This is a genomic window from Mycobacterium sp. URHB0044 (genome assembly GCF_000620625.1).
Taxonomy (GTDB): Bacteria; Actinomycetota; Actinomycetes; order Mycobacteriales; family Mycobacteriaceae; genus Mycobacterium.
The window spans coordinates 56,261-171,603 of record NZ_JIAW01000008.1; the positions used below are offsets into that span (position 1 = coordinate 56,261).

Genomic DNA, 115,343 nt, shown 5'->3' on the forward strand with positions numbered 1-115,343 from the left:
GCGACCGTCGAAGTCTCCCTGGACGGTCGGCGCCACACCGTCCGATGGCCGCGCAACCGCAGCCTGGTCGACGCGATGCTAGCGGTGGGCATCGACGTGCCGTACTCCTGCCAGGAAGGTCGGTGCGGGTCGTGTGCGTGCACCGTCGTGGCGGGCCGGGTGGACATGCCGCCCAGTGACATCTTGGGGCCTGACGATCTACAGGCCGGCCTCGTGCTCGGCTGTCAGGCACGGCCTGTGACCGACGAGATCACCATCGAGTTCTGACGCTTCCGAATTGTCGTCCGCTGACCGGGAAGAAACCCCACGGTAACGCGGTCGCAGGGTCCACCATCGAGAAAGACTTGCTACGAAAGGGCAGAGCATGAGCGAGCGGGTACTCGACAGGATCAACGGCATTGCCGACGAACTGCGCGAGCAGGCTTGGGAGGCAGAGCGTCTGGGGCGTTTGCCCGACGAGACCGTCAAGAGCCTCAAGAACGCCGGCTCGATTCGGCTGTTGCAGCCCGAGAAGCACGCCGGGTTCGAGGTGCATCCTCGCGAGTTCGCCGAGACCGTGATGGCGACGGCCGCATTGGACCCAGCGTCGGGATGGATCAACGGCGTGGTCGGCGTGCATCCGTACCAGTTGGCCTACGCCGATCCCCGCGTCGGCGAGGAGGTGTGGGCCGACGACGTCGACACCTGGGTGGCCTCGCCGTACGCGCCGCAGGGCGTGGCCAAGCCGGTCGATGGCGGCTACCTGTTCAACGGACACTGGCAGTTCAGTTCCGGCACGGACCACTGCGACTGGATCATCTTGGGCGCCATGCTCGGCGACGCCGACGGCAAGCCGGTGATGCCGCCGCAGATGTTGCACATGATTTTGCCGCGTAAGGACTACGAGATCGTCGAGGATTCGTGGGACGTAGTTGGTCTGCGCGGCACCGGCTCCAAGGACGTCATCGTCCGCGACGCCTTCGTGCCCGCCTACCGGACGATGGACGCGATCAAGGTCATGGATGGCACGGCGCAGCTTGAGGCCGGCATGACCAAGACGCTCTACCTGATGCCGTGGTCGACGATGTTCCCCCTCGGCATCTCGTCGGCAGTGATCGGCATCGCCGAGGGGGCGCTGGCGGCGCACCTGGACTATCAGCGAGAGCGGGTGGGCGCCAACGGCACTGCGATCAAGGACGACCCCTACGTCATGTACGCCGTCGCGGAGGCGGCCGCCGACATCAATGCGGCCCGTCAGGAACTGCTGGCCAACGTCGACCGCATCTACGACATCGTCGATGCGGGCAAGGAGGTCTCGTTCGAAGACCGGGCGGCCGGCCGCCGTACCCAGGTGCGTGCCGTGTGGCGTGCCGTCGCCGCGGTGGATGCGATCTTCGGTCGCTCGGGCGGCAACGCGATGCGGATGGACAAGCCCTTGCAGCGGTACTGGCGCGACGCGCACACCGGTCTGGCGCATGCCATCCACGTGCCCGGCACCGTGTACCACGCCTCCGCGCTGAGTTCCCTCGGCGTCGATCCGCAGGGTCCGCTGCGAGCGATGATCTGACCATGGCCGACATCACCAGCCTCGGCTACGTCACCGTCGAGTCCGCGAGCATCGATCGCTGGCGCCACTTCGCCTTCGGCGTACTGGGTTTCGCCGAGGGCACCGGCCCCGACCCTGCGGCCCTCTATCTACGGATGGACGAGCGTGCCGCCCGCATCATCGTCACGCCCGGCGAGCGGGATCGTGTGGTGACCGTGGGATGGGAGGTCCGCGATAACCCTGCGCTGGAGCGCGTCAAGACCGCGCTGGACGGGGCCGGAGTTCCGTTCAAGGAATTGGCTCTGGCTGACGCGGACGTACGTCGGGTGGAAGAAGTCATCACGTTCGACGATCCGGCGGGCACCACGGTCGAGGTGTTCCACGGCGCGGTGCTGGACCACAGCCCCGTTGTGACGCCGTTCGGAGCGCGTTTCGTCACGGGCGATCAAGGACTCGGTCACGTCGTCGTGCCCGCCACTGATCCCGGCGGGTTGTACGAGTTCTACACCGAGGTGCTCGGCTTTCGCTCCCGCGGCGCCTTCCGGGTTCCGGTGCCCGCCGAGTTCGGCCCGGTTCGCGTCCGGTTCCTCGGGATCAACGAGCGTCACCACAGCCTGGCGATCTGCCCCGCCGCGCACCAACGCGACCCTGGACTGGTGCATCTGATGGTCGAGGTCGACTCCCTCGACGCCGTCGGGCAGGCGCTGGACCGGGTAAACAAGGACGGCTTCCAGTTGTCGTCGACCCTCGGCCGTCACACCAACGACAAGATGGTGTCGTTCTACGTGCGTGCCCCCGGCGACTGGGACATCGAATTCGGCACCGACGGAATGCGAGTTGACGAAACGCGCTACACCGCAGAGGAAATCACCGCAGACAGTTATTGGGGTCATGCATGGGTGAGCGACCTGCCGGCGGCGATGCGGCCATGACCGACGACGTCACCCCTCTGCCAGCCTCGGCTATCACGTCGTGGGATGACGAAGCCGACGTCGTCATCGCCGGCTACGGCGTGGCGGGCGCGGCAGCGGCCGTCGAAGCGACCCGCGCCGGTGCCGACGTCCTGGTGCTCGAACGCACCGGCTCCTGGGGCGGCGCGGCAGCCATGGCTGGTGGGTTCATCTACCTCGGCGGCGGCACTCCGATTCAAAAGGCCTGCGGGTTCGAGGATTCCACGGACAACATGGCCGCGTTCCTCAACGCCGCCATGGGCCCGGGCGCCGACGAGAACCGGATCGCCGACTACTGCGCGGGCAGCATCGAGCACTTCGACTGGCTGGTCGGCTGCGGTGTCCCCTTCCGCGCGGCGTTCTTCGGCGAGCCGGGCTGGGAACCGATGGGCGACGAAGGCTTGATGTACAGCGGCGGCGAGAACTCGTTCCCGTTCAACACCATCGCCGACCCCGCACCGCGGGGCCACGTGCCCCAGATGTCGAACAAGAAGCAGGGCGAGGCCAGTGCCGGCTTCATGCTGATGAAGCCTCTCGTCGACACCGCCACCGCCGCCGGGGCGCGTGCTCTGTACGACGTGCGGGTGCAACGACTCGTCGTCGAGTCCGACGGCAGGGTCGTCGGACTCGTGGGGCGTCGATACGGGACCGAGGTCGCCATCCATGCCCGCCGCGGCGTGGTGCTGGCGACCGGCAGCTTCGCCTACAACGACGCGATGGTGGCCCAGTACGCCCCACGGATCGCGGGACGGCCGGCCGCGTCGATCGAACAGCACGACGGTCGCGCGATCCGGATGGCCCAGGCCCTCGGCGCGGACCTCGCACACATGGATGCCACCGAGGTGGCGATCTTCATCGACCCGCAGCAGTTGGTACGCGGCATCCTGGTCAACGGGCGCGGCCAGCGTTACGTCGCGGAGGACACCTATCCGGGCCGGGTCGGGCAGCTCACCCTCTATCACCAGGACAACACCGCATACCTCATCGTCGACGACGACGCCCAGCAGGAGGCCATGGCGTCGCTGTCACCGCAGATGATGATGCGCCCGCCGACCTGGGTGTGCGACACGGTCGCCGACCTGGAGACGGAGATCGGTCTTCCAACCGGGTCGCTTCAGGCGACGGTGTCTGCATACAACGACGGCGCCGCCCACGGCGAGGACCCGTTGCTGCACAAGAAGCCGCAGTGGCTCAGGCCCCTCGTCTCACCGTTTGGTGCCATCGACCTGCGCGAATCCACCGGCGGCTTCACCCTCGGCGGCCTGCTAACCAGCCTCGACGCCGAGGTTCTGCACGTCAGCGGTGAACCGGTTCCCGGGCTTTACGCCGCGGGGCGTTCCACTGCGGGGCTGGCCGCATGGGGTTACGCCAGCGGTATCTCGTTGGGTGACGGCAGCTTCTACGGCCGCCGCGCGGGACGTTCGGCCGCCAAGGGCTGACTGCCTCCGTCCACACCGGCCGCACGCGTGGCGTGCGGCCGGTCTTCGCATGCGTCGAGCGCCCTGGAACACATTCGCTCAGCCAAGTGACAACAGCCACATCAATATGGTACAAACAGGCATATTCCTATTAGGAATATGTCCTATTCGAAACGATGACCTTGGAGGCGCCTCATGACGGAGCTCGAGACGAACACCGTCGAATCGACCACCCCCAGCGCGGTCATCGACAGGGTGTCGCTGGTACTCGACGCCTTCGAGGGGCCCGGGCGGCTGACCTTGGCGCAGATCGTCCGCCGCACGGGCTTGCCGCGCTCCTCGGCGCACCGGATGCTCGAACGCCTGGTGGCACTGCGTTGGCTGCGCCGCACCGGACGTGACTATGAACTCGGCATGCGACTAGTCGAACTTGGTTCACTCGCCGTGCACCAGGATCGGATGCACAAGGCAGCAATCCCCCTGCTGCACGAATTGCACCGTGCCACCGGCCTCGTCGTGCACCTGGCGATCCTCGACGGCTCCGACGTGGTGTACCTCGACAAGGTCGGCGACCGGATGATGGCGGCGCTGCCGACCCGCGTCGGCGGCAGACAACCGGCCCACTGCACGGCCGTCGGCAAGGCCATCCTGGCCTACCGGGGTCATGCAGCGGAGGTGGTCGGCACCGGACTGCTGACCCGAAAGACCAAGTACTCCCTCAGCACCGCCGCACAACTCGGCACCGAACTCGACAGGGTCCGCTCCCACGGCGTGGCCTTCGACCGTGAAGAGTCCGTCGCCGGATTCGGTTGTGTCGCAGCGCCGATCGGCGGCCCCGGCGATGCGGCCGCAGCGATTTCCGTGTGCGGGCCGATGAGCCGCATGCAGTTCGACCAGCGACTCGCAGCCCCGGTGCGGATGGCAGCGATGGGCATCTGGCGCAACGTCGACGACGGCCCTCAGCGGGTCGCTCCCACCCTGCAGCAGATGCGTCCGCTGCGTCTGGGACCCAATGCCCGGCCCACGTCGTCGCCGCAGACGGCGGCCCTGCAGTACGCGTGAGCCTCGATCCCCAGATCGCCGACCTGATCGACGCGCTGGACGCGGGGTTTCCACGCGTGCACACCATGTCAGGTGCTCTAGCCAGAGCGACGATCCGGTCTCGGTACGTCTCCCCCGCTCAACCCGAGGTGGTCGATGAAGTCCGTGACATCGCCATCCCCGGCGTCGGCGGCGACCTCAACGTCCGGATCTACCGCCCGGCGGGCTCGTCCGGCGGCGCGTTGCCGATTCTGGTCTACGCCCACGGCGGCGGATTCGTCTTCTGCGATCTCGACAGCCATGACGGGCTATGCCGCAACCTCGCGAATCGCCTTGGGGCCGTGGTCCTCTCGGTGGCTTACCGGCTGGCGCCGGAAAGCACCTGGCCGGCGGCGGCGAACGACCTCTATGCCGCCGTGCAGTGGGCCGCGGCGAATGCCGACGCCCTCGGTGGCGATCCGACGCGGATCGCGGCCGGCGGGGACAGTGCCGGAGGAAACCTGGCCGCAGTGACCTCGCTCATGGCCCGCGATCGCAACGGCCCGTCGATCGCAGCGCAGCTCTTGCTCTACCCGGTAATCTCCGCCGACTTCACTACCGACTCCTACCGACTATTCGGCAAGGGGTTCTACAACCCGATCGAAGCGATGCGGTGGTACTGGGATCAGTACGTGCCGACGGTCGCCGATCGGGATCACCCGTACGCGAACCCGTTGAACGCGACGCTAGACGGTCTTCCGCCGGCCGTGATCGTGATCGCAGGGCATGACCCGCTACGCGACGACGGCAGCCTCTACGCCGACGCGCTGGAATCGGCGGGGGTGCCAGTGACGCGTTGCCACTACGAGGGCGGCATCCATGGCTTCATGACGATGCCGATGTTCGACATCGCTCACCGCGCCCGCGCCGAGGCGTGCGGCGCGTTGGCGCGCATGCTGGGTCGGACACTGCGCTGATCGGAAGCACCGAAGGTGCTGTGCCGTAGCGGTGTTCGGGGTCCGGCACACAGCGCGTTCGCCTCGCCAGATTAGAGACACCCAAATACGTGTTCTTGGTCGACGCGCTCCCCAAGAATCCCAGCGGCAAGCTACCTAAGCGAGACCTGCGCACCCGACTCGCCAAGCCGCAGACTGTATCCCGCTGACCGGGCCCGCGTGTGCCGCAAACCGCAACACCATTGTTGACTCGACGTCATGAGTACCGAGACCAGCCTGTCCGAGGTTCAGGAGGATGCCGACGCCTCGGTTCTCTTTGCGCAGTACAGCACGGCGGCGGCATCGAGCACGTAATGAGCGACTCACGCGACACGTTCGGCGGCGGGGTCGCCGTCATCACCGGCGCCGGCGCCGGAATCGGTGCCGGACTGGCCCGTCATGCCAGTCGGCTCGGCATGACGGTGGTCCTGGCCGATGTCGACGCGTCCGCGATCGCCGTACTGCGCGACGAACTGCTGGCCGGTGGTAGCCGAGCCATCGCCGTGGTGTGCGACGTCCGCGATCCCGACGCCGTCCAGGAACTGGCCGACCGCACCTATCGCGACGTCGGTCCCGTGCGGCTCCTGGTGAACAACGCCGGTGTCGAACAGTTCGGCTATCTGTGGGACACGCCTGTCGCCAACTGGAACCGCGTGATGGACGTCAACGTCAGCGGTGTCTTCCACGGCGTTCGGGCGTTTTTGCCGAAGATGATCGCCGCGGCCGAACCGGCGTGGGTGTGGAACCTGTCGTCGATCGGCGGCGTCGCCACCGTCCCCCTGCAGGCGCCCTACATCGTCAGCAAGCACGCGGTACTCGCGCTCACCGAATGCCTGCGCGTGGAGGTCGAACTCGCCGGCCACGACGATCACGTCCACGTTCAGGCGGTGCTGCCAGGCCCTGTCGTATCCAACATCTTCGAGACTGCAGGTGGCGTCGACGACACCGCCAGTGATGCGAAGGCCGCCGAGGCACAGCGCGAGGCCATGGTCGACATCAAGGCCGCCGCCATGGATCCCCTCGCCGCGGCCGAGGTGATCTTCCAAGAGTCGGCAGATGGCAGGTTCTATCTGCTGACCCAACCCGAGTACGTCGGTTCGGCGATGTCGGAGCGCGCCGCGGTTCTGACCTCACAGCAGCCACCTCAGCTGCGCACCAAACCACGATTTGACGCGGCACGGCACTAGTTTCGGGGCATCCGTACACCCTCCAACGTCCATGGCGGCAGCAGACATTGGCGATTGGGCCAGCGCAGCCACGGTTAATGCGACGCTCGCGAGCGCCGCCTTCAATGTGCCTCTCATATCCGGGCGCTGGTGGTGTCGTCGACCACGACCAGCTCGCCCCGCCGGACCGCGTCGGCGATGGAATCCCCCAGCGCCGAACAGGCCAGAAACAGGTTGCGTTCACCGTGGCCCGCCAGCTTCAGCGCGTCGCGCCGTTCCTCGCACCGCCCCGACGCCGCCGCATTCCATTGCACGCTGGTCTGGTCCCAGCTGCTCTTGCGGGCAAGAACCCCTGCCCCGCACCGCCGGCACGCAACCGGCACCATCGGCCCGTCGTCGAGACGGTTGTCGGGGCGCACGGTCATTCCAGGGGTCCGGACGCGCGCGCCGCGAGGTTCGCGTTCACTTCGCCCATCCACTGCTCGCGAGGTCGGGTGGTGTCGATCTCGAACTCGAAGCGGTCCACCATGTCGGGCGCCACGTCTTCGACGTCGACGTAGAACTGCTCATACCAGCGGCGCAGCTGATAGACGGGGCCGTCCTCCTCGACGAGCAGCGGATTGTCGATGCGCGCCTTGTTCTTCCAGATGACCACGTCCTGCTCGAACCCCATCTTGACCCAGTCGCCCAGAGCGACGGCCGTCTGCATCGCGGCATCCTCGGACAAGTCCGGGGACTTCTTGACGATGATCCCGTATTGCAATACGAAGGAATTCGCGTCGATCGGATAGTGACAGTTCAGCAGAACCGTCTTTTGATCGCCCTGCTCGAAGTGATACGTCAGGTCGTCGATCATGAACGACGGTCCCCAATAGGACGCGACCGAGGTAGTACCCAGCATTTGCGGTGCTCCCTCTGGAGAGGGCAGGTCCGGGCGGGCGCCGCCGTTCATGTACTGGGTCGCAACATGGCCCTCGAAGATGTTCTTGAAGTGCGTAGGCAGCGAACCGTGGATGTAGAAGAAGTGCGCCATGTCCACGACGTTGTCGATGATCTCGCGGCAATTGGTGTTGACGATCGTCGTGTACCAATGCCAGTCCGTCCATTCGGAACTCATCGCCCCCTCGATTCGGGGAATCGTCACGTCCGCCGGTGGTGGTTGCCGCTCGGGGTCGTTCCATACGAACAACATGCCGTCCTGTTCGAGGGTGACCCACGTCGCGGTCCGAGCGATCCGCGGCACTCGTCGGCTGTAGGGAACGTTCTTGCACCGGCCGTCGCCACCCCACCGCCAGTCGTGAAACGGGCAGGCGATCTCGTTGCCCTTCACTTCTCCCTGCGACAGGTCCCCACCCATGTGGCGGCAATAGGCGTCCAGCACGTTGATCCGGCCGTCCTCGCTGCGGAAGACCACCAACCTCTCGCCGAATGCGTCGACTGCATGCGGAGTGCCGTCACCGAAGTCCCTCGTCAGACCGAGGCAGTGCCATCCGCGGGCGAATCTGGCCGGTGCCGCCTCAGCCTCGATCAGCCGGACTTCATCGACATTCGACTGCAGGGTCATCGGGAACCGTCCTTGAATCGTGGTGGTCTGGTCGATGCTTCGATTCAATCCCCGATGATGCTCCTCCGGTGGTGCTTGTTCCGCTGACTAGGAGAAACCACTCACAACATGGGCCGCCCGCCTTACCGTCGTGACTGTGACCGCCCACACCACCATCCCCGTAGGCATTCCAGTCGGTGACACCACAGTCGATCTGCTCGTGGTCGGATCCGGCACGGGAATGGCGGCCGCGCTCGCCGCCCACGAACTCGGACTATCGGTCCTGATCGTCGAAAAGTCCTCCTACGTCGGCGGTTCCACTGCGCGGTCGGGTGGTGCGTTGTGGTTACCAGCATCGCCGGTGATCCGCGACGGCGGCGGCGAGGACACCGTCGAGCGCGCCGGGACGTACCTGAGCTCGGTGGTCGACGGAACGGCACCGCCGCAGCGATCCGCGGCATTCCTCGAGCACCTGACCAAAACGGTCGAGATGCTGCGGCGCACCACGCCGATGAGGCTGTTCTGGGCCAGGGAGTACTCCGACTACCACCCCGAGGCACCCGGCGGGACGGCGTTCGGGCGCACCTGCGAATGTCGGCCCTTGAACACCTCCATCCTCGGTGCGTACCGGGCGAAGCTACGGCCCGGCCTCATGGAGGCCGCCATTCCCATGCCGACCACGGGTGCCGACTACCGCTGGATGAACCTGGTGGCCAGGGTTCCACGCAAGGGCGTTCCGACGATCGCCAAGCGACTCGCCCAAGGCGTCGGCGGCCTGCTGCTGGGCCGACGCTATGCCGCAGGCGGACAGGCACTCGCGGCGGGCATGTTCGCGGGCGTGCTGTCGGCGGGCATCCCGGTCTGGACCGAGACGTCACTGATCAGGCTGACCACCGATGGTCAGCGTGTCGGCGGCGCCGTCGTCGACCACGACGGTGTGCAGGTAATGATCACCGCGCGCCGTGGAGTGGTCCTCGCGGCCGGTGGCTTCGACCACGACATGGACATGCGGTGGAAGTTTCAGTCCGAGTCGCTGGGCGGCAACCTCAGCCTCGGCGCCGAGACCAACACCGGCGACGCGATACGCATCGCGCAAGAACATGGTGCCGGTACCGGCCTGATGGATCAGGCGTGGTGGTTCCCCGCGGTGGCACCACTGCCCGACCGCGCGCCCGCGGTGATGCTGGCCGAACGATCGCTTCCCGGCTCGTTGATCATCGACCAGGAAGGTGACCGCTTCACCAATGAATCGTCTGATTACATGTCGTTCGGCCAGCGCGTGCTCGAACGCGAGAGGTCCGGCCATCCCATCGAATCGATGTGGATCGTGTTCGACCAGCAATACCGCAACAGCTATGTCTTCGCCGCCGAACTGTTCCCGCGCATGTCGATCCCCCAGGCGTGGTACGACGCCGGAATCGCCTGTCGCGCGGACACATTCACTGACCTGGCCACCGCGATGGGAGTGCCGTCGAAACGTTTCTTGATGACTCTGAAGCGGTTCAACGAGGCGTCCCACGCCGGAATCGACGCCGATTACCACCGCGGCGAAAGCGCCTACGACCGGTACTACGGCGACCCGACCATCACCCCGAACCCGAATCTCAGACCGCTGGCCAAGGGGCCGTTCTACGCGGTGAAGATGGTTCTGAGCGACCTCGGCACCTGCGGTGGGCTATTGGCCGACGACCGCGCCCGCGTTCTGCGCGAGGACGGCAGTTGCGTCGAGGGTCTCTACGCGATCGGCAACACCGCGGCGAACGCCTTCGGCGCCACCTACCCCGGTGCGGGCGCGACGATCGCGCAGGGTTTGGTGTACGGATACATCGCCGCGCAGGACGCGGCCGGCCGTCGGTGACGAATCACGGCGACCGGGTCACTCCTCGCGACGGGCGTCGACTTGCTTCTCCACCTCGCGCCAGTAACCGGGCGTGGACCGTGGCATTCCCGCGGTCCCCTTCACCGCCTTCTTGAGAACCGCGTCCGCCTCGTCGATGTCCTTCATCAGTTCCAGCGCGAACTCCCGCTCGGCCGCATAGTATTTCGCCGCCCAGCGCAGCGTGATCACGGAGTACGCCCACGCCGGCTGCGCCTCGGCCCCTTCGGCGTCCTCGACCGCGCGCCGATGCTGAGCATCGACATAGGCGAGGTGCTCCCGGAGTAGTTCCTTGAGCCGGGTTGGATTGCTGAGGTGGCCGAAGGTGATCCGCAACAGGACGCTGTGCTTGAGCATTGGTGGATCGACCGGGGCGTTGTTGGTCCACTCGACCGCTGCGTCGATTCCAGCAGGTGTGATCCGGTACAGCCGGCGTGTGCGGGTGCCCTCGTCGCGTTCCACCCGCGACGTCACCAGGCCGAGCCCCTCGAGCTTCTTCAGCTCCGTGTAGATCTGACTGTAGGAAGGACTCCAATAGTAGAAGCCGACACTCCAGTCCATCCACTTCTTGAGGTCGTAGCCGCTGACTTCCTCTTCGTACGACATCATGCCGAGCAGCGTCCAGCTGGTACCGGCGAGCGTGGGCTTCGCCGCCTGGTCGCCTCCGTCCATTTCGCCAGCCTAACAACCTGGTCAGCCGATGTGGTTGCGCCGGCCACTGGCCGGGACGGCGGGTTGCGGCTAGCGCGAGCGATCCGCAGGCTCAAACGGACAACCACCACGGAGATCCAATGACTGCAATCAGCACCACCGACCCCGATTCCGCCTCGATGCGTTCGGTCCTCGGCCACTTCTGCACCGGCGTCACCGCGATCACCGGTCACGACGGAGCCCGACCGATCGGGTTCACCTGCCAGTCGGTGACGTCGGCGTCGCTGGCGCCGCCATACGTGTCGTTCTGCCCGGCTTCCACGTCAACGAGTTGGCCGGGGATCCGCTCGACGGGGCGGATGTGCATCAACGTGCTGGCCGATGATCAACGCGAACTGTGCATGCGATTCGCCACTAGCGGCGGCGACAAGTTCGCCGAAATCGGTTGGTACGAAGCGACGAATGGCACTCCGGCACTCGATGGAGCGTTGGCTACCATCGAAGCCGACCTGGAGTTCGAACACGTGGCAGGCGACCACACGATCGTCGTCGCCCGCGTCACCGCGCTACACGCACATCCCGAGCGCCGGCCGCTGTTGTTCTATCGCGGTGGCTTCGGAGGGTTCGAAACGCGGGACTGAACAGCTCCTACCGTTGCGTGCTGCCCGCGTCGACGGGAAGGGTGACAGCGGTGATGTAACGGGCTTCGTCGGACCCCAGGAACAAACAGGCGTTGGCCACGTCGATCGCCTCGACCCACGGGATCGACAGCATGTTCATCGCACACGCGGATTCGGCGAACTCGTCGCGTGTGGGTGGGCGGTCGAGATCGGGACGAAAGGCGCGGCTGACGACGTCGTTCTGGATCATCGGGGTGTCGACGTTGGTGGGGTGGACGGAGTTGACCCGAATATTGTGCGGGGCAAGCTCGTTGGCCAAGGTGCGCATCAGCCCTACGACACCGTGTTTGGCGGCCGTGTAGTGCCCGACACCGACCAGGCCGCGCAGACCGGCGATCGAACTGATCAGGATCACCGATCCGCCGCCACTGGCGATCAAGTGTGGCGCGGTTGCCTTGACGGTATGCCACACGCCGGTCAGGTTGACGTCCAGCATGGTCTGCCAAACCGCCTCGTCCATCTCGACTGTTGCACCGCGGGAGGTGATCCCGGCCGTCGCACACACCGCGTGCAGGCCACCGAACCGCTCGACACCCCGGTCTGCGGCTGCCCGCAGAGCATCGAAGTCCCGGACATCGACGACTTCACTGACGATCCGGCCGCCCGCTGCGCCGACCAGCCGTGCCGTCTCATCGAGGTCCGCCGGTGTCGACGGCGGAATGACCACCGTGTCAACGGCGCCGCACACGTCGAGTGCGATGACGTCGCAACCCTCCTCGGCGAAGCGAACCGCCTGCGCGCGCCCGATCCCCCGTGCCGCACCGGTGATCAGTGCGACCTTCCCCTCGAGACGTCCAGCCATTGGGCCATCGTGCCGCGGGCGATTACGAGCGACAACACACCTTCCTGCTGAGTGGAAAACCCGCCGGCTTCAGTGCGTCCGTTCACCCCGGCGCGCTTGTACCCTCACGCGATGCGGATCAGCTTCTTGTTGATGAACTCGTCGATGCCGAAGCGGCCGAGTTCACGCCCGAAGCCGGACCGCTTCACTCCACTAAAGGGCAGCTCGACGCCGTCGGCTCCGACAGCGTTGACGAACACCATGCCCGCCTCGATCTTGTCGGCGACGCGGTTGGCCTGGTCGGGAAACAGCTTTGAGCGTGCTGCCGACAAGGAGCGCAGCACAGGAAAGCGTTTCGCGCATCACGGTTGGACGAAGATCAGCCAGCATCTGACGGGCCCACTCTGGCCAAAAAGCCGCCGGCAACTTGGCCGCCATTGTGCGATCACGACTCGGGTCCGGGTCCGGAACCCGCGGCATGATCGTTGCGGTACGGTACTGAAGTTGTTGTTCAGGTCCGAAGTCGGCGCTGCGCGCCTTCAGTACGATCGCAGCAGGAATCTCACCGTCCCGCCTGCAGGACCGAATCTCGGCCGGACCGGTCGTCGCGTTCTGCCCCTCGATGATCGAGCGGGCGCGGTCCCCGGCATCACTGATGCTCGGCTGTGCCAATATTCGCATCGCCATCGCTATCCCGACCGCGGCATCCAAAGCTCGCTGCGGCGCTTTGTTATTCAACGTCTCCCGCGCTTGGGTAGGAACGAACTCGACAGACTCCTGCCCTGTCGCTTCCTCAAAGACGCCGCTTATGGAGAGGCCGTGCTCTGAAGCGAAGTTGAGCGCCCGGTTCGCGAGACTCCTTACCGCAGCTAGAACTTCCGTCTGCGACTTCGCGTGCGCCTCGAATACGCCAAAACCGCTCCCGCCGTTATCAATAAGGTCATACAGCCCGCGGTGCGCCCACAAGAAAGAATGGTCGTCACCGAGCAGCTGCAAGGCCGGGGCTGCGTCCAACGGGTGGCGGCACCTGCAGGCGGTGGGAGACGGAACACTGCGATAGAGCTGGGTAGATCGCTGATGATTGCCACACTGAGGGCACACATCGACGAGTAGACAGTTGTGATCCAGGCACGCAAAGGACCAACCGAGCCGCCAAGACAACCGCCACCGGCCAACTGTTTCGCGTTGTTGACGACGGTCCAAATCTAGGCCAGGGGCGACGGGGTGGTTTCTAGGCGCGGTCGCAACACTTCTCTAGGTTCTGGAGGTTGTGTTGACATCATCGCGTCGTGTGAAGAAGGGGCCGGGTCGCCGGCCGCAGTCGGCCAAACGCCAGCGGTTCATGGAGCTGCGGGCCCGGGGGTGGAGTATCCGAGCCGCGGCCCGCGAGGTCGGTGTGTCGCGCTCTTCAGGGGCGAACTGGGCGCGTGGGCACAAGGTCTACCGCAACGGTGTGGTGGTTGGGTTCGTCGCGCCCTTGGATCGGCTGGTAGTGCGTCAGATCAGCTCGCGCTACCTATCGCAGGACGAGCGCATCGAGATCGCCGATCTGCGTCAGTCCGGGCTGAGCCTTCGGGCGATCGCCATTCGGCTCAAACGGGCGCCGTCGACGATCTCACGGGAGCTGCGGCGCAACGCTGTCGCCGGTCGCGGATATCGCCCGTTCGACGCTCATCGTCGAGCCACCGTCCGGCGGGCACGTCAACACCGCCGCCGAGTCGACACCAATGGTCAGCTCGGCGGCTTGGTCTCCGAGCTGCTTGGTCAGCGGTGGAGTCCGCAGCAGATCAGCCGCCATTTGCGTCTGCGCTTTCCCGATGATTCATCAATGCGGTTGTGTCATGAGAGTATCTATCAGGCTGTGTATCAACCGAATTCGCGTTTCCTGCGGCCCTCGCGACTGGCGCCGCACCGACGTTCGCCGCTGCGCACCGGTCGTGATCACCGCCGAGCCCACCAGCGCCGGCAGTCACGGCGGCCGCGCTTTCAGCAGCCGATGCTCACCATCCACGATCGGCCCTTCCTACCAATCGACCGGTCGCAAGCCGGGCATTGGGAGGGAGATCTCATCATCGGCGACAACCACCTCTCGGCGATCGGCACCCTGGTCGAGCGCCAGACCAGGATGCTGCGGCTGGTGCATCTGCCCCGCGCTGATTCCGACTCGCTGCACGCCGCACTGGTGGCGCGGATGCAGGATCTGCCGCCGGCGCTGATCCGGTCGATCACCTGGGATCAGGGCACCGAGATGGCGCGCCATCTCGCCACCACCGACAAGCTCGGCGCGCCCGTCTACTTTCTGCGACTCCCGATCGCCGTGGCAGCGCGGCAGCAACGAGAACACCAACGGACTGCTTCGTGACTACTTCCCCAAGGGCGTCACCCTCATCAACCACCCACCGGCGCATCTGTTGGCCGTCGAACACGAACTCAACCACCGTCCACGCATGGTCCTCAAAGACCGTTGTCCCGCCGACCTATTCGTCGCCCTGTTAGCGTCAAGCGGTCCGTCAGTGTTGCGATGTTGACTAGAACTCGCCCCGTCGCGACTGGCCTGGTTTTCAACCGTCGTCAACACGCGTATGCACGCGGGACAGAACCGCGACCACGACAACGGTCCGAAGGGAAAGTCGGGATCAAGGACGTGCGCTTCCGGATCCAGACTTAGCGCGAGGCCATCGTAACGACTGAGCGTCATCGACTTCAGGGAACTCGTTGGCAGCCCTGTTGCCGCAGCTAGTGCGAGGGCCTGATTTGATGACAGCCAACTCCTCCAAGATGGCCTCACGGTGGTCGGCAATCCCCCAGCTGCGGCGAGCGCCCCCATGGTCAGGTCCATGGCGAGCGCGGTCGCCTCCAACCAAGAGTCGATTGACTCGCCTTCGAGTGGCTTCACCTGCAGCGGCAACCGCCGGCGTTCGACTCTCATTTTCGGCAGCTACTTTGACAAGATTTTCGAGCCAACGCCGCTAACAGCGGCTTGACCTGCCCTTACGGCATGTGAAGTGTCAGGTCTGCTGACGCTGTTGTTTAACAATCAGTGCACGCTTGTCAATAATCACTGCATAATCCCAGTTCACGGCAGCTTGCGAACGCTAGGCCGACGACAAGCGGCAGGCGAGTAGGTGCAAACCCTTCCGACGAGTCAAGCAATTGGGCCTTCTTCTCTTGCGCGCTGCAGCCAGTTTGCTGTTCGTCCGTGCCTTCAATCATCAGCACACGGTTACCGTATGCCGGACGCCAGCACTGGCAAGGATCGACTCCAACGCGTCCCGTCGAGATGCAGGAACAACAGTCACGAGCTCTTTCATCGCGCGACTGACTCCCACATAGAGCACTCTGCGCTGCTCGGAGTTGATGCCGTCTCTCCAATCGTCCAGAACGTGCGTAGGTCCGGAGGCCCTTGACGGAAGCGCCATGATCACCGCTTCGAACTCATCACCCTTGACCCCGTGCACGTGGCCCCAACGAAGTGAGTCCGGAGTCTCAGCAGGTGCTCCTGCAGTTCGACTTTCCCAGAAACTCGATACCTTTTCGGGAACTTTCAGTCGGGTGCCCAAACGCTAAGCAAGCTCAACCCGCGTGCGGCTAGCGAAGTCCTCGAGGATTGTGCGCACTTCCAACTTGCATGAATCAGGGTCACCCCAATCATTCGAAGACCGCAGAAGCTGGCTAACCACACCTCGAAGCTCCTCTGGCGTCACTTCGAGATGCTCGAGTTGGTCGGCCCTTCCTTCCACCTGCAGATCGTCGGGCCATGAGAATTGGTTGAGCACGTGCGCCTCAACGCGGCGAATCGCACGCATCCTGCCCGTAGGGTCTGTGCCGGAACGTAAGTCAGCCAACGCGACCAACAGTGTCTCCATTTGGGAACTGCCATGGGGCGGTTCTTTACCTGTGCGCAGAAGTGCGCGGGCGTCCGACCTTCGGTGAGCGATGACGCGAGTTCTCATGACTGAGACTCCTGCTTGGCGGATGATCTTGTACGCAGCTTCTCCTGCGCGAACACCCGATCCGACTACGACATGGATGGTGTCAGATCCGCCAGGATGCTCGGAGTGGGGCTTCACTTCACCGATTCCGACTGCGCGCAGGCTGTTTACCAGAGAACAGATGACAGGGATTGATCGGTAGCAAGTTGTAAGAGTTGCTCGTTCTTCTGCGTGCCAACACAATCTGGCCCCTGCTTCAGCACTTTCTCGACGGCTAGTGCACGTGACGGTCGGTCAGAACACCATGGACGCGGCGACGTGGGTGCATGAGCACTATGCGACCGGCACTGATGCACTTAGCGTGGAAGGTTTCGTGCGCGACTTGGCCGATGACGTGCAAATGGTCAGCCCCGCAGGCGAACTACGCGGACTTCCCGCCGTAGGCGACAGCGCGCGGACAGTCTTCTCCACGCTGAGTGCACTACACCACGAAATCCGTACCGTCACAACGCCATCACCCAACACGATAGTCGTCGACGCAACCGTCACCTATTGGTTCGTATCAGGTGAGCAGACGTCGCTTCCCGCGGTGACGACGTTTCAGATGCGGGACGGGCAGGTCGCACATATTCACTTGGAAATGGACATAGCCGCCCCACGGCGGGCCACTTAAACAGGACATGTCACGCGCATGAGCGCTGTTTGAATCTGCTGACGGCATGCAGGCAGGCTACGTCTTCGGATCAGACGGTAGACGGCCGTGGAGGCAGTGCGTTCGCTAGATGGCGGCAGCGGCCTTACCTCCAGCTGGAAACTGCTTCCCGCGATTCCTTCGTCCAAGCTGCGCAGGATCGGCGTGAACGCACCGAGGAGGCAGTGGCAGAGGGGATGCCGAGAACGCGTGGCGGAGCGGATCACATGGGCGATGACGAGCAGTCTGAAATATGTTGAACTTTGACGTATCTCGACCACCTCGAGGCCAGGCGCTGGCGCGCGGGTCGGAAGTCTCCGTGGCGAAGCTCCGTCTGCCCGAGGTCAAGCATGGCCTGGTCCTGGGTGCGGACGGCACGTAACGGCTGCGGAATTGCGCATTACACGCCAGCACGGTTCAGCATGCGGTCACGTGATTCTGGGCAGATACGAAGGGCGAGTCGATTCATAACGTGCGATCAGACTCGCGTCCGACAGCGTCAAGTCGATGTCGTCCAGTCCGCGCAGGAGTCGCATCTGGTCGAAATCGCTGATGTCGAAAGCGATGCGCATACCGTCGTAGCGGACTTCTCGGGCCGGAAGGTCAACTTCGAGTTGAAGGTGTGGCGTTTGCTCGACTCGGTCTTGCAAACGACCGGTGGTGTCGTGATCCAAGACGATGGCAAGTAGGCCGTTCTTGAGCGAGTTGGCCCTGAAGATGTCGCCGAATCGAGGAGAGATGACAACGCGGAAGCCGGCCTCCCAAAGCGCCCACACCGCATGTTCTCGAGATGACCCGGTGCCGAAGTCGTTGCCAGCGACCAGTATTGATGCACCTTGGTACTGCGGAAGGTTCAACGGGAACTGCGCGTCTTCTCTCCAGGTCGCAAAGAGCCCATCACTGAATCCATAACGGCTGGTGCGCTTGAGGTACTCGCCCGGGATGATCTGGTCGGTATCGACGTTGGACTGCCGCAGGGGCACCGCCGTGCCGGTGTGGATCTCGAATGCCTCCATGAGAAACCTCCTAAAGGTCGGATGGTGCGGTGATACGCCCGACGACCGCAGAGGCCGCGGCTACGGCGGGCGACACCAGGTGGGTGCGCACACCGGCGCCTTGGCGGCCTTCGAAGTTTCGATTGGATGTAGACGCCGAGCGCTGGCCTGGCGCAAGACGATCGGGATTCATTGACAGGCACATCGAACAGCCTGCATGGCGCCACTCAGCACCTGCTGCCCGAAATACATCGGCGATACCCTCTTGTTCAGCCATCAGCCGCACCCCCGCAGATCCGGGCACCACGACCATCCTCACTGTCGGGGCGACGTGACGGCCTCGCAGCACAGCTGCTGCAGCGCGGAGGTCTTCCAGTCGTCCATTCGTGCAGGATCCGACGAATACGGTGTCGATCGGCACATCCCGCATCGGAGTTCCCGGTTCCAGGTCCATGTACCGCAGCGCTCGCTCGGCGGCGATCCGCGCCTCCGGATCGGCGAAATCGGATGGATCGGGAACGGCGGCGTCGATCGGCACACCCTGTGCGGGATTGGTACCCCAAGTGACGAAAGGTCTCATGCGTTCAGCACGGATGGCCACATCTTTGTCAAACCGCGCACCGGGATCAGATCGGAGCGCGCTCCACGATTCGACGGCTTCATCCCATTCTGAACCAGTTGGTGCAAAACGCCGCCCACGCAGGTAGTTGAAAGTCGTCTCGTCCGGCTGCATCAAGCCTGCGCGGGCGCCGGCTTCGATGGACATATTGCACACCGTCATCCGGGACTCCATCGTCATCTGGTCAACGGCAGGCCCCCGGTACTCAATGATGTGACCCTGTCCGCCGGCTGTGCCGATAGTGGCGATGATGTTGAGCACCACATCCTTGGCTGTCACGTCCGCGGGGGGCAAGCCCTCCAGCGTCACTGCCATCGTCTTGAAGGCCGGCACGGGCAGTGTTTGCGTTGCGAGTACGTGCTCGACCTCGCTCGTACCTATGCCGAATGCCAACGCACCGAAGGCCCCGTGAGTACTGGTGTGGGAGTCTCCGCACACAACGAACATTCCTGGTTGCGTCAGGCCGAGTTGAGGGCCGATTACGTGAACGATGCCCTGATCGTCGTGCCCCAGCGGGAACTGCCGGATACCGAACTCGCGGCAGTTGTCTCGCAGAGCGGCAACCTGGTTTGCCGAAACGGGGTCAGCGATAGGCCGTTCGATGTTCTCCGTCGGTGTGTTGTGGTCCTCCGTTGCAAGCGTCAGTTCGGGGCGCCGGACGGCCCGGCCAGCATTCCTGAGGCCCTCGAAGGCTTGTGGACTGCTCACCTCGTGCACGAGATGCATGTCGACGTAAAGCAGATCCGGTGCCGCCGCTGTACGGCGCACCACCTTCGTGTTCCAGATCTTTTCGATGAGCGTCGATGCCAACGCGCGTCCTCTCAGAGATTGAGATTTCATGCTCGTAATGCACGAAATGCGTAGTTGCCCGGTCGGCCCCAAACCCTAGGCAGCCCGTTGGGCGATGTCGTGAGCTAATCGCTTGCGGGTAGGGGCTCGGCTTCGAACGCTTCTGACATCTGCCCTCCGGCGATTCGATGCGAGTCTGTATCCAGGATACTCCACTGCTCGGCTGGAGTGTCAACCGGCCTTTGTGGTTTCGGCCAAAGCCTCGGCTAGCAGCCGCCACTCGTCCCACGGCACGACGCCACGTTCGGGCATGACCACCTGGATGCAGACGTGGTCGGCGCCGGCGGCCCAGTGCTCCTCGACACGTCGCGTCGCCGCGTCGACGTCGCCGATCGCGAAGAGGCCGTTGATAAGCCGAGTGCTACCGCCTTCGAGAAGATCCTGTTCGCGGTAGCCGCTTCGGAGGAGGTTGCGGGTGTAATTGGGGATCTCGAGATAGTGGGCAATATGACGTCGTGCCGTCTCGAGTGCCCGGTCGCGGTCGGAGTCGATGATCACCTTCACCTCCGGAGCGAGCAGCCGGTCCGGCCCAAGTGCGCGACGGGCCACCGCCGTGTGCGAGGCACTGACCATATAGGTGTGCGCTCCTACAGCCCGATCTCTCGACAGATCGAGCATCCGCGGCCCGAGCGCGCCGAGAACCCGATCCGCTTCGAGCACTGGCGGATTGGCGCTCTCGAGTTCGTCCAGATAGCCCTGCATGGCCGCCATCGGTTGGTACTTCTGACCCATTGCGGTCACCCGGTGCGGGTGACTGGCTCCAAGGCCGAGCAAAAATCGATTGGGCGCCGTCGAGCGGACTGTGTTCACCCAGGCCGCGGTCTCCCTCGCCTGGTGCATGGAGATGTTCAGCACCCCGGTCGCGACGACGAGGCGGGACGTGGCGGCCAGCGCAATACCGACGTCGTCGAACAAAGCCCCGCCTGCCGCGCCGGGAGCCCACGCGGCGCTGAAACCGAGGTTCTCGATGCCGGCAGCGACATCGCGGATCTTGCCCTGATCACGGCTACGCAGCTGTGCCGCCCAAATGCCCGTCGTGCCCGATGCCGCAGAGCGCAGGGCTTGCGCAGCACTCATGATTCCGCGCGAGCGGCAAGCTGCTCGCGCAACATCCGGCGCACCAACTTGCCATTGTCGTTGTACGGCAACGCCTCGACGACTTGCACCGTGGACGGCGCCTTGCTCGAGCGCAACCTCACGCGCACCCACTCCTGCAACTCCGCCGGATCCGGTGTGCGCCCCGGAGCGGCCACCACGGCCGCCGCGATCCGCTCGCCCCAGTCGTCATCCGGCAGACCGATCACGCCTGCGTCGATGACGTCCGGGTGGCTGACAATGGCGTCCTCGACCTCACCCGGCGAGATGTTCTCGCCGCCACGCACGATCACGTCGTCAAGGCGGCCCTCGATGAACACATAACCGTCGCTGTCGATTCGGGCGCCGTCCTTGGTGGGGAACCATCCGTCGTCGTTCCGTCCCGACTCCACGCCGACGTACTTGCCCGAAACCTGGTCACCGCGCACCCACAGTTCGCCGAGTTCGCCCTTGGGGACAGGCTGGCCCGCGGTGTCACGCACGGACAGTTCGACGGTGGGCAGGGCGCGGCCGACCGACCCGAGCCGGGCCCGCACGCCGGGATCGTTAGACGAGGCGGCTGCTCGGTGCTCATCAGGACCCAGCACGGTGATGGTGGAGCTCGTCTCGGTGAGCCCGTAGCCGTTGACGAAGCCGACGTGTGGCAGCTGCCGCATCGCCTCCTCGAGAACAGGCAGTGGCATGCGGCCGCCGCCGTACGACAGATGTCTCAGACTAGGCAAACCACCTGCCGTGTCTTGGGCGAGCAGCGCGACGATCCTCGCGACCATCGTGGGCACCACAGAAGCGTGGGTGACGCCGTGTTGACGAGCCGCTTTGATCCACCCCGCCGGATCGAACGCATCCAGCTGCACGATCCGTCGCCCGCTGTAGAGCGTGCTCAGCAGGTTGGCGATCCCACCCACGTGGTAGGGCGGCAGGCTGATGAGCTGGGTGTCTCCTTCCTCGGCCGCCATCAGCTCGACAGTGCCGAAGATGTAGGCAGCCAGATTCGCGTGCTCCAGGACAGCCACCTTGGGAGTGCCTGATGTCCCGCTGGTGAACAGCTGGACGGCCGGACGCTGCGGCGGCACTCCGGTAATGGCCGCCGGCTCAATCGTGTCGACTTCTGTCAGAAACTGGGTCCGGCCAACGATCTTTACTGCGCGTTCGGTGGCGAGATCTGTCAACCGCGGAAGCATGATGTCGTCGGCCACCACCACGGCCGAGCCGAGCCGGTGCACCGCGGCGAGCAGCTCGGTGTCCGTCCACCTGTAGTTGAGTGGGGTGAAGGACTGGTCTGCGAGTGCGGCACCGAAGAGCGCGACCGGGAACAGCGGTGAGTTCACGCCAATCATCACGACGTTCTGCCGTGGGTCGCGGTTGAGCCAGCCGGCGGCACGACGGGAGCTGTCCCAAAGCTGTTCATAGGTGATGCCGCCGTCGGCGTCGCCTAGCGCATACCGGCCACTCCCGGCCTCGGCCGCCATTTCGGCGATCATGGCGATGTTCATGCTGCTAGTCCGATGCAGGTAGCGGCTTGGTGGCTTTGACCGGCAGCGGGCTGTCATCGAGGAACAGGGCTGCCACACCAGCTTTGGTGCAGAGCAACTCGAGTCCGGAGTCCGCATCGGCGTATCGCTTGCCCAGAACGGTCGCGCCGGCGCGACCAGCTGCGATCTGCAGCCCGGGTGCGGGCTGAACGTCCATGGGCAGCAACGGATGGCCGCCGCAGGTGATAGCCACCGGCTTCGCGGGAGCACGTATGACCATCACCTGCGTGTCGCCGACCGCGCTCCGCAGCCGCGCCCCTACCGTCCATTGCATGAATCCAGGATACAAGCTCGCCCGCCCTCGACCAAACCTTTCGCCAGAAGTTGCCCAGGCTGGGCCACTCCGGGCTGGAGTTCCGCCCGCTTCGCCATACCGAGGACCTTCGACTCGAGGCTGGTGCGGCACAACTCGATTCACCATGCCCACGGAGTTCACCCGCCCGCCGGTGGCAGCAGCATCGACTGCCACGTCGGGCCAGCCGTGGTTCCAGCGAGGTTGGATTGGGTGTACACCTTGCCGTCTGGACCCACGTATTGTCCGGTGGCCGGGTCGTAGGTAGCCGTGGCGATCGGGGGCGGCGTCATGACCTGCGGAGCAAGCGCCGTTTGGCCCGCCTCGATAGGCGGCAACTGCGGGATGGCCTGTCCCGACAGAGTCGCATTGGGATCACCCTTCCAGTTGAACCCGTCGTTGAGCGGTACGTAGTTTTCGTCGCTTTCGCACATCGTCACCGTCGGCGCTCGCTTTCCCGGCCGCGTTTCGCATGGCAAATTGCGCGCACCGCGGACGTTGAAGGGCGAATCCTGAGGAACCCGACAGTAGAGATCGCCGTCGGGGCGTTCCGGAGCATCCACCAACGTGGGAGACCGCCGCTGCTGGGCAGGCAGGAAGCCGGTGGTGCACGGTGGGGGTAGGTTCAAGTTCAGGTTGAAGCTCAAGTACTGGCCCGCATAGTCCTGCTTGGAATCACGATTGGCCAAAGTACTGCCCTGCGACGTCGCCACACCTTGTGGCACCATCACCAGGAGCTGTTCCAAGCCGTCGCGGTAGGTAACCAACACTGGCGCAATGCTGGCCAGATTTGCCAGCAGAACAGGCAGCGTCGGCTTCACGCGATCAAACAGCTGGCGCACTTCTGCGGCCGCTTGCGGCCCGTCGTGCAAGATGCCGGCAACGGCAGTGTCGTTGTCGCGCAATTGCTGCGTGACCGTAGCAAGGTGCGACGCCCAAGCTTGAATGGAACCTGCGGTATCGGACTGTGTTTCGAGCACGGGGGCCGACTCGTCGGTCAAGGCCGTAATTGCGTCGAGGTTCTTGCGAGCATCTATCGCCAGAGACGTCGATGCCTTGACGAACCGGGAAATTTCCGGACCAAGGCCGCCGACCGCCGTATAGGCCTCGTCGATGGTGGTGCGCAAGTTGTCCCCAGGAATTGCCTCCAGTCCGCGGTTGGCCGCGTCCACCAGCGTGTCGATTGGTGGTGGTATCGAGGTGCGATCTACCGGAATCACGTCGCCGGCCTTCAACGGTCGCGATTTGGCGATCGGCAGCAGCGCGACATACTGTTCGCCGACAGCGGACTGGCTATGCACCTCTGCCTTCAGGTCCGACGGGATTTGGATGTCGGACCGCAGAGATAGCAGCGCGGCGACTCCGGAATTGGTGAGCGAAACCGACTCCACTCGACCGACTTCGGTGCCGTTGAAAGTAACGTTCGACCTCTCGTACAGACCCCCCGCCGTTGGTAGCTCGAGAGTCACCTTGTACTGGCCGACGCCGAAGAGGAGCGACGGCAACCTCATGTAGTCGAGGGCCATGAACGTGAAAGCGGTGATGGACACCACCACGAAGATCGCGATCTGAATCCAGATCCGTCTGCTCAAATGCATTTTAGGGCCCCTGATCCCAGCGATAGGGAGCCAACAATGGGTTGGCGGCCGTGGCGGGACTTGGCATCTGGCCGATGGTGCGGCCCCATTGGAGTTCCAGCTTTGTCAGGTCACCTTCGAATCGCGTACCGGTGAAAAGACTCTGGTCGATCCGGCTCATCGTCAGGTCGATTACCGCGTTCAAGTTGGCATAGTCACCGCGGACCCATTTGTAAAGCTGGTCCTTTGGCCACGGAAATGTGGCGAAGAAGCTCAACGAGCGGGTCAGCGCCGGACCCGCGTCTGCCAGTGACTGCAGAACTGGCCCAATGTCTTTGAGTTCCTGGACTAGGTTGTCCTTGGTTTGGTTTGTGGAATCCGCGGCGAGGGCACTGAACTTGCCCAGCTCAGCCATGGCGTCGGTAAGGTTCTGCCGCTGGTCGCTGAGCACCGCGAGCGCGTCGGGCAGCGTCTTCAGCGCCTTGTCGACCACCGGTTTCTGCTGAGCGAACTGCGCGACCAGTGCGTTGAGGCTATCGGTCGCACTGATGATGTCGCCGGTTTGGTCGTTGAGATGGGCAATGAACTGATCAAGCTGCTGGATGAGGCTTCGCAAGTCGTCCGCGCGACCGGCGAAGGCCGTACTCAGTGATTCGGTGATTTCTTGTATGTGCCCAATGCCCCCGTTGTTGAGTACCAACGACACCGCCGACAATGTCTGCTCGGTCGATGGATAGAACTTCCCAACTGCCAGCGGAATCAGCGATCCTTCGTGGAGACGGCCCACCGCCGGAACGCCGTTCGCTGGCGCCAACTCCACATGAAGCGAGCCCAATAGGCTGGTCTGGCCTACCGACACCGTGGAGTTCTCGGGGAGATCGACGTCTCCGTTGAGGCGCAACGTGAGCAGAGCATGCCACCCTTGCAGCTCAATCTTTTCGACGTTACCGATCGTGACATCGCCGACGCGGACACGCGAATTCCGTTCGATGTGGTCGACCTCGGGAAGTTGCACCTGGATGTCGAAACCGTCCGTACCGCCGCGTTGAGTACCAGGTAACGGCAGCGAATTTGCGCCACGCCAGTCACTACAGCCCGCAACACTGGCGCTCATCACAACCACACCGACGGCTATGGTGAAACGAATATTCCTGCGCGGCCTCATGATCCGCTCCCCGCGGCAGCCATCATTCCTGGCAGGCCGTCGGCCGGGTTCGTCGCGTTGGCACCTTCGGGCATTTGCGGCCCCTCGCCGACTTGCGATGGCATTGGCGCTTCGGCTGCAAGCGGATTCGGAGGGGCTGCCTCTGGCAGCGGGTTCGAAGTGGGCGGCGCCTCCCCCCTCGCTGAGGTGTAGTCCGGTCGCAGCCAGTCCTCACTGTAGGTCACTTCGTTCGGCCGGGCGGTAGCGCCGACGATCGGGTTTTGACCGATGGGCAGGAAATTGTATTGACGGTTCTTGATGATTGGTGCCAAGTACTGCGCGCAGAGTTTTGCTGACTGTTCGGCGCCAAGTTGAGACGCTGCCTGCACCGCTCCGCAGATGAAGCTAACGGGGTTGGCGAAGTTGTTCAACGCCAATACACCTGTCATCGCACCCTGTGCAGGCTGGTAGATGTTGAGGAAGTTCTGAAATGTCGTCGGAGCTACGTGGAGGGTTTGCTTGATGTCGTCGAGGCTCTGGTTCAACGCCGTCGTGATCGAAGCGAGCTTGTCCGACGTAGTGCCCACGGTCTCCCGGTTCTGCGCCACGAAATCCTTCACGTCAACGATCACGGAGTTGAGGTTGCTCACTGCGCTACCGACCTCGTTTGGGTTGTTGGCCAGAAGGCCAGTCACCGCCGCAAGGCTCTGGTTGAGTTGCCGCATCAGGTCGGTGCTGTCTTGCAATGCCGACACCAAAGTCGACAAGTTCTTGAGGCTTCCAAAGAGGTCTGCGCTGTGATCGCCCAGCACGGAGAAGGCCTGCGATAGCTTGATCAGGGTGTCGCGCATGTTTGCGCCTTCACCACGAAGATTGTCGGCGGCCGTGTTGATGAGCGACCCGAGTGAGCTGACGCCTCCGGGTTGGTCGGGTTGCAGCGTCTGTGTAAGCCGTTGCAGTTGGACACGGAAGTCGTCCCATTCGATTGGTACTGCGGTGCGTTCCTCTGGGATTACCGTGCCGTCGTGCATTTCCGGGCCGCTGGAGTAAGCAGGCGTCAGCTGGATGGCACGTGCGGTAACGAGTGAAGGAGCCAGGACGACTGCGTTGGCATTGGCTGGCACCTGGTATTTGTTGTCGAACCAGAACTCGATTCTTACCCGCTCTAGCTGTGGCTCGATCCTTTCGATCTCGCCGACGGGGACACCGAGGATACGCACTTGGTCTCCGACGAACAGACCGTTGCTGTTGGCGAAGTATCCGACGACATGCCTGCGGCTCACCGAATCCGCTGTGGTACTCGCCATTACGATCCCGGTCACGAGGACCGCTACGAAGGCCGTCGCGAGCCCGATTCGGGCTGATCGTCGCTTGATCACTGTCCGTCTCCGAGTGTTGGTGCCATGTTGGGTGCGGGTGCCGGCAGCGGACTCGGGGCGGGATTTGCAATGGAGTTCAGCGATGGCGGGCCTACGGCGGGCGGTCCGGGCGGCGGTCCGCCGGCTGGCGGAGCGGGTACCGGTTCGCGGTACGGATAGCAGCCGGGGCCGGGCAAAGGCACGCCCGCGGGACCACACGGCTGGTCGCCAGGTTTGCCCGTAATCGCGTCAGGCAACGTGAGCCGGGGTTCACCTCCTTGGCCCGTGCGCGGGTACGGCAACGGCAACGGGGGTGTACCCGGCTGTCCGACCTGCGGGTCTGAGCTCTGCGACGGCAGCAGCACGTTCGGATCGAGACCCAGGTCCGAGAAGGCTGCGTCGATGAATGGCTGCAGGAACTGCCCCGGCAACAGGTTGGCGACGTACGCCTTGAAGAAGGGCCCAGACGACACCGACTCGCCCAACGACATCGCGTACTTGTTGAGCAGCGTGATCGACTGCTGCACTTGTACCTTCCGGTTGTCGATGATCGCCAAAGCCCCATTGAGCTTGTCTAACGCGCCCTTGAAGGTGCCGCGTTGTTCCGCGGTGAATCCCTTGATCTGTCGACTGACGGCCGCGATGTTGCCCGAGATGTCGTCCAGCGCAGCGCTTTGGCTCTGTAGCTGGATGAGCAATGCGTTGGCGTTGGCCACCAAGCTGACGACTTGATCGCCCCTATCCCGCAGGACGGTGGTTGCCTTGTTGGCGTTCGCGAGTAGATTCCGCAGTTCGGCGTCACGTTTGTTCAGAGTGTCCGAGATGCGCGCGACCCCCTGCACCGCCACCTTTAGGTCGGGTGGAGTGTCCTTGAAGGTATCGGCCAGTACAGCCAGAGAATCGGAGAGCTGGCCGACATCCAAGCCGCTGATCGCCGAGGTCAAATCTCCGACGGCTTCGGGCAATTGGTATGCCGACGTAGTCCGGTCGAGCGGTATCGGTCCGTCTTGTTGGCCATCACCACGCGGTGTGACCTCCAGGACCTTGGAACCCAACAGGCTTTTCGTCTTGATGGCCGCCTCACTGCGGTCACCCAGTCGGAGCTTCGTGCTCATGTCGAACGTGACCAAGACGTGCCCCTTGTCGAGCTCGACACTTTCGACGTTTCCGGTCTCCATGCCTGAAATCTGTACAGCAGCACCAGGTACCAAGCCACCCGCTTCAGCGAAGTAGGCCGAGTAATGCTTGCTACCGAAAAATGGCAGCTTGTCATAGTTCGTGGCCGCGACCAGTAACCCGATGGTCACCACGCTGCCTACGGCGCCAAGGACGAAGGGATTGCGTTCGGAGAAAGACTTCATTTGGGAGCGCACCTGCCGGCCGTCTGGCCTACCAGCTTTACATACACCGGCTGGCCGCCCTTCCCGTTGAGCTTCAGCACCATTTGGCACATGTAGAAGCTGAAGAAGTCGCCGTACAGACCCTGGCGCCCCAACAGGCGATAGGCATCGGGCAAGGTGTTGAGCAGATTGTCCATGTAGTCGTGGTCTGCGACGACAATGCCTGAGCTCCGGTCGGTTTCGTGCACGACCTTCTGCAGCGGCGGCCGAGCTTGACTCAACAAGTCTGCGAAGGAGCTGGCCGCCTCGTTGCCGTACGCCACGGCGTTGCTGATGTCGCGTTTACGACTTTCGAGGCCCGCCACCAAGTCGGAGACTGACGTGACGGCCTTGTCGAACTGCTGGCTCTGCTCGGCCAGCGAGCCAAGGACCGTGTTGAGGTTGTCGATCACCTGACCGATTAGGTCGTCGCGATCAGCCAGTGTGTTGGTCAACATGGCAGTGCTGGATAGGAACGAGCCGGCGATGGCACCTTGCCCCTGGAAGGCCCGGATCAATTGGCTCGACAGCGCGTTGACTTGGTCTGGATCCAACGCGCGAAACAGAGGCCGGAAACCACCGATCAACGCGTCCAGATCCAACGCCGGTGAGGTTCTCGCAAGCGGAATCGTGTCACCGGGGTGGAGCTTGTTTGCGGAGCCATCGTCACCTTTCTCGAGTGCCAAGTAGCGTCCACCGATGACATCGTCGTACCGGATGACAGCTCGAGTGCCCTGGGTAAGGAACACCGAGGGGCTTGCAGCGAACTCCACCAGCACGGTGGTGTCCGGCTGGATCGCGAGCTTCCTTACCTTGCCGACCTCGACACCGGCGATGCGGACAAAGCTGCCCTCCTTCAATCCAGATATGTTGGAGAACAATGCTTTGTAGTTCTGCACGGAATCGAAGCGCAGCTGACCGAAGACGGCGAACATCGCAAACATGCCGAACAGGCACACGGCCAGGAACGCGGCAAGACGCCAGAGGGTTCCTCGCAGATTACCTCTCATGGTCGTTGCCTCTCGTAGTGCATCGCTTGGCTTGTCGATCGATCAGGGCGTCGGCACCGGCGGTGCTGGCGGTGCCGGCGTTGCCGGCCACAGTTGGGTGGGTGATTGCCCTGGCGGAAGGGTGAAGGGTTCGGCTCCCGGCGGTACGTGATCCGGCGGGGGTTGCCCTGAGGGAGGTGGCGCTGCAGGCAGGCCCGGCCACAGGGGTGTGCCGTCGTCGGCATAAAGGTCGGCGCCGTATGCTGGCGCACCGGGAAACGGAATGGGTCCTGGCGCAGGCGGTCCCAAGTACCGGATGCTGGGCGGTTGCGGCACCGCTCGGGTTACCGGCAAGAAGTCGGCATAGCCGGGAATCCCGATGCCCGGATTGGGTCGCACATCCACTCCGGTGCCCCATCCGGTGTTCGTGACCAGTTGACGGACCGGCCAGTTGTTCCCGACGTCGGGCAGTGATCCGCAGCCGGGCTTACCGCCAGGACCTCCCTTCGCAGCGACGATCGGCAGATTCTCTGGATAGCGATACTGGTCGTCGCCGAGCAGGACTGCACTGTCAACGGTGACTGCCGAACCGTTGGCGGTGGGGTACGAAGACTTGTCCAAGTAGAGCTTGCCGCCAAGGAGCATGCACGTCAGTTCGGGGTTGTACTTCATCAGCAGGCTGGTTGTCGGCTGAAGTGTGTTGACCGCGTTGACCAAGTTGTCCTTGCTGGGTCCAATGAGGTCAATGCCGCTGTGAGAGAATCCGATAACGTTGAGCAACAAGGCATCCAGGCTCTTTGCGTTGGTGACAAAGGTAGTACTGGTAGTCGCCGCAGCATTCAAGATGGTGATGATGTCTTGCGCGGCGGCACTATAGGTATCGCTGAATCCCTTGAGCGCCTGCCAATCCCGCCTCATCGTCTCGGCGCGCGGATTGAGCGCCATCAACACCTGGTTGGCGTCAGTGGTCGCCTGCCCGATGCGTTCACCTTGTCCGCGCAGACCTTCGGCCAGCGCCGTCAGCACGGCGTTGAGCTTGGTCGGCTCGACTTTGTCGAGCACACTGACCAGGTTCTGGAAAACAGTGTTGACCTCAGTGGAAACGTTTCGCGACGGGATGACCGCGCCCGCTCTGAGCCGCTGTTGGCTGGGATCGTCGGGATAGATTAAGTCGACGTACTTGGCGCCGAACGCGGTCGTCGCCCGTATCTGTGCCACCACATTGGCAGGTATGTAATTGAGTTGGTCGGGAAACAACTCGAGTCTCAGGCGGACCGGATCGTTGCCGCCCTCGACGCTGCTGACCCGGCCCACCAGGACGCCACGCATCTTCACCTTTGCGCCCTCCTCCATGACCAGCCCGGCACGTTGGGACGTCAGGGTGACCGGTACGGACGGCGTGAATGCCCCGAAGAACATCGAAGTGGTGGAAAAGACGAGAAGTCCGATCACCGCAAATAGGACCAGCGTCCACCAGGCAGGGTGCAACCGCGTATTCAAACGCATTGATTCCATGCCCTAACCCGACAGGTTGAAGTTGCCGGACTGACCGTAGATCGCCAGTGAAACGAGGACGGTCACAGTAACGGCCGCAATCAGCGAGGTCCGAACGGCGCGACCAACGGCCTCGCCGACGCCGGCAGGCCCGCCGTGTGCGGTGAACCCGTAATAGGTGTGTACCAGCATCACCACGATCGCCATCGCAACTGCTTGTACGAAGGACCAGATCAGATCCCATGGGTTGAGGAAGGTGTTGAAGTAGTGGTCATATACGCCGGTCGACTGCCCATAGACAGCAGTCGTTCCGACCCGCGTTGCGGTGAACGCCATGATCACCGCGATGCAATAGAGCGGCATGACGACGATGACTCCCGCGAGCACTCGGGTAGACGCAAGGTAGGCGATCGAGCGGATGCCCATCACCTCGAGCGCGTCGATCTCCTCACTGATCCGCATCGCACCGAGTTGCGCTGTGGCGCCTGCGCCGATAGTCGCGGCCAATCCGATGCCGGCGACCAACGGGGCCACCACGCGAACGTTGAGGAAGGCAGAGGTGAATCCGGCGAGTGCCTCGATTCCGATCTGCTGGAGTTGACTGTAGGCCTGTATCGCAATCAGCGAGCCGGCTGACAATGTCAGAAAGCCAACGATAACGATCGTGCCGCCGATGATCGACAACGCACCGATGCCCAAGCTCATCTGTGCGAGCAGCCGCAGACATTCGAGCTTGTAGTGAACGAGCGCATCAGCCAGCCCTCTGATGGTCAGACCGTAGAACTGGGTTTGGGTGCCGATCTGATTCCAACCGCCGGCTAATCTACCCACCGTACGACGCAACCTGGGGTACACAGAGCTCGGTACGCTCACGCGGTTGCCCTCACTGCGATGGCGGTGGCGAAGACGTTGATCACAAACAGCGCTAGGAACGTGAATACAACCGTTTCGTTGACGGCGTTGCCGACACCCTGCGGGCCACCACCCACAGATAGGCCCTTGTAGCAAGCGATGAGGCTGGCCACCAACCCGAATAGTGCTGCCTTTATCAGCATCACGACGACGTCAGGTACCCCGACCAACAGTGTCAGACCCGCGGCGAAGGCTCCGGGCGTGACGTTTTGGAAGAACACGGCGAAGAAGAATCCACCGACAATGCCGACGAGCGACACCAATGAGGCCAGCATCAACGCCACCAGCGTGGCGGCCAATATGCGTGGAACCACCAGTGCTTGAATGGGATTGATGCCAAGAACGCGGAGCGCATCCAGTTCTTCCCGAATCGTCCTGGCCCCCAGATCGGCGCACATTGCCGTCGCACCGGCGCCAGCGACGACGAGCACGGTCACTATGGGTCCCGTCTGCGTGACCGTACCCAGCGCTGCACCACTACCCGAAAAATCCGCTGCACCAACCTCAACCAACAAAATATTGATGGTGAACGTGGCCAGCACGGTGAACGGAATAGAGAGTAGGATTGTCGGCAGAAGCGACACTCGCGCGACGAACCAGGTTTGACTCAACAACTCCCGCCATGCAAACGGCGGCTTGAACGTCAGCACCAGCGCGTCCAAGGTCATGGCGAAGAATCCGCCGAGTGCACGCACGGGAACCGCTGCCGCGCTTGCCGACTTCATCGTCGTCATGACCTTGGCCGACCTTTAGATGACATCATCATTGACACCTCCGTGAGCGTTCCAGCGCTGGTTACTGCAAAACCGGAATGCGCTTTGGGATCCGGGATGCCTTGTGCTGAGGGCTAATCGGTGGATTCGCCGTCTCCGTAGTATCCGCGAAGCCATTCTGCTGGGCGACTCTCCGGGAATGCTCCGGGTACTTCCACGACTGGATCGTCGCGGTCATCAAATTCGGCACGGAACGCCTTGAGGACTGTCGAGCACATGCCGTAAGTGCCGATCACGTACGTCATTTCGACGATCTCTCCGTCGGAAAAGTGCTTCCGCAGAGCATGCATCGTCTCATCGGGAACCCTGCCGTTGCCCGCGATCAGGTCGTCGGTGTATGAGAGAACTAACCGCTCCACGGGATCGGTGTAGTGCTCGGAATGCCCCCAGTAGCTGATCGCCTTGATCTTCTCGTCGGGGATTCCAAAGGTGCGAAGAAATTTGCAGTGTTGCGAATAGGTGAACTGGGAGCCGCGCAGCCAGCACGCCCGTACCAGTCCCAGCTCTTTGAGCACTCGGAATCGCCCCTCACCGTGCACCATCAGGGCGGTGATTGCATCGACGAATTCCAGGGACTTCGGAGAATTGGCCAATACGGTCCAGTAGTTTCCCAATGAACCAGTCTCGGTGCCGCGCTCAACTGTGGGGTCGCGATCAGGACCGAAGAAGAACTCGTAGCACCTCAGCACCCTGGGATCAGTCACGTCCTTGCGTGAAACCTCACCGATAATCACTTGTGCTCCTTTGCATCTCAGATCTCAATTTGACTTTCGCAGCGAAACGACGGGTGGATGGCGCGAGCTCGTGGAGCTGGCAATGTCCACGTCGTATCGGTTCAGGCGGGTGCAGGAGCCGGCGCGGGCGCGCTCATCAACAACACGTGCATCCGGCTCCGCTTCTCGCCCATCCGATCGGCACGCTTCGTGCTTGCAGGTACATCGTCCTTGCCGTAGTACGTGTCCCAGGCGGGATACGTTGCGGCAAACTCGATCTGGCAGCCGTCGGGATCCTGCAGATAGAAGGAGGCGGAAAAGGTGTTCTCGTCGATGTAGCTGATGTCCTGGCACACGCTGATGTCGTCAATCTTGTGGTCGACGAACGCGAACTCGAAGTCCGACGCCTTCAGGAAATCCCACCACTCCTGGACCAGGCTGCTATCGATCTCTATTGCGACGTGATTCATTGCGCCGTCGCGCATCTCGGCGACCGGGTCGTACACTTGGCCGGCGTTGTCGTTCCACCAGAAGTACGCGATGAGGTCGCCGTTACCGATGTCGAAGAAGAAGTGCTGACCCCCGCCGCCCGGCATTTCCATGGTCTTGACCAGCGGTATGCCCAGCTTCTCGTAGAACTCTACGGTCTTGGCCATATCACTGCTGTTTAGGGCGAGATGGCTCAAGCCCTTCAACCGCTGCCCAAGTGGAACATTCGTGTCCGACATTTGCGCTCCTTGTTCTTCTAGTGCGGCCGACGGCCCTCACCGCCGTACATAGACATAGTGTCATCTGGATCCGGGATACACAATGCTTGGTTTCTTGAGTTGTTCAGCTGGCCCTCGATGACTGAGAAGAGACGCTCGTCTACCGAGCCAGTGACCGCGATCACCTACCGTTTGGGGGCCTCCTGGCCGGGAAGCTACGGCGATTACGAGTCGCTGGACGGCGTCAGCCGTTACATCGGCGGGGCGATGTACTCGTCGATGTGGGCGATGAGTCCGTTCTCGACGACGATCCGGTGCGCCGTGTGCACCGAGAAGGCGGTGCCCCCCTTCGAGGTGAACTGAAGATGGAGTTGCTGCATACAGCCTTCGGGAATCGGATAACGACGCAGCACTTCGTACTCGATGGCGGTGGCCTCCGCCAGTCCGGCCTGAACAGCGGCCAGCATGTCGGCTTTTGGTTGATCTATGGCATCGTAGTTGTGCCATACCGTGGCATCCTCAGCCAACAGGGCACCGGCTGCGCTCAAGTCCAGCGAGTAGATTGCACTGAAGAAGCCGTCTACGACCGCGTCCACCGCAATCTCTCGAGTTGTCTTGCTACTCACCTATTTTCCCTTCTGACGAACCATCGATGTTCTGGTTGAGCACATCGTCTGACGGGTTGATGCGCTCGCCGCGGCTTGTATATGAGTTGGCTGAATCCTGGGTACGTACCCTGCGACTGGGCTACGGCCCGACCCTCTGACCGCCGATTGGACACGTGCGCGATCACGGTAGGCGACTGGTGACCCAGCCATCCAGTGCAAACGACATATCTTGAGCAACCGGATCTATTTCTCCGAACCAAAACGACGGGCACAGGGCCAGATGACAACCGACCGAGACCACCTCGACATCGAACTGCTGCGCCTGCTCGTCAAACAGCCACGCGCCGGTGGCCGCGAATACGCCCGGCGACTCGGCATCGCCCGCGGCACCGTGCAATCCAGAATCGGGGCGCCACCGCCGACTAGCGTGCGCCGGGCCGCTTTACGGCGAACAGAGCGAGCAGCGGTCCGATTTCGCTGTGCGCTCAAGCAAGCGTTGCTGCGTCAGTTCGGGAACTGGAGGTATTCGAAGACCCCTCCGTCTGGGTGGCGGGCCAAGAGCCGTTGACCCACCTGCGCGTCGGCTGGCCCCTCGAGCAGGTCACCGCCGGCATTACCGATTACCTCTGCAGCCCAGGCGATGTCATCGACGATGACAGTGGCGACTCGTCGAGAATCCACAAGCTCTCGATCAGGACCGGCCAGTAACACGAAATCACCGAGGAATGCGATGTCTATGCCATTGCGGGTCACACGTATTACGGCGTCCGGTGGAACTCCGGCGAGTTGCGTATACAGCGGCAAGGCAGCGTCGATGTCGGGCACCTCGACGCGAGCTGCAATCCGCTTGATGGTCGCCACCGTCATTCCCCCGATATCCGGTATCGATGCCCGAGCACAATACACACCACTGAACTCCACCTTTCGACCTTCTAGCAGTCACGGCGACCCTAGACAACGCAGTGCATCCAGGATACATTACGGGGGCTGAGCGTATCCATACCGGAGAGCGCCGGCCTACGGAGCCAGCTGGCTACGGGAGGAGATAGTGATGGAATTGCGCGGGGCCCGAGTACTGCTGACTGGCGCTTCCACTGGGATAGGTGCGGAACTTGCTGTCGCTCTGGGCGAACGGGGCGCCACGCTCGGCCTGGTCGCTCGCAGGGCTGAGCTTCTCGATGAAGTGCTATCGGTGGCCAAGTCCCGGGGTGCCCACCCGGATAGCCGATGCTGGACAGTCGACCTGGCCGATACTATAGCCGCCGAGCAAACAATTGACGATGCATGGGACCACTTCGGTGGACTCGACGCGTTCGTCAGTAATGCGGCAATGATAAAGCGCCGCAATGCGTCCAGACTGCCAGCCGCCGAGCTCGATCACATCATGCGAGTGAACTTCCTGGCGCCGGCCCATATGACGCTTGCGCTTCTGCCGCGAATGCACGAACAAGGCTCCGGCATGGTGGTGATGGTCGGTTCAATGGCTGGTCGGGTCAGCGCCGCTGGTGAGGCCGCCTATGTCGCGAGCAAGCATGCGCTGGCCGGATTCACTGAGACGCTGGCGATCGATCTAGCTGACTCCCCAATTGTCGTCAGGCTGATTACCCCTGGTCCCTTCGACACAAAGATATGGGATGCGGTCGACGACGAACCGACGGGTTATGACGGTCCCAGGTTCCCGCCTTCGGTTGCCGCCGAATCGATCGCAGATGTTCTAGCCGGGGGAGGCAGCTTCGAAACGATCGTGCCGCCGGAGATGTCCGACATTATCAGCGGGAAGAATGCCGACGTGGACGCGTGGATCTCGAGGTCGCAAACCCTTCCCACCCCTTGACAGAGCTGCGCGCCTACTCGCAGGTCACCGCCTGCACTCACAAAGCCAAGGCATCGGCGCGCAACCTACTTGGCGGATGCATCGCGATTTCGTTGTAGTGCAGCTACTTTGATCGCTGACTGGAGCATGGATAGGCTGAGTTTCGCCGCCTGCCGCTGAGTGGGTGCGCGACCCGAGACCGCCAGCGCAATCACGGTCGTGACGAACGCCTCCAGCGCGCCCGGGTAGTACTTGCGCAGCGCCGAACGCAGCGCGTTCGTGTGTCGGTTGCCGCCTCCAGGTCAGATTCTGACGTACCCAGGCCAGCACCTTGACCGCCTCCCATCAGCAAAGTCACGTGCAACTCAGCGGTGGTAGTGGTGATCGGTGCGCACCAGATCGGCCAACAGTTTGGCTTCAGCTGTCAACAACGCTCACCGCCCGTCGGCTCGGCAAACAGCGTCCGTCCAAGAGGTCCGGAGGCTCGCTGTTCGACACCCGTTAGCTGCAATGTGAGGCCTACAGCCAACTTCTGGAGCAGGTACCGGCAGCCGGGGTCATAGGTGGTTGAGCAGGTGAGCGACCATGGACCGTCGGAAGTCCTGCATCGACGCCGCTTTCGGTGCGATCGCGTCCGCCCCGTGATACATCCCGGGGACCGTGACCAACTGGCATGGAACCCCGCACGTTCTCAAGGTCTCGGCGTAGACGACACCTTCGTCGAACAGCACGTCGAGGTCGCCGACGCCGATCCATGTCGGCGGAAGGTTTCTCAGATCGGTGCGCCGCGCCGGGGCGGCGTATTCGGGGGCATCCGACATGCGCGGCGCCCGCCCTAAAAGGGCAGTCCACCCGAACCTGTTGGACACGGGTGTCCACATGAAGTGACCGCGTCCCGCGTGACCGTCCCGCAGCACGGTGCGGTCATCGAGCATCGGGTAGACAAGTGCCTGGGCGCGCAGCGAGATGCCTTCATCCTGGCTGCGCTGCGCCACGGCGGCCGACAGCCCGCCACCCGCGCTCGCACCACCCACGGCGATCCGGTCAGGGTCGATGCCCAATTCGTCAGCGTGCGAACGCATCCAGCGCAGGGTGGCCATGCAGTCCTCAAGCGCGGCCGGAAAGGGATGCTCGGGGGCCAGCCGGTAATTCGGTGACACGATCACAGCGCCGAGGTCGCGTGCGAGGCGCCCGATCACCGACAACTCTAGTTGGGCGGAGCCCACGACCATCCCGCCGCTATGGATCCATAGCACCGCCGGCCGCTGCGCCTTCTGCTGTGCGGGCGTCGCGACCAGGACCTGCACCGCTGCCTCGCCCACATGATGTTTGGTCACTACTACGCCAGGCCCCGGTGACGTACGCAACCGGGAACTAATGAACCGCTGCGATCGCAAGGTCCGTGTCCGGGTTGAGGGGAAGAAGGGCAACATCGGACTGCGCAGCTCCGCGGCGACGGCAGTCAAGGCGCGCCTTCCCATCAGGTAGCGGCGCACCACCAATCCGGCCGTGCAAAAGACGAGTCCCGCCGCTGCATTGGCAATGCTTGGCATCCGAAATTCCCTCGTTGACTTGTGCTCTTGATCTACGAGCGCGGAAATCGGTAGAGGCGGCGAGCGTTGTCCTCAACGATCGCTCGCACTTCGTGGTCGGGTACTTCGTGGAACATCTCCGCGACGACCTTGCGGCTGTTCGGCCAGAAGGAATCCGAATGGGGATAGTCGCATTCCCATGTGATGTTGTCCAGACCGATGCGGTGACGGTTGTCGACACCATACTGATCCGAAATGAAGCATCCAAAGATGTTGCGCGCAAATATGTCTGACGGCCGCATCATCTGGTTGACGTTCTGGTAGAAACGGTGTCGCTCCCAGGTGATATCCATTCGCTCCACCAACCAAGGGATCCAGCCGATGCCGCCTTCAGCCACTGATACCTTCAGATCAGGAAACTTGTGGAAGGTCGGCGAAAAGATGAGGTCGCAGACCGACCTCATCGAGTTCAGACCCATCAGCGAAATGAACACCGCCATGGGCGCTTCCGGGGCAGTCGGTATGACCTGACCCGAGGTGCCGAAGTGCATGCTGACCACGATCTCCCGCGCTTCCAGCTCCGCAAACAGCCGGTCCCAGTGGCTCGTGTGAAATGACGGTAAGCCAAGCGGGACTGGGTTCTCGGGGAACGAAACGGCGCGAACGTTGTGGTGCGCTGCCCGATCCAGTTCGGCAACCGACTCGTCGATACTCCAGTACGGCAAGATGATCATCGGGATGAAGCGTCCGGGAAATGCCAAACACCACTCGTCGAGCACGTAGTCGTTCCAGGCCGACGTGCAGGCCCGCGCGAGGTCTTTGTCGTCGAGATTTTGGAACATGGTGCCAGCGAATCGAGGGAACGACGGGAACAGCATTTGAGCTTGGACCCCGTCGATGTCCATATCTTTCACCCGCGCGACCGGGTCATAGCACCCTTCGATCATGTCGGAGAACCGCAGCGGCTCAGTCCCCAATTCCGTCGATGGTTTGCCGGCCACAGCGTTCAGTCCGAGTTGGCCATAAACCTTTCCCTCGAGTTGCCATACCTGGCTGCCCTTCGGCACCTTCTGGCCGAATCCGTATTGGTCCGTTTCAGTCCCACTGGCCTCGACGACGCGAGGACAGCTGTCCCGGAACCTCCTTGGCACCCTTGACAACCAGACCTCGGGCTTCTCGATCAAGTGATCATCGACAGAAACCAGCTGCATATCCGCCGTCAACGGCATGGTCGACTCCAATGGTTGGTGTGAATCCAGGATACATCATCGCTGCAACGCATCAAACGCAGTTTTCCGGTCCTGGTTCTGATATCTCTGATGGCTTTCGGTTGGGCTGGTCAAGCCGGCAATCGCAAGGACTTCGTCTGCACGTACTCTTCGAAACCCCGCGGCCGAGCTCTCGGCCTATGCCTGATCGCTTGTAGTCGCCGAACGGCGCGATGGGGTTGTACCCGCCGCCACATCGCCGTCGACAGCATCGGGAACGGTATAGACCACCGCACCCGCGGGCAACAAGAAATAGTCACCATATCCGCCAACGAAGTATGGTGGCGCGTCAGCGCGGCCTAGCATCGCCATGCGCTTGTTCTGGCAAGCGATACGCTTGCCCACCAGACAGTTTCGGCACTTGTGACAGACGAAGAAGTGCGGAACACCACTCGCGCGCCCGCCTCTAGCGGCACGCCGTTGGAGTCGGCGCTGACACCTTCACCAAGCGCCTCCACTGCCCCTACCATCTCGTGGCCGAGCACGGTGGGAAAGTGCCCGCCCAGGCCATCGATCGCGGAAGTACCATGCCAGGCATGCAAATCGAGCCACAGATATTGGCCCGGCCGACCCTTGAGATGACCGCGCGTTCGACAGGCGTTAGAACTTAGAGTCCCAACGATTTTGCGACGATAGTCTTCATAATCTCGCTTGAGCCGGCGAAGATCCGGCTCACTCGAGCATCGGCATACATCTTCGCGATGGGGTACTCCATCATGTACCCGTATCCTCCGAATAGCTGTAGACAATTGTCGACGGCGCGTGCCTGCATTTCGGAGCAGAACAGTTTCACCCTCGCGGCGTCCGCGCCGGTCAGTTCGCCGGCATCAAGCTCGGCGACCGCCCGCTGCAGCATCGAGTCAGCGGCCTCGATTTCGGTGGATACCGCCGCGAGCACGAACTTCGTGTTCTGGAACTGCGAAAGCGGCTGCCCGAAGATCTCGCGTTGCTTGACATAAGCGACGGTGTCGCTCAGCGCTGCCTTTGCCATGGCAAGCGACCCCGCGGCTGCGCTGATGCGCTCCTGCGCCAAGTTGCTCGTCAGGTACTCGAAGGCGCGGCCTTCCTGTCCCAACAAGTCATCGATGCCGACGACGACATCCTCGAAGTGCAGCTCCGCGGTATCGGCATACTTCATCCCCAGTTTGTCGAGGTTGCGCCCCTTGGCGAATCCCGCTGTATCGGCTTGAACCACGAACAACGACAGGCCCTCTCGACCGTTGCCGGTCTGCGATGTCCGGGCGACCACAATGACCAAGTCGGCGTTGATCCCACCAGTGATGAACGTCTTTGCGCCATTGATGACGAACTTGTCCCCATCGCGTTGTGCCGTGGTCCGGATTGCGCTCAGATCCGAACCGGTTCCGGGCTCGGACATCGCGATCGCCGCCATACTTTCCCCGGACGCCAGCCTCGGTAGCCAACGATTCTTTTGTAGTTCGGTTGCGTAGCTGAGGAAATACGGGATGACGACGTCGATGTGAACTCGAATAGGAGACATCTGGAGGTGCGCAGCGAGCAACTCCTCCGCAACGACCAGGTTGTACGTGAAGCTCGACTGACCGCCGCCTCCAAACGATTCGGGCACTTGAAGCCCCAGCATGCCCAGTTCCCCCGCCTTGCGGTAGAAGTCGAGGTCCACTCGACGCTGCGCTTCCCATTTCGCAACGTTTGGCACGGCCTCCCGTTGCAGGAACGAGCGCACCGCCGCGCGGAACTGTTCATGATCCGGCGTATAGAGCGAATTCCGCACGTTATCTCCCCCGATCTCCATTGAGGGGGCTGGTTGCGCCCTCGTTGGCGGTTCTGCCTGTGGAACGGGTTTCAGTGCGGATCGCTGCGTCCACGCGCGCGCAGCGTGCGTTCAATTTCCACCAACCTCTCATCGATCAAGAGCAGGCGCGACTCCTCATCGCGAATGCGCGCGTGCATCTCGCCGTCGGCCACGTTCTGGGCATCTCGCCAAACGATGAGTCGTGCACGGATTTCTACAATCTCTGCGCGAAGTCGCTCAGCCGCCTCCCCATGGGAGAGCAGGTCCTGGTCGTCCCAGTCACTGTCTCCGGCGATCCGTGCCGAGCCCATCTCCCGGTCCCCTCGGTTAACCATCAAATGGATGTGCGGGGCTCAGTTCCAAGCCTGGCAGAGGCCATGACATCAACTTGGAAACCCAACAGCAAGTTCGTGCAGAACGTATCCTGGATTCAGCACGATGTCTAGCTGCCGATGCCAGGCCCCAGTGTCTTCGCACAACCCGGGACCGCACAGATGGACAAGGCCGCTGGATCCAGGATACGGTGCACGGTGAACCACCTGACGGTAAATTCCAAGTAGGCGAGGCAGCTGCATATGACCAACACGCTCATTCCCCGAAGTGAACTCCTGGACCCGGCGAGGTTTGTGGATCTCGACATCGGGAGCGAAGAGGTGCGCCAGCTCGTCTTCAAGGGCCTATGCGCGAAGTGGGCAACAGAACCGCCGTTCTACATCCTGGAAATGGACGTTCCCCACGTAATCGTCGGAAGGTTCAACGATGTCCAAGACGTGCTGCGCGATCGGGAGGGTTTCGTCGCGATACCACCCAAGCTGCCGGGCTACGAGCGATTTGACCGGTTCTTCGGTATGGCCGGCTTGGCCGGCGAAGAAGGCGAGGACCACGATCGAATTAAGCGCTTGATGATGCCTCTCTTCCTCCCGAAAGTTCTGCGCAAATTCCTCGATCGCATCGGAGAGATCGTGGACACGATGTTCGATGAAGTCGAGGAGCAAAAGGGCCGTGAATTCGACTTCATCAATGACTTCGCAAACCACCTCGTGGTCCGCGTCCTTCTCGACGGCATGCTCGGCCTGAATCAGGCACAGCAGGAGTCATTCGCCCACATGCACGATCTCTTGCCACTGCTCGCCAACATAGGCCCGGGAGAAGCGCCCCCGCAGGAGTTTCTCGACGCACAAGCCCACGTCGTCAGTGTCTCCCAGGAACTTCTGGATGAACGCCGTCGGGATCCGCGTGAGCATGACTGGATCACCACGATGGTCGAAGCCCACGATCGGGACGGCGCCATGACGGAGCCCGAGATCTTCTCGATCTTGTTCGCAACCCTGGCCGGCGGCCTCGGCACGACGTCCACTTCGACAACTGCCATGGTGGTCAACCTCATCAGGCATCGCGATCAGTTCAATGAGGTCATCGCCGATCGCGGCCTGGTCGCGGGAACTGTTGACGAGTCACTTCGCTATCAGGGCCCGGGATTCCTCGGTTTCGGTCGATTCGCCACGGCGGATTGCGAAGTCGGCGGCCTACCTGTGCTGGCGGGTATGCCGGTGCTCACGGCGCTGCAGTCGGCCAACTACGATCCGGACGTCTTCCCTGACCCGCTTCGCTTCGACATTCATCGAAATCCGAAGAATATCCTCACATTCGGAGCTGGGTCGCATATGTGTGTGGGTAACGTGCTCGCTCGCTACATTCTACAAATCGTCTTAGGCAGGGTATGTGACAGGTTTCCCAACATCGATCTGCAAGACCCCGACTACGATCCTGTCTACCGTGGAATGTTTGGCGAGGTAATGCACGTGAACGCGCCGATGGTGACCGGAAACTAGACCGCTTTGGACGTGCTCAAGTTAGGCGACGCGCTTTGAAGATTACCGTGGTATCTCCTTCGGGAGCCGAAAGAAAAATTGATGCCGATGCGCACTCCTCGTTGATGGAGGCGCTGCGGTTCAACGGGTTTGAGGAAGAGATCCTCGCCATCTGCGGGGGGTGTTGCTCCTGCGCAACCTGTCATGTCTACGTCGATCCGGAATTCGCAGAGGCGCTGCCTGCTCCGCGCCAAGACGAAGCAGACATGCTCCAAGACGCCGCCTATCAGCCAGGCGAAAGATCGCGGCTGTCCTGCCAGCTGCGCGTCGGGGACCTCCCGGAGGGATTCCGTATCACCATTGCGCCACAAGAAGAGTAGCTGCGTACTTCGCCCAGAATGGGCCGAGGCGATGCACGTGGACACCCCCCGATTGTGACCGGAAACCTAGGCCAAACACGTCCGGCGGTTCGCCATATGGCATGAGGGGGAAGATCTCTCGAAGGTCGCGGAGCTCCCGAACAGCATCTGCCTTCACTTGATCACCAACGGATCATTGGAGTTGAAGCCGTTTCTCGAAGGCCGTTCACAACGGCCGTTGCGTGCACCGCCGATTGGAGGGAAGCATTCGAGCCGCTGTCGGCCCGCCCGCAATACACCCGTTTCGATATAGGCAAGGATGGTATGAACCCGATCAACCGGTTTCGAATCGCGATTCCCGACGCCGATCTCGACGATCTAAAGGCCCGATTAGCGCGCACCCGTTGGCCGGACCCAGAATGCGTCGACGATGGGAATCAGGGCATTCCGCTGGCCTACACCCGCAGACTGGCCGACTACTGGGCCAACGACTATCACTGGCGCCCCCGGGAAGAAGCCCTCAACCGCTTCGATCACTACAGCACCGAAATCGACGGCCTGGACATCCATTTCATCCATCAGCGATCTGGGCGCGACGGCGCCTTTCCCTTACTGCTCACCCACGGCTGGCCAGGATCGATCGTCGAGTTCCACAAGGTCATCGAGCCGCTCACTGAGCACGGGTTCGACGTCGTGTGCCCATCACTGCCGGGATACGGCTTCTCCGCCAAACCCATGAGCACCGGATGGGGCGTCGAGACTATCGCCGCGGCCTGGGACACCCTGATGGGCCGCCTCGGCTACGAGCGCTTCGGTGCGCAGGGCGGCGATTGGGGTGCTGCCATCACCACCCAGATCGGTCGCAATGTCGGCCGTTGCGTGGCGATCCACCTGAACATGCCGCTCGGCTTTCCCCCGGGCGAACTCGAGAATCCGACCGATGATGAGAAGCAAACGCTGGAGCGGGCGGAGTACTCCCAAAACTGGGATTCGGGCTACTCCAAACTGCAGTCGACGCGCCCGCAGACCGTCGGCTACGGGCTCGTGGACTCCCCCGTGGGCCAGCTCGCCTGGATTGTCGAGAAGTTCTGGTCTTGGACGGATTGCGACGGTGACCCGGAGAACGTGTTGACCAAGGACGAGATGCTCGACAACGTGATGCTCTACTGGCTGACCGCGTCGGGAGCGTCGTCGGCCCGCCTGTACTGGGAGAGCTTCAACACATTCGACACCACCGCCCGCGTCGAGTTGCCGACTGGGATCGCTGCCTTTCCCAAGGAGATGTTCAAGGCACCGCGTAGTTGGTGCGAGGCCGGATACAACATCACGCACTGGACCGATATGCCACGCGGTGGCCACTTCGCGGCGTTCGAGCAACCAGAACTCTTCGTCGAAGACGTGGCCACATTCTTCGACGGACTGCGCCACGCCCAGCAAGGCAACGGCCGAGGCTGACTTCTTCGTGGTGAATACGAGCCGCAACCGAACTGGTTATGACGGCTCTCCGCGCGATCCAGCGCTCACGGGTACGCCTACTTCAGAACAATCGGATTCACCGGGGAGCCAACCGCACCCGTGACCCGTAACGGAGGTGCAATGACTTGGAATTCATAGACCCCGTCGGCGCGGCAGTCCGCCGCCAAAGCATCCATATCCCAGAATTCACCTAGCAGCATTCCCATCTCACGTAGCGCCAGCAAGTGCAACGGCAAGAACATGCCCTCCACACCAGATTGCAGGCTCTCGACCATGACATTGTCGGACGCCACCGCTGCTACCTCGCGCTCGTGCAGCCATGAGGCACACCGCCAACTCAAACCTGACGACGGCTCCATCGGGTTGCCCGTCTCGCGAAACTTGTTGACCCAGCCGGTGCGAACCAGCACGACGTCACCACGTTCGATCCCGATCCTCTGAGCGCGCAACGCGTCGTCTAGCTCGTCCGGAGTGACGTCATTTCCTGGCTCGAGATATTCGACATTGCGATGTTTCGCAATGTCGATCAAGACGCCGCGGGACGTCACGCCCTTGACGTCAACCTTGTCGATACCGCAATGGAAGGCGCCGGCGCTGGTCACTGATGCGGCAGGAAATCCGTTGAACAGCTGCCCGTCGTAATACGCATGTGCAAGCGCATCCCACTGGGTCGATGCCTGCAACGGCATGATGATCATGTCGTCGTTGAACCGAAACGGGCTGGCAGAAAAGAACTCTGACACCTGCTGCGCGACCCCGTTCTCGGTCCACTTGCTGCCGTACTCGGCGTAGGTGCGTTCATCGCCCCCGTCGACGGTCATCAAGTGAACAGGCTTTGGCCGAAAGTCGAACGCTCCCTGCGGACTGGACGAACCAAAATCCATCCCCAATGCGAACACCTGACCCTTGCGCACCAAGCCAGCCGCACGCTTCACTTGTTGCTCACCAATCAAATTCAGAGTACCCAGCTCGTCGGACTCACCCCACCGACCCCAGTTGCGTACTGCGCTCGCGACACGCTGAAACTCGGTCAAGCTATCCACTGCATCCATCCCTTCATTGGGTATATCTCGAGCACCGTCACCCACATTGGGCTTGGCGCTATGCGCTCGCGCGATTGAGTACCGTTGCGGCGACGACTTCCTCGTGCGCTTCCGTTGTTCCCCACGCGGCGCTCAGCGTCCACACACGCTTCATCCACATGTGCAGATCATGCTCCCAGCTGTAGCCAATGGCGCCGTGACATTGGAGGGCAGTGCGTGCGGCCAGATTCGCCGCCCGGGCGGCATACACCTTCGCGAAGCTAGTAGCGAGGTCTGGCTCATCGGCGCCGGCGGCAAGCACCCACCCGGCTCGGTAGACGACCGGCCGTGCATGCTCGAGGGCGACGAGTGCGGTGGCAAGGAGGTGCTTGACCGCCTGTTGCGACCCGACTGGCACACCGAATTGTGTTCTAGCCTTCACGTATTCGGTCGTCATGACGATGATGCGGTCAGCCAGCCCGATCAGCAGAGCCGCCGACGCCAAGGTAGCTCGGCGCCGGGCAAGCGTTGCGTCCGCTCCCGACAATGCGCGCGTTCGCCCTGCCTTGACGATGGCAGAAGGCACCGACCGGTCGACGGATGGTAGTTCGTCGCCGACCTCGAGGTCGGCGGACGAAGCCAGCCGAAGTTCATCCGCGACTGGACATACCACCAGATCCACCTGGCCGATCCAGCGCAACCTTTGTGATCCGGGTTCCAGCGCAGTGACAACCACGTCGCCAGCCATCGCCTCGGCCGCTTCCGCGGCACCCGCGGCGGCCAAAGCCGGTACCCCCATTGCGACGTGCTCACCGAGCGGTCCGGGCAGCGCGAACCGTCCGCATTCCTCCAGTAGCAGCGCCAGCTCGACCTCCGAACCTCCCATACCACCTAGGTCCTCTGGCACGAGCAAGCCCAGCAATCCCACCGAGCCGAGCTGCTTCCATAGGTGCGGGACCGGGCTCGGATCGCCGATCCACGCCGCGCGTACGACGTCGGGGGGACACACGTCGGCGAGCAACTCGCGTAGACCGTCACGGAGATCGATCTGATCGGTTGTGAAGGCGAAATGCACCGTTATCTCCTCGGCAGTCCGAGCACCCGCTCGGCAATGATATTTAGTTGAATCTGGTTGGTACCAGCGTAAATCGGTCCAGAAAGCGCAAACTCGAAGCCCTGCATCCAATCGTCGTCCACGTCGGCACCGGGCCCCTGCAGTGCCAGCGCCGCCTCGTGTATCTCTAGATCCAACGTGGACCAGAACACCTTGCCCAGGCTCGCCTCGGCGCCGATCTTCGCACCATTCAGCAAAGCGGTAACCGTCCAGTCGGTAGCGAGCGCATAAGCTTGCGCTGCCATCCAACCGTCGGCAACCGCCGCTCGATGGCGGGCGCTGACCCGCACCGATTCCGATGCGGCGTGGAATGTCTCGATCAACCGATCTGCGGTCGCCATGAACCTGCCGGGACTGCGTAACGACAGGCTGCGCTCCGATCCGCTGGTGGCCATCGCCACCTTCCAGCCGTTGCCGACGCCGCCGAGCACATCAGCGTCGGAGACAAATGCGCCGTCGAAGTGGACGTCGGCGAAGCCGTCTTCACCGTTGAGCCTGGCGACCGGCCGGATCGTGATGCCCGGCTGGTCCAAGTCGATCAGGAAGTAGGTCAGATTGCGGTGCCGCTCGCCGGTCTCGCCAGTGCGAAAGATCCCGAACATATGGCTGCTGAAGGGCGCTCGGGACGTCCAGCACTTTTGACCGTAAAGCCGCCAGCCGCCTTCAGATTCGTCGCGAACGGCGCGGGATCGCAGCGACGCAAGGTCGCTGCCGGCCTCCGGTTCCGACCAACCCTGACACCAGCTGTCTTGAGCGGATGCGATTCTGGGAAGGTACCGCTTTTGCTGTTCCTCGGTGCCGAACTCGAAAAGGGAGGGCGCGAGTAGGAAGATGCCGTTCTGTGCCGATCGCTGCGGCAGGCCGGCCCGGTAGTATTCCTCCTCGAAAATCAACCAGTACCACAGGTCGAGGCCCCGCCCGCCGAACTGTTTTGGCCAACTGACGACCGCGAAACCTGCGTCGAAAAGCTTCCTCTCCCAATCCCGATGCACCGGGAGGCCGTCTTCGGACTCTGCCGACGGCATCGGCAGCGGCGGCTTGTTCTCCGCCAACCACTGACGCACCTCCATGCGGAAATCGTCGTGTTCGGCCGATGGTGTCAGATCCACAGAAACCTCCTCGGACTATCGACCCGTTTTACAGGACAGTGCCGGCAATCTTGTGCTCGATGATGGTGTCGTAGTCGAGGCCGAGCTCGAGCAGAATGTCATCGGTGTCTGCGCCGTGTTCGGGTGCGGCACCGCATTGATAGCGAGTCTCACCGAACTGCCATGGTGACGCCGCGACCGTCGTCTTGTTAGCGTCGTCGCCGACCTCGATGAGGTAGTCGTTATCCCACACTTGCCGATCCTGGCTCACCTCATATGTGGTCTGGACAATCGACCACGCCCCGCCGAAATCAGCGAGCCGGTCATTGACCTCGTTGAGGCGCAACCGACTGAATACGCCATCGAGTGCGGCAGTGCATGCCTGGCGGTTCGCCGCCCTAGCGGCGGAGTCAACAAAGCGGTCGTCCATGGCCAATTCGGGTACACCAAGGCACTCGCAGAGTGGCGCGAAGTACCGATCCGACTGGAACAACGAAAGTTTGATGAACCGACCGTCAGCGGTGCGGTACGCCAGCGAGATGGGATTGGAGTTGTCCTCTCGCAGAGTCTTGTGGACCGGGCGGCCATGCCGTGCCGCGGCGATGATTTCCGGTGAATTGCCCCATACCGCAACGCTTAGCAATGACACGTCGACGACCGGTGCGGTGCCGGTGCGTTCCCGGTGGAGTAGCCCCGCGGCGACGGCGCCGGCCAGCGTGGTCGCCCCGGGCAGATCACCGAGGGCGGGCCGCATCGGAGTGGGCTGGGTCGCGCCCGGCGGGGTCAGATTGTCCGCAGCACCACCACGAGCCCAGAACGTCGTCCCATCGAACCCGGGCATGTTGCGTTCAGCGCCCTTCGGACCGTAGCCGCTTCCGCGGGCGATGACGATCGACGGATTGACGGCTTGGACATCGGCCACGTCAAGGCGCAGTCGCTGCAGGCTTTCCGGCAGCAGATTCGTAAGGAAGACGTCCGCTCCCGCCAATAGTTGGCAGAGTAGATCACGTCCCAATTCAGTGCTGACGTCTAGGCCAAGACCCCGCTTGCCCTTGTTGATCTGTTGCATCAGGGGCGTGAACGGCTCGTCTCCGTCGCTCAAGTCTGCGATGACGAGATTGCGTTGGGGGTCGGGTCGTTCGGGATGCTCGACCTTGATGACGTCGGCGCCCCATTCGGCGAGGATCGCGCCAGCGGCTGGCACGAAGAGGTACGAAGCAAGTTCTATGACGCGAATACCTTCAAGGACCTTCACTTTGACGGATATCCGATCACGCGGACGTCGAGGTACTCCTCGAATCCGGCCACGCCCCACTCCCGGCCCAGTCCGCTTTCCTTCATGCCGCCAAATGGCGTGTCACGGGCGAACCAGGTCGCGCCGTTGACGTCCATGGTGCCCGTCCGCACCCGTTTGGCTATCGACAATGCCCGCTCGTCCGAAGCCGACCACACTGCACCGGATAGCCCGTACCGGGAGTTGTTGGCGATCGTCACTGCCTCGTCATCGGTGTCATACGGAATCACGGCGAGGACGGGGCCGAATATCTCTTCTTGCGCGATCGTGGAATCCGGGTGGACATCGGCGATCACGGTGGCCTCAACGAAGTAGCCGGTCGCCGCAGCTTGAGGCACGCCGCCACCGGTGACGAGCCGGCCGCCTTCGCCGAGGCCCTTCTCGATGTATCGCAGCACGCGCTGCTGATTCGCCGCGCTTATCTGGGGTCCCATGTAGGTTGCGGGATCCCGCGGATCACCCCATGTGATCTGCGGGCCCACTTGCGCCGCGACTCCCAACCCAAACTCATATTTCCCACGCGGCAACAGAAGCCGAGTCAGATTGGTACAACCCTGCCCCGAATGGCGTGCCATGCGAGCCACATTGAATCGGACGACGTCTTCGACATCGGCATCGTCGAGAACGATGTTTGCCGACTTGCCACCCAACTCCAGCGCGACCTTCTTCATGCCTTGCGCCGCCGTGGCCATGATGCGTTTCCCGACAGCCGTCGACCCAGTGAAGTGGATCATCCGCACCAGCGGATGTTTGATGAGAGCCTCCCCCGATTGCGGCCCGGCACCCGTGATCACATTGAATACCCCGGGCGGGATGTCGGTTTCTTCGACGGCAAGTTTTGCAACGAACAGCGCGGTCCAGGGCGTCAACGGGGAGGGCTTGAGAACTACCGTATTGCCGGCCGCCAGCGCCGGTCCAAGCTTGTAGCACAGCTGCTGGATCGGATAGTTGTATGGCGTGATCAGCGCCACGACCCCCCAGGGTTCGCGGATTAGCAACCGTTCGTTCGGTGGCAGCATCGCGGGGTGAGGGGCCATATTTCGCTCGAACGGATAGGTCTGTGCAAGCTCGACCCAGTCCACCAGCTCGTCTACGGGCATGTTTAGCTGCACCGCGTCCGTCATGAAGATGGGGCAACCGACCTCGGCTACCAGCATGTCGCGCAACTCGCCGCGGTGTCGCAGCATCGAGTCGCGCAACTGCTCAAGGCAGCGAGCGCGAAACGCGTGATCTTTCGACCACGAGGTGCCCTCGAAGGCATGATGGGCGGAGAGCACGGCAGCATCTGCGTCTTCGACGCTCGCGTCTGGGGTCAACCCGATTTCGATTTCGCGGTAGGGGTCGATGTTCGGGTACGTGCTCCCCGTGGACGCATCAACCAGCCGCCCGTCGATCAGCATCTTTGGATCGAACCGATCAGACATGGTGGGCGTCACTTCCGGTGGCGTGGTGGTGCTGTATCCAGGATGCAGATGACAATATGGGGTCATACTCCGGGTGTCAACGCCGGCCCGGTGCCGGACCGCCGTATCGTCATTACCAGTATTCTGGATACGGCCAGACTTAGTTGGCAATCCAGCTCGTCGACCCGTCCCGCTTCTTTGGGGTCTACTCCAGGATGTGGAGCGGTCGGAATGGCAGCAGAGGGGGACCATGATGGTAGATCCACAGTCGCGGGTTCAGACGCTTTCCCGCACACCCCGATTGGTCGATGAGGTAGTCGATCATTTGCGCGACGCCATCATTGAAGGTGCCCTGCCCGCAGGGACTCCATTGCCTCAGGTGACTCTCGCAGCACAGCTCGGCGTCAGCAGGACACCCTTGCGCGAAGCACTCCGTCTCCTTGAGACCGAAGGGTTGATCAGGACATCGGCGAATAACCTTAGCGTCGAGGTCGTCGAAGTCGGCGTGGATGATCTGCGCGACATGTACCAACTACGTGAGGTCGTCGACGGTCTCGCTGCGCGACTGGCTGCGCAGCGAGGGCTGACGCCGGCCGACGAGCAGCGCGCCAACGCCCTGCTGCACGAGATGGAAGCGTCGACCGAACCGTATAACCCGGTGCTGCGCAGCCGAGCTCACGGTCAGTTTCACGAGCTGATCGCACTCGCTTCCGGCAATGCCAGATTGGAATCCTTCGTACCTTTGATCAGAACCAGCTCCGCCGCGCTGTACCTACCAATTGGCCGTGAACACGCGCAGAAGAATCTGCTTGCCGCCAACCCAGACAAGACTTACAAGGACATCCTGAACGACAGCGACGCCCAGCACCACGAAATCATCGCGGCGATCATGACCGGAGATCCACAGGTGGCAGAAGCAGTGGCACGCCGCCACATCCAGCGCACGATTGACAGTGTCACGAGCTACGGATAGTAAACCGCCGCGTCACGCCTTGTTGCACATGCCGGCGTCTACCGGAAGCGCTACACCAGTTACATAGCGCGCCGCATCAGACACGAGCCAGGCGATTGCGTTGCTGACGTCGATCGACTCTATCCGCTCGACGGGCATTGGGTTTCCCAGCCCTTGCGCCAACGCGGGGTTGATGGCCGCCGCCGATTGATCGAATCCCACCAACATCGGTGTGTCCACGCCTGTCGGATGCACGGTGTTCACTCTGATGCTCTTCGGGGCAAGGTAATTGGCGTACATCCGCATCAATCCCACCACGCCGTGCTTGGCTGCGGCGTAACCGAAGTTGCCGCCGTTGGTTCCCGCGACCATGCCCTTGAGACCATTCACGGAGCTGGTGATGACGATCGAACCACCTTGGTCCTGGTCGAGCAGTGCCGGCAGCGCCGCCTGGATGCTGTTCCATACCCCCACGAGCATGACGTCGATCGCATCCCGGAATGCCTCGTTGTCCCGTCCTGGGGCTAGTCCTTGAAACATGATGCCTGCGTTGGCAATCACGATGTCGAGGCGACCCAGGGTGCGCACGCCGCTGGCGACCGCATCGGCCAACGCTTCTGCGTCGCGCACGTCCACGACGAACGCTTCCATGCGGCAGCCGACGTTCTCCACCAACCTGACTGTCTCATCGAGATCGTCGCGGGTAGCCATCGGGTACGAGACCGTAGGAATCTGATCACAGATGTCGACGCCGATGATGTCAGCGCCCTCCTCCGCCAGCCTGACCGCGTGCGACCGTCCTTGCCCTCTTGCCGCACCGGTGATGAAGGCAACCTTGCCGTCAAGCGTTCCCATTGGACTCTCCTTCTCGACCGATTGCTACGGGTTCCCACTGCGGGATCGTGACACCAGGCTCGACATCGTCGTACTGGACCCGCATTTTCATTCCGTGGTGAAGCTCGGGCGTTCCATCGAGATACCCTACGAACCGCACGCTCGGGTACTCATCGAGTTGCACGAGCACGACGGTGTATGGGGCTGGAAACGCGTCGTGGATGGAATGCTGGAGCACCGTCCAGGAGTAGACAGAACCGGTCGGGCGCACATCCTTCCAACCGACGTTCCACGAACTACACTGATGACAAAATGATTTGGGCAGATGCAGAACCGCGGAACAATCGTTACAGGTGCGAACGACCAGCCGGTGTTCGGCGGCGGCCTGCCAGAAGCCGCCGGTTTCCTCGTCATCGGTGACGGGCAGCGGCCGCCGAGCCGAGATCGCCATCATGCCGCACCCAAGATCAAAGCGCTTGTCAGCGCCGGTAGACCGGAAGTGACGAGACAGGTCTGCGCACCCCTAACCTGCGACGTGGAGGTTCCGCGCAGTTGCCGAACCCCCTCGAGGATGTGGTTCATCCCGTGAATGTATGCCTCTGACAAGTTGCCGCCGGCGGTGTTGATGGGGATACGGCCATTCATGTCGATGGCGCCGCTCGACGCAAACGCTCCGCCCTCACCCCTCCCACACAGACCGTAGTCCTCTAGCTGCAGCAGCACGGTGATCGTGAAGCAGTCGTAGATCTGGGCAACGTCTAAATCTCGTGGCCCAAGCCCGGCACGCCGATAGAGTTCGTCGGCCACTTGCTTGGACGGGTTCTCTAATACGGACGGCCGCATCAAAGACGGAAACACCTTGCCCCCCTGCATTTCTGCGACTACGCCCTGGGCGACCGCGGTGATGAGCACGCCAGGTTGACGTGCATCCTTTGCACGTTCGGCCGCAGACACAACTACCGCACAAGCGCCGTCGGTCTCAAGGCAGTAGTCGTACAACCGAAGCGGATCGGCGATCATTCGTGCGGCGTAGTAATCCTCGAGCGACATCGTGCGATCGTTCATCATTGCCGCGGGGTTCGCATTCGCCCGTTTGCGGACGGTCATCGCGATTGCGGCCAAGTCGTCCGACTCCGACCCGTATTCAATCATGTGGCGGCGAGCCAAGATTGCGAACAACTGTCCAGGCGCCATTAGCCCGTATGGGAAGAAGTACTCGTCAAGGGTGCCCCCTCCCCCGACGTAATCGGCGTCGCCCGTCTGCTGGATGCCGCTGCCCTTGCCGTATCGCATCCCAGACCGGCCGTTGAGGGCGCGATACACCAAGACATTGGTCGCCTGGCCGGACACTATCGCTGCGACGGCTTGACCCACCATCGCGCACGGGGCGGCGCCGCCGGTGGCGCCGACCCCCCAGTAGGTGAGCCTCTCCAGCCCGAGCCAGTGCGCGATGTCGGAATGCTTGACGGTGTCGTAGTCGCAGTAGACGACCCCGTCAATGTCGGAGGGCCGCAAGCCGGCATCGCCGATGGCCGCGAGGCCGGCCTCGGTGGCCAGTGCCGCTACGCTGCGTCCCGACTTCTTCGAAAACTCGGTAGCGCCGATCCCGGTGATCGCGCAGGCGTTGCGGTGAGCACGCTTCAGGTTGGTCATGGCGTTTTGCCTCTATCCGCGAAAATCGTTGCAGTGCAAGTGTCGACGCGGACTAGGTTGTGACGCTGTCGCGTGAGTGCACGATGGTGGCGGCGCCCTCATACTCCCTATCGTCTCGCCACCGATCCAGCAGGTCCCGGTACGTGAACGGGCCGCCGTAATAGGCATCAGCCCAGACGGGACGGCCGTGCTCGAACTTACCTTCGGTGTCGAAGTCACCTTCGTTGTTGAAGTAGCCCGGTGTGCAGAGCTTCACCTGTTCGGCGTTGAACACCAGATGCATGTTCTCGTCCATGGTGGCGCACCACTGCTGTACCGCTTCTGCGGTCACCTCGAACCTGACCACCTGGTCGGCGGTCAGTTGTTTGATGTGCTTGGCGACGTGGGCAGCCTGCTCACCTGCGACGTGCAGCACGTTGACCGATACCGCGGACTGGCGCACCCCGCCGACGACGTACATGTTCGGGAACCCGTGGGTGTAGATGCCGTGTACCGTGCGCACCCGCTCTTTCCATGCTTGATCCAATGTGACTCCGCCGGCACCGATTACGTCGAACCCGCCGGACCGGGCCGGCGAGACGACTGATTCGAACCCGGTGGCATACACGATCAGGTCGACCGGATACTCCTTGCCGTCGACAACCAGGCCGTTTGGCGTGATCCTTTCGGGTCCACAACCATCGGTATCGAGCAGGTGCACGTTTGGTTTGTTGAACGCCTGCAGGTAGTTGTCGTGAAAGCTCGGCCGCTTGCAGTGCGTCGCGTACCACGGCTTGAGCTTCTCAGCCACCTCTGGATCGTCGATCAACTCGTCTACCCGGGTGCGAATGCGTTCCATCTGTTCGATGTCATAATCAGCGAGCTTGGCTTGGTAGGCCTCCAGGTCCGGTGGTGACCCGTCCGTGGGCATCTCAAGGACCGGCAACCCCCAGATCTCCGTCCAGCCGTCAGTGACAATCTTTTCCTCGACGGGCATGCCGAACATCTGCGCCTCGAAGTTGTCGGCGCGTCGCCGCTGCCAACCCGACTCCTGATTCTCGTACCACTCGGGATCCGTTGAATCGTTGGCCCGCACGCCGACGATCACTGGGGTGCGCTGGACCAGGTACGTCTCCTTCGCAGACTCAGCGACTAGCGGGAAGCACTGCAGCGCAGTGGGGCCAGTGCCGATGACCGCTACCCGCTTGTCGGCGAGTTTGGTCAGATTGCCCCGCGAATCGCCCCCGGTGTACCGGTAGTCCCAGCGACTCGAATGGAACGAGTGCCCGGAGAAGGTCTCCAAACCGGGAATGCCGGGCAGTTTCGGGCGGTGCAAGACACCGCCGGTTCCCAACACCATGAACCGGGCCCGGATGTTGTCGCCTCGATTGGTACTGACGATCCAGCGGAGCGTCTCTTCATCCCAGTTCAGACTCGTGACCAAGGTTTGAAGGAGGGAGTTCTCGTAGAGGTTGAATCGGCGGGCGATCGACTTCGAGTATTCCCAAATCTCTTCGCCGGGGGCATACCGCGCGGACGGCATGTAGCCCATCTCCTCCAGCATGGGCATGTACACATACGACTCGCAGTCGCAGGCGAGTCCCGGATAGCGATTCCAGTACCAGGTGCCACCGAAATCGGCGGCTTTGTCGACTACCAGGAAGTCGTCGATTCCCTCTTTGCGGAGCTGAACCGCGGTGAGCTGGCCCGACCAGCCAGCGCCGATGATGGCCACCTCGGTATCGACGGTCACCGGCTCGCGCTCTGCGACACTGTCGACGAACGGATCGGCTTCGAAGTCAGAGCCAATCTCGATCGGAACATACTGAGCCGTGCCGTCTTTGCGGATCCGTTTGGCGCGTTCTTCGGCATATTTCCGGGCCATTTCTTCGCGATCAACCATTCGAATGACTCCATCTCCCGTAGCACCACGAGCAATTGGACAATGCGGTTTCGACTACGTGGGGCTCGAACCGACAACCATCGCGGGCGTCGGCCGGATTACCGTCTCACGATCGATAGCAGTCTTGCATCCAGGATCCCGAGATACAAGTCCCTTATCAGTCGAGGTGACAAAGGCGCGTCTGAGCTGCGCGTCTGGCTGCTCGTCCGGACATGAAGGGTGCTCGGCGGGTCGCTTCGATCGGCCGCCGTTATCGCCGGGCGGACATCTCAACCCGCAACGTCTGATGGCTTGGCAGCGCGGGTGATCAGGCCTGAGTTCAACGTGGCATTGATGTGGTGGCTTGCCGCCAGCTCGGCGAGGTCCCCGTCGCCGCTCTTGATCGCGGCGTAAATCGAACGATGCTGCTTGCTGGTGGCTTCAAGGATCCGCTCAAGGCTCTCATTGGAGGGATCCAGCTCGGTGAGGTATGAATGCAACGAGTAATTGGTCATCTTGATCAAGCTCGCCTGCTGAGCCACCCGCGAGTTGCCGCAGAACTCTGCGATCTTTAGAAAGAATGCGATGTCCGCAGCGAGCATCGTGGCTGGGTCAAACGGCTTTCTCGCCGATTCCATGACGTCCAGCAACTCCACCAACTCAGCATCCTGTTTCGGCGAAATCCCCTTCGTCGCAAGCAAACGGGCGGCCAAGCCATCTATGACTTGCCGTATTTCGTATAGGTCACGCAGCTCCTGCTCAGAAAAACTGACGACCTGAACCGTGCGATTGCCGTTGGACACCTGTACGAGGCCATCCTGCTCCAAGATCCTGAAGGCCTCTCGCAGGGGAGTTCTACTCACTTGAAGTTTTTCGGCCCATTCGGTCTGTATCAGCACGGTGCCTGGGGCGATCTTACGGTCGAGGATCAGCTGGCGCAGCTCCTGGGTGATGTGGTCGACTAGACGGCCGCCTTGCTTGCGCGGTGCGCTCTTCGGCGGCTTCTTGCGGCTCTTGGGGGCGGACATGTATCCAGGATAAAGGGCTTCCTACCCACGTGGTGTTCCATCTGCCAAACATGCCGCGCGTGCCTCGAGGCTGGTAGCCGCGAATCCGGGGCAGGGCAGTAACTCTAGACGGGAAAGGTCACGCCGGTTAGTTGCTCGGAAACGGTCCACAAACGCCGCTGAGTGCCAAGGTCGTAGGACCGTGAGCTGGACGTGGCCGCTTGCGGATACCCCTTCCTCTCGCCCCTGCCGTCGGGGCCGTAGTACTGACCTCCAAGCACAGCGGGATCGGTGGCAGCTCGCAGTATCGACAGCGTCCCCATGGCGGAGTTCTGCGTGACGAACGCCGACATGATCGGCAGAAGGGGACGAGCGTACGCCGGCATGTGGCGGGACAGTTCGGTGTCGGCAATGCCTGGGTGTGCCGCGACGGCAACAGTGGTGCCGTGGCTCGCAAGGCGTCGCTGCAGCTCGTAGGTGAACATCAGGTTCGCAAGCTTTGACTGCGCGTAGGCCCCAGAGCGCGAGTAGGAGCGCTCCCACTGCAAGTCATCGAAGTTGATTCCCGGCTTCATGCTGTGAGCCAGACTGGAGACGGTAACGATGCGTGAGTCCGCAACCGGCAGCAACAGGTCCAAAAGCAACCCCGTCAAGGCAAAATGCCCCAGGTGGTTAATGCCGAACTGCGACTCGAATCCGTCGCTCGTGCTCTGTCGGGGCGGGATCATCACACCCGCGTTGTTGATCAATAGATCTATCTTTGAGCACTGTTGGTGCAATTCGGCCGTAGCGTCGTGAACTGACGCCAACGACGTGAGGTCCAGGTGCAGGACAGTGAGGTCGGCACGCGGTGCTGTTTGCGCGATGCGAGCGGCCGCGTCCTTGCCCTTCGCAATGTCGCGCACTGCGAGCACCACTGAAGCTCCTTTCTCCGCCAACACTTGCGCGGCACGGTATCCGAGGCCAGTGTTGGCGCCCGTTACTACGGCGATCCGATCACGTTGATTTGGGACATTCTGTTCGGTCCATTTGTCGTTCATTTCTCTCCTTGAGATCGCTTGTATTGGTAGACAGAGGTTTTGCATATCGCTGAACGCAATCTGACATATCGGAGCGAAGGGGGTCGGAGAATCGCGCGCCCTACCAGATCGTTGCGTACCAAAGTCGATACTTCCGCCGCGTATCACTACGAGTTCGCTTGCCATGCAGCTGGTTCCGCTATCACATTGCGACTGAACTCCGCACAACTGGCAGCGTGGCGATGACGCGAAGGCATCGCATTCGCCAGAGCGGCTAGGTGCGGGTTGTCTAGCGAGCAACGATCACCGAGGAACCGTGGCCGAAGAGGCCTTGGTTGGCCGTTACGCCTACCTTGGCGCCCTCCACCTGGCGGCCGGTGGCCTGCCCCTTCAGCTGCCAGTTCAGTTCGCAGACCTGTGCGATCGCCTGGGCCGGGATGGCCTCGCCGAAACAGGCCAGCCCCCCGGACGCGTTGACCGGAACGCGACCACCGATCGTCGTCGCGCCGCTGCGCAGCAGTTGCTCGGCTTCGCCCTTCGGGCACAGACCGAGGTGCTCATACCAATCGAGTTCCAGCGCGGTGGACAGGTCGTACACCTCGGCCAGGCTCAGATCTTCGGGTCCGATGCCTGCCTCAGCATAGGCCGCGTCGAGGATTTGATCCTTGAACACCCGCTCTGACGCAGGCACGATCGCAGTGGAATCCGTAGCGATATCCGGCAATTCGGGCAGGTGCTGCGGATACTTCGGCGTCACCGTCGACACCGCCCGCACCGACGGCACGCCGTCGAGCGAGCCCAGATGCTTCTTCGCAAACTGCGCGCTGGCCACGATCAGCGCCGCCGCGCCATCAGACGTCGCGCAAATATCCAGCAGCCGAAGCGGATCCGATACCATCGGGCTGGCCAATACGTCCTCGACGGACGCTTCCTTGCGATAGCGGGCATTCGGGTTGTTCAGGCCGTGCCGCGAGTTCTTCACCTTTACCGCCGCGAAGTCCTCGAGCGTGGCACCGTAACGATCCATGCGGCGACGAGCCAGCAGCGCGAAATACACCGTATTCGTGGCGCCGATCAGATGAAAGCGCTGCCAGTCCGGATCATTGCGGCGCTCGCCGCCGACGGGGGCGAAGAACCCCTTCGGCGTGGTGTCGGCACCGATCACCAGCGCGACGTCGCAGAATCCGGCCAAGATCTGGGCGCGCGCACTCTGTAGCGCCTGGGACCCGCTGGCGCAGGCCGCATAGGACGAGGACACCGGCACACCGTTCCAACCCAGCTTCTGCGCGAACGTCGCCCCTGCGACGAACCCCGGATAGCCGTTACGAATCGTGTCGGCACCGGCGACGAGTTGGATCTGGCGCCACTCCAGCCCGGCCTCGGCCAGGGCGGCCCGTGCCGCGGCCAGGCCGTACTCGGTGAAGTCGTTGCCCCACTTGCCCCATGGGTGCATGCCTGCACCCAGGATGAACAACGGTTCTGGACTCACGAGGCAATCCTCCATGCGTAGACGAACCGCTCGACGCCCTGGTCGTCGACGAACAGCGGCATCGTGGTCAGCTCCATCTCCATGCCGACCTTCAAATCCGCGGCCAACGTGCCATCGGTCACCTTGCCCAACACGATCAGGCCTTCGTCGGCCAACTGCACAGCGGCTACCGCGAAGGGCTCGAAGGGATTTGGCGACGGATACGGCGGTGGCGGGGCATAGCGGTTCTCGCTGTAGCTCCACAGCGTGCCACGCCGCGACAACGGCACCTGCGCCAGCTCGTCACCGCCACACGCGGGGTTGGGACAGTTGTTGGCCCGCGGGGGAAACACATACGTCCCGCACTGGCGGCATTTGCCGCCGATGAGATACGGCTCACCTCCGTCGGTGGCGAACCAGCCATCGACCGCGAACGCGATCACTGAACCGCCGCTGGCTCTGTGGATGCGCCCGTAAAGCTGCCGTAGCCCTCCCAAGAAGAGGGCAAGGCCAACGGTTCCGCTTCTACTGTCACCTGACTCATCTGCGCGACCACGGTGAGAAGCTCGCACCGAGATGACGGTCGCTGATCGTCAACGTATTTGCGCGCAACGTTCGCAAGCGTATTTCCCCATCGCCATGCATGGGCCGTGCACGCGGGTGCTCGTCGGAATATCCGAAAATGTACATAGAGTCCTCCACTACCGTGTTGCCGTGCGCCGCTTGTGAAATCCGGCGCGTCACCTTTGCTACCGTCGCCCGGACATTCGCTCGTAGATTGTTGCGTTGGCCATGCCACCCCCCTCGCACATCGTTTGCAACCCGAACCGGCCGCTGGTGTGCAACAGGTGGTGAATCAGTGTGGTGGCCAACCGGGTCCCCGAGCAGCCCAGCGGATGCCCTAACGCGATCGCGCCACCCAACGGGTTGAGTCGCTCCCGGTGGACGCCCGTTGCTGCCTGCCATGCAAGCGGCACCGTCGCGAACGCTTCGTTGATCTCGAAGGCGTCGATGTCGTCGAGCGACAACCCCGAGCGCTTCAATGCCAGCGCCGTCGCCGGGATCGGACCTGTCAGCATCTTGACCGGATCGTCGCCGATGACGACGGCAGTGTGCACACGTGCCAACGGCGTCATACCGAGGCGCGCAGCGTATTCCGACGTCGTCACAACGACACCGGAAGCCCCATCGGAGATCTGAGACGCGTTGCCGGCGGTTATCCGTCCATCGGCAACAAACGGAGCCTTCAACTGTGCCAATGCCTCGATCGTCGACCCACGTCGCACCCCTTCGTCAGAAATCACGTGAGAGTCCTTGGTCGGCACTGCGACGATCTCGTCATCGAAGGCGCCGTCGTCTTGTGCCTTGGCAGCGCGCTCGTGCGACAACAGCGCGTACTCGTCAAGCTGAAGCCGGCTGAAACCATAACTAGCTGCGATGAGTTCGGCGCCCGCACCTTGATTGAAGCGGCCGTTGAACCCGGGAACGGCCAATGCCGATGCGTACCTGTCTACGGCCGTGCCGCCCATCACGCCCGTTCCCTCGACGTGGGCGGATCCCATCGGAACGCTCGACATCATCTCCACACCGCCGGCGACGACCACGTCGGCCTGCCCGGAGATCACCGCCGCCGCAGCCGTCGAGATCGCCTGCTGCGACGATCCGCACTGCCGGTCGATCGTGAAACCCGGCACCGTCTCGGGCCACCCAGCGGCCAGCACGGCCATCCGCGCGATGTTGCCCGACTGCTGACCGACACTGATGACGTTGCCCCAGTGGACATCATCGACGACGACCGGGTCGATACCAGCGCGCTCCACGAGTTCCCTCAACACCAGCGCGGACAAGTCAACGGCGTGCACGTCTTTCAAGCCGCCGTTGCGCTTGCCGATCGGGGTCCGAACGACTGCCGTGATCACGGCATCACGCATCTGCATCTCCTCGGACCATGGTTATGAGGGCACCGCCGGAGATGTATGCGGCTGTGCGCCGTCCCGACGCGCGGTCGATGTGGGCTCGGTCGTGAATCAGTCTCACCAGCGCCTGGACGCCGTTGAGGTAGATGCGCCCGTTCCGGTGGGTGTACCGATCATCCAGGCGGAATCCTGGATCCAACCTAGTTCGTTGGGATAGAGTCATTGAATCTCCCGATGAGCATCTGTCCGATCAAGTTAAACGATCAGCGACCCAACGATCCACCCCAAACGCCTTATCTTGAGCAACCGGACCGATTTCCCTCAACCGAAACGACGAGTAGAAGGCCAGATGACAACCGACCTCGACAACCTCGACATCGAATTGCTGCGCCTGCTCGTCGAAGAGCCCCGCGCCGGTGGCCGCGAATACGCCCGACTGCTCGGCATCGCCCGCGGCACCGTGCAATCCAGAATCGGCCGCCTCGAACGCGCACACGTCGTCCAGCCCCACACCGCATCGATCCACCCTCATGCCCTGGGCTTCACCGTCCAAGCGTTCGTCCACATGCAACTGGCCCAAGGCAAACTCGACGAAGTGACCACCCGGCTCACCAGCATCCCCGAAGTACTCGAAGCCCACTCGACAACCGGAGAATACGACCTGCTCTGCCGCGTCGTCGCCAAATCCAACGCCGACCTCGAACAGCTCGTCCAACGCATGCCCAACCTACCCGGGGTCGTCAGGACCCGGACCGAGGTAGCCCTCAGCGAACGCATCCCCTACCGCGTACTACCCCTACTAACCATGATGCACCGCAACACCGGACGCGCCACCGCCAGCTAGCCTGGCACACAAGGAATTTCGCCTCAGCGATGCGGGCCTCTGGCCGCCATCTTCGCAAACGCAACCAAGAACGCAGCCGCCGCAACTGCATTGACGCTCACGTCACGCACCCTGACGTGAGATGCGAACGCCAGCACGAAGTACACCGTCAGCATCACGGTGGTCAGGCGGGCCAACGCCGGGCACCGGGTCACCGATAGCAGCCCGATGGATGCGGCGGCTTTGATGGGCGCGAATATCCAGCGGTACCGCGATGGAAAGTGCACCTTGTCCAGCCCTTCGGTGACGAACCGAGGTGACAGCGCATGGAGTGCCGCGTCCGCGGCAAAGAACGCGGCCAAAGCCCTATACATACCGGTCGAGGTCAACGTATTTCGCTCCATTCAAGTCCTGCCATCCGCTCGAAATGCCCTCCAGCTCAGGGTCATCGGCTCGTAGAGAAGCCCTACCCTGTTGCGGCGCTGGGCCGGCGGCTCACGGCGGCGGGTAGACCCGCCACGAGTGCGGTTCGGTTTGGTGATCATCCAGTCTGCCGCATATAGTACTGTATCCTGGATACTGAACAGATAATCAGTAGCGCGCCCGCGAACGAGCAGGAGACTTCGTCATGACCTTTTCAGACACCCCGTTTCCACACAGTGACGTGTGGGCCGCGGCTAGCCGGCGGAGTGTTGACCAATGGTGAAGGTGGCCGTGATCGCCGGTGACGGCATCGGTCCGGAGGTGATCGGCGAGGCGGTCAAGGTCCTCGACGCGGTGCTGCCCGGCGTCGAGCAGACCAGCTACGACCTGGGGGCCAGGCGATTCCACGCCACCGGCGAGCTACTGCCCGATTCGGTACTCGACGAATTGCGCGAACACGACGCGATCCTGCTCGGCGGGATCGGCGACCCCTCGGTGCCCCCCGGTGTGCTCGACCGCGGCCTGCTGCTCCGCATCCGGTTCGAGCTCGACCACTACATCAACCTACGGCCGGCCCGGCTCTATCCCGGTGTACGCAGCCCCTTGGCTGGCGACCCCTACATCGACGTCGTCGTCGTTCGCGAAGGCACCGAAGGCCCCTACACCGGAAACGGCGGCGCGATTCGCGTGGGCACGCCCAACGAGATCGCCACTGAAGTCAGCATCAACACTGCCTTCGGTGTGCGACGAGTGGTGCATGAAGCGTTCCGGCGCGCCCAGCAACGCCGCGGGCACCTGACCCTGATCCATAAGAGCAATGTTCTGGCCAACGCCGGCGGGTTGTGGTGGCGCACCGTACAACAGATGGCCGGCGACTTCCCCGACGTCGAAATCGCCTACCAACACGTCGACTCCGCCACCATTCACCTCCTCACCAACCCCAGCCGCTTCGACGTGATCGTCACCGACAACATGTTCGGCGACATCATCACCGACCTCGTCGCAGCGATCTGCGGCGGCATCGGCCTAGCCGCGAGCGGCTGCATCGATGGCACACGAACCAATCCATCGATGTTCGAACCCGTTCACGGCACTGCCCCCGACATCGCGGGGCAGGGCATCGCCGACCCGACCGCCGCAATCATGTCAGTAGCGCTGCTGCTCTCCCATATCGGTGAGCACGACGCCGCCGCCCGCGTCGATAAGGCCGTCGAGCAACACCTGGCCACACGCCGCGATGCAAAGCTGTCCACTTCACAGGTCGGCGACCGGATCGCCGCCAACCTCTAGAGCGACGTGGACATCGTTGACCGTCCTCCCCCACTCCACAGGGAGATGTCGGTGGAAAAGATCGCTTCGATCGATGCGAGATCGGGAAATGTGCTGGGGCCGGTTGCCGCCCCGACGACACCAGCCGAGGTTGCCCTTCTCACTCGAGCGGCCGCACATGCCGCCGGTTGGCTCGCCGGCCAGGGAAGGCAAGGCCGAGCTCGGCTGCTCAATGCGCTCGCTGACGGCCTCGAAGCTCGGCGGAATGAGATCGTCACGTTGGCCGACTCGGAAACCGCACTTGGTATCGGCCGACTCGACGGAGAGCTCACGCGCACCTGCTACCAGCTGCGATTCATGGGCGAGGTGGCTGTCGATGGCGGATATCTGAACGCGTCCATCGAGCACAAGGGCGAAACCCCAGCGGGGCTTCGTCCCGATCTGCGCAAGACCGCCGTGCCGATCGGGCCGATAGCCGTCTTCGGCGCGAGCAACTTTCCGCTGGCCTTCAGCGTTCCCGGCGGCGACACCGCCTCAGCGCTGGCCGCAGGATGCCCGGTCGTCGTCAAGGCACACAATTCGCACGTCGGGACATCGGCACTGATCGCACAGATCTTCGCGGAAGTTCTCGAAGCACGCGGTGTTCCGGCCGGGGTTTTCGGCATCGTCTACGGACGCGACGCCGGTGTCGCGTTGGTGACCGACGCGGCGATCACCGCAGTAGGTTTCACCGGATCACTATCCGGCGGTCGAGCGCTATTCGACCTGGCGTCTCGTCGTGAAGTGCCGATTCCCTTCTACGGCGAACTGGGTAGCGTCAATCCGCTCATCGTCACCGAAGCAGCCGCGGCGGACCGCGCCACTGAAATCGGTGCGGGCATCGCCGCGTCGATGACGCTGGGAGTCGGGCAATTCTGCACCAAACCCGGGCTGTTCTTGATTCCGGACACGGCCGAGGGGCAACGCCTGATTGAAACGCTGGCCAAAGGACTCAGCGAGATCGACCCCGGCTACCTACTGAACGACGGCATCCGCGACGCATTCAACAGTGGAATCCAGGCAACGACTCTGGCCGGAACAGAGGTGCTGTTCAACAGGACGCCCAGTGGTCGCACGACGACGCCCGTCCTCGTCGAGGCAGGCGTTGACGAGGTGACCGGCACCGGGCGGCACGTGCTGCTCGAGGAGCGCTTCGGGCCCTTCGGTCTCGTCACTCGTTATCGCAATCTCGACGAACTCTTTGCAGTGCTCGACGCGATGCCTGCGGCCCTGACGGGAACGTTGCACACCGGTGCCGGCGATCCGGTTACGATTGCCATCAGCCAGAAACTCGAAAAACGCTCTGGCCGAGTAGTTTTCAATGGTTACCCGACCGGCGTAGCAGTCGCCTGGGGAATGCACCACGGTGGCCCATACCCAGCGTCAACGGCGTCCGCGGTCACATCCGTCGGAGCGGCGGCGATCAGTCGTTGGATACGGCCGGTCAGCTTCCAAGACGCGCCACAGGATGCGCTGCCCGACGAACTCAAGAATGAACCCGAGCATCCGATTTCGCGGAGGATCAACGGCCACCTGACTATCAGCTGAATCTGCCTCTTCCGCTCAGCCGACTCCCGAAGGAACTATGCAAGACATTATTCGCGGCCTGATCCCGGTCGCACCGACCGTGTTCTCCTACAACGAGGATCTCGATCTAGCCGGTCAGCGGCGTGTCGTCGACTTCCTCGTCGACGCGGGCGCTTCCGGAATATGTACGCTGGCAAACTATTCCGAGCAGTTCTCGCTGACCGACATCGAACGCGACGAGGTCGTCACCGCGACGATCAATCAAGCCGCCGGACGGCTACCGGTATGCGTGGCCACCAGCCACTACAGTGCCCGGGTGGCCGCGTCTCGCAGTCGCCGTGCACAAGACCAAGGTGCGTCACTGGTGATGCTGATGCCGCCGTTCGTTGGCGCCTCGATGAAAGTGGATGCCGACGGTGTCCTCGAGTACTTCGAGCGCGTGGCGGAAGCGGTCGACATCCCGATCATGATCCAGGACGCTCCGATGAGTCCGACGGGACTGTCCGTCGAGTTGCTGACGCGGCTGTCCCGAGACATTCCCCAGGTCAAGTACGCGAAGATCGAAGTCGCCAACGCCGCGGACAAACTGCGTGCCGTCGCCGCATCCGCCGGCGCGGACCTGCCAGGGCTCTACGACGGCGAAGAGGCGGTCACGCTGATCCCCGACCTCCATGCCGGAGCACAGGGCGCGATGAGCAGTTCCATGCTGCCCGATGTGCTTTCCCAGATCGTCCGGCGTTTTCACGACGGGGAATGCTCGGCCGCCGAGGAGTTGTGGGAGCACGTGCTTCCGCTCATTCAGTTCGAGAATCGGCAATGCGGGATGCGAGCCGCGAAGATTCTGCTCAAGGAAGGCAAAGTGATCGCCAGCGACGCTGCGCGCGCGCCACTGCCCGACGTCCATCCTGATGCTCGTCGCCAGCTCATCGAGCTGGCCAAGCGAAAGGATGCCCTCATCCTGCGATGGGCGTAGCTCACCGCGCGGAGCGCCGTCGCAAGGCGAGCACGAAAACCAATCATGAGCTCCCACTCGTAGTCCCGCCCGATCAACGAGTAGTACACCTGGTGTGCGACGTACCGGGTCCGGTGCGCCGCATCGGCCGCCGACAGCGACTTCATCAGCTGCCACCCGGCGAAGTTGGACACCCCGGTGTAGCGGATCTTGCCCTGGGCGACGAGCACGTCGAGCGTGTCGAGGACCTCGTCGATCGGCGTGCCCGCATCGTAGGCGTGCAATTGGAAGAGATCGATGCGGTCGGTCTGCAGCCGGCGCAGCGCCTTCTCGACGGCATCGATCAGCCGCGACCGCGACGCACCCGCGTCGCCCGGCCCCTCGCCGACCGGCAGGGCCGCCTTCGTCGAGATCAGCACCCGGTGATGTCTGCCGACGAGGGCGGCGCCGAGCACCTCCTCCGAGGCACCGTCCGAGTAGACGTCCGCGGTGTCGAACAGCGTGATCCCGGCGTCCAGGCACATGTCGATGATCCGCCGCGCTTCGTCGACACCCGTGTCGCCCCACGCACCGAAGAAGTCCCCGGATCCGCCGAATGTCGCTGCACCAAAGCTCAATTCGGAGACGACTAGCCCCGAATCACCCACGCGCCGATACTCCACTACCACTCCTTAAAGAGTCTGTCCACCGGATCCCTACGGACGGATCTGTCGACCACTGCCAAGCGAATTCGACGCACCCTGGCCGACGAGCGCCAGGGCCGCCTGTTCAAGGCCATCATCGCCGCGGCCACTTGCGACGCCGACACCGCGACGGCGCTCGCCGACTTCTACCGCAAGCGCATCGACGAAGTGGCGCCGGTGGTCGTCGACGCCGTCGCCCGCGGTGAGGCGCCACCAGGAACCGACCCCGCCGCGGTGATCCGCCAGCTGTCGGCGCCGCTCTACTACCAGTTGCTCACGGACACCAGGGCTTTGACGGTCGCGGACGCCACACGGTCAGTGGCCGTCACGATGGCAGCAGTCGAAGCCGGCGTCTTCGTCGAAGGCTAGGCGATCTCGTCGAAGAGCAGCGCAAGCTGACCCGGCGACACCGAAATGCCACACTGGCCCCGCAAATCGGACAGCGGACGGGCGATGGCCTGCAGATCGAGGAACTCGCCAGGATGGGAGATGAAGTATCCCCGCACCGACGCCCGCGCCTCCTCCGGCGGTTGCGTCCCCGCGGCGGTCAACACGTCATTGGCACCTGGATGGCCGTCGAGGTACGCGCCGGCCTGACTGAGCACGCCGCTCGCGGTGGTGGACAGGCCACTGGCCGTGCATGGCGCCGCGGCCGCCGCAGGCATGGCAACGGTGCCTGCAATGACTGTGCCGAACGCGCCGGCGGCCAACGCGCCGGCCACGCAGCGTCGCAGTGGCGTCTTGATCAATTTCATGGCGTCGCTTTCCTTGAACCCTCTTCGAAATTCTCGGCACGCAGCCGACCCACAGGATCATTGCAAGGCGGTTCGCGCAGCGCCGAAGATCAGGCAAAGCCCGCGGCCGTGAATTCAGCCACCCAACGTGCCCTTCTCCAACTGGCGCCGCACGACGTCGGCCGATGCCCGCCCGTACTTCGACCACGCCGCCAATCCAGAGTGCCGGCACCGGTATGTTCGTTTAGGCAACCCTCACTAGCCGGCGCCGCATGACGGCGCGGGAAGGAACCCGTTGATGCGTGCACGCTGGAGCAAGATCGGCGCGTGGCTGTCCGTGGTCGCGCTCGCTGCGGGGCTCACCGCGTGCTCGTCGTCCGAGAGCTCCGACGAACTGCTGATCTACAACGCGCAACACGAGTCCCTCACCAAGGAGTGGATCGACGCGTTCACCAAGGAAACCGGCATCAAGGTGACCTACCGCCAGGGCGGCGACACCGAACTGGGCAACCAGCTGATCGCCGAGGGCGCCTCCTCGCCCGCCGACCTCTTCCTCACCGAGAACTCACCGGCGATGGCCGCCGTGGAGAAGGCGGGGCTGTTCGCCGGCGTGGACCAGGCCACCATCTCGCAGGTGCCTCCGCAATACCGACCCGCCACCGGCAAGTGGACCGGCGTGGCAGCCCGAACCACTGTGTTCGCCTACAACAAGACCAAGCTGACCGAGGCGCAGTTGCCGCGTTCGATCATGGATCTGCAGCAGCCTGCGTGGAAGGGCCGCTGGGGAGCGCCGCCGACCAAGGCCGACTTCCAGGCCATCGTCGCCGCGATGCTCCAGCTCACCGGCGAGAAGGCGACGTCCGACTGGCTGGCGGCGATGAAGACGAATGCCGTTGCGTTCCAGGACAACATCGCCACCTTGCGCGCGGTGAACGACGGTCAGGTCGACGGTGGCGTCATCTACCACTACTACTGGTTCCGCGACCAAGCCAAGACCAAGGAGATCAGCGGCAACACCGCACTGCACTACTTCCGCAACGAGGATCCCGGCGCATTCGTGTCGATCTCCGGCGGCGGAATCCTGGAGTCGAGCCGCAAGAAGGATCAGGCGCAGCGGTTCCTGACGTTCATCACGGGCAAGGCGGGCCAGGAAGTTCTGGAGAAGGGCACGTCGTTCGAGTACCCCGTGGCCAGCGGCGTTCCCGCGAACCCCGCGCTCGTCCCGCTGACCGAGTTGCAGGCGCCCGCGGTCAACCCCACCAATCTCGACGCGCAGAAGGTCAGCGACCTGATGACGAAGGCGGGCCTGTTGTAGGTGGTCATCGCCGACGTCGTAGCCCAGCCCGAGCATCGCACCGACCCACCGGCCGGTGCGAGGTCCCGTCCCGGGCCGGGGCTGGCCTGCGTCATCACCATTCTGGTCGCGGCCACGTTCGTGCCGCTCGGCTACGTCGCCTGGTCGGTGGCATCCATCGGCCCCCGACAGGTCTACGAACTCGTCGCGCGGCCGCGCGTCGGCGAATTGCTCGTCAACACGGTCGGACTGGTCGTGGTCACGGTGCCGATCTGCCTCGTGCTCGGAGTCGGTGCGGCCTGGCTCGTCGAGCGCACCGACGTCCCGGGCCGCAACGTCTGGCGCCCGCTGCTCGTCGCCCCGCTTGCGGTGCCCGCCTTCATCAACAGTTATGCCTGGGTCAGCGTCGTGCCCACGTTGAACGGCTTCGGCGCGGGGGTGCTCGTCTCGGCTCTGTCGTACTTTCCGTTCGTCTACGTTCCCGCGGCCGCGACCCTGCGCCGGCTGGACCCCGCGGTCGAGGAATCCGCGCGTGCGCTCGGCTCCAGCTCGACCGGCGTGTTCCTCCGCGTGGTACTCCCCCAACTCCGGCTGGCACTCCTCGGCGGGAGCCTGCTGATCGGCGTGCACCTCTTGGCGGAGTACGGCGCGTTCGCGATGCTGCGCTTCTCCACCTTCACGACCGCCATCTTCGAGCAGTTCCAGGCCACGTTCAACGGCGCGGCGGGCAGCACGCTTGCCGCGGCGCTGGTGCTGCTGTGCCTCTTGCTGCTGGTGACCGAGGCCGCCGCGAGGGGCGACGCCCGCTTCGCGCGGATCGGTTCCGGCGCTGCCCGAATGTCGGCACCGCATCGCCTGCGCACCACCATGATTCCCGCCGTCGCCAGCCTCGTCACCCTGGTGATCCTTGCCCTCGGTGTGCCCGGCTGGACCGTGGCACGGTGGCTGTGGATCGGCGGATCGCAGGTGTGGGCACTCGACGACATCGTGCCCTCACTCGTCCAGACCATCGGACTGGCCGCGGTGGCCGCACTGGTCACGACGGTGCTGGCGTTTCCGCTCGCGTGGCTGGCGGTGCGGTTTCACGGCTTCCTCGCCCGGTTCGTCGAAGGCGCCAACTTCGTCACGTCGTCGATGCCCGGCATCGTGACCGCGCTCGCATTGGTCACCGTGGCCATTCGCTTCGTCCCGCCGGTGTATCAAACGGTGACACTGGTGCTGCTGGCCTACGTCCTGATGTTCATGCCGCGCGCGATGGTGAACCTGCGGTCGGGGCTGGCGCAGGTGCCGGTTGCTCTCGAGGAGGCATCGCGGTCGCTGGGCGTCTCGCCCACCCGGACGTTCCTGCGTGTGACGCTGCGCCTGACCGCGCCGGCAGCCGCCGCCGGCGCGTCGCTGGTATTCGTCGGGGTGGCAACGGAATTGACGGCGACCCTACTGCTCGCACCCACCGGCACCCGAACCCTCGCAATGCGGTTCTGGTCACTGAGCAGCGAACTGGACTATGCCGCGGCGGCCCCGTACGCGCTGCTGCTGGTGCTGCTTGCGGTGCCGGTGACGGTGGTGCTGTACCGGCAGGCCACCAGGGCGGCGGCACTATGAACGCCCCCATCCTCGAGATCGCCGGCATCGCGAAGTCGTTCGGCGCGCACCGGGTGCTGCACGACGTCGACCTGCAGCTGGCGGCCGGCACCATCACCGCGATCGTGGGCGCCTCGGGCTGCGGCAAGACCACCCTGCTGCGGATAGTCGCCGGATTCGAGACCCCCGATGCCGGAACGGTTTCCATCGCGGGACGACGCGTGGCAGGCACGGGAGAATCCCTGCCCGCACACCGTCGCGACATCGGCTACGTCGCGCAGGACGGCGCGTTGTTCCCCCACCTCACCGTCGGCCAGAACATCGCCTATGGACTTTCGGGCGGCGGCGCCAGGACGCGAGGCCGAGTGACCGAACTACTGGAGACGGTTTCGCTCGACGCGTCCTACGCAGAGCGCCGCCCGCACGAGCTCTCCGGCGGTCAGCAGCAACGCGTCGCGCTGGCCCGGGCACTGGCCCGTCGCCCGGCGCTCATGCTGCTCGACGAACCGTTCAGCGCGCTGGACACCGGATTGCGGGCGTCCACCCGCAAGGCCGTTGCCGAGCTCCTGACCGAAGCTCACGTGACGACGCTGTTGGTCACCCACGACCAGGAGGAGGCGCTCTCGATCGCCGATCAGGTCGCCGTGATGCGCGACGGACGGTTCACCAAAGTCGGTACCCCGCAACAGGTTTACCTGCACCCAGAAGACCGCTTCACCGCCGAGTTCCTCGGCGACTGCGTGCTGCTCGCCTGCCACGTCACTTCGGGAGTCGCCGAATGCGCACTGGGCCGCCTCCCCGTCCGTGCGCCCGCGTCCGACGGGCCGGCCACGCTGATGCTGCGTCCCGAACAACTGGTCGCCACCGCGGTCACCGACGACGAACGCAGCGCCGGTATCGCGACCGTGCTGGCCTCGGAGTTCCGCGGCCACGACGTGCTGCTCACCGTCGACCCGGGTGGAGACGCCACCCCGATCGTCGTCCGGCAACACAGCGTCGACCCGCCCGCGGTGGACAGCAAGGTGCGGCTCGACGTGATGGGCGCCGCGGTGGTCCTCGGCGAGAACCCGCCGGGATGAAGGGGCTCATCGACCACCTGGCCTCATACGGAGACCAGGTGGCCGTCCTCACCGACAGCGGTCACTACACGTACCGCGAACTCGCCGACGAGGTCGCCGCGGCTGCAACCGATCTCGGCCACGTGCGACGGCTGGTACTCATCGAGACCCGCAACGACCCCGCCACGCTCGTTGCCTATCTTGGCGCGCTGGCCGGCGGGCACGTCGCCCTGCCCCTGCCCGCCGGCATCGATCACGCCACGGTGATCGACACCTACGACCCCGACGTCATCATCCGCGACGGAAGCATCGAGCACCGGCACGGCGCCTCGCACGACCTGCACCCGGATCTCGCACTGCTGCTGTCCACCTCGGGCAGCACCGGCTCGCCGAAGTTGGTGCGCCTGTCGCGGACGAACCTGATCGCGAACGCCGAGTCGATCGCCACGTATCTCGACATCGGGCACGACGACCGCGCCGCAACGACATTGCCGCTGTCCTACTGCTACGGGCTGTCGGTGGTGCACAGCCACCTGCTGCGTGGCGCTGCGCTGATCCTGACCGAGCACTCGGTGGTCGACGCCGAGTTCTGGGAATCGTTCCGACGACACCGCGGCACCACGTTCGCCGGCGTCCCGCACATCTTCGACCTGCTCGACCGCATCGGCTTCGACGCCATGTCGCTTCCACACCTGCGCTACGTCACGCAAGCAGGCGGCCGGCTCGCACCGGATCGGGTGCGCCGCTTCGCCGAACTGGGACGGCGCCAAGGCTGGGACCTGTTCGTCATGTACGGCGCGACGGAGGCGACCGCCCGAATGGGTTATCTGCCACCGCAACTCGCGCTGGACAATCCGACCTGCATCGGCAGGCCCGTTCCCGGAGGGTCGTTCGACCTCGAACCGCTCGACGAGGGGCCCGACGACGTCGGTGAACTCGTCTACCGCGGCGCCAACGTGATGATGGGTTACGCATGCCGCCCGACCGACCTGGCGCTGGGCAGCACCGTGGATGCGTTGCGGACCGGTGACATCGCGCGCAGGCACCCGAACGGGATGTACGAAGTGCTCGCGCGCAGAAGCCGTTTCGCAAAGATGTACGGTCTCCGGATCGACCTGCAGCGGGTCGAGGACTCGCTACGGGAGCGCGGGCTGCCCGCCATCTGCACGGAGGACGACGGCGTCCTGCTAGTGGCCGCGGCAGGCAGGCTCGACGGGCGCGACGCACGCCGCGACGCGGCCGAAGCCGCCGGCCTGCCGACCTCGGCGGTCCGCGTACTGGACGTGCCCGAGATCCCCCGACTGCCATCGGGAAAACCGGACTACCAAGGTGTCCGTGACATCGCCCGCCGCGCCGAACCGCTCGACCGCGACGAACTCGATCTGCGGGCGATGCTCGCCGACGTGCTGCAGATCGATCCCGCGACCATCTCGCCCGACCACAGCTTCGTCGACCTCGGCGGCAACTCGCTGTCCTACGTCACGATGTCGGTACGGCTGGAGCGGGCGCTCGGTCATCTGCCCACCGACTGGCAGCGGCTCACGCTCCGCGAGCTGGAGTCCATGCCCCGCGCAACCCGCCAGTGGTGGGGTGCGACGCTCGAGACCGGCGTGGCGTTGCGCGCCATCGCGATCGTGCTCATCGTCGGCTCGCATGCGGAGCTGTTCAAACTATGGGGCGGCGCGCACGTCTTGTTGGGCGTCGCGGGATACAACTTCGGCCGCTTCTGCCTGACCCCGTTGCCGCGCACCGATCGGGTGCGCCACCTGCGGAACACACTGCTCTGGATCGCCGCGCCGACGATCGCGTGGGTGGCCTTGGCACTCGTCATCACCGACGACTACGCGGCGTCGAATCTGTTGCTGGCCAACAAGTTCCTCGGCCCCAATGACAGCATGACCGCGGGCCGGCTGTGGTTCGTCGAAATGGTCGTGTGGATTCTGGTCGCGCTTGCCGTGGTGTGCTGGTCGCCGCTCGGCGACAGGCTGGAACGGAAGTGGCCGTTCGGCTTCGCCGTCGCGTTTCTGGCCTTCGGTCTCGCGCTGCGTTACGACGTGTTCGGCTTCGGTCTTGGGCGCGAGGCGTGGTTCACGGTGCTCGCCTTCTGGTACTTCGCCGTCGGCTGGGCGGCGGCGAAGGCGACGACGGTGTGGCAGCGCTTCGCTGTCACGGTGGTGCTTGCCGTCGGCGTGGCGGGCTACTTCGCCAACTCCGAGCGTGAAGCCCTGGTGTTCACCGGGCTGGCACTACTGATCTGGCTGCCGTCCATCCGGTTCCCGGCCGCGGTGGCCGTCGTCGCCGGATTGGTCGCCGAGGCGTCGCTGTACGTCTATCTGACTCATTACCAGGTATATCCGCTGTTCGGCGAACACCGGATTCTCGGCGTCATCGCGTCCGTCGCGGTGGGTGTGCTGCTGACTCAGGCGGTCACATCCGCGCGCAGACGGTTCCTCGACCGTGGCCCAAAAACCGTCGGTTCGACGGTCATTCCCGTTCCGCGATAAGGGTCACTCCCGTTCCGCGATGAGCCCTTCCTGCGTCAGCGTGGCCGCGACGGCACCGTCGGCCCCGATCAGACTGGCGGTGATCACTCCGCGTCCCCTGGCCGCGGCGGGCGAGCGGGACTCGAGCAGGTTCCACTGATCGGCGCGTACCGGCCGGTGAAACCAGATCGACGAATCCGTCGTGCCGCTGCGGTGCGTGCGGCCCTTCATCGAGTGGCCGTGCACCCGTAGCGCAGGGTCGATCATGTACACGTCGGTGACGTACGCCGCGACGAGGGTGTGCAGCAGGGTGTCGTCGGGTAGTGGCACGGTAGCCCGCCACCACAGCCGCCGGACGAACTCGTCGCCCTCCCCTTCGTCGTCGATGCGAATGTCGATCTCGTCCAACGGCATCGACGGTGCGGGGCCGGCAGGCCCGGTTCGCGGCAGCAATTCGGGATCGCCGGGCATGACGTTGCGCCAGCCGTGCTCCGGTCCTGCCAGAGGCGCCGAGAATGCGACCGTGGCGGTGGTCAGCAGGCGGCCGTCCTGGCGGGCGTCGATCCGGCGGGCGGCGGCGGTAAGCCCGTCGAACACCCGCGTCACGGTGTATTCGACGGGATCGCCTGCCTCACCTCCGCGCAGGAACTGCAGATGCATGTTGGTGGGTGGCTTCGTCGCCTCGACGGTCCGGCAGGCGGCGGCCAGGCTCTGGGCCATGAACTGGCCGCCGAAGGACCGTTTGCCCTCCGGGCCGCTGGCGGCGCCCACCCAGGTGTCGTCGTCACTCGCGCGTACGTCGAGCAGATCGAGCAGGACGCTCATGCCACCGTTCCCGCCGCGACGAGGCGGTCGACTTCCTCGGCGGACAACCCCAACCGGTCCCGAAGCACGGCGGCGGTGTGGTCGCCCAGTTCGGGTGCTGCGACGGCGGGTGGATAGGCGCCGCCGATCGACAACGGGAGCCCGGGCGCCAGGTAGCAGCCGATGCGCGGCTGGTCCAGGTGCGTGAACAGCGGGTTGGATGTGACCTTGTCATCGGTGACGACCTCGGCGAAGGTGCGGTAGCGCTCCCACAGGATCGACGTCGTCGACAAGGCTGCCGCCACCTCGTCGGCGGTGTGGTCGGTGAACCATACGGTGAACAGGCCGGTGAGTGCGTCGCGGTGCCGGTACCGGTCGCCTTCGTCGTTGAAGTCCGCTCCGAGTGCATCGCCCAGTGCGGCAACGGCTTTCGTCGTCCCGGTGACTTCGGTCAGATCCCGGAAGTGCCTGCCGGTGAGCGCGACGACCATGAACGACCCGCCGTCGCCGCTGGCGAACTGCTGGCCGTACTGGCCGAAGATCGAGTTGCCGATCCGCTCCCGCGGCGTGCCGTTGATCATCACCTCCGTCAGGAAGCTGAGGTTGCCTGCGGTCGCGAGCGCCACGTTCTCCAGCGGGATGCCGATCCGCTCACCGTTGCCGGTCGCATCGCGATGCCGCAGGGCGGCGGTGACGGCGAGCGCGGCATACACACCACACGCCACGTCCCAAGCGGGCAGCACGTGGTTCACCGGATCGGCCAGACCGGCCGGACCGGTCACCAGCGGGAAGCCGATGCCCGCGTTGACCGTGTAGTCGACGCCGGTGCCGCCGTCGGCCCGGCCGGACACCTCGACGTGGATCAGATCGGGACGAAGGCCAACCAGCGTGTCGTACGAATGCCATTGACGTCCAGCCACATTGGTGATCAGGACCCCGCTGTCGGCGATCAGACGCTGGATGAGCTGCTGGCCCTCCGACGAGCGCACGTCGACGGCGACGGACTGCTTGCCCTTGTTGAGCCCGGCCCAGTAGATGCTTTCGCCGTCGGGGGTCACGGGCCAGCGGTGGTAATCCGCCGCACCGCCAACCGGATCGACGCGGATGACCTCGGCGCCCAGCTGCGCCAGCGTCATCCCGGCGAGCGGTACCGCAACGAAGCTGGAGATCTCGATGATCCGCACCCCGGCCAGCGGGCGGGCGGCATCTGGTCCGTCAGTCATGCAGCTCACGATATGGGTCGCCGGCTCGGCCTTCGCGGCTCACCCCTCGACCGGCAGCGCGCTGTCAGATGAGTTCGATGGCGTCCGCGATGGAGTCCAGTACGTGGCTGGGCCGGAAGGGATAGCGCTCGATGTCCGGCAACGTCGTCGAACCCGTGAGCACCAGGATGGTTTCGAGGCCGGCCTCGATGCCTGCGACGACGTCGGTGTCCATCCGGTCACCGACCATCACGGTGTCCTCCGAATGCGCTTCGATGCGGTTCATGGCGCTGCGGAACATCATCGGATTGGGCTTGCCGACGAAATAGGGCTCCCGGCCGGTGGCCTTGGTGATCAGCGCGGCGACCGACCCGGTGGCGGGCAGCGGCCCCTCGGCCGATGGCCCGCTGACGTCGGGATTGGTCGCGATGAACCGGGCGCCACCGAGGATCAGCCGGATCGCCTTGGTGATGGCCTCGAAGGAATACGTGCGGGTCTCGCCGAGCACCACGTAGTCGGGTCCGGTGTCGGTCAGGGTGTAGCCCACCTCGTGCAACGCAGTGGTCAGACCGGCTTCGCCGATCACGTAGGCCGACCCGCCTGGCAGCTGGTCGTGCAGGAACGTGGCGGTGGCCAGCGCCGACGTCCAGATCGCCGCCTCGGGCACGATCAGCCCCGACCGGGTGAGGCGGGCGGCAAGGTCGCGCGGCGTGAAGATCGAATTGTTCGTCAACACCAGGAACGGACGTTGCTTGTCGACCAGTCGCTGCAGGAATTCGGCCGCGCCCGGCAGGGCGTGTTCCTCGCGGACCAGGACGCCGTCCATGTCGGTGAGCCAGCACTGCGGTGTGGTGCGCACGGCTCAGTCTCTCAAAGACCGCGCCCCCATGCGAAGGGCGACGGCGTCTCCGATCGCCACGGCCTTGCTTGGATTGTGAGTTTGTGCTCATAATGTGAATGGGACGCGCGTCACACCGCAGGATCACGTGAGGTCGTCAACACGAAACGCCGTTCGAAGGAGCAGGCATGTCAGATGTTGCAGTGATCGCCAATACGGCGGCCGCGATCGTCGCCGTGGTGGTGATGATCGTGCGGTTCAAGTTCAATCCGGTCGTCGCGCTCGTGATCGGGTCGTCCTACCTCGGACTGGCCGTCCGCCTTGGCACGGAAAAGACGATCGAGGCGATCACCACCGGATTCGGCGACATCATGGCCGAGGTCGGATTGCTGATCGCCTTCGGAGTCTTGATGGGCGCGATACTTCAACAGACCGGCGCGATCCAGCGTCTGGTCGACATGCTTCTCAAAGTCTTTGGCCCCAAACGGATGCCGTACGCGCTATCGCTGACGATCGCGACCCTGCTCCAATCGATCTTTCTCGACGTCCTGCTGGTGATCTCGGCACCCCTTGGCCGTTCCTTGGCCAAGAAGATCGGGAAGAACGGAACCGCACGCATGGCGACGGCGATGGCCATCGGGCTCGAGTGCGGCATCGTGCTGACGGTTCCGGGTGTCGGCGCGCTCGCGCTGGCCGGGCTCCTCGGTGTGCCGTTGGGCAAGATGCTGCTGTTCGGTGTGCTGCTGGTGATTCCCACCGTCGCGATCGCGGTCACGATCATGTTGTTCCTGTTCAATCACGGCTGGTGGGACGAGGAACGCGACGAGCAGGAATTCCTCGGCGACGAGCCGGAAATCGGCGGCGGTGACACAGCGGCCGCGACCACGTCGGGCAACGGCGGGAGCGCACCATCCGCCGGCGCCCGAGTCGACACCACACCGGCCGCCCGCGTCGAGACCAAACCGGACAGCCGGGTCGACACCGAGACGCCCGCGCCTGCGACCCGTTCCGAGACGCCGCTGATCGTGCTATTCGCACCGATGCTGACGGCGCTCGGCCTGATCGCGCTCGGCGCATGCCTCGACGCCGCCGAGATCGAGAATCCGATCGTGAAGTTCGTCTCCTCCCCCGTCATCGCTCTGCTACTGGGGCTCATCGGCACCAGTTTCGTCGGCCGCTATACCCTTGGCGCCGAACCGATTCAGCGGGCCATCGCCACCGGGTTCAAGGAAAGCGGTCAGATCCTGATCCTGACCGGCGTCGGCGGATCGCTGGCCGCCACCATCAAGGCCACCGGTCTCGGCGACATCCTCGGGCACTACTTCACCGCCAACACCGCCGCGCCGCTGCTGATGGTGTGGGTGATCGCCGCGGTGCTGCACATCGCGGTCGGATCGGTCACCATCTCCGCGATCACCTCGGCGGGCATCCTCGCGCCCGTGGCGCCGCTCATCGGCCTCGACCCCGTCTGGGTCGCGCTCGCCGCCGGAGCGGGCTCGCTGTTCGCCGTACACGTCACGAGCAACACCTTCTGGCTGTTGCAGTCGCTGATGGGACAGTCCACGCGAGGCACGCTGAAGACCTGCACGGTCGGCGTCTCCGTTGCGTCGGTGGTCGCAATCCTGCTCATCCTCCCCATGAGCGCCCTGCTCTGAACGACTGATCGAAGGAATTCCATTGAACGAGAACGAGTCGCTTCCACTGGCCGGCGTGCGGGTGCTGGAACTGGGCAACTACATCGCGGCGCCGACGGCGGCACGGATGCTCGCCGACTTCGGAGCAGAGGTCATCAAGGTCGAGCGGCCGGGAACCGGAGACGAGGTGCGCAACTGGCGGTTGTACTCCGGCAACACGTCGATGCTCTACCGGACGCTGAACCGGAACAAGAAGTCGATCGTGCTCAACCTGAAGACCGACGCGGGCCGGTCGACCGTGCTGGACCTGGTCCGGCACTGCGACGTGCTATTGGAGAACTTCCGTCCTGGCACCCTCGAGAAGTGGGGCCTCGGCCCAGAACAGCTCGAGGCGGTCAATCCAGATCTGGTGATCGTTCGCATCTCGGCGTTCGGTCAGACGGGACCGCTGTCCCAGCGCCCGGGATTCGCCGCCGTCGCCGAAGGGGCAGGAGGAATGCGTGAGCTCATCGGTGAGCCCGACCGACCGCCATCACGCGTCGGGGTGTCCATCGGCGACACGATCGCCGGCATCTACGCAGCCTTCGGCGCGGTGATGGCCCTCTTCGAACGCGAGCGCAAAGGCGTTCGGGCACAACGACGCACCGTCGACGTCGCGCTCAACGAATCCGTCCTGTCCGTGATGGAGTCACTGGTCCCCGACTACCTGGCCTACGGCGTCGTACGGGAACGCGTCGGTGGCCGGATGGAAGGCATCGCACCGAGCAACGCCTACGCCTGCAGTGACGGCTCCAACATCATCATCGCAGGCAACGGAGACTCGATCTTCCAGCGCTACATGCACACCATCGGCAGGCCCGACCTCGCCGCCGATCCCGGCCTGCAAACCAATGCCGGACGCTGGGAACGACGCGACGAACTCGACGCAGCGATCGGCGAGTGGACGGCCCGGCACCGCCGCGACGAGGCCCTCAAGATCCTCGACGAAGCCGGTGTCCCGAGCGGCCCGATCAACACCGCCGCCGACATCTGCGCCGACGAGCAGTACCAGTCGCGCAACATGATTCAGGACTTCGCGGTCGACACCGGCGGCGACGAACCCGCGGTCGTCGGATTTCCCGGCATCGTCCCGGTGCTCGGCGACAGGTCGTTGCCCATCCGCAGCGTCGGTCCCGACCTGGGAGAGCACACCCACGAGGTGCTGTCGTCGCTGCTCGGCCTGAGCGACGACGAGATCGACCTGGTCTCGCGCGATAGCACCACCCCGACGGGAGTTTCGGCATGACCACCCCACGCCCCTACACCCCTCGCGCCGTGCTGCGTGACGTCACCCTGCGCGACGGGCTCCAGCTCACCGCGAAGATGCTGCCCACCGAGCGCAAGGTCGAGATCATCCGAGAGTTGTTGGCGCTGGGCGTACCTCACCTCGAGATCGGCTCGATGGCCCGGCCAGATCTGGTGCCGCCGCTGACCGACACCCTTGACGTGATCGAGGCCCTCGTGCCGGAGGAACTGCAGCGCTGCTGGATCTGGGTCGCGACGCCACGGCACGTCGAGAAGGCGGCAGCCGCCGGCGGCAGGAACTTCCAATACTGTCTGTCGGCGTCGGATTCGCACAATCAGGCCAACATCGGCCGCAGCACCGAAGCGAGCGTGGCCGCGATGCCCGACGCCGTACGGAACGCCCGTGACGTTGGCGGCGCCATCCAGCTGTGCATCGCCACCGCGTTCACGTGCCCCTTCGAAGGCCAGATCGATCCCGAACGGGTCATCGGCATCGCCAACGATGCCAGGACGGCCGGCGCCGACGACATCGTGCTCTGCGACACGCTGGGCCAGGCCGTCCCCACCCAAGTCACCGATCTCGTCGAGGCGGTTCGGCATCGAACGCCCCAGCGCCGCATCGTCTTCCACGGTCACGACACCTGGGGCCTCGGTGTGGCCAACACCCTTGCCGCGATCGACGCGGGAGCGGGCATGGTCGACGGATCACTCGGCGGCCTCGGCGGATGCCCGTTCGCACCGGGCGCCAGCGGCAACACCTCCTCCGAAGACCTGCTGTTCGCCACGCGGCCGGACTGGTTCACCCCCGAAACGCTCGCATCGATGGTCGACATGACGGAGAAGATGCTCGCCGAGATCGATGAGCCCAACCGCTCGAAGACCGCGCAGGGCGCGCGCTCCAAGGCGAAGGCGTTCGACTGGGTGATCGGTGTGTGACGGCAGTGACCGTTGAGTACATTCGCGACATGACCATCGAGGGGGGCGCTGCCTCCAAGCAACAACCTCTTCTCGTGCTCGGCAAGATCACCGAGATCCTCGACGCGTTCTCGCTGACGAGCCCGTCGATGAGCCTCGGCGAAATCCAGCAGGCCACCGGACTGCCGACGTCGACGGTGCAGCGGCTAGTGAGCAACATGGTCGCCCAGGGCCTGCTCGACCGCGAGGGTGACAAGATCCGGATCGGGGTCCGAATGTCCTATTGGGCGGCGACCGCGATCAAGGACCTCGACGTGCTCTCGGTGGTCAACCCCGTGCTCAAGGAGATCCGCGACAAGACCACCGAGACGGCGTGCTTCTTCAAGGTCGAACAGAACTTCAGGGTGTGCGTGGCGATCGCGGAGACACGACACGCGCTGCGTCGCGACATGTACGTGGGCAAGGTCATCCCGCTGCACGTGGGGTCGGCCTCCCGGGTGCTGCTGGCCTGGAACCCTGAGCTGGCGGACAGCGTTCTCTCGGCACCGCTGGAACCCATGACCGACGGCACCGTGACGAGTCCGGACGAGCTGCGCAAGCTCATCGCGCAGGCAAGGGCCGACGGGTATGCGATCACCGCAGGTGAACGGGAAGGTTCGGCGTCTGGACTGTCGGCGCCGGTATTCGATTCCGCCGCAGACATTCTGGGTGCCTTGACCATCAGTGGCCCCACCATCCGGATGCCGCAGCGGCAGTGCGAGGAGTGGGTCGACCTGCTGGTCGGCTACGCCGAGCAGGTGACCCGAACCATCGGCGGACGCTTTCCCCACTGAGGCAGAAGCTCAGTCGGGCAGCCGCAGCTCGGGCTTCTCGACCTCTTCGATGTTGACGTCCTTGAAGGTGATCACCCGCACCTGCTTGACGAAGCGAGCAGGCCGGTACATGTCCCACACCCACGCGTCGGCCAGGCGCAGCTCGAAGTAGACCTCGCCCTCGGAGTTGCGGGGCACCAGTTCCACGCTGTTGGCGAGGTAGAAGCGCCGCTCGGTCTCCACCACGTAGCTGAACTGCCCCACGATGTCCTTGTATTCGCGGTACAGCGAGAGCTCCATCTCGGTTTCATACTTCTCGAGATCTTCGGCACTCATCGGTTCAGCGGTCCTTCTGTAGACGTGGTGTTCATCATTCCTCAAGCCAGTTCGCCATGTTGCGCGGCCTCCTCGTCGAACAGCTCGTCCGGGGCGCCCTCGGCGCCCACGACCAACCTTCGCACGTTGATGAACGAGTAACGGTGCTGACTACACGGTCCCAGCTTGGCCAGGGCGGCTCCGTGCTTGGGGGTGCCGTAGCCCTTGTGCTCGGCGAAGCCGTAGCCAGGGTGTTCGGCGTCCATCGCGACCATGAGCCGGTCGCGGCTCACCTTCGCCAGCACGCTGGCCGCGGCGATGCAGGCCGCCGCTGCGTCGCCCCCGTGGACGGGCAGCGACGGCATCGGCAAGCCGGGAACTCGGAATCCATCACTCAGCACATAACCCGGCCGGATCGGCAGGCCCGCGACGGCCCGCCGCATGCCTTCGATGTTGGCCGCGTGCACGCCCCGGCGGTCCACCTCGGTCGAAGGGATGAACACCACGTGGTACGCCAGCGCATAGCGACGGATCAAGGGGAACAACCGTTCCCTCTCCCGCTCCTGCAGCTTCTTCGAGTCGTCAAGGGCGGCCAGGCTCTCCAGGCGATTGGGTCCAAGGACGCACGCGGCCACCACCAACGGACCGGCACACGCACCACGGCCGACCTCGTCGACCCCGGCCACCGGGCCGAGGCCGCCGCGGTAGAGCGCAGACTCGAGCGTGCGCAGTCCGCTTGACTTCCGGATCACCGTTCGGGGCGGCCATGTCGCCGGCAAGCTCAAGCCCTCTGCTCTTCGCGCAAGCGGCTCACGACGGTCTGCTCTTCGCGCAAGCGGCTCATCACCACTCCCTACTGGGACGTCTGCGGATTCACGCTGCCGACGCCGCCCCAGCGCGACGGCGGCCACGCGATGAACCGCGCCTTTCCGATCACGTTGTCCACCGGCACCGTGCCCGCCATCGGGTCACCGGTGCACAGCAGCCCGCGCTGCGCGTCGGCGGGCAGGCTGGTGCAGTGGGCCCGCGAGTCGGCCGAATGGGTGCGGTTGTCGCCCATCACCCACACGCGACCATCGGGCACGTGCACCGGGCCGAACTCGTTGCCAAGACACGGATAGATGGCGGGGTCGGCCATCATCGTCGACGGGTCGAGGTAGGGCTCGTTCAATTTCTTGCCGTCGACGGTGAGTCCGGTGGCGGCGCGGCACTCCACAGTCTGGCCGCCCGTTGCGATCACCCGCTTGACCAGATCGTTCTCGTCGGGAGGAACGAACCCGACGAACGACAACACGTTCTGCACCCAACGGATGGCCGGGTTGTCGGAGCGGATCGACTTGTAGCCGACGTTCCACGACGGCGGTCCCTTGAACACCACGACGTCGCCGGGCTCCGGGGCAGTGAACCGGTAGGTCAGCTTGTCCACCATGATCCGGTCCCCGACGCAGCCGGCGCAGCCGTGCAGCGTCGGCTCCATCGACTCGGACGGAATCAGGTAGGGACGCGCGACGAACGTCAGCATCACGTAGTAGAGAACGACCGCAATGGTCAGCAGGATGGCGGCTTCGCGCACCGCGCCACGCTTCTTGGGCTGATCCGACTTCGCGTCATCCACGCCGTCGGCCCCTTCGGTGTCGGCGGCGTCGGTCGCGTCGGTGGATCCAGTCACGCCATCAGAGTAGCCATGGCGCGGTCCATCGCCGCGTCGCAATAGCCCCAACGGTCACACCGATTCCGGTGCAACGTCAGCGCTTCTCCTTGATCTTGGCCTTCTTGCCGCGGAGCTCGCGCAGGTAGTACAGCTTCGCGCGACGCACGTCACCGCGGGTCACGACGTCGATGTGGTCGATGTTGGGCGAATGCACGGGGAACGTGCGCTCGACGCCGACGCCGTAGCTCTCCTTGCGGACCGTGAAGGTCTCGCGAACGCCACCACCCTGCCGACGCAGCACGACGCCCTTGAAGACCTGGATGCGCTCCTTGGAGCCCTCGATGACCTTCACGTGCACGTTGATGGTGTCGCCCGGGCCGAAGGCCGGGATGTCGTCGCGCAGCGACGTCTTGTCGACGAAGTCCAGCGTGTTCATCGGTGACTCTTCCTTGCTGTTCGCGGCTGCGGGCAGTCCGTCATGAATGCGACGCGGCGCCGAGCCGGGGGTCTCTTACTAGCGGGTTCATCACGCAGCTGACGAAGGCCCCTGTCCTCGGGCGGTCTTCGACGTGCGCAGACAACTGCTCAATTGTGCCAGATGGCGTCCGAGCGGCGAAATCGCGTCGTCGCGGCCCGCCTCGGGGCCGTCGACATCGCCCAAACCAGCGGTGCCACCTGAGGGCGCGGACCGCCACCGCAGCAGTTAGGCTGCCCTTTACAGGTTCTGGGGCACAACATCACAGGCACAACGTCACATCGTGGTAGACCCCGTTCCCGTCGCACGCTTCCACGAGGAGGGCCATGCATCGGCGGTCGTCGACGCTGCTGATGGTCAGCGCTGCCGCAATGGCCGTGGTGACGGCCGTGTCCGGTTGCGAAGCCAAGGTGTACGGCACCCCACCGCCACGGCCGGGCGCGCCACAGCTCACCGTCGTCGCCCCGCTGGGCAGCATGGCGCCGCTACCCGAGGCCCCGCCGGACGAACCGGCGGCCGCATTCACCGGACTGGGTGACCGCGAGCAGCTGGCCACCGCCGAAGCCGCGAAGGCGGGCGCCGACATCACCACGCTGGTCCTTGACCGCAACACCGGCCAGCTGGTGGGGAACGGCAACACCACCACCATCGCGATCGCGTCGGTGGCCAAGCTGTTCATCGCCGACGACCTGCTGCTGCAGGAGTCCAAGGGCCAGACCCAGCTGTCCCCCGCCGACCGCGCCGCGTTCGACCGGATGCTGCGGCAGTCCGACGACAGCGCCGCGGAGGTGTTCTGGAATCGCAGCGGCGGCAGCGCGATCATCAACCGGGTGGCGGCGCGCTACGGGCTGGCGTCGACGAAACCGCCGAACAACGGGCGGTGGTGGAACACCATCAGCACCGCGGCGGACCTGGTCCGGTACTACGACATGATGATGACCGGCGCAGGCGGCCTGCCGCCCGAACAGGCCAGCGTGATCATGTCGAACCTGGCGCAGTCGGCACCGACGGCGATCGACGGCACCCAGCCCGGGGGCGTCTACCCGCAGCGGTTCGGCATCCCCGACGGGTTGTTCGCCGAACCCGTCGCCGTCAAGCAGGGCTGGATGTGCTGCATCGGTTCGGACTGGATGCATCTCTCGACCGGCGTCATCGGGCCCGATCGCCGCTACATCATGGTGATCGGATCCCTGCAGGCCACCAACTCCGAGACCGCACGAAAGACCATCACCCAGGCCGTCAAGACGATGTTCCCGACGGGCCAGATCTAGCGGTCCGGCCGGTCCAGCAGCTCGGGCCGCCGCTCGCGGGTGCGCTCCAACGCCTGTTCGCGTCGCCAGGCCGCCACCTTCGCATGATCACCCGACAGCAGAACCGCGGGCACGTCCAGGCCCCGCCAGCTGACCGGCCTGGTGTAACTCGGCCCCTCCAACAACCCGTCGGAGTGCGAATCGTCCTGGTGCGAAACGGGATTGCCGAGCACGTCGGGTAGCAGCCGGACCACCGCCTCGATCATGACGAGCGCGGCGGATTCACCGCCGGGCAGCACGTAGTCCCCGATCGACACTTCCTCGACCCGCATCCGGCGGGCGGCGTCGTCGGCGACGCGCTGGTCGATGCCCTCGTAACGGCCGCACGCGAACACCAGATGCGCCTCGGCGCTCCACCGCTGGGCGTCGGCTTGGGTGAAGGGCCTGCCCGCAGGCGTCGGCACGACCAGAAGTGTTTCTTCCGAACAGATCTCGTCCAACGCCTCGCCCCACACCGGCGCTTTCATCACCATGCCCGGCCCGCCGCCGTACGGCGAATCGTCGACCGAGCGGTGCACGTCATGCGTCCAACGGCGCAGGTCGTGCACGGCGAGCTGCACGATGCCGGACTCGATCGCCTTGCCTGGCAAGGACTGTCGTAGAGGTTCGAGATAATCCGGGAAGATCGAGACGACGTCGATGCGCATGGTCGAACGCCTAGATCGAATCCAGATCGAGGAGGCCGTCGGGCGGCTCGATCTCGATCCCGTCGGTGAGCGACACCGAGGTCACGATCGCACCGACGAACGGCACCAGGATCTCGGCGTCGTCGTCGTTCTTCACCGAGAGCAACTCCCCTGCCGCGGTGTGCAACACCTCGGCGACGACACCGACGTCGACGCCCGCGACCGTGCGAACCCGCAAGCCCTCCAACTGATGGTCGTAGAACTCGTCGGGATCGTCGATCGGCGGGAGCTCGGCGGTGTCGACGACGAACAGCGTGCCGCGCAGCGCCTCGGCACCGTTTCGGTCGGCCACGCCCTCCAGGCGGACCAGCAGCCGGCCCGCGTGCTCGCGCACCGACTCGACGACGTAACTGCGCTCGGGGCCACCACCTCGACCTGGCTTGCCGCGCAACGTCTTACCTGGCGCGAACCGCGCCGCGGGATCGTCGGAGCGAATGTCGACGACGACCTCGCCGGTGATGCCGTGCGCCTTGGCGATCCGCCCGACGACGAGGTCCATGGCTTTGGCCGCTACTGGTCGGTGTCCACCACGTCGACGCGAATGCCCCGGCCACCGATGCCTGCGACCAGGGTCCGCAGCGCGGTGGCGGTGCGACCGCCACGGCCGATGACCTTGCCGAGATCATCGGGGTGAACATGCACCTCGACGGTGCGTCCACGCCGGTTGGTCACCATGTCGACGCGGACGTCATCCGGGTTGTCGACGATCCCGCGCACCAGGTGCTCGACGGCGTCGACCACGACTGTGCTCATGTCGGCGCTCAGCTCTCGCCGGCACCGGATGCGGTGGCGTCGGCACCCTCGGCGGCCGGCTCGGACTCATCCTTGACCGGAGCGACCTCGGCCGGCGCATCCGCGGCGGCGTCGTCGGCCTTCTTGGCGGGAGCCTTCTTCTTCTTGGGCTGCGTCGCCTCGGTGGTGGGCGCGTTGTCGGCGGCGGCCAGCGCCGCGTTGAACAGGTCCAGCTTGCTCGGCTTGGGCTCCTTGAACTTCAGCGTGCCCTCGGCACCCGGGAGGCCCTTGAACTTCTGCCAGTCACCGGTGATCTTCAGCAGGGCGAGGACGGGCTCGGTGGGCTGAGCACCGACGCTGAGCCAGTACTGCGCGCGCTCCGAATCGATCTCGATGAGGCTCGGATCTTCCTTCGGGTGGTACCGGCCGATGACCTCGATGGATCGGCCGTCGCGGCGAGTGCGCGCGTCGGCGACGGCGATGCGGTACTGGGGATTGCGAATCTTGCCGAGCCGGGTGAGCTTGATCTTGACAGCCATGTCGAACGACTTCTCCTACTAAGTGCCACGCTGCAATTCAGCGACACCGGGCAGGATGCCCAGGTCCGGTTTTGCCTTACGTGTGTGACCGCCGCACGAGCACCCAGCGAGTAACCGAAGGCGGATCGCTTTCGAGCGGGTCGTGCGGTAGACAGCCGCCCATTGTGCCAGAGCAGGGGCTACCGGTGAAAATCCGCCCATTTCCGACCAGCTGGCCGTCGAACTCCAACTTTACAAGTTCTCGGTAGAATGTCACGCTCGGACCAATGGTTCGACGGCCCGTTCGCGGTCTAAGTCTTTCGAAGGGATCAAGCAAGGTGCTGATGACTGCTGCAACGCGGGTGACGAAGTGAGCGGCGGGACGGCGGACACCGTCCTCGTGACCGGAGCGTTCGGTCAGGTGGGCCGGCGGTGTGCGGAAATCCTGCTGAGCAGGGGGCGCACCGTGGTCGCCTTGGACCTGCCCGGCGAGAACTCCGTCGCCATGGCGCGGGGCCTGGCCGAGTCCGGTCACCCCGGCAAACTCGTCCCCGCCTATGTCAACCTGCTCGACGCGGCGGCCCTCGGCGAGCTCGTCGCCGAGCACCGGCCCGCCGCGATCGTGCACCTCGCGGGAATCCTGGCGCCGGTGTCCTACCGCAACCCGTCCCTGGCCAGGAAGGTCAACGTCGACGGCACCCACAATCTGGTCGAGGCCGCCGCGGCGCTGCCCGAGCCGCCGCTGTTCGTCCAGGCGTCCAGTGCGTCGGTGTACGGCTCGCGCAACCCGTACCGCTACCCCGAACGCATCACCGCCGAGACGCCGGTCAACCCGATCGACCAATACGGCGAGGACAAGATGCTTGCCGAGGCGGTGATCCGCGACAGCGGTCTGCCCTACGCCGTGCTGCGGCTGGGCGGCGTGATCTCGCCGGACGCCGCGTCGACCATGAACGCCGACCATCTACTGCTCACCCGCGCCACACCCGGCGACAACCGGATGCACACCGTGGACGCCCGCGACGTCGCGCTCGCGTTCGCCAACGCCGTCGACCGCGGCGACGCCATCGACGGCAAGATCCTGCTGATCGGCGGCGACGACACGCATCTGCACACCCAGCGCGAGCTCGAGGACGACATGATGGCGGCCATCGGTCTCGGCAGGCTCGGCCCGTCTGCCAGCCTGCCCGGTGACCCCGACGACGACAGGGGCTGGGCATTCACCGGCTTCTTCGACACGACCGAATCCCAAGCGCTGCTGGACTTTCAGCAGCACGATTGGTCGCAGACCACGGCGTGGATGGCCGAGTCGCAGGGCGGCCGCGTCGCCGTGCTGCGGGTGTTGGGACCGGTGCTGCGCCCGCTGCTTCGAACGATCCTCGCGGTGCAGCGCCGGGTCGAGAAGCGGGGTCGCTACGCCGATCCGTGGACGCTGATCACGCAGAAGTACGGTACCGACGTGCTCGCCAGGACCGACGCCTGAACCGGAGTCCTCAGACGATCTTGTCGAAGCACTTCTCCTCGACGCGGCGCGTCATGCGCCAGCCATCGGGCGTACGGACGAATTCATCCAGATACCAGAGCCCGCAGAACATCACCTGTTGCTTCTCGCCGCCGAGGACCATCGGGTTGAAGCACAGCGTGCGGGATTTCGCGGTGTCGCCGGTGACGCGCACGTCGAAGTTTCCGAGCAGATGCGAGTACGCCGGAAAGTTCGGCAGCACGTCGGCCAGCCACGCCTTCACCTCGGGGAACGGCCCGTCGACGCCACCCATCGCGCGGTAGTCGATGTAGGCGTCGGGGGTGAACACGGCGTCGAGGTCGTCGAAGCGGCGCGTGTCGATTGCCGTCGAATAGGCCACCAGCAACTGCTGGATCTCGAGGCGGTCGGAGATCTCTTCCAGGCTCAGCACGAGTCGATTGAACACCCAGGGTGACGACGGTCACCCACCGGCCGGACGTCAGGCCTGGGGGCCCTCCGATGGTGGCCACTCCTCGCCGGGCGACACGTGGCCCGGCTCGGTGAAGTCGCCGCGTGTGAGCGGCACCCACTGCTCGGTCTGCGCCGGCTGCTCGGACGGGAAGTCGGCGAGCCGGCCCGACGGCTTGGAGTCCCACGACTCGAACGTCAACGGCGTCCGCAGCCAGCTCTGCAGCAGCAGATACGTGGCCTCCAGCGAGTCGATGTGGGTCCGCTCCCACCCGTGACTCCCGTCGAGCCCGAACGCCACGAGCGCGGCACGGGTGTTCGCGCCTGCCTCGATCGCGGCGGCGGCATCGGATCGGTAGTACCGGAAGATGTCTCGGGCGTGCTTGATGCCGAGCTCCTTGGCCAGCCTGCAGAGGTTGCGGGTCAGGTGATAGTCGAACGGGCCGTGCATGTCGGCCATCGGGATCGTGACGCCATCCTCGATGGAGAGCTGCCCGGGCGCGCATACGGCGTTGTCCACCGAGACCAGCTCGGCGACGTCCGGCGGCAGTCCGTGGCTGGCGCCGTGGCCCACCTCCTCGGTGATGGTGACCATGATCGTCGTGCGGTGGGGCAGAACGACTTTCTGCTCGACGACGTTCTTCGCCAGGGCCAGCGCGACCGCCACCCCCGCCTTGCCGTCGAGGTGGCGGGACACCACGAAACCGTCCGCGGTCAACTCCGGACTGGTGATGAGCGCGACGAAGTCACCGACGTTCAGCCCGAGCTGTTCCAGATCGGCCCGCGACGAGACGTTCCGGTCGACCCGGACCTCGACGTGGTCCCAGTCGGTGGGCTGGGTGTCGATCTCATCGCCGAAGGCGTGGCCACTGGCCATGAGCGGCATGACCGTTCCGGTGAAGAACTCGTCGGTGTCGTCGGGGAAGATCCGCACGCGGGCGCCCGCGGCGAACCGCGCCGAGAAGGTACCCACCGGTACGAGGGCGAGCCTGCCGTTGTCCTTGAGCTCGCGCACCATGCACCCGATGGTGTCCGCGTGCACCACCACCGCGCGGTCGGTGGTGGCCGAGTCGCCGGGTAGTTCCGCCGTCAGCGCGCCGCGCCGGGTCAGCATGAACGGCACGCCGAGGTCGTCGAGGATGCCGCCGATCAATTGCATCACCGCATCGGTCCGTCCCGAGGGACTCGGGGTCTGCAGCAGCGCCAGCAGCGTGTCGACCATCCAGCTGCGGTCGGCCTCGGGCATCCGCGGATGTGCCGTCGGGACGGGCAGCAGCGACACCGTCGGCTCAGACGACGCCGTTGATTCAGACACAATGCCTCCCTATGTGTGCGGCCTATGGCCGCAGGTTTGCGAAGTCGTCGACGCTACCCGCACTGCCCGACGGATGTCAGGCCTGCTCCACGGGGTCGGGCTGCCAGGCCCACGGCGTCGCGGCGGTGCGGGGGAACAAGAGGTCGACGAACGCCTGCGCCGTGGGCCGTGGCTCGTGATTCGCCAGACCCGGCCGCTCGTTGGCCTCGATGAAGACGTACTCCTCCCCCGACACCGACGGCACGATCAGGTCGATGCCGGTGACGGGGATGTTGATGGCGTCCGCCGCGTCGATCGCCACCTTCGCCAGCTTGGGGTTCAGGTCGTCGGTGACGTCGCGGATGGTGCCACCGGTGTGCAGATTGGCCGTGCGGCGGACGACGAGCCGCTCATTCGCGGGTAGCACGTCGTCCATGTCGAAGCCCGCCTCACGCACGGTGTCGTTTGTGACGTCGTCGAGCGGGATCTTGGATTCCCCCTGCGTCGCGGCGGCGCGGCGGCGGCTCTGCGCCTCGACGAGCTGGCGGACGGTGTGGCTGCCGCTGCCGACCACCTCCGCGGGGCGGCGGAGCGCGGCGGCGATCACCTTGCCGCCGATGACCACGATGCGCAGGTCCTCACCTTCGAATCGCTCCTCGAGCAGCACGTCGGGGCAGTGGTGTGCGGCGAAGTCGATGGCGCGGTCGAGGTCTTCGACCGTGGTCACCCCCACGGTGATGCCGGCACCCTGCTCACCGCGCGCGGGCTTCACCACCACTGAGCCGACCTTCTCCAGGAAGGCATGGTCCTCCTCGGTGAACGTTGCCGTCATGCCTTCCGGTACGCGAATGCCTGCTTCCGCGACGACCTTTCGTGCGACGCGCTTGTCGTCGCAGCGGCTCATCGCGATCGCGTTGGTCAGCTCGGACAGCGACTCGCGGGTGACCACGGTGGTGCCGCCGTGGGTGAGTTGCAGATAGCCGCCCTTGGCGTCGAGCACGTGCACGGCGATGCCGCGCAGGATGGCCTCGTCGGCGATGATCCTGGCGTACGGGTTGAGCTGGGCCAGCTCTTCCTCGTCCATCACCGGTGCGAACAGCCGCTCGTTGATGGCGTTCTTGCGCTTGATCCCGAGCACGGGGACGCGCTCGAAGCCCATCCGCTCGTAGAGCGCGATGGCGCCCTCGTTGTCGTGCAGCACCGAGAGGTCCATCTGGGAGCGGCCCCTTCGGATGAACTCCTCGATGAGTGAACGCACCAGCAGCCCACCGACTCCCGGCCGGGACAGCGTCGGGTCGACGGCCAGACACCACAGACTGGAGCCGTTCTCCGGGTCGCCGAAGAGCTGCGTGTGGTCGATTCCCGTAACGGTGCCGACCACGTCGCCGGTCTCGTCGTCGGTGGCAACCAGGTACACCATGTGCGGCTCGGACTGGCTGTTCTTCCACATCAGATCGACGTCCGCGGGAACCATGCGGCACTGCAGGTAGATCTGGTTGATCCCGGCGCAATCCTCGATCGAGGACACGGGGCGCACCGACAGTCCGGGAACCGGCTGCGGCCGGTACTTCTCGGGCTCGTCGAACTTCAGGCGGTAGGTGAAGCTCGGGTCGATGAAGAACTCCTGCGGATGCAGAGCGACGAAGACGTGCGGCGCGTCGAGATACATCCCGATGTCGCGGCGGCCGCTGGCCTCTGCACGCAGGGCCGTGCCGAATTCGTCTGCGTCGTCGAAGGTTTGGCCGAATACCAGCCGTCCCCAACCGAGATCCTGAACGACGCCCGTCGTCGAATCGCCGTTGCCGGCGTCGTGCGTAATGACTTCGCCGTGCGTCATGACTTCTTGACTCCGTCGACGTTGTGAGCGAGCCACAGCTCGAGCAGGCCGAGCTGCCAGAGCGGATTTCCCCGCAGCGGCGTGAGGTTCCCGTTCGGCTCGGCGAGCAGCGCGTCGACCGCCTCGGGGGCGAACAGGCCGCGGTCGCGCGCCGCATCGCTGTGCAGTGCGTCGGCGACGAGTTCCAGATACGGCCCGGCCAGGTGCTTCAGCGCGGGCACCGGGAAGTAGCCCTTCGGCCGGTCGATGACCTCGTGCGGGATCACCCGGCGGGCCGCTTCCTTCAAGACGCCCTTGCCATCTTGGGCGGTCTTCAACTCCGGCGGGCAGGTGGCTGCCAGCTCGACCAACTCGTGGTCGAGGAAGGGGACGCGACCCTCCAGACCCCAGGCCATCGTCATGTTGTCGACCCGCTTCACCGGATCGTCGACCAGCATGACGGTGGTGTCCAGCCGCAGCGCCCGGTCGGTGCCGGTGGCCGCGCCGGGATGCGAGAAGTGCCGCAGCACGAACTCCTCGGCGACATCGTCGTTCAGTTGCCATCGCGGTTGCAACAGGCGATTGCGCGCGTCGTGCTCGCGATCGAAGAACGCCTGCCGATAGCGGGCCAGCGCCCCATGCGGATCGTCGTCCGGCGCGTGTGCCATCGGCGGATACCAGTGGTAGCCGGCGAAGACCTCGTCGGCACCCTGCCCCGACTGCACGACCTTGACGTGCTTGCTGACCTCTTCGGACAGCAGGTAGAACGCCACGCAGTCGTGGCTCATCATCGGCTCGCTCATCGCACCGATGGCACCCGACAGCGAGGGCAGCATGCGGGCGGTGTCGATGCGGATCTGGTGATGATCGGTGTCGTAGTGGCGGGCGATGACGTCGGAGTACTTGAACTCGTCGCCCTCCTCCCCGCCTGCGGCCTCGAAGCCGATCGAGAAGGTCGCCAGGCCGTGCTGACCCGCTTCGGCGAGGAGCCCGACGATCAGGCTGGAGTCCAGGCCGCCGGACAGCAGGCAGCCCACTGGGACGTCCGAAACGAGGCGGCGCTCCACCGCGGTGCGAAGCGAGGCGAGGATGGCCTCTTCCCACTCGGGTTCGGACCAGTTGGCCCGCTCCGCGGACCGCTCGAACACCGGCTCCCAGTACGTTTCCTCGGTGCGCGTGCCGTCCGGCTCGATGCGCATGATCGTCCCCGGTGCGAGCTTGCGGACGCCACGCAGGATGGTGTGCGGAGCGGGCACGACGGAGTGGAAGCTCAGGTAGTGGTGCAGGGCGACGGGGTCGATGTCGGTGTCCACGCCGCCACTGGCCACCAGGGCCGGCAGCGAAGACGCGAATCGCAGGGTGCTGACGCCGCGCCCCTCGTAGACGTCGCACCAGTACAGCGGCTTGACGCCGAGCCTGTCCCTGGCGAGCACCACCCGGCCGGTCTCCACCTCCGTCACGGCGAAGGCGAACATCCCGTACAGGTGGTCGACCACCCGCTCGCCCCATTCGTGGTAGCCCTTCAGGATTACCTCGGTGTCACTGTGCGAGAAGAAGCGATACCCCTTCGCCAGCAACTGGCGGCGCAGCTCGGGATAGTTGTAGATGCAGCCGTTGAACGCGACGGTGAGGCCCAGTTCCGGGTCGTGCATGGGCTGGTGCCCGTGGCTGGACAGGTCGATGATCGCCAGCCGGCGGTGGCCCAGGGCAACTCCCCCGCGAGCCCAGACACCGCTGCCATCCGGGCCGCGCGACATCAGGCTGTTCGTCATCGCCTCGACGGCTGCCAGGTCAGCCGGACGCCCTGTTGCGATTTCCCCGGCGATGCCACACATGGTGTTCGACCCCTTCGACGGTCTACGCGCCCTACGTTACCGACGAGATGCGAAGCGCCCAACGGCGCACGATGGCGTCGCTCACGCCGCGTGTGTAACCCAAAATTCACGCTTCTCAAACCCCGACGTGGCGCAGACCACTTCGTGCGAGGGAGGTAACGGCGTCCACTCCAGGCGGGGCAAGTACCCTCGGCGACCATGGTCAGGCTCGTCGCCGCTCTCGCGGTATGCCTCATGGCACTTCTCTCCGGCTCGCCATCCCCCGTCGCGACGGCCGACACGGACGTGCAACCGGCCAGCTCGAGCCAGATTCCGGAGGGTCCCGCGCCGGCATGGATCGTCGCCGACATGGACACCGGTCAGATCCTTGCCGGTCGTGACGAGTACGCCCGGCATGCACCGGCCAGCACCATCAAGACGCTGCTCGCGCTCGTCGTCCTCGACGAACTTCCGCTGGACGCCACCGTCGTCGCCGACGAGAGCGACGCGAAGGTGGAATGCAACTGCGCCGGGGTCAAGGCCGGTCGTTCGTACACCGCCGCGGAGCTGCTGGACGGGCTGCTCCTCGTCTCGGGCAACGACGCGGCCAATACCCTCGCGCACATGCTGGGCGGCAAGGACGTTGCCGTCGCGAAGATGAACGCCAAGGCCGCCGCAATCGGGGCCACGGACACGCTCGCCGGGTCGCCGTCGGGGCTGAACGGACCCGGAATCGACGGGTACACCACCGCGCACGATCTGGCGGTCATCTTCCGCGCGGCGCTTGCCAACCCGGTGTTCGCACGGGTCACGTCGTCACCGACGGCGCCGTTCCCCGGCGACGCCGGGCCGGTCACGCTGATCAACCAGGACGAGATGCTGGGCCGTTACCCGGGCATGCTCGGCGGCAAGACGGGGTTCACCGACGTCGCCCGCAAGACGTTCGTGGGCGCCGCGCAACGCGACGGTCGCCGGTTGGTGGTCGCCATGATGTACGGGCTGGTCGCCGACGGCGGCCCCACCTACTGGGATCAGGCATCGAGCCTGCTGGACTGGGGGTTCGCGCAGAACCGGTCGGCAAGCATCGGCACGTTGTAGCCGTAGCGAGAGTTGCCGATTCGGAACGCATCCGAGACCTGATCGCGCGCTGATCGAGGCAGGCCGACCGTACGCTCGACCTTCGTGCGAAGACTCTTGGCGGTCATGGCGTTCGTCGTCGTGGCCGCAGTGGCCGCGTTGACCGCGGGCGGCGTCCCACCAGTGGCACGGGCCCAGCCCGGCGTGGAACCAGCTGGGGCGCAGTCACTTTCGGACGGTCCTGCGCAGGCCTGGCTGGTCGCCGATCTCGATACCGGTGCGGTGCTGGCCGCCAAGGATCCGAACGGCTCATATGCGCCGGCGAGCACCATCAAACCGCTGCTGGCGATGGTGGTTCTGGACAATCTGCGGCCCGACAACTTCGCGCGGGCCAACAAGTCGCACACCGAGGTCGAGTGCTCGTGCGTGGGGCTGACGCCGGGTCAGCCGTACACCACCACCCAGCTGCTCGCGGCGCTGCTGATGGTGTCGGGCAACGATGCCGCCAACATGCTCGCCGACATGCTCGGCGGCCAAGCCGTTGCCGTCGCGAGGATGAACGCGAAGGCCGCCCAACTCGGCGCGCGCAGCACCAAGGCGTCGTCGCCGTCGGGGCTGGACGGGCCCGGCTGGGAGACCGTCACCACGCCCCACGATCTCGCCGTGATCTACCGCCAGGCCCTGAAGTATCCGTTGATCGCCCAGATCTTCTCGTCGCAGTCGGCGTCGTTTCCCGGCAAGACGCTCACCGCCCAAAACGAATTGCTGACCCGCTATCCCGGCGACTTCGCGGGCAAGACCGGGTTCACCAACCTGGCGAAGAACACGTATGTCGGTGCGGCGCAACGCAATGGCAGACGACTCGTCGTCGTGCAGATGTTCGGCACCGGTGATCTCTACGGCCAGGCGATCGAACTGTTCGACTGGGGCTTCAGCCAGTAGCGCTCGTCGGCCACTCCGCGAAGGCGCGAACCGGGAACGTCCCGAATCCCTCGACGGCCGGCGGGGCGGCCGTGAAACGCGTTCCCCGCGGGGGCAATTCGCCGAGGTTCGTCAGGTGCTCGACGACGTGCACGCCCGCACCGAGGAGCAGGGTGTGCGCGGGTCGCTCACCGCCGGACTCCGTGTCGTCGATGTTGACCGAGTCGATGCCGACCAAGGCGGCGCCCGCCTCGATGAGGTGCGCGGCGCCTTCAGCGGTCAGGAATGGCGCACCCCTCCCGTAGGCGGCCGTGCCGAAGTGACGGTCCCATCCCGTGTGCAGCAGTACGGCCGCTCCGCGCACATCCCGGTCGGCGATGGTCTCCGCACGGATGCCACGCCGCTGCGCATCCCAGGCGTCTTCGAGGTGGAACACCTCGGCGCGAAGACCCACCAACGTCGACAGGTCGAGTCCGGCCAGGTCGGGTCCGTCGGCGTAGCGGTGAAACGGTGAATCCAGGTAGGTCCCGGTGTTGCCGATCATCGTGATGACGTCCATCGCGAATTCGGTTCCCGGGGCGTACTTTTCGCGGGAGTCCGCACGCGTCAGATGCGGTGTGATGACAGGGGCCGGCAGCCCGGGATAGGTGACCAGACCCGCGCGGATGGGATGACTGAGGTCGACGACGCGCGTGGCCGAGGGCGTCGGCGCAACCTGAATCCCACGGCTTCCGCGGTGCGGTTCCTCGACGATCCGCAACGCCCGAAGTTCGATCGTGTCGACGAGGGCCAACCCGAGGTGCTCGACCAGCAGCCGGCCGATCGACGCCTCGTCGATGTCGGCCGACGGCAGGTCGAGCCGAAAGCCCGTGCCGGTCAGGTCGCCGCCGTTGGCGAAACGAATGTCGAAGTCGAAGTGAGCGCGGTGGTCCGGCATGTCAGCGAAACACCCTTCCACGCAGGATGACGAGCTCCGGATGGTTGAGCACGTCGGCGCCACCCCGAGGGTCCTCGGCATAACAGACGAGATCGGCCGGAGCGCCGTGCTCGAGGGCGGGCCTGCCCAACCACGCGCGGGCATCCCAGCACGCCGCCCCCAGCGCGTCGGTCGGGCTCATGCCGACCGTCTTGAGCGCCTCGACTTCATCGGCGATCCTCCCGTGGGCGATCGTGCTGCCCGCATCGGTGCCCGCGTAGATCGGCACGCCCGCCTCGCGTGCGGCATCCACCCGACTCGAGCACGATGTGTAGAGGTCGCGCATGTGCTTGGCGTAGGTCGGAAACTTGGCCGCAGCGTCGGCGATCCCTGGGAAGTTCTCGATGTTGATCAAGGTGGGCACCAGTGCGGTGCCATGGTCGAGCATCATCGCGACGATGTCGTCGGTGATGCCGGTGCCGTGCTCGATGCAGTCGATGCCGGCGCCGATCAGCCCCGGCAGCGCGTCCTCACCGAACACGTGCGCGGTGACGCGGGCGCCGTTGGCGTGCGCGGCGTCGATCGCCTGTTTGAGGGTCGCGTCGGACCACAACGGGGCCAGGTCACCGGTGTCGCGGTCGATCCAGTCGCCGACCAGCTTGACCCAGCCGTCGCCCCAGCGGGCCTGCTCGGCGACGGCGTCGGGCAACTGTGACTCGTCCTCCAGCTCAAGGGCGAACCCACGCTGGTAGCGCTTCGGCCGGGCCAGATGCCGACCGTGGCGGATGATGCGCGGCAGGTCGTCGCGGTCGTCGAGGCTGCGGGTGTCGGTCGGCGAGCCTGCGTCGCGCAGCAGCAACGCGCCGACGCCGCGCTCGGTTTCGGCCTGCGCGATCGCCTCGTCGAGTTCGATCGCGCCGTGCTCCCCGAGGCCGACGTGGCAGTGCGCGTCGACGAGGCCCGGCAGGATCCAGCCGCCATACCCACCGGCACCGAACACCGTCTCGGCGTCGGCGACGGGTTCGGCGCTCAACGCACCATCGACAACCCACCACTCGACCGGCTCCCCGTCGGGCAAGCCGCGCCCTCTGACATGCAGACGCACGTCCGGGTTAGTTCTTGCCAGGGAACTTCAGCTTGGACAGGTCGAAGTCGGCCAGGCCCGGCGGCAGTTCGTCGAGACCCTTCGGCATGTTCGACAGGTCGGGGAAGCCTGCGGGAAGCCCACCGACGCCCAACGGATTCTGCGCCTTCGGCGGCGTCGGCCCCCGGTTGCCCTTCTTCTTCCCCGCTTGCTTGTTCTTGCCCTTCGCAGCCTTGCGGCTTCCGCCCTTGCGGCCGAACGGCATTCCCATCTGTCCGGCCATCTGCGACATCATCTTGCGAGCCTCGAAGAATCGGTCGACGAGCTGGTTGACCTCCGAGACCGTGACGCCGGACCCGTTGGCGATGCGCATCCGCCGGGAGGCGTTGATGATCTTCGGATCGGCTCGCTCCGCAGGCGTCATGCCGCGGATGATGGCCTGCACCCGGTCGAGCTGGCTGTCATCGACTGCGGCGAGCGCATCCTTCATCTGGCCCGCGCCGGGCAGCATGCCCAGCAGGTTGCCGATCGGGCCCATCTTGCGGATGGCCAGCATCTGCTCGAGGAAGTCCTCGAGGGTCAGCTCACCGCTGCCGATCTTGGCGGCCGCGGCTTCGGCCTGTTCGGCGTCGAAGTGCTGCTCGGCCTGCTCGATGAGGCTGAGCACGTCGCCCATGCCGAGGATCCGGCTGGCCATGCGGTCGGGGTGGAAGACGTCGAAGTCTTCGAGCTTCTCGCCCGTCGACGCGAAGAGAATGGGGACGCCCGTGACCTCACGCACCGACAGCGCAGCGCCACCGCGGGCGTCACCGTCGAGCTTGGTCAGCACGACGCCGGTGAAGCCGACGCCCTCGCGGAACGCCTCGGCCGTGTTGACGGCGTCCTGGCCGATCATGGCGTCGAGGACGAAGATCACTTCGTCGGGATCGACCGCCGAACGGATCGCGGCGGCCTGGCTCATCAGCTCATCGTCGATGCCCAAACGGCCCGCGGTGTCGACGATGACGACGTCGTAGTGCTTGGCCCTGGCTTCGGCAAGGCCCGCGGCGGCGACCGCGACGGGATCGCCGGGGGCAGCGAGGTGCGAACCTTCACTCGCCACGCCGGGGTGCGGCGCGAACACCGCGACGCCCGCCCGTTCACCGACGATCTGCAGCTGGTTGACCGCACCGGGACGTTGCAGGTCGCAGGCGACCAGCAGTGGCGTATGACCTTGCCCGCGAAGCCAATTCGCGAGCTTTCCGGCGAGCGTCGTCTTACCGGAACCCTGCAGGCCCGCCAGCATGATGACCGTCGGCGGGGTCTTGGCGAACGCCAGCTGACGGGTCTCGCCACCCAGGATGCCGACGAGCTCGTCGTTGACGATCTTGACGACCTGCTGCGCCGGGTTCAGCGCACCGGACACCTCCGCGCCCCGCGAACGCTCCTTGATGCGGGCGACGAACTCGCGCACCACCGGCAGCGAGACGTCGGCCTCCAACAGAGCCAGCCGGATCTCACGGGTGGTCGCGTCGATGTCGGCGTCGGTCAGTCGCCCCTTGCCCCGGAGGCCCGAGAGGGCTCCGGTCAACCGGTCGGACAGGGATTCAAACACCTGACAAGCCTAACGTGACGGGATCGCATCCCCCGAAGGAGAGGATCAGCTGGCCTTTAGCTGGCTTCAGACACCGGCTTGGCCGGCGGCGGCGCGGGCAGCACCGCGTACATGTCGCGCTCGAGTTCCTGACGGGCGGCCGCGCTGTCCGCCGCGTCGCCCGCGGTCAGCGCGGGCACCACGATGCCGAACACGTCGATGACCGACGAGCCCAGGGTGGTGACCTTCGCCCAGACGATGTCGAGGCCGTCGCGCTCGATGACCGCCGACAGTCGCGCCAACAGCCCGGTGCGGTCGGCACTGCGGATCTGCAGGACGTACTCCCCTGGCGAGGTGCCGTCGAACCAGAGGATGCGCGGCGGTGGAGCAGCCTGATTGACGGGTACCGCGGCGAGGATCTCACCGGCTCGGGCACTGTTCGTCGCGGCCGCTTCCCGGTCCCGGCGCTCGAGGGATCCGATCACGTCGAGTTCGCCGTCGAGCGCGAGGATGAACTGCTGGCGCAGCAGTTCGGCGGCGGGCGGAGCACCGAAGTGCGGTGACACCACGAACGTGTTGATCGCCACGCCGTCGTGGCTGTTGACCGACGCGGAGTGCACGCGCAGTGAGTTCAACGCCAGCACGCCGGCAGCCTTGGACAGCAGCCCGCGGCGGTCCGGGGCGATCATCGTGACGTTGTAGATGTGCGCATCGGCCGGGGTGAGGTCGACGTGCACACCTCCCTGTTCTGCGAGCGCCACGTAGTGCGGCTCGATCGGATCGGGATGCGGAAGCGGCTCGCCCGCCATCACCAGCCGGCAACGCCGCACCAGGTCGCCGATCAGCGAGGCCTTCCAGTCGCCCCACACGCCGGGTCCGGTTGCCAGCGAATCGGCCTCGGCCAGGGCATTCAGCAACTCCAGCAGCACCGAGTCGCCGCCGAGTGCGTCGACAACGGCTGCGATGGTCTTCGGGTCCTGCAGATCGCGCCTCGTCGCGGTGTCGGGCAACAGCAGGTGATAGCGCACGATCTTGGACAGCACCTCGATGTCCGACGGCCACAAACCGAGCCGGGTGCCGATCTGGGTGGCCAGGTCGGCGCCGATGACGCTGTGGTCTCCCCCACGTCCCTTGCCGATGTCGTGCACCAGCGCCCCGAGTACCAGCAGATCGGGGCGCGACACCCGGGTGGTGAATGCACTTGCCCGCGACACGGTCTCGACCAGGTGGCGGTCCACCGTCCAGATGTGCACGACGTCGCGGGGCGGCAGGTCGCGTACCGCGCCCCATTCGGGAAACAGCCTGCCCCACAAGCCGGTCCGGTCCAGCGCCTCGATGGTCGCCACCGTCGCGGGCCCTGCCGCCAGCATCACGAGCAGGTCCTTGAGGGCCTGCCGGGGCCACGGCGTCCTCAGCTCAGGGGCCGCCTCGGACAACCGGCTGAGCGTGGACGCGGCCATCGGCAGTCCGGTCGTGGCCGACGCCGCCGCGACGCGCAGGATGAGGCCAGGGTCGCGCTCGGGCCGCGCGTCGCGGGCCAGGATGACCTCTCCGCCGAACTCGATCACTCCCTCGTCCAGCGGCCTGCGGACCGGACGGCGCAACGCGGCGAAACCGCGCTTGGGCAACGCGTTCGCCGCCGTGCGCACGCCGGCGTCGACGTAGTAACTGATGGTGCGGGCGGCGTCGCTGAGCATGCGCGCCAGGTCGAATCGATCACCGATGCGCAGCGCCGCGCCGATCTCGTCGGCGTACTGCGCCTGGAGCATCTCACGCCCCCTGCCCGAGGTCCGGTGCAGTTCGGTACGCACGTTGAGAAGGGCGAGGTGTGCGTCGCCGAGCGTGCCTGTTGGTGATGCCAGCGAGCGGCTCGGGTACACGTCGGCGAGTTGCGCGATGGCCAGCGCATTGAGCAGCTGGACGTCGCGGAGTCCACCCCGTCCGTTCTTCAGGTCGGGTTCGGCGCGGTGCGCGATCTGCCCGCTGCGCTGCCACCGCGCCTGGGTGTGCTCGATGAGTTCCTCGAAGCGCGAGGCGATGCCGGTGCGCCACTGCCTGCGCGCTCCGCCGATCAGGAGTGCGGACAGGTCGCCGTCACCGGCGATGTGGCGGGCGTCGAGCATGGCCAGTCCCGCCGAGATGTCCTCACCGGCGACCTGCAGAGCCTCGGGCACCGTCCGCACGCTGTGATCGAGGTGAATGTTGGCGTCCCACAACGGGTACCAGAGCAGTTCGGCGACCTGCGTGACGACGTCGTGCGGCATGTTGTCGTGCACCAGGGTCAGATCGAGATCGGAGTACGGCAGCAGCTCGCCGCGCCCGAGCCCACCGGTCGCGACGATGGCGAACCCACTTGTCGGCGTGATGCCGATCTCGGTGGCCTTGGTGGTGAGCCAGAAGTCGTGCAGGTCGAGCAGGGCATCACGCAGCGCCGCCGAGTCGAGCTGCTTGGAGCCACCGTTGAGCAGTTGGGCGGCCGCCTTGGTCAGATCATTGGCTGGGCGCGACGAACCCGCCGCCGGCGCCTCCCAACGAGAGGCCCCGGCGGCGGGATCTGGTGTCTGCTTTGCCATCTGGTCTGGTTCCTCCCGGCTTTGGGTTGATTCTCACTCATTGCACGGCCGGGAGACGGGCCTCAGATGCTCACTTCACCGATGCATCAGATGGCGTCGGTCCCCCGCTCACCGGTGCGCACCCGCACGACGGTGTCAACGGGACTGACCCACACCTTGCCGTCACCGATCTTGCCGGTCCGTGCCGCTTGGACGATGACGTCGACCACCTTGTCGACGGCCGAATCGTCCACAAGGACCTCGACCCGCACCTTGGGCACGAAGTCGACGGAGTACTCCGCACCGCGGTACACCTCGGTGTGGCCCTTCTGGCGTCCGTAGCCCTGCACCTCACTGACGGTCATCCCCAGGATGCCCGTCTGCTCGAGACCCGTCTTGACGTCTTCGAGCGTGAACGGCTTGACGATCGCAGTAATCAGCTTCATGGTTCCCTATCCCTCCGCACCGGTGTGACGACCAAGACTCGAACCCGACGTCGCGAAGTCGTATGCGGTTTCCGCATGTTCGCCTTCGTCGATACCGGACGACTCATCCTCGTCAGAGATGCGAAGACCGACGGTGTATTTCACGATCAAGGCCAAGATAGTCGTACCGATCGCCGAATAGAGCAGAACCGCTCCGGCTCCGACTGCCTGACGCCACAGCTGATCGAAGCCGCCGCCGTAGAAGAGACCGGCAACGCCGTTGTAGGTCTCGGGTGCCGCGACGAGGCCGATCATCAGCGTGCCGATGAGACCACCGACGAGGTGCACACCCACGACGTCGAGCGAATCGTCATATCCCAGCTTGTATTTCAAGCCGACGGCGAGCGCGCATGCCACACCCGCAACGACGCCGATCACCAGCGCGCCGATCACGTTGACAGCACCGCAGGACGGCGTGATGGCGACCAGTCCGGCGACGATGCCCGAGGCAGCACCCAGCGAGGTGGCCTTGCCGTCCCGAATGCGTTCCGTGAGCAGCCAGGCCAACATGGCGGCGGCCGTGGCCACCGTCGTCGTGACGAACGTCGAGCCGGCGGTGCCGTTGGAGGAGGTGGCCGAACCGGCGTTGAAGCCGTACCAGCCGAACCACAGCAGCCCGGCGCCCAACATCACGAACGGAAGGTTGTGCGGCCGCATGGGCGAACCCGGCCAACCGATGCGCTTGCCGAGGATGATGGCCAGAACCAAGCCGGCGGTACCGGCATTGATGTGCACCGCGGTTCCACCGGCGAAGTCGATCGCCTTGAGCTTGTTCGCGATCCAGCCACCGGTCTCACCGGTGGCCCCGTCGAACGCGAAGACCCAGTGCGCAATCGGGAAGTAGACGAACGTCGACCACAGGCCCGCGAACAGCAGCCAGCCGCCGAACTTCATGCGGTCGGCGACGGCACCGGAGATCAGTGCCACGGTGATGATCGCGAACATCAGCTGGAAGGCCACGAAGACGGTGGCGGGGAACGTGAAGACGAGCGGGATGTTGACGGCCGCGGCCGCATCGACGCCCGCGGATGGGTCTGCGACGACCTCCGCAGCCGCGTTGCCACCGATCAGGCCCTTCAGCCCCCAGTACTGCGTCGGGTTGCCGAACAGATTGCTCACGTCATTGCCGAAGGCGAGCGAGTAGCCGTACAGCACCCACAACACCGTGACCACGCCAATCGCGCTGAAGCTCATCATGATCATGTTGAGCACGCCCTTGGCGCGAACCATGCCGCCGTAGAAGAACGCCAAACCCGGCGTCATCAACAGCACTAGTGCGGCGCTAGCCAGCATCCATGCGGTGTCACCGGTATCCGGCGCACCCAGGATCGGGAATCCATCCACTCGCCACTTCCTCCTTCGCCCATGCCACGGTTAGGCACCGTTGACCTAGGCAGAGACAATGCGCAGTGGTTGTTTCGCGTATGACGCGTCCGTGTTTCGCTCATGTGAACGGATCGGCCGATCGCGTTTCGCTGGTGTTAACCCCCTTGTCGGGGTGCCTTCCAGCGTTTCTTTGCTCTGCGGGCGTCAGCCAAGCAACGCGTCGACGAACGCGGCGGGCTCGAACGGCGCCAGGTCGTCGGGGCCCTCGCCGAGCCCCACCAACTTGACCGGCACGCCGAGCTCCTGCTGAACCCGAAACACGATTCCACCCTTCGCGGTGCCGTCGAGCTTGGTCAGCACCACGCCGGTGATGTCGACGACTTCGGCGAACACCCTGGCCTGGGGCAGGCCGTTCTGACCGATCGTCGCGTCCAACACGAGCAGAACCTCGTCGACCACCGCGCGTTTGGTCACGACGCGCTTGACCTTGCCGAGTTCGTCCATCAAGCCGGTCTTGGTGTGCAGCCGGCCCGCGGTGTCGATGACCACGACGTCGGCCCCGGTGTCGATGCCGCGGTCGACCGCGTCGAACGCGACCGACGCCGGGTCAGCGCCCTCGGCGCCACGCACCACCTCTGCCCCTACCCGCGACGCCCAGCTCTGCAACTGGTCGGCAGCGGCGGCGCGGAAGGTGTCCGCAGCTCCGAGCACGACGCGACGGCCGTCGGCGACGAGCACGCGGGCGAGCTTGCCGACGGTGGTGGTCTTGCCGGTTCCGTTCACGCCGACCACCAGCAGCACCGACGGCTTGTCCCGATGTGGCAGCGCCTTGATCGTGCGGTCCAGGTCGGGCTGGAGCTCGGAGATCAGCACGCGACGCAACACGGCGCGGGCCTCGGCGTCGGTGCGCACGTTGCTGCTGGCCATCTCGGACCGCAGCGCGGCGACGACCGACGAGGTGACGACGGGACCGAGGTCCGCGATCAGCAGGGTGTCCTCGATCGACTCCCACGACTCCTCGTCGAGGTCTCCGCCGCCGAGCAGGCCCAGCATGCTGCGCCCGAGGGTGTTCTGCGACTTGGCGAGCCTGCCGCGCAGGCGCTCCAGCCTGCCGTCGGCCGGTGCGATGGTGTCGAGCGCCGGTTCGGCGGGCTCGGGCGGGGCCGTTACCGGCGGCTCGGGTAGCCGGACGTCGGAGATCGTCCGCTTGGGTGCGTCGCGCGGGATGGTCGCGTCATCCCCGACCGCAGGCAGACCGCTGGTGTCCAGCCGCTCCGCGGGCGGCGGCGGCGCGGGCGGTGCGACGGGCTCAGCCGTTGCCGTCGATTGGGTGAACGTGATGCCGGAGGACGCCGCATAGCCGCCCGACCGATCCACCGGCGTGGCGCCGTCGGGCTTCGACAGGCTGACCCGGCGACGCCGGTAGCGCACCAGGCCAACGACCAGCGCGACGACGACCAATACGGCTACGACCGCAAGCGCGATCCACAATCCTTGCGACACCGCGACATTGTCTCAGGGAGGGAGACAGGCGTGAAATCGCGCCGTCGCGACTCAGGTGGCTCGACCTATGCCCCGGTCGCTTCGCTCCTGCCCGCCGCGGTAACGAGTTCCTGCCCCCGCATGCGCTGCGAGATCACCGTGGTGATGCCGTCGTCGCGCATGGTCACGCCGTACAGCGCGTCGGCGATCTCCATGGTCGGCTTCTGGTGCGTGATGACGATCAGCTGCGAAACCTCGCGCAGCTGTTCGAACAGGCTGATCAGCCGCCGCAGGTTGACGTCGTCGAGCGCCGCTTCGACCTCGTCCATGACGTAGAACGGCGAAGGACGGGCCCGGAAGATCGCCACCAGCATCGCCACCGCCGTCAGCGACTTCTCGCCGCCGGACAACAGCGACAGCCGCTTGATCTTCTTGCCGGGCGGACGCGCCTCCACCTCGATGCCGGTGGTCAGCATGTCGTCGGGATTGGTGAGCAGCAGCCGACCCTCCCCGCCGGGGAACAACGTCGAAAAGACTTGCGTGAACTCACGTTCCACATCCGCGTAGGCCTCGGCGAACACCTGCAGGATGCGGTCGTCGACGTCGGCGATGACGTCGAGCAGGTCCTTGCGCGCACCCTTGACGTCCTCGAGTTGGGTCGAGAGGAAGTTGTAGCGCTCCTCCAACGCGGCGAACTCCTCCAGTGCCAGCGGGTTGACGCGGCCCAGTTCGGCGAGTTCACGTTCGGCCTTCTTCGCGCGCCGCTCCTGAGTGGGCCGGTCGAACGGCATCGGGGCAGGCGCGGTCACCTGCTCTCCGCGCTCCCTGGCCTGTTCGTACTCGGCCATCTCCAACTCGGTCGGCGGCAGCGGCACGTCCGGGCCGTACTCGGCGATGAGGTCCGCCGTGGCCATGCCGAACTGCTCGAGCGCCTGAGCCTCGAGCTGCTCGATGCGAAGCGCCGCTTGCGCTTTGGCCACTTCGTCACGATGCAGCGAATCTGTCAGCGCGGTGATCCTTGCGGTGAGTTCGTTGACCTCGGCGCGCGCCGTGGTGAGCGCCTCCCCGCGCTGCGAACGTTCGGCCGCCAACTGGTCGCGGTTGCGCCCGGCCAATGCGACGGCCGAGGCTAGCCGCGCCGCCACCAGACGACCCGATTCGGCCACCGCCGCCGCCACGCCGGCGGCATGCTCGCGGGCCTCACGGGCACGCTGCGCACGCATTCTGGATTCTCGCTCGGCCGCGGCAGCACGCCGCAGCGAATCCGCCCGTCCGCGAACGGCATTGGCCCGCTCTTCGGCGGTTCGAACCGCGAGCCGCGCCTCCACCTCCGCGGCACGCGCGGCCTCCGCGGCGGCCGTCCACTCCTGGCGATCGACGGGCTCGGCGTCCATCGTCGGCGCCTGCTGCGCATTGTGCAGACGGGTCTCGAGCTCGGTCAGTTCCTCGACGGTGCGCACCCGGCCGGTCTCGAGTTCCTCGCGCTGCTGGATCAGTCGCTGCAAGTCGTCCTCCGCGGCACGGACGTCCTGCCCGAGCCGACCCAGCTGCTCGTAGATCGAGGAGATCGCGGCGTCGGATTCGTTCAGGGCGGCCAGCGCCTGTTCGGCGGCATCTTGGCGGGCCGACTGCTCGGCAAGAGCACCCGACAGGGCGGCCGACAGCTCGCGGACCTGCCGCTCGGAGGATTCGAGCTCGGCACGTGCCTTCTCGATCTCCGACGTGATCTCCAAAGTGCTTGGCCTGCGGTCGGATCCACCGTTGACCCATCCCGCGCCAACGATGTCGCCGTCGGTGGTCACGGCGCGCAGCTGCGGGCGCGCCGCCACGAGATCGAGCGCTTCGTTCAGGTGATCGACGACCGCCACACTGGCTAGCAGCGCCGTGAATGCGCCGCGCAGCCGGCCCGGGGTGTCGACGAGGTCGATGGCCCATCGTGCGCCGTTGGGCAGCGGTGCGCCGGAGTCGCGATGCGGAACCGCGTCGTCGGGCCAGTCACCGAGCACGATCGCCGCGCGTCCGCCGTCGCCCTCCTTGAGGGCGGCGACCGCCGATCGGGCGGCACCGAAGCCGTCGGCGGCCAGTGCGTCCGCGGCCGAACCCAGCACCGCCGCCACCGCCACCTCATAGCCGGGGCTGACCCGGACGAGTTGGGCGACGGAGCCGAAAAAGCCAGTGCCGTCGTGGTTCTTCTGCAACCAGGCGGCGCCGTCCTTGCGGTCCAGACCCACCGACAACGCGTCGATGCGTGCCCGCAACGAGGCCACCTGGCGTTCCGCGCCGCGCTCGCCGGCCTGCAGTTCGGCCACCCGCTCGTCGGCAAGCCGCAGTGCGGTGACGCTGCGGTCGTGATGGTCGTCGAGGCCTACCTCGCCCGCGTCGAGTTGGCCTACGCGCGCCTGGACGGTTTCGAACTCGGCGCGGGTGGCCTCCACCCGGGCAGCGGCTTCCTCGATGCTCACCGACAACCGCGCGACGCCTTCGTCGATCGATTCGACACGGGTACGCATGGTGTCGACCTGACCGGCGAGCCGGGCCAGACCCTCGCGACGGTCCGCCTCCGCGCGGGCCGCGGCTCGCTGTTCCCGTTCCGCTTCTGCCGCAATGCTTTCGCGTTCAGCGAGTTCGGCTCTTGCCGCTTCGAGATGCTCGCGTGAGTGATCGAGTTCGGCGAACAGCTCCTGCTCGAGCGCCGCGACCTCGTCGGCCTCCGCCTCCAGGGCCTCGGGGTCGGGTCCCGACGACGCGTCGGCGTCGACCTCGAGATGCTGCGCCCGCTCGGTGGCGATGCGGACCGTCGCGCTGACGCGTTCGGCGAGCGCCGACAGCCGGAACCAGGTCTGCTGCGCCGACTCCGCACGCCCGGTGAGCCCCGACACGGCGGACTCGTGGGCGGTCAGTTCGATGTTCGCCTCTTCGAGGCGGGTGGCGAGTTCGTCGTGCTCGCGGCGCAGCGTGGTCTCGGCCTGGTTGGTGTTCTCGAACTCGGTCTGCCGCCTGACCAGGTCGTCGGCGGCGAGGCGGAGTCGTGCGTCGCGCAGATCGGCCTGGATGGTCTGGGCGCGCCTGGCCATCTCGGCCTGACGGCCCAGCGGCTTGAGTTGGCGGCGCAGTTCGGTGGTGAGGTCGGACAAGCGTGCGAGGTTGGCCGACATCGCGTCGAGCTTGCGGACGGCCTTTTCCTTGCGTTTGCGGTGCTTGAGCACGCCCGCGGCTTCCTCGATGAACGCGCGTCGGTCCTCGGGCCGGGATTCGAGGATCTCCGACAACTTGCCCTGCCCGACGATGACGTGCATCTCGCGGCCGATGCCCGAGTCGCTCAGCAGCTCCTGCACGTCCATCAAACGGCAACTGCTGCCGTTGATCTCGTACTCACCTGCGCCGTCGCGGAACATCCGGCGGGTGATGGACACCTCGGAGTACTCGATCGGCAGCGCGTTGTCGGAGTTGTCGATGGTCAGCGTCACCTCGGCGCGGCCCAGCGGCGCGCGCGACGACGTGCCGGCGAAGATGACGTCCTCCATCTTGCCGCCGCGCAGCGTCTTCGCACCCTGCTCGCCCATCACCCAGGTCAGCGCGTCGACCACGTTGGACTTGCCCGATCCGTTGGGCCCGACGACGCAGGTGATGCCCGGTTCGAAGCGCAGAGTCGTCGGCGATGCGAAGGACTTGAAGCCCTTCAGCGTCAGGCTCTTGAGGTGCACGACGTGCCACACTACCGCCGCGTCGGGCTATCTCTCGCGAAAGCCCACGAACGGTTCACCGGCGTCGGACCAGTCGGCCACGACGGTATCGGGCGACCCTGGCGTTTCATCGCTGCGCAGCAGGTCAAGCAGTCGCTCGCACGCCGATCGCGGGCCTTGTGCGACGACGTGCACGCGGCCGTCCGGTTTGTTGGCGGCGAACCCCGTCAGCCCCAGTTCGAGCGCCCGCGACCGGGTCCACCACCTGAAGCCGACGCCCTGGACGTAACCGTGCACCCAGGCGGTCAGCCGAACGTCAGGATCGGGGTCAGGATCGGACACTATCCGTACCCGATGCTCTTCGCGCAAGCGGCTCATCGACAATTCCGAAGGTGACCTCGGTGCCGGACTTCAGGGTGCGTCCCACCGTGCAGACCTTGTCGATGGACCGCTCGACGATGGTCGTCAGCTTCGTGCGCTCGGCCTCGGACAATCCCGCCAGGTCGATCACCAGCTTCTCCTCGAGCAGCGGATAACGCTCCTGCTCGCGGTCGGCGGGCCCGGCGACCTCGATGGTCGCCTGGTAGTCGTCACCGAGCCGGCTGCGCAGCGGGTGATCGCTGCTCATTCCGCTGCACGCCGCGAGTGCGATCTTGAGCAGCTCACCGGGAGTGAAGACGCCATCGACGTCCTCGGACCCGACGAGCACCTCGGCACCTCGCGAGCTGCGACCGGTGTAGCGGCGCACGCCGGTGCGCTCGACCCAGAGATCCGTCATTCCTCACCTTTCCTCGCGATTTGTGCACTCTGAGTTGCGGTGGGCGCAACTGCGCGTGCACAAATCGCTGTTGTCAGAGATTCAACGCCGCGGTCGCGGCTGGCATTTCGGGCAGTAGAACGACGAGCGGTTCATGAACTTCTCCCGCCGCATCACCGCGCCGCAACGCTTGCACGGCTCCCCCTCGCGGCCGTAGGCGTCCAGCGAGCGGTCGAAGTAGCCGGATTCGCCGTTGACGTTGACGTACAGCGAGTCGAACGACGTGCCGCCCTGGCCAAGCGCATCACGCATGACGTCGCCGGCGTGGTCCAGGATCGAGGCCAGCGTGGGTTTCGACAGCGTCTCGGCCAGCCGGGCCCCGTTGACCTTGGCCCGCCACAAGGACTCGTCGGCGTAGATGTTGCCGATCCCCGACACCACCGTCTGGTCCAGCAGCTGACGCTTGATCTCGGAGTGCTTGCGGCGCAACACCTTCACCACCGCATCGCGGTCGAAGAGCGGGTCGAGCGGATCGCGGGCGATGTGGGCGACCGGCTCGGGCACCTCGCTGCCGTCGACGGTCACCAGGTCGGCCAACATCCATCCGCCGAACGTGCGCTGGTCGACGAAGCTCAGCTCGGTGCCGTCGTCGAGCAGCGCTGCGATGCGCAGGTGCTCGGTCTTCTCGATCTTGCCGAGCAGCATCTGCCCACTCATGCCCAGATGGACCACCAGGGCGTCACCGCCGTCGAGGGTCAACCAGAGGAACTTTCCGCGGCGACCGGTGCCGGTGATGGTGGATTCCAGCAGCCGGCCGGTCAGGTCGGCGGGGCCGGCTTCGTGTCTGCGGACAGCGCGCGGGTGGTGCACGCGCACCCCGGTGATCGAGCGTCCGGTGACGTGCGCGTCCAGCCCCCGGCGGACGACCTCGACCTCGGGCAGCTCAGGCATCCGGGTCGAGCATCGCTTCCAACTCGGCGTACGCCGTGGCGGCCGCGTGCTGTTCGGCCTCCTTCTTGGTGCGGCCGCCGCCCGATCCGTAGTCGACGCCGTTCACCACGGCGCGAGCGGTGAAGAACTTGTCGTGCTCGGGTCCGGTGGAGGTGACGACGTACGACGGCACGCCGAGACGACGCGCCGCCGAGAGCTCCTGCAAGCTGGTCTTCCAGTCCAGCCCAGCGCCCAGATTGGCTGCGGTGTCCAACAATTCGGCGAACAGCCGGATGATGACGTCGCGCGCGACCTCGTGGCCATGCTCGGTGTAGATCGCGCCGAGCAACGACTCCAGCCCGTCGGCGAGCAGGTTGGCCTTCTGCGCTCCCCCGCTCGCCAGCTCACCGCGGCCCAGCAGCAGATACGAGCCGAGGCCGTCGTCGGTGAGCTCGCGGGCGATCTGCGCCAGGGCCTGGGTGTTGACGACGGCGGACTTGAGCTTGGCCAGTTCACCTTCGGTGCGGTCCGGATACTTGGTGAAGATCTCGGCCGTGATCACCAGTCCGAGCACGGCGTCGCCGAGGAACTCGAGCCGCTCGTTGGTGGGCACGCCGCCGTTCTCGTAGGCGTAGCTGCGGTGCGTCAGTGCCACGGTGAGCAGCTCGTCGTGCAACTGCACGCCCAGTGCCTCGAGCAGTGGCGTCCGGTCGTCCGTCACGCAGTCCCTCCGGACTTCCCGGGCGACTCCTCGCTGTCCGGCTCGGGGGAAATCATGGTGGCCAGCTTGGCCCAGCGCGGGTCGATCACCTCGTGCTGGTGACCGGGTTCGGCGTCGGCCAGCCGCACGCCGCAATGCTGGCAGAGGCCCGCACAGTCCTCGGAGCACACCGGGGAGAACGGCAGCATGAGACCGATCGCGTCGACGATCTGCTGCTCGAGGTCGATGGTGTCGTCGATGACGTGACCCACCTCGTCGGCCTCGGTGGTGGCTTCCGTGGCGCTGTCCGGATAGGCGAACAGCTCGGTGATGTCGAGTTCCACGTCACCGGTGATGGGAGTGAGGCAGCGTGCGCATTCGCCGGTGGTGGGCGCCGTGACGGTCCCCGTGACGAGGATGCCCTCCGACACCGACTCGAGGCGCAGGTCGAGCTCGACCGGTGCACCCTCGGCGATGCCGACCAACTCGATGCCGATGCGCGTCGGCGCGGTCACCGTCTCGTGGAGTTCGACCATCGAGCCCGGCCTGCGGCCGACCCCGGAGACGTCGATCTCGAACGGCGAGCGTACGCCGCGGTGCTTCCGATGCTCCGACTTCGCTGCCATGGCGGCAATCCTACGGCCGCGCTCGGCAAGCGCAGGACCGCTCTGCCGAGGTCAGCGTTGGGGTGTCAACGTTGCGATGTCAACGTTGGGCCTCAACGTTGCGCGTCAACGTTGGGCGTAGTCGTGGGTGCCCGCTGCCGTACGCAGCTGATGGCGGCCGCGGCCGACCGAACGCAGGGTTCCGTTCAGGTAGTCCTCGAACTCCGCGAGCTTGCTGTCCACGTAGATGTCGCATTCGCCGCGCAGGCGATCGGCCTCGGCGTGGGCGGCATCGACGAGACGGGTGGCCTCCGACGTCGCGGTCTGGACGATCTCGGTCTGGGACACCAGGCGCTGTTGCTCCTTGATGCCCTCCTGAACGGCCTTCTCGTAGGACAGGTTGCCGTTCTCGATGAGGCGATCGGCCTCGGCCTTCGCCCGCCCGGTGCTGGCCTCGTACTCGCGCTTCGCGGTACTGAGGATGCGGCCGGCCTCCTCGCGCGCCTCGGCGACCATCCGCTCGCTGTGCTGACGTGCCTCGGCGACCATCCGGTCGGCCTGGCCCTTCGCATCGGAGAGCAGGCGGTCGGCCTCGCCGCGGGAGTGGTTGATCAGCGAATCGGCCTCGGCCGTGGCCGTCCCGACCATCGAGTCGGCGTGCTCCTTGGCCTCGCGCAGCATCGCGTCGCGGGCGTCGAGCACGTCCTGGGCGTCGTCGAGTTCACCGGGAATGGCGTCCTTGATGTCGTCCAGCAGCTCGAGGACGTCACCGCGCGGCACCATGCAGCCTGCCGTCATCGGGACGCCACGGGCCTCTTCCACGATCGCGCCGAGCTCGTCGAGCGCTTCGAATACTCGGTACACGGCAGAATCCTCCAGGACTAGTTGATGGTTACTAGTGTGCCTGGTGTTACGCCTGTGACTCGGTTTCCTGGGCCGGTGTGTCGCGCGTGTCGCAAAGTCAGCTAACAGGGCCCCCGGCCGTGCGGTCCCCGCGAGGCCTACCGGAGTGCCGCGCCGATCAGGTCGCGGGCCCGGTCGAGCATCGATGCGAAGGGCCCGACGGCGAAGTTGGCCTTGGCGGACTCCACACCGGCGTGCGGACGGGTCGGGGCGATGGCCTCGGCGGCCTGCACGGCCTTGGCCAGTCTTCCCAAGTCGTCCTTGTCGAGCTTGCGCTGCAGCTTGTCGAACTCCTCGTGCTCCTCGTGTTCCGCGTGATCGATCACGGCATCGCGGAACTTGGTGAGCTCGGTGATGAACTCCTTGGAGTCGATGTCCATGCTCTCGAGCTTGGACAGCATCTCCTTGGCCTCGTGCTCCTCCTTCAAGCGGGCCTCGACGATCTCGTCGCCTTCGGCCACTTCACGGCGTGCGGTGGGATGCACCACCATTTCCTCGGCCGTCTCGTGCACGGCCAGCAATGTCCGAAGGTCGACGAACGCCTTCTCGCGGGCTTTCGACTCGGATGCACTCAGAACGTCGTCGAACATGTCCTTGATCAGGTTGTGCTGATCCTTGAGGAAGCGCACGACGTCGTCGGTCGACTGTACGAATGTCTGATTCACGGCAATGGCCTCCGTCGAACGGGTTGTCTACGAAAAATGGCGCTCTGGGCTGGCGCCTGACTTTTACGTACCCGTCACGCCCGGGGACAAACGGCTCCGATCTGCCGTTCGGCGTGGCGCGCCCCGCCTGACTCAGGTGTCGAGCTTGGCCGCGAGCCGCCGATTGACCGGCTCGGGCAGCAGTTCGGAGACGTCGCCACCGAGCGCGGCCACCTCCTTGGCCAGCGAGGACGACACGAAGGAGTATCGCGGCGTCGTCGCGACGAAGAACGTGTCGACACCGGCGACGTGCTTGTTCATCTGCGCCATCTGCAGCTCGTACTCGAAGTCGGTGCCGGTGCGCAGGCCCTTGACGATCGCCGTCAAACCGCGGGACTTGACGAAGTCCACCACCAGGCCCGAGCCGGATTCGACGCGGAGATTCGGCAGGTGCTCGCACGATTCCTCGATCATCGCGATGCGCTCGTCGGCGGCGAACATCCCCTTCTTGCTCGGATTGACCAGAACGGCCACCACGACCTCGTCGAACTGCGCTGCCGCACGCTCGAAGACGTCGATGTGACCAAGGGTCACCGGGTCGAACGATCCGGGGCATACGGCGCCGCTCATGGTGGAGCAGGCTACGCGACGTCGGTGCGCTTACGCGCGCTCGCCGGCACTCAGCGCGCCGAAGGAGCCGAACTCGAGCCGGGTGTCGCCGTAGCGGCGCTGCTGCAGCGGCGTCCAACCCGCCGGCCAGGTCAACTCGGGACCGGACGTAGCGCGCTCCACGACCGCGACGGCGCCGGACGTCACCCAGCCACGCTCGGCGAGCGCCGCGAACACGGCCTCGACGTCAGGGGCGGGCAGCTCGTACGGCGGGTCGGCGAACACCAGATCGGCGGGCCTGTTGGTGCCGCCGGCCAGCACCGCGGCGACGTTCGCCGACCGCACCGTGGCAGCCGTGATGCCCAACGCGGCGAGGTTCTTCGTGATGACCGCGGCAGCGCGGCGGTCAGACTCGACGAACAACACGGATGCGGCACCGCGCGACAGCGCCTCGATGCCGAGCGCACCCGATCCCGCATAGAGATCGAGGACGGTCGCCCCGGCCAGCTCCATGCGCGCGGCCAACACGTTGAACAGCGACTCGCGGACCCGGTCGGTGGTCGGACGGGTGCCCGTGCCAGATCGGCTCTGCGGCACCGTGATTCGGCGTCCGCCGAACTCGCCGCCGATGATCCGGGTCAGATTGATTCCCCGGTCGCTTCGCTCCTGCCCGCCGGACCGACGACCACCAGCAGGTCCCCACCCTCGACCTGCGCGGTGGCCGACACCGCCACCCGCTCGACGGTGCCCGCCTTCGGCGCGGTGATCGCCGCCTCCATCTTCATCGCCTCGATGGTGGCGATGGTCTGGCCCGCGGCCACCTCGTCGCCGGCCGACACGTTGACGGTGACGACGCCGGCGAACGGTGCGGCCACGTGGTCGGGGTTGGTCCGGTCGGCCTTCTCCGCGGCGGGGACGTCGGCGGCGACGTTGTTGTCGCGCACCACGACCGGCCGCAGCTGACCGTTGATGATGCACAGCACGGTGCGCATGCCACGTTCGTCGGGGTCGGATATCGCTTCCAACCCGATGATGAGTTCGACGCCGCGCTCGAGTTGGACGCGATGTTCGTCGCCGTGGCGCAGCCCGTAGAAGAACTGGTTGGCGCTCAGCCGCGACGTGTCGCCGTACGTCTGTCGGTGCGCCTCGAACTCCTTGGTGGGGCCGGGGAACAGGAGCCGGTTGAGTGCGCTCTGCCGGCCGCGGCCCGGCTCTGCCAGCGCCGCTTCGTCTTCCGCGGTGAGCTCCTGGGTCGGCTTCGCCGGTGCGCGT

At 64.9% G+C, this 115,343-nt stretch carries 110 protein-coding genes and 6 pseudogenes (2 of these 116 running past the window's edge); 34 read left to right on the plus strand and 82 right to left on the minus strand.

The window, feature by feature from the left end; translation table 11 throughout:
• The 7 genes from N536_RS0117825 to N536_RS0117860 form a co-directional block, all read left to right on the plus strand.
• Positions 1-267 carry the 3' end of a ferredoxin--NADP reductase gene (locus tag N536_RS0117825; RefSeq protein ID WP_155948634.1) on the plus strand. 774 nt of this gene lie to the left of the window's left edge, so only the last 267 of its 1,041 coding nucleotides appear in the window; its start codon lies off the left edge, out of view; the stop codon is at positions 265-267.
• A 97-nt stretch (positions 268-364) separates the two neighbouring features.
• Positions 365-1,546, plus strand: coding sequence for an acyl-CoA dehydrogenase family protein (locus tag N536_RS0117830; protein WP_029114846.1), 1,182 nt, complete (start codon positions 365-367; stop codon positions 1,544-1,546).
• A 2-nt stretch (positions 1,547-1,548) separates the two neighbouring features.
• Positions 1,549-2,457: a biphenyl-2,3-diol 1,2-dioxygenase gene (bphC, locus tag N536_RS0117835; RefSeq protein ID WP_029114847.1), complete on the plus strand. Its 909-nt coding sequence runs from the start codon at positions 1,549-1,551 to the stop codon at positions 2,455-2,457.
• Positions 2,454-3,914 (plus strand): FAD-dependent oxidoreductase, encoded by a 1,461-nt coding sequence (locus N536_RS0117840; protein ID WP_029114848.1) that lies wholly within the window; start codon positions 2,454-2,456, stop codon positions 3,912-3,914. The genes bphC and N536_RS0117840 overlap by 4 nt, the downstream gene beginning before the upstream one ends.
• A 174-nt stretch (positions 3,915-4,088) precedes the next feature.
• Positions 4,089-4,955 carry an IclR family transcriptional regulator gene (locus N536_RS0117845; protein ID WP_029114849.1) on the plus strand — a complete coding sequence of 289 codons (867 nt, stop codon included), beginning with the start codon at positions 4,089-4,091 and terminating at the stop codon, positions 4,953-4,955.
• On the plus strand, positions 4,952-5,890 hold the full coding sequence (locus N536_RS0117850) for an alpha/beta hydrolase (RefSeq protein WP_029114850.1): 939 nt from the start codon (positions 4,952-4,954) through the stop codon (positions 5,888-5,890). Before N536_RS0117845 ends, N536_RS0117850 begins: the two co-directional genes overlap by 4 nt.
• A gap of 332 nt (positions 5,891-6,222) precedes the next feature.
• Positions 6,223-7,095 (plus strand): SDR family NAD(P)-dependent oxidoreductase, encoded by an 873-nt coding sequence (locus N536_RS0117860; RefSeq protein ID WP_029114851.1) that lies wholly within the window; start codon positions 6,223-6,225, stop codon positions 7,093-7,095.
• Positions 7,096-7,208: 113 nt separating this feature from the next.
• Here N536_RS0117860 and N536_RS0117865 read toward each other — a convergent pair whose 3' ends face one another.
• Both N536_RS0117865 and N536_RS0117870 read right to left on the minus strand, forming a co-directional pair.
• Positions 7,209-7,499 (minus strand): hypothetical protein, encoded by a 291-nt coding sequence (locus tag N536_RS0117865; RefSeq protein WP_029114852.1) that lies wholly within the window; start codon positions 7,497-7,499, stop codon positions 7,209-7,211.
• Positions 7,496-8,638, minus strand: coding sequence for a Rieske 2Fe-2S domain-containing protein (locus N536_RS0117870; RefSeq protein WP_029114853.1), 1,143 nt, complete (start codon positions 8,636-8,638; stop codon positions 7,496-7,498). Before N536_RS0117870 ends, N536_RS0117865 begins: the two co-directional genes overlap by 4 nt.
• A 136-nt stretch (positions 8,639-8,774) precedes the next feature.
• Here N536_RS0117870 and N536_RS38780 point away from each other — a divergent pair, with 136 nt between their 5' ends.
• Positions 8,775-10,475 (plus strand): 3-ketosteroid-delta-1-dehydrogenase, encoded by a 1,701-nt coding sequence (locus N536_RS38780; protein WP_369798438.1) that lies wholly within the window; start codon positions 8,775-8,777, stop codon positions 10,473-10,475.
• Positions 10,476-10,493: 18 nt separating this feature from the next.
• Here the strand turns inward: N536_RS38780 and N536_RS0117880 are convergent, their stop codons facing one another.
• Positions 10,494-11,165 (minus strand): PadR family transcriptional regulator, encoded by a 672-nt coding sequence (locus N536_RS0117880; RefSeq protein ID WP_029114854.1) that lies wholly within the window; start codon positions 11,163-11,165, stop codon positions 10,494-10,496.
• Positions 11,166-11,284: 119 nt separating this feature from the next.
• On the opposite strand from N536_RS0117880, the gene N536_RS0117885 reads away from it, so the two are divergent.
• Positions 11,285-11,785: a flavin reductase family protein gene (locus N536_RS0117885; protein ID WP_036436823.1), complete on the plus strand. Its 501-nt coding sequence runs from the start codon at positions 11,285-11,287 to the stop codon at positions 11,783-11,785.
• A gap of 7 nt (positions 11,786-11,792) precedes the next feature.
• Here N536_RS0117885 and N536_RS0117890 read toward each other — a convergent pair whose 3' ends face one another.
• Together N536_RS0117890 and N536_RS0117895 are read right to left on the minus strand one after the other, a co-directional pair.
• Complete coding sequence (locus tag N536_RS0117890; protein WP_029114856.1) at positions 11,793-12,626, minus strand: mycofactocin-coupled SDR family oxidoreductase; 834 nt, start codon at positions 12,624-12,626, stop codon at positions 11,793-11,795.
• Positions 12,627-12,730: 104 nt separating this feature from the next.
• A pseudogene (locus N536_RS0117895) lies at positions 12,731-12,910 on the minus strand (aldehyde dehydrogenase family protein); the annotation flags it as partial.
• A 1,037-nt stretch (positions 12,911-13,947) separates the two neighbouring features.
• On the opposite strand from N536_RS0117895, the pseudogene N536_RS38785 reads away from it, so the two are divergent.
• A pseudogene (locus N536_RS38785) lies at positions 13,948-15,133 on the plus strand (IS30 family transposase).
• A gap of 62 nt (positions 15,134-15,195) precedes the next feature.
• On the opposite strand, the pseudogene N536_RS43565 reads toward N536_RS38785, so the two are convergent.
• The 3 genes and pseudogenes from N536_RS43565 to N536_RS43570 form a co-directional block, all read right to left on the minus strand.
• A pseudogene (locus N536_RS43565) lies at positions 15,196-15,534 on the minus strand (TniQ family protein); the annotation flags it as partial.
• A 122-nt stretch (positions 15,535-15,656) separates the two neighbouring features.
• Positions 15,657-15,824: a hypothetical protein gene (locus N536_RS42245; protein ID WP_155948635.1), complete on the minus strand. Its 168-nt coding sequence runs from the start codon at positions 15,822-15,824 to the stop codon at positions 15,657-15,659.
• Positions 15,818-16,063: a 3'-5' exonuclease gene (locus N536_RS43570; protein ID WP_081809262.1), complete on the minus strand. Its 246-nt coding sequence runs from the start codon at positions 16,061-16,063 to the stop codon at positions 15,818-15,820. Before N536_RS43570 ends, N536_RS42245 begins: the two co-directional genes overlap by 7 nt.
• Before the next feature lie 757 nt (positions 16,064-16,820).
• Between N536_RS43570 and N536_RS0117910 the strand changes: the two genes are divergently transcribed.
• Entirely contained in the window at positions 16,821-17,210 is a 390-nt protein-coding gene (locus N536_RS0117910) for a nuclear transport factor 2 family protein (protein WP_155948636.1), read from the plus strand.
• A gap of 446 nt (positions 17,211-17,656) precedes the next feature.
• Here N536_RS0117910 and leuD read toward each other — a convergent pair whose 3' ends face one another.
• From leuD to N536_RS43575, 17 genes are all read right to left on the minus strand, one after another.
• On the minus strand, positions 17,657-18,244 hold the full coding sequence (gene leuD / locus N536_RS0117915) for a 3-isopropylmalate dehydratase small subunit (protein WP_029114860.1): 588 nt from the start codon (positions 18,242-18,244) through the stop codon (positions 17,657-17,659).
• 10 nt (positions 18,245-18,254) lie between these two features.
• Entirely contained in the window at positions 18,255-19,682 is a 1,428-nt protein-coding gene (gene leuC / locus N536_RS0117920) for a 3-isopropylmalate dehydratase large subunit (protein ID WP_197040172.1), read from the minus strand.
• 180 nt (positions 19,683-19,862) lie between these two features.
• Positions 19,863-20,768 carry a TIGR03620 family F420-dependent LLM class oxidoreductase gene (locus tag N536_RS0117925; protein WP_029114862.1) on the minus strand — a complete coding sequence of 302 codons (906 nt, stop codon included), beginning with the start codon at positions 20,766-20,768 and terminating at the stop codon, positions 19,863-19,865.
• Positions 20,765-22,279: a class I adenylate-forming enzyme family protein gene (locus N536_RS0117930; protein WP_036436826.1), complete on the minus strand. Its 1,515-nt coding sequence runs from the start codon at positions 22,277-22,279 to the stop codon at positions 20,765-20,767. Before N536_RS0117930 ends, N536_RS0117925 begins: the two co-directional genes overlap by 4 nt.
• Positions 22,280-22,283: 4 nt before the next feature.
• Complete coding sequence (locus N536_RS0117935; protein WP_029114864.1) at positions 22,284-22,592, minus strand: hypothetical protein; 309 nt, start codon at positions 22,590-22,592, stop codon at positions 22,284-22,286.
• A 158-nt stretch (positions 22,593-22,750) separates the two neighbouring features.
• A complete protein-coding gene (locus N536_RS0117940) occupies positions 22,751-24,208 on the minus strand; it encodes an MCE family protein (RefSeq protein ID WP_029114865.1) in 1,458 nt (485 codons plus the stop codon).
• 1 nt (position 24,209) lies between these two features.
• Entirely contained in the window at positions 24,210-25,352 is a 1,143-nt protein-coding gene (locus N536_RS0117945; protein ID WP_029114866.1) for an MCE family protein, read from the minus strand.
• Positions 25,349-26,707 carry an MCE family protein gene (locus N536_RS0117950; protein WP_369798444.1) on the minus strand — a complete coding sequence of 453 codons (1,359 nt, stop codon included), beginning with the start codon at positions 26,705-26,707 and terminating at the stop codon, positions 25,349-25,351. Before N536_RS0117950 ends, N536_RS0117945 begins: the two co-directional genes overlap by 4 nt.
• The gene (locus tag N536_RS0117955; RefSeq protein ID WP_029114868.1) at positions 26,707-28,050 is read right to left on the minus strand and encodes an MCE family protein; all 1,344 of its coding nucleotides are present in this window, start codon (positions 28,048-28,050) and stop codon (positions 26,707-26,709) included. Before N536_RS0117955 ends, N536_RS0117950 begins: the two co-directional genes overlap by 1 nt.
• The gene (locus N536_RS0117960; RefSeq protein ID WP_029114869.1) at positions 28,047-29,078 is read right to left on the minus strand and encodes an MCE family protein; all 1,032 of its coding nucleotides are present in this window, start codon (positions 29,076-29,078) and stop codon (positions 28,047-28,049) included. Before N536_RS0117960 ends, N536_RS0117955 begins: the two co-directional genes overlap by 4 nt.
• A 42-nt stretch (positions 29,079-29,120) precedes the next feature.
• Entirely contained in the window at positions 29,121-30,572 is a 1,452-nt protein-coding gene (locus tag N536_RS0117965; RefSeq protein WP_029114870.1) for an MCE family protein, read from the minus strand.
• A gap of 3 nt (positions 30,573-30,575) precedes the next feature.
• A complete protein-coding gene (locus N536_RS0117970) occupies positions 30,576-31,382 on the minus strand; it encodes an ABC transporter permease (RefSeq protein ID WP_231514564.1) in 807 nt (268 codons plus the stop codon).
• Between the two features lie 38 nt (positions 31,383-31,420).
• Positions 31,421-32,188 carry an ABC transporter permease gene (locus N536_RS0117975; protein ID WP_029114872.1) on the minus strand — a complete coding sequence of 256 codons (768 nt, stop codon included), beginning with the start codon at positions 32,186-32,188 and terminating at the stop codon, positions 31,421-31,423.
• Positions 32,189-32,310: 122 nt separating this feature from the next.
• Positions 32,311-32,970: a carboxymuconolactone decarboxylase family protein gene (locus tag N536_RS38790; RefSeq protein ID WP_064751564.1), complete on the minus strand. Its 660-nt coding sequence runs from the start codon at positions 32,968-32,970 to the stop codon at positions 32,311-32,313.
• A gap of 101 nt (positions 32,971-33,071) precedes the next feature.
• Entirely contained in the window at positions 33,072-33,677 is a 606-nt protein-coding gene (locus N536_RS40800; RefSeq protein WP_081809263.1) for a VOC family protein, read from the minus strand.
• Between the two features lie 230 nt (positions 33,678-33,907).
• Positions 33,908-34,282: a nuclear transport factor 2 family protein gene (locus tag N536_RS38800; RefSeq protein ID WP_081809264.1), complete on the minus strand. Its 375-nt coding sequence runs from the start codon at positions 34,280-34,282 to the stop codon at positions 33,908-33,910.
• A 163-nt stretch (positions 34,283-34,445) separates the two neighbouring features.
• Positions 34,446-34,661, minus strand: coding sequence for a hypothetical protein (locus tag N536_RS43575; RefSeq protein ID WP_029114873.1), 216 nt, complete (start codon positions 34,659-34,661; stop codon positions 34,446-34,448).
• On the opposite strand from N536_RS43575, the gene N536_RS43580 reads away from it, so the two are divergent.
• On the plus strand, positions 34,587-34,832 hold the full coding sequence (locus N536_RS43580) for a hypothetical protein (RefSeq protein WP_369798445.1): 246 nt from the start codon (positions 34,587-34,589) through the stop codon (positions 34,830-34,832). The genes N536_RS43575 and N536_RS43580 overlap by 75 nt on opposite strands.
• Here the strand turns inward: N536_RS43580 and N536_RS0118000 are convergent.
• A complete protein-coding gene (locus N536_RS0118000) occupies positions 34,769-35,125 on the minus strand; it encodes a VOC family protein (protein ID WP_369798439.1) in 357 nt (118 codons plus the stop codon). The two genes, N536_RS43580 and N536_RS0118000, sit on opposite strands and share 64 nt — an antisense overlap.
• Positions 35,126-35,315: 190 nt before the next feature.
• Between N536_RS0118000 and N536_RS0118005 the strand changes: the two genes are divergently transcribed.
• Complete coding sequence (locus tag N536_RS0118005; protein ID WP_036436829.1) at positions 35,316-36,098, plus strand: SDR family oxidoreductase; 783 nt, start codon at positions 35,316-35,318, stop codon at positions 36,096-36,098.
• 68 nt (positions 36,099-36,166) lie between these two features.
• Here the strand turns inward: N536_RS0118005 and N536_RS43040 are convergent.
• From N536_RS43040 to N536_RS38805, 6 genes and pseudogenes are all read right to left on the minus strand, one after another.
• A pseudogene (locus tag N536_RS43040) lies at positions 36,167-36,496 on the minus strand (transposase); the annotation flags it as partial.
• Between the two features lie 138 nt (positions 36,497-36,634).
• Entirely contained in the window at positions 36,635-37,414 is a 780-nt protein-coding gene (locus tag N536_RS0118010) for an alpha/beta hydrolase (RefSeq protein ID WP_231514565.1), read from the minus strand.
• Positions 37,415-37,662: 248 nt separating this feature from the next.
• A complete protein-coding gene (locus tag N536_RS0118015; protein WP_029114877.1) occupies positions 37,663-38,838 on the minus strand; it encodes an amidohydrolase family protein in 1,176 nt (391 codons plus the stop codon).
• 177 nt (positions 38,839-39,015) lie between these two features.
• Positions 39,016-39,362: pseudogene (locus N536_RS41600) on the minus strand (alcohol dehydrogenase catalytic domain-containing protein).
• Positions 39,363-39,484: 122 nt separating this feature from the next.
• Positions 39,485-40,630: an acyl-CoA dehydrogenase family protein gene (locus N536_RS0118020; protein ID WP_029114878.1), complete on the minus strand. Its 1,146-nt coding sequence runs from the start codon at positions 40,628-40,630 to the stop codon at positions 39,485-39,487.
• Positions 40,631-40,701: 71 nt separating this feature from the next.
• Entirely contained in the window at positions 40,702-40,962 is a 261-nt protein-coding gene (locus N536_RS38805) for a hypothetical protein (protein ID WP_036436835.1), read from the minus strand.
• Between the two features lie 264 nt (positions 40,963-41,226).
• Between N536_RS38805 and N536_RS0118030 the strand changes: the two genes are divergently transcribed.
• The 3 genes from N536_RS0118030 to N536_RS0118040 all read left to right on the plus strand — a co-directional run bounded on the left by N536_RS0118030 (position 41,227) and on the right by N536_RS0118040 (position 44,276).
• A complete protein-coding gene (locus N536_RS0118030; RefSeq protein ID WP_029114879.1) occupies positions 41,227-42,483 on the plus strand; it encodes a cytochrome P450 in 1,257 nt (418 codons plus the stop codon).
• Positions 42,484-42,518: 35 nt separating this feature from the next.
• Positions 42,519-42,842: a 2Fe-2S iron-sulfur cluster-binding protein gene (locus N536_RS0118035; protein WP_029114880.1), complete on the plus strand. Its 324-nt coding sequence runs from the start codon at positions 42,519-42,521 to the stop codon at positions 42,840-42,842.
• Positions 42,843-43,145: 303 nt separating this feature from the next.
• Positions 43,146-44,276, plus strand: a complete 1,131-nt coding sequence (locus N536_RS0118040) for an epoxide hydrolase family protein (protein ID WP_029114881.1) — start codon at positions 43,146-43,148, stop codon at positions 44,274-44,276.
• A 77-nt stretch (positions 44,277-44,353) separates the two neighbouring features.
• On the opposite strand, the gene N536_RS0118045 is transcribed toward N536_RS0118040, so the two are convergent.
• The 5 genes from N536_RS0118045 to N536_RS0118065 are packed head-to-tail and all read right to left on the minus strand — an operon-like array spanning position 44,354 to position 50,239.
• A complete protein-coding gene (locus N536_RS0118045) occupies positions 44,354-45,340 on the minus strand; it encodes a cyclase family protein (protein WP_155948644.1) in 987 nt (328 codons plus the stop codon).
• Between the two features lie 58 nt (positions 45,341-45,398).
• Positions 45,399-46,394, minus strand: coding sequence for an acyl-CoA dehydrogenase family protein (locus N536_RS38810; RefSeq protein ID WP_051574593.1), 996 nt, complete (start codon positions 46,392-46,394; stop codon positions 45,399-45,401).
• Positions 46,395-46,396: 2 nt separating this feature from the next.
• Positions 46,397-47,542, minus strand: a complete 1,146-nt coding sequence (locus N536_RS0118055; protein WP_029114883.1) for an acyl-CoA dehydrogenase family protein — start codon at positions 47,540-47,542, stop codon at positions 46,397-46,399.
• A 28-nt stretch (positions 47,543-47,570) separates the two neighbouring features.
• Positions 47,571-48,836, minus strand: a complete 1,266-nt coding sequence (locus N536_RS0118060; RefSeq protein WP_369798440.1) for a CaiB/BaiF CoA transferase family protein — start codon at positions 48,834-48,836, stop codon at positions 47,571-47,573.
• Complete coding sequence (locus N536_RS0118065) at positions 48,773-50,239, minus strand: aldehyde dehydrogenase family protein (protein ID WP_029114885.1); 1,467 nt, start codon at positions 50,237-50,239, stop codon at positions 48,773-48,775. Before N536_RS0118065 ends, N536_RS0118060 begins: the two co-directional genes overlap by 64 nt.
• Positions 50,240-50,468: 229 nt before the next feature.
• Between N536_RS0118065 and N536_RS41605 the strand changes: the two genes are divergently transcribed.
• A complete protein-coding gene (locus N536_RS41605) occupies positions 50,469-51,191 on the plus strand; it encodes a GntR family transcriptional regulator (protein ID WP_155948637.1) in 723 nt (240 codons plus the stop codon).
• Positions 51,192-51,203: 12 nt separating this feature from the next.
• Here N536_RS41605 and N536_RS0118080 read toward each other — a convergent pair whose 3' ends face one another.
• The 9 genes from N536_RS0118080 to N536_RS0118120 all read right to left on the minus strand — a co-directional run bounded on the left by N536_RS0118080 (position 51,204) and on the right by N536_RS0118120 (position 60,943).
• Positions 51,204-52,025 carry a mycofactocin-coupled SDR family oxidoreductase gene (locus tag N536_RS0118080; protein ID WP_029114888.1) on the minus strand — a complete coding sequence of 274 codons (822 nt, stop codon included), beginning with the start codon at positions 52,023-52,025 and terminating at the stop codon, positions 51,204-51,206.
• The gene (locus N536_RS38815) at positions 52,012-52,458 is read right to left on the minus strand and encodes a Zn-ribbon domain-containing OB-fold protein (RefSeq protein ID WP_064751565.1); all 447 of its coding nucleotides are present in this window, start codon (positions 52,456-52,458) and stop codon (positions 52,012-52,014) included. Before N536_RS38815 ends, N536_RS0118080 begins: the two co-directional genes overlap by 14 nt.
• Positions 52,455-53,657 carry a lipid-transfer protein gene (locus N536_RS0118090; protein WP_029114889.1) on the minus strand — a complete coding sequence of 401 codons (1,203 nt, stop codon included), beginning with the start codon at positions 53,655-53,657 and terminating at the stop codon, positions 52,455-52,457. Before N536_RS0118090 ends, N536_RS38815 begins: the two co-directional genes overlap by 4 nt.
• Positions 53,658-53,709: 52 nt before the next feature.
• A complete protein-coding gene (locus N536_RS38820) occupies positions 53,710-55,539 on the minus strand; it encodes an NAD(P)/FAD-dependent oxidoreductase (RefSeq protein ID WP_064751566.1) in 1,830 nt (609 codons plus the stop codon).
• 269 nt (positions 55,540-55,808) lie between these two features.
• Complete coding sequence (locus N536_RS0118100; protein WP_029114890.1) at positions 55,809-56,546, minus strand: GntR family transcriptional regulator; 738 nt, start codon at positions 56,544-56,546, stop codon at positions 55,809-55,811.
• 104 nt (positions 56,547-56,650) lie between these two features.
• Positions 56,651-57,565, minus strand: a complete 915-nt coding sequence (locus N536_RS0118105; protein WP_029114891.1) for an SDR family NAD(P)-dependent oxidoreductase — start codon at positions 57,563-57,565, stop codon at positions 56,651-56,653.
• Between the two features lie 268 nt (positions 57,566-57,833).
• Entirely contained in the window at positions 57,834-59,048 is a 1,215-nt protein-coding gene (locus N536_RS0118110) for a lipid-transfer protein (RefSeq protein ID WP_197040173.1), read from the minus strand.
• Positions 59,030-59,455: a Zn-ribbon domain-containing OB-fold protein gene (locus N536_RS0118115; protein WP_029114893.1), complete on the minus strand. Its 426-nt coding sequence runs from the start codon at positions 59,453-59,455 to the stop codon at positions 59,030-59,032. The genes N536_RS0118110 and N536_RS0118115 overlap by 19 nt, the downstream gene beginning before the upstream one ends.
• Before the next feature lie 306 nt (positions 59,456-59,761).
• On the minus strand, positions 59,762-60,943 hold the full coding sequence (locus tag N536_RS0118120; RefSeq protein ID WP_029114894.1) for a thiolase family protein: 1,182 nt from the start codon (positions 60,941-60,943) through the stop codon (positions 59,762-59,764).
• 334 nt (positions 60,944-61,277) lie between these two features.
• On the opposite strand from N536_RS0118120, the gene N536_RS0118125 reads away from it, so the two are divergent.
• Complete coding sequence (locus tag N536_RS0118125; RefSeq protein WP_029114895.1) at positions 61,278-61,772, plus strand: Lrp/AsnC family transcriptional regulator; 495 nt, start codon at positions 61,278-61,280, stop codon at positions 61,770-61,772.
• Positions 61,773-61,795: 23 nt separating this feature from the next.
• Here the strand turns inward: N536_RS0118125 and N536_RS0118130 are convergent, their stop codons facing one another.
• Complete coding sequence (locus N536_RS0118130) at positions 61,796-62,155, minus strand: DoxX family protein (RefSeq protein WP_029114896.1); 360 nt, start codon at positions 62,153-62,155, stop codon at positions 61,796-61,798.
• Positions 62,156-62,453: 298 nt separating this feature from the next.
• Here N536_RS0118130 and N536_RS0118135 point away from each other — a divergent pair, with 298 nt between their 5' ends.
• The 3 genes from N536_RS0118135 to N536_RS0118145 are packed head-to-tail and all read left to right on the plus strand — an operon-like array spanning position 62,454 to position 65,982.
• On the plus strand, positions 62,454-63,464 hold the full coding sequence (locus N536_RS0118135) for a 3-isopropylmalate dehydrogenase (protein ID WP_029114897.1): 1,011 nt from the start codon (positions 62,454-62,456) through the stop codon (positions 63,462-63,464).
• Between the two features lie 51 nt (positions 63,465-63,515).
• Positions 63,516-65,030, plus strand: coding sequence for an aldehyde dehydrogenase (NADP(+)) (locus N536_RS0118140; RefSeq protein WP_231514568.1), 1,515 nt, complete (start codon positions 63,516-63,518; stop codon positions 65,028-65,030).
• 37 nt (positions 65,031-65,067) lie between these two features.
• Positions 65,068-65,982, plus strand: a complete 915-nt coding sequence (locus tag N536_RS0118145; RefSeq protein ID WP_029114899.1) for a dihydrodipicolinate synthase family protein — start codon at positions 65,068-65,070, stop codon at positions 65,980-65,982.
• A gap of 44 nt (positions 65,983-66,026) precedes the next feature.
• On the opposite strand, the pseudogene N536_RS41610 reads toward N536_RS0118145, so the two are convergent.
• Positions 66,027-66,623: pseudogene (locus N536_RS41610) on the minus strand (aldo/keto reductase); the annotation flags it as partial.
• 18 nt (positions 66,624-66,641) lie between these two features.
• On the opposite strand from N536_RS41610, the gene N536_RS41615 reads away from it, so the two are divergent.
• The gene (locus tag N536_RS41615) at positions 66,642-67,013 is read left to right on the plus strand and encodes a TetR-like C-terminal domain-containing protein (protein WP_255358463.1); all 372 of its coding nucleotides are present in this window, start codon (positions 66,642-66,644) and stop codon (positions 67,011-67,013) included.
• Here the strand turns inward: N536_RS41615 and N536_RS0118160 are convergent.
• Positions 67,010-67,399 (minus strand): heme-binding protein, encoded by a 390-nt coding sequence (locus tag N536_RS0118160; protein WP_036436845.1) that lies wholly within the window; start codon positions 67,397-67,399, stop codon positions 67,010-67,012. The genes N536_RS41615 and N536_RS0118160 overlap by 4 nt on opposite strands.
• Before the next feature lie 277 nt (positions 67,400-67,676).
• Here N536_RS0118160 and N536_RS0118165 point away from each other — a divergent pair, with 277 nt between their 5' ends.
• The 4 genes from N536_RS0118165 to N536_RS0118180 are packed head-to-tail and all read left to right on the plus strand — an operon-like array spanning position 67,677 to position 73,815.
• Positions 67,677-68,693, plus strand: coding sequence for an iron ABC transporter substrate-binding protein (locus N536_RS0118165; protein ID WP_029114903.1), 1,017 nt, complete (start codon positions 67,677-67,679; stop codon positions 68,691-68,693).
• Positions 68,694-70,274 carry an ABC transporter permease gene (locus N536_RS0118170; RefSeq protein WP_369798441.1) on the plus strand — a complete coding sequence of 527 codons (1,581 nt, stop codon included), beginning with the start codon at positions 68,694-68,696 and terminating at the stop codon, positions 70,272-70,274.
• Entirely contained in the window at positions 70,271-71,332 is a 1,062-nt protein-coding gene (locus N536_RS0118175; protein WP_029114905.1) for an ABC transporter ATP-binding protein, read from the plus strand. Before N536_RS0118170 ends, N536_RS0118175 begins: the two co-directional genes overlap by 4 nt.
• Positions 71,329-73,815, plus strand: a complete 2,487-nt coding sequence (locus N536_RS0118180; RefSeq protein ID WP_029114906.1) for an AMP-binding protein — start codon at positions 71,329-71,331, stop codon at positions 73,813-73,815. Before N536_RS0118175 ends, N536_RS0118180 begins: the two co-directional genes overlap by 4 nt.
• 3 nt (positions 73,816-73,818) lie before the next feature.
• Here the strand turns inward: N536_RS0118180 and N536_RS0118185 are convergent, their stop codons facing one another.
• The 3 genes from N536_RS0118185 to N536_RS0118195 form a co-directional block, all read right to left on the minus strand.
• On the minus strand, positions 73,819-74,619 hold the full coding sequence (locus N536_RS0118185) for an acyl-CoA thioesterase II (protein WP_029114907.1): 801 nt from the start codon (positions 74,617-74,619) through the stop codon (positions 73,819-73,821).
• Positions 74,616-75,821, minus strand: coding sequence for a CoA transferase (locus N536_RS0118190; RefSeq protein WP_029114908.1), 1,206 nt, complete (start codon positions 75,819-75,821; stop codon positions 74,616-74,618). Before N536_RS0118190 ends, N536_RS0118185 begins: the two co-directional genes overlap by 4 nt.
• A gap of 64 nt (positions 75,822-75,885) precedes the next feature.
• On the minus strand, positions 75,886-76,659 hold the full coding sequence (locus N536_RS0118195; RefSeq protein WP_029114909.1) for an HAD-IIA family hydrolase: 774 nt from the start codon (positions 76,657-76,659) through the stop codon (positions 75,886-75,888).
• 167 nt (positions 76,660-76,826) lie between these two features.
• Between N536_RS0118195 and N536_RS0118200 the strand changes: the two genes are divergently transcribed.
• The 4 genes from N536_RS0118200 to N536_RS0118215 are packed head-to-tail and all read left to right on the plus strand — an operon-like array spanning position 76,827 to position 81,304.
• Positions 76,827-78,293 carry a GntP family permease gene (locus N536_RS0118200; protein ID WP_029114910.1) on the plus strand — a complete coding sequence of 489 codons (1,467 nt, stop codon included), beginning with the start codon at positions 76,827-76,829 and terminating at the stop codon, positions 78,291-78,293.
• Between the two features lie 22 nt (positions 78,294-78,315).
• Positions 78,316-79,557 (plus strand): CaiB/BaiF CoA-transferase family protein, encoded by a 1,242-nt coding sequence (locus N536_RS0118205; protein WP_029114911.1) that lies wholly within the window; start codon positions 78,316-78,318, stop codon positions 79,555-79,557.
• On the plus strand, positions 79,554-80,492 hold the full coding sequence (locus N536_RS0118210) for a hydroxymethylglutaryl-CoA lyase (RefSeq protein WP_029114912.1): 939 nt from the start codon (positions 79,554-79,556) through the stop codon (positions 80,490-80,492). Before N536_RS0118205 ends, N536_RS0118210 begins: the two co-directional genes overlap by 4 nt.
• A gap of 29 nt (positions 80,493-80,521) precedes the next feature.
• Positions 80,522-81,304: an IclR family transcriptional regulator gene (locus tag N536_RS0118215; protein ID WP_029114913.1), complete on the plus strand. Its 783-nt coding sequence runs from the start codon at positions 80,522-80,524 to the stop codon at positions 81,302-81,304.
• A gap of 9 nt (positions 81,305-81,313) precedes the next feature.
• On the opposite strand, the gene N536_RS0118220 is transcribed toward N536_RS0118215, so the two are convergent.
• The 4 genes from N536_RS0118220 to rplS all read right to left on the minus strand — a co-directional run bounded on the left by N536_RS0118220 (position 81,314) and on the right by rplS (position 83,685).
• Positions 81,314-81,619 (minus strand): DUF2469 domain-containing protein, encoded by a 306-nt coding sequence (locus N536_RS0118220; RefSeq protein WP_029114914.1) that lies wholly within the window; start codon positions 81,617-81,619, stop codon positions 81,314-81,316.
• Positions 81,620-81,660: 41 nt separating this feature from the next.
• Positions 81,661-82,377: a ribonuclease HII gene (locus N536_RS38830; RefSeq protein ID WP_051574596.1), complete on the minus strand. Its 717-nt coding sequence runs from the start codon at positions 82,375-82,377 to the stop codon at positions 81,661-81,663.
• Positions 82,378-82,451: 74 nt separating this feature from the next.
• Complete coding sequence (gene lepB, locus N536_RS0118230) at positions 82,452-83,309, minus strand: signal peptidase I (RefSeq protein ID WP_369798442.1); 858 nt, start codon at positions 83,307-83,309, stop codon at positions 82,452-82,454.
• A 34-nt stretch (positions 83,310-83,343) separates the two neighbouring features.
• On the minus strand, positions 83,344-83,685 hold the full coding sequence (gene rplS, locus N536_RS0118235) for a 50S ribosomal protein L19 (RefSeq protein WP_029114916.1): 342 nt from the start codon (positions 83,683-83,685) through the stop codon (positions 83,344-83,346).
• 365 nt (positions 83,686-84,050) lie between these two features.
• Here rplS and N536_RS0118245 point away from each other — a divergent pair, with 365 nt between their 5' ends.
• Positions 84,051-84,995, plus strand: a complete 945-nt coding sequence (locus N536_RS0118245) for a hypothetical protein (protein ID WP_029114917.1) — start codon at positions 84,051-84,053, stop codon at positions 84,993-84,995.
• On the opposite strand, the gene trmD is transcribed toward N536_RS0118245, so the two are convergent.
• Genes trmD through rpsP form a run of 4 tightly spaced genes read right to left on the minus strand, consistent with a single transcriptional unit; the run spans position 84,992 to position 86,991 of the window.
• On the minus strand, positions 84,992-85,681 hold the full coding sequence (gene trmD / locus N536_RS0118250) for a tRNA (guanosine(37)-N1)-methyltransferase TrmD (protein ID WP_029114918.1): 690 nt from the start codon (positions 85,679-85,681) through the stop codon (positions 84,992-84,994). The genes N536_RS0118245 and trmD overlap by 4 nt on opposite strands.
• Positions 85,682-85,691: 10 nt before the next feature.
• Positions 85,692-86,219 carry a ribosome maturation factor RimM gene (rimM, locus tag N536_RS0118255; protein WP_029114919.1) on the minus strand — a complete coding sequence of 176 codons (528 nt, stop codon included), beginning with the start codon at positions 86,217-86,219 and terminating at the stop codon, positions 85,692-85,694.
• Positions 86,220-86,230: 11 nt separating this feature from the next.
• Positions 86,231-86,473 (minus strand): RNA-binding protein, encoded by a 243-nt coding sequence (locus tag N536_RS0118260; RefSeq protein WP_029114920.1) that lies wholly within the window; start codon positions 86,471-86,473, stop codon positions 86,231-86,233.
• 8 nt (positions 86,474-86,481) lie between these two features.
• A complete protein-coding gene (gene rpsP, locus N536_RS0118265; protein ID WP_029114921.1) occupies positions 86,482-86,991 on the minus strand; it encodes a 30S ribosomal protein S16 in 510 nt (169 codons plus the stop codon).
• A gap of 349 nt (positions 86,992-87,340) precedes the next feature.
• Between rpsP and N536_RS0118270 the strand changes: the two genes are divergently transcribed.
• Positions 87,341-88,453, plus strand: a complete 1,113-nt coding sequence (locus N536_RS0118270; protein WP_029114922.1) for an NAD(P)-dependent oxidoreductase — start codon at positions 87,341-87,343, stop codon at positions 88,451-88,453.
• Positions 88,454-88,463: 10 nt separating this feature from the next.
• On the opposite strand, the gene N536_RS0118275 is transcribed toward N536_RS0118270, so the two are convergent.
• From N536_RS0118275 to N536_RS0118290, 4 genes are all read right to left on the minus strand, one after another.
• Complete coding sequence (locus N536_RS0118275) at positions 88,464-88,883, minus strand: nuclear transport factor 2 family protein (RefSeq protein WP_029114923.1); 420 nt, start codon at positions 88,881-88,883, stop codon at positions 88,464-88,466.
• A gap of 48 nt (positions 88,884-88,931) precedes the next feature.
• Positions 88,932-90,146 carry an osmoprotectant NAGGN system M42 family peptidase gene (locus tag N536_RS0118280; RefSeq protein ID WP_036436931.1) on the minus strand — a complete coding sequence of 405 codons (1,215 nt, stop codon included), beginning with the start codon at positions 90,144-90,146 and terminating at the stop codon, positions 88,932-88,934.
• Between the two features lie 145 nt (positions 90,147-90,291).
• On the minus strand, positions 90,292-92,031 hold the full coding sequence (ngg, locus tag N536_RS38835; RefSeq protein ID WP_051574597.1) for an N-acetylglutaminylglutamine synthetase: 1,740 nt from the start codon (positions 92,029-92,031) through the stop codon (positions 90,292-90,294).
• Positions 92,028-93,845, minus strand: coding sequence for an N-acetylglutaminylglutamine amidotransferase (locus tag N536_RS0118290; protein ID WP_029114925.1), 1,818 nt, complete (start codon positions 93,843-93,845; stop codon positions 92,028-92,030). Before N536_RS0118290 ends, ngg begins: the two co-directional genes overlap by 4 nt.
• Before the next feature lie 198 nt (positions 93,846-94,043).
• On the opposite strand from N536_RS0118290, the gene N536_RS0118295 reads away from it, so the two are divergent.
• Both N536_RS0118295 and N536_RS0118300 read left to right on the plus strand, forming a co-directional pair.
• A complete protein-coding gene (locus N536_RS0118295) occupies positions 94,044-94,922 on the plus strand; it encodes a D-alanyl-D-alanine carboxypeptidase family protein (RefSeq protein ID WP_029114926.1) in 879 nt (292 codons plus the stop codon).
• A gap of 84 nt (positions 94,923-95,006) precedes the next feature.
• The gene (locus N536_RS0118300; protein ID WP_029114927.1) at positions 95,007-95,843 is read left to right on the plus strand and encodes a D-alanyl-D-alanine carboxypeptidase family protein; all 837 of its coding nucleotides are present in this window, start codon (positions 95,007-95,009) and stop codon (positions 95,841-95,843) included.
• Here N536_RS0118300 and N536_RS38840 read toward each other — a convergent pair.
• From N536_RS38840 to N536_RS0118390, 18 genes are all read right to left on the minus strand, one after another.
• Positions 95,833-96,759, minus strand: coding sequence for a cyclase family protein (locus N536_RS38840; RefSeq protein WP_036436851.1), 927 nt, complete (start codon positions 96,757-96,759; stop codon positions 95,833-95,835). The two genes, N536_RS0118300 and N536_RS38840, sit on opposite strands and share 11 nt — an antisense overlap.
• A gap of 1 nt (position 96,760) precedes the next feature.
• Positions 96,761-97,864, minus strand: a complete 1,104-nt coding sequence (locus N536_RS0118310) for an amidohydrolase family protein (RefSeq protein ID WP_197040176.1) — start codon at positions 97,862-97,864, stop codon at positions 96,761-96,763.
• Positions 97,851-99,416 carry a signal recognition particle protein gene (gene ffh, locus N536_RS0118315; RefSeq protein ID WP_029114930.1) on the minus strand — a complete coding sequence of 522 codons (1,566 nt, stop codon included), beginning with the start codon at positions 99,414-99,416 and terminating at the stop codon, positions 97,851-97,853. Before ffh ends, N536_RS0118310 begins: the two co-directional genes overlap by 14 nt.
• A gap of 56 nt (positions 99,417-99,472) precedes the next feature.
• Positions 99,473-101,968, minus strand: coding sequence for a [protein-PII] uridylyltransferase (locus N536_RS0118320; RefSeq protein ID WP_029114931.1), 2,496 nt, complete (start codon positions 101,966-101,968; stop codon positions 99,473-99,475).
• Positions 101,969-102,054: 86 nt separating this feature from the next.
• Positions 102,055-102,393 carry a P-II family nitrogen regulator gene (locus N536_RS0118325; RefSeq protein ID WP_029114932.1) on the minus strand — a complete coding sequence of 113 codons (339 nt, stop codon included), beginning with the start codon at positions 102,391-102,393 and terminating at the stop codon, positions 102,055-102,057.
• A 6-nt stretch (positions 102,394-102,399) separates the two neighbouring features.
• Positions 102,400-103,776, minus strand: coding sequence for an ammonium transporter (locus N536_RS0118330; RefSeq protein ID WP_029114933.1), 1,377 nt, complete (start codon positions 103,774-103,776; stop codon positions 102,400-102,402).
• A 186-nt stretch (positions 103,777-103,962) separates the two neighbouring features.
• On the minus strand, positions 103,963-105,261 hold the full coding sequence (gene ftsY / locus N536_RS0118335) for a signal recognition particle-docking protein FtsY (protein ID WP_029114934.1): 1,299 nt from the start codon (positions 105,259-105,261) through the stop codon (positions 103,963-103,965).
• A gap of 65 nt (positions 105,262-105,326) precedes the next feature.
• A complete protein-coding gene (gene smc, locus N536_RS0118340) occupies positions 105,327-108,944 on the minus strand; it encodes a chromosome segregation protein SMC (RefSeq protein ID WP_029114935.1) in 3,618 nt (1,205 codons plus the stop codon).
• 27 nt (positions 108,945-108,971) lie between these two features.
• The gene (locus tag N536_RS0118345) at positions 108,972-109,265 is read right to left on the minus strand and encodes an acylphosphatase (RefSeq protein ID WP_029114936.1); all 294 of its coding nucleotides are present in this window, start codon (positions 109,263-109,265) and stop codon (positions 108,972-108,974) included.
• Positions 109,252-109,701: an OsmC family protein gene (locus N536_RS0118350; RefSeq protein ID WP_029114937.1), complete on the minus strand. Its 450-nt coding sequence runs from the start codon at positions 109,699-109,701 to the stop codon at positions 109,252-109,254. Before N536_RS0118350 ends, N536_RS0118345 begins: the two co-directional genes overlap by 14 nt.
• 81 nt (positions 109,702-109,782) lie before the next feature.
• Complete coding sequence (gene mutM / locus N536_RS0118355) at positions 109,783-110,631, minus strand: bifunctional DNA-formamidopyrimidine glycosylase/DNA-(apurinic or apyrimidinic site) lyase (protein ID WP_029114938.1); 849 nt, start codon at positions 110,629-110,631, stop codon at positions 109,783-109,785.
• Positions 110,624-111,331: a ribonuclease III gene (gene rnc, locus N536_RS0118360; protein WP_029114939.1), complete on the minus strand. Its 708-nt coding sequence runs from the start codon at positions 111,329-111,331 to the stop codon at positions 110,624-110,626. Before rnc ends, mutM begins: the two co-directional genes overlap by 8 nt.
• On the minus strand, positions 111,328-111,936 hold the full coding sequence (locus N536_RS38845; protein WP_051574599.1) for a DUF177 domain-containing protein: 609 nt from the start codon (positions 111,934-111,936) through the stop codon (positions 111,328-111,330). The genes rnc and N536_RS38845 overlap by 4 nt, the downstream gene beginning before the upstream one ends.
• A gap of 105 nt (positions 111,937-112,041) precedes the next feature.
• Complete coding sequence (gene sepIVA, locus N536_RS0118370) at positions 112,042-112,779, minus strand: cell division protein SepIVA (protein WP_029114940.1); 738 nt, start codon at positions 112,777-112,779, stop codon at positions 112,042-112,044.
• A 137-nt stretch (positions 112,780-112,916) separates the two neighbouring features.
• The gene (locus tag N536_RS0118375; RefSeq protein WP_029114941.1) at positions 112,917-113,483 is read right to left on the minus strand and encodes a hemerythrin domain-containing protein; all 567 of its coding nucleotides are present in this window, start codon (positions 113,481-113,483) and stop codon (positions 112,917-112,919) included.
• A gap of 132 nt (positions 113,484-113,615) precedes the next feature.
• Positions 113,616-114,092 (minus strand): pantetheine-phosphate adenylyltransferase, encoded by a 477-nt coding sequence (coaD, locus tag N536_RS0118380; RefSeq protein ID WP_029114942.1) that lies wholly within the window; start codon positions 114,090-114,092, stop codon positions 113,616-113,618.
• Positions 114,093-114,122: 30 nt separating this feature from the next.
• On the minus strand, positions 114,123-114,713 hold the full coding sequence (gene rsmD, locus N536_RS38850; protein ID WP_051574610.1) for a 16S rRNA (guanine(966)-N(2))-methyltransferase RsmD: 591 nt from the start codon (positions 114,711-114,713) through the stop codon (positions 114,123-114,125).
• Positions 114,710-115,343, minus strand: the 3' portion of a protein-coding gene (locus N536_RS0118390) for a pyruvate carboxylase (protein WP_029114943.1). The gene runs 2,783 nt beyond the window's last position; the window shows 634 of its 3,417 coding nt (coding positions 2,784-3,417); its start codon lies off the right edge, out of view; its stop codon occupies positions 114,710-114,712. The genes rsmD and N536_RS0118390 overlap by 4 nt, the downstream gene beginning before the upstream one ends.

Coding starts and splice junctions, on each gene's coding strand:
- N536_RS0118015 (WP_029114877.1), bottom strand. CDS start 38,838: ATGCCGTTGACGGCGGATATGCAGCTGGTTTCTGTCGATGATCACTTG.
- N536_RS0117865 (WP_029114852.1), bottom strand. CDS start 7,499: ATGACCGTGCGCCCCGACAACCGTCTCGACGACGGGCCGATGGTGCCG.
- N536_RS0118325 (WP_029114932.1), bottom strand. CDS start 102,393: ATGAAGCTGATTACTGCGATCGTCAAGCCGTTCACGCTCGAAGACGTC.
- N536_RS0117965 (WP_029114870.1), bottom strand. CDS start 30,572: ATGGAATCAATGCGTTTGAATACGCGGTTGCACCCTGCCTGGTGGACG.
- N536_RS0117845 (WP_029114849.1), top strand. CDS start 4,089: ATGACGGAGCTCGAGACGAACACCGTCGAATCGACCACCCCCAGCGCG.
- N536_RS0118130 (WP_029114896.1), bottom strand. CDS start 62,155: ATGGAGCGAAATACGTTGACCTCGACCGGTATGTATAGGGCTTTGGCC.
- N536_RS0118120 (WP_029114894.1), bottom strand. CDS start 60,943: ATGCGTGATGCCGTGATCACGGCAGTCGTTCGGACCCCGATCGGCAAG.
- N536_RS0117830 (WP_029114846.1), top strand. CDS start 365: ATGAGCGAGCGGGTACTCGACAGGATCAACGGCATTGCCGACGAACTG.
- ngg (WP_051574597.1), bottom strand. CDS start 92,031: ATGACGCACGGCGAAGTCATTACGCACGACGCCGGCAACGGCGATTCG.
- N536_RS0118180 (WP_029114906.1), top strand. CDS start 71,329: ATGAAGGGGCTCATCGACCACCTGGCCTCATACGGAGACCAGGTGGCC.
- N536_RS0118245 (WP_029114917.1), top strand. CDS start 84,051: ATGCATCGGCGGTCGTCGACGCTGCTGATGGTCAGCGCTGCCGCAATG.
- N536_RS0118295 (WP_029114926.1), top strand. CDS start 94,044: ATGGTCAGGCTCGTCGCCGCTCTCGCGGTATGCCTCATGGCACTTCTC.
- N536_RS0118175 (WP_029114905.1), top strand. CDS start 70,271: ATGAACGCCCCCATCCTCGAGATCGCCGGCATCGCGAAGTCGTTCGGC.
- N536_RS0118185 (WP_029114907.1), bottom strand. CDS start 74,619: ATGAGCGTCCTGCTCGATCTGCTCGACGTACGCGCGAGTGACGACGAC.
- N536_RS0118040 (WP_029114881.1), top strand. CDS start 43,146: ATGAACCCGATCAACCGGTTTCGAATCGCGATTCCCGACGCCGATCTC.
- N536_RS0118215 (WP_029114913.1), top strand. CDS start 80,522: ATGACCATCGAGGGGGGCGCTGCCTCCAAGCAACAACCTCTTCTCGTG.
- N536_RS0118210 (WP_029114912.1), top strand. CDS start 79,554: ATGACCACCCCACGCCCCTACACCCCTCGCGCCGTGCTGCGTGACGTC.
- N536_RS0117840 (WP_029114848.1), top strand. CDS start 2,454: ATGACCGACGACGTCACCCCTCTGCCAGCCTCGGCTATCACGTCGTGG.
- rplS (WP_029114916.1), bottom strand. CDS start 83,685: ATGAACACGCTGGACTTCGTCGACAAGACGTCGCTGCGCGACGACATC.
- trmD (WP_029114918.1), bottom strand. CDS start 85,681: ATGCGCATCGACGTCGTCTCGATCTTCCCGGATTATCTCGAACCTCTA.
- N536_RS0118005 (WP_036436829.1), top strand. CDS start 35,316: ATGGAATTGCGCGGGGCCCGAGTACTGCTGACTGGCGCTTCCACTGGG.
- leuD (WP_029114860.1), bottom strand. CDS start 18,244: ATGGAGGCATTCGAGATCCACACCGGCACGGCGGTGCCCCTGCGGCAG.
- N536_RS0118145 (WP_029114899.1), top strand. CDS start 65,068: ATGCAAGACATTATTCGCGGCCTGATCCCGGTCGCACCGACCGTGTTC.
- N536_RS0117870 (WP_029114853.1), bottom strand. CDS start 8,638: ATGACCCTGCAGTCGAATGTCGATGAAGTCCGGCTGATCGAGGCTGAG.
- N536_RS0117935 (WP_029114864.1), bottom strand. CDS start 22,592: ATGCAATGGACGGTAGGGGCGCGGCTGCGGAGCGCGGTCGGCGACACG.
- N536_RS38840 (WP_036436851.1), bottom strand. CDS start 96,759: ATGCCGGACCACCGCGCTCACTTCGACTTCGACATTCGTTTCGCCAAC.
- N536_RS0118090 (WP_029114889.1), bottom strand. CDS start 53,657: ATGACCAACCTGAAGCGTGCTCACCGCAACGCCTGCGCGATCACCGGG.
- rpsP (WP_029114921.1), bottom strand. CDS start 86,991: ATGGCTGTCAAGATCAAGCTCACCCGGCTCGGCAAGATTCGCAATCCC.
- bphC (WP_029114847.1), top strand. CDS start 1,549: ATGGCCGACATCACCAGCCTCGGCTACGTCACCGTCGAGTCCGCGAGC.
- N536_RS0117860 (WP_029114851.1), top strand. CDS start 6,223: ATGAGCGACTCACGCGACACGTTCGGCGGCGGGGTCGCCGTCATCACC.
- N536_RS0118030 (WP_029114879.1), top strand. CDS start 41,227: ATGACCAACACGCTCATTCCCCGAAGTGAACTCCTGGACCCGGCGAGG.
- N536_RS0117940 (WP_029114865.1), bottom strand. CDS start 24,208: ATGCATTTGAGCAGACGGATCTGGATTCAGATCGCGATCTTCGTGGTG.
- N536_RS0118350 (WP_029114937.1), bottom strand. CDS start 109,701: ATGACGGATCTCTGGGTCGAGCGCACCGGCGTGCGCCGCTACACCGGT.
- N536_RS0117880 (WP_029114854.1), bottom strand. CDS start 11,165: ATGGACGGAGGCGACCAGGCGGCGAAGCCCACGCTCGCCGGTACCAGC.
- N536_RS0117885 (WP_036436823.1), top strand. CDS start 11,285: ATGACTGCAATCAGCACCACCGACCCCGATTCCGCCTCGATGCGTTCG.
- N536_RS0118160 (WP_036436845.1), bottom strand. CDS start 67,399: ATGAAATTGATCAAGACGCCACTGCGACGCTGCGTGGCCGGCGCGTTG.
- coaD (WP_029114942.1), bottom strand. CDS start 114,092: ATGAGCGGCGCCGTATGCCCCGGATCGTTCGACCCGGTGACCCTTGGT.
- N536_RS0118220 (WP_029114914.1), bottom strand. CDS start 81,619: ATGAGTGCCGAAGATCTCGAGAAGTATGAAACCGAGATGGAGCTCTCG.
- N536_RS0117930 (WP_036436826.1), bottom strand. CDS start 22,279: ATGAACATCGCCATGATCGCCGAAATGGCGGCCGAGGCCGGGAGTGGC.
- N536_RS0118100 (WP_029114890.1), bottom strand. CDS start 56,546: ATGTCCGCCCCCAAGAGCCGCAAGAAGCCGCCGAAGAGCGCACCGCGC.
- N536_RS38805 (WP_036436835.1), bottom strand. CDS start 40,962: ATGGGCTCGGCACGGATCGCCGGAGACAGTGACTGGGACGACCAGGAC.
- N536_RS0118190 (WP_029114908.1), bottom strand. CDS start 75,821: ATGACTGACGGACCAGATGCCGCCCGCCCGCTGGCCGGGGTGCGGATC.
- N536_RS38845 (WP_051574599.1), bottom strand. CDS start 111,936: ATGGCAGCGAAGTCGGAGCATCGGAAGCACCGCGGCGTACGCTCGCCG.
- N536_RS0117975 (WP_029114872.1), bottom strand. CDS start 32,188: ATGAAGTCGGCAAGCGCGGCAGCGGTTCCCGTGCGTGCACTCGGCGGA.
- N536_RS0118105 (WP_029114891.1), bottom strand. CDS start 57,565: ATGAACGACAAATGGACCGAACAGAATGTCCCAAATCAACGTGATCGG.
- mutM (WP_029114938.1), bottom strand. CDS start 110,631: ATGCCTGAGCTGCCCGAGGTCGAGGTCGTCCGCCGGGGGCTGGACGCG.
- N536_RS0118165 (WP_029114903.1), top strand. CDS start 67,677: ATGCGTGCACGCTGGAGCAAGATCGGCGCGTGGCTGTCCGTGGTCGCG.
- N536_RS0118290 (WP_029114925.1), bottom strand. CDS start 93,845: ATGTGTGGCATCGCCGGGGAAATCGCAACAGGGCGTCCGGCTGACCTG.
- N536_RS0117925 (WP_029114862.1), bottom strand. CDS start 20,768: ATGAGTGCTGCGCAAGCCCTGCGCTCTGCGGCATCGGGCACGACGGGC.
- N536_RS38815 (WP_064751565.1), bottom strand. CDS start 52,458: ATGATGGCGATCTCGGCTCGGCGGCCGCTGCCCGTCACCGATGACGAG.
- N536_RS0117945 (WP_029114866.1), bottom strand. CDS start 25,352: ATGAGGCCGCGCAGGAATATTCGTTTCACCATAGCCGTCGGTGTGGTT.
- N536_RS0118065 (WP_029114885.1), bottom strand. CDS start 50,239: ATGTCTGATCGGTTCGATCCAAAGATGCTGATCGACGGGCGGCTGGTT.
- N536_RS0118200 (WP_029114910.1), top strand. CDS start 76,827: ATGTCAGATGTTGCAGTGATCGCCAATACGGCGGCCGCGATCGTCGCC.
- N536_RS0117890 (WP_029114856.1), bottom strand. CDS start 12,626: ATGGCTGGACGTCTCGAGGGGAAGGTCGCACTGATCACCGGTGCGGCA.
- rimM (WP_029114919.1), bottom strand. CDS start 86,219: ATGGACCTCGTCGTCGGGCGGATCGCCAAGGCGCACGGCATCACCGGC.
- leuC (WP_197040172.1), bottom strand. CDS start 19,682: ATGAAATCTCAATCTCTGAGAGGACGCGCGTTGGCATCGACGCTCATC.
- N536_RS0118110 (WP_197040173.1), bottom strand. CDS start 59,048: ATGGAGGATTGCCTCGTGAGTCCAGAACCGTTGTTCATCCTGGGTGCA.
- N536_RS0118320 (WP_029114931.1), bottom strand. CDS start 101,968: ATGGCAAAGCAGACACCAGATCCCGCCGCCGGGGCCTCTCGTTGGGAG.
- N536_RS41605 (WP_155948637.1), top strand. CDS start 50,469: ATGATGGTAGATCCACAGTCGCGGGTTCAGACGCTTTCCCGCACACCC.
- N536_RS0118280 (WP_036436931.1), bottom strand. CDS start 90,146: ATGCCCGAGGCCGACCGCAGCTGGATGGTCGACACGCTGCTGGCGCTG.
- N536_RS0117960 (WP_029114869.1), bottom strand. CDS start 29,078: ATGAGAGGTAATCTGCGAGGAACCCTCTGGCGTCTTGCCGCGTTCCTG.
- N536_RS0118125 (WP_029114895.1), top strand. CDS start 61,278: ATGACAACCGACCTCGACAACCTCGACATCGAATTGCTGCGCCTGCTC.
- N536_RS40800 (WP_081809263.1), bottom strand. CDS start 33,677: ATGTCGGACACGAATGTTCCACTTGGGCAGCGGTTGAAGGGCTTGAGC.
- N536_RS0118260 (WP_029114920.1), bottom strand. CDS start 86,473: ATGAGCACAGTCGTGGTCGACGCCGTCGAGCACCTGGTGCGCGGGATC.
- N536_RS0118080 (WP_029114888.1), bottom strand. CDS start 52,025: ATGGGAACGCTTGACGGCAAGGTTGCCTTCATCACCGGTGCGGCAAGA.
- N536_RS0117955 (WP_029114868.1), bottom strand. CDS start 28,050: ATGAAGTCTTTCTCCGAACGCAATCCCTTCGTCCTTGGCGCCGTAGGC.
- N536_RS38820 (WP_064751566.1), bottom strand. CDS start 55,539: ATGGTTGATCGCGAAGAAATGGCCCGGAAATATGCCGAAGAACGCGCC.